Source organism: Ornithinibacillus massiliensis, from assembly GCF_018310345.1.
Classification (GTDB): domain Bacteria; phylum Bacillota; class Bacilli; order Bacillales; family Amphibacillaceae; genus Ornithinibacillus; species Ornithinibacillus massiliensis.
Window position 1 is genome coordinate 57,672 of sequence record NZ_JAGXBY010000001.1, and the last position, 115,343, is coordinate 173,014.

At 36.5% G+C, this 115,343-nt stretch carries 108 protein-coding genes, 2 tRNA genes and 1 other annotated feature (2 of these 111 cut by a window edge); of the genes, 70 read left to right on the plus strand and 40 right to left on the minus strand.

What is annotated here, in order from left to right; all coding sequences use genetic code 11:
- Positions 1-28, minus strand: partial view of a tRNA adenosine(34) deaminase TadA gene (tadA, locus tag KGF86_RS00325; RefSeq protein WP_186871082.1) — the beginning only. Its footprint begins 434 nt before the window's first position; only the first 28 of its 462 coding nucleotides appear in the window; its start codon is at positions 26-28; the stop codon falls past the left edge of the window.
- A 90-nt stretch (positions 29-118) separates the two neighbouring features.
- Between tadA and KGF86_RS00330 the strand changes: the two genes are divergently transcribed.
- A complete protein-coding gene (locus KGF86_RS00330) occupies positions 119-652 on the plus strand; it encodes a cysteine hydrolase family protein (protein WP_186871081.1) in 534 nt (177 codons plus the stop codon).
- Between the two features lie 80 nt (positions 653-732).
- Entirely contained in the window at positions 733-2,028 is a 1,296-nt protein-coding gene (locus KGF86_RS00335; protein WP_211740788.1) for a glycoside hydrolase family 18 protein, read from the plus strand.
- Between the two features lie 162 nt (positions 2,029-2,190).
- On the opposite strand, the gene acsA is transcribed toward KGF86_RS00335, so the two are convergent.
- Positions 2,191-3,906: an acetate--CoA ligase gene (gene acsA / locus KGF86_RS00340; RefSeq protein WP_186871079.1), complete on the minus strand. Its 1,716-nt coding sequence runs from the start codon at positions 3,904-3,906 to the stop codon at positions 2,191-2,193.
- A gap of 493 nt (positions 3,907-4,399) precedes the next feature.
- Here acsA and KGF86_RS00345 point away from each other — a divergent pair, with 493 nt between their 5' ends.
- Entirely contained in the window at positions 4,400-4,954 is a 555-nt protein-coding gene (locus KGF86_RS00345; RefSeq protein WP_211740789.1) for a hypothetical protein, read from the plus strand.
- 201 nt (positions 4,955-5,155) lie between these two features.
- Here KGF86_RS00345 and KGF86_RS00350 read toward each other — a convergent pair.
- Positions 5,156-5,228: transfer RNA gene (locus tag KGF86_RS00350), tRNA-Arg, on the minus strand.
- Positions 5,229-5,405: 177 nt separating this feature from the next.
- On the opposite strand from KGF86_RS00350, the gene KGF86_RS00355 reads away from it, so the two are divergent.
- From KGF86_RS00355 to KGF86_RS00365, 3 genes are all read left to right on the plus strand, one after another.
- On the plus strand, positions 5,406-6,050 hold the full coding sequence (locus KGF86_RS00355) for a deoxynucleoside kinase (protein WP_186871077.1): 645 nt from the start codon (positions 5,406-5,408) through the stop codon (positions 6,048-6,050).
- A gap of 33 nt (positions 6,051-6,083) precedes the next feature.
- Positions 6,084-6,767 carry a deoxynucleoside kinase gene (locus KGF86_RS00360; RefSeq protein ID WP_211740790.1) on the plus strand — a complete coding sequence of 228 codons (684 nt, stop codon included), beginning with the start codon at positions 6,084-6,086 and terminating at the stop codon, positions 6,765-6,767.
- A 191-nt stretch (positions 6,768-6,958) separates the two neighbouring features.
- Positions 6,959-7,636 (plus strand): GTP pyrophosphokinase, encoded by a 678-nt coding sequence (locus tag KGF86_RS00365; RefSeq protein WP_211741188.1) that lies wholly within the window; start codon positions 6,959-6,961, stop codon positions 7,634-7,636.
- Between the two features lie 72 nt (positions 7,637-7,708).
- On the opposite strand, the gene KGF86_RS00370 is transcribed toward KGF86_RS00365, so the two are convergent.
- The 4 genes from KGF86_RS00370 to guaB all read right to left on the minus strand — a co-directional run bounded on the left by KGF86_RS00370 (position 7,709) and on the right by guaB (position 12,901).
- Positions 7,709-7,801 (minus strand) — tRNA-Ser (locus KGF86_RS00370).
- A 258-nt stretch (positions 7,802-8,059) separates the two neighbouring features.
- Positions 8,060-9,334 (minus strand): serine--tRNA ligase, encoded by a 1,275-nt coding sequence (serS, locus tag KGF86_RS00375; RefSeq protein WP_211740791.1) that lies wholly within the window; start codon positions 9,332-9,334, stop codon positions 8,060-8,062.
- A 45-nt stretch (positions 9,335-9,379) separates the two neighbouring features.
- Positions 9,380-9,596 (minus strand) — a binding site (T-box leader).
- Between the two features lie 153 nt (positions 9,597-9,749).
- Positions 9,750-11,084 (minus strand): D-alanyl-D-alanine carboxypeptidase family protein, encoded by a 1,335-nt coding sequence (locus KGF86_RS00380; RefSeq protein WP_211740792.1) that lies wholly within the window; start codon positions 11,082-11,084, stop codon positions 9,750-9,752.
- Between the two features lie 341 nt (positions 11,085-11,425).
- Positions 11,426-12,901, minus strand: coding sequence for an IMP dehydrogenase (gene guaB / locus KGF86_RS00385; RefSeq protein WP_186871072.1), 1,476 nt, complete (start codon positions 12,899-12,901; stop codon positions 11,426-11,428).
- Positions 12,902-13,090: 189 nt separating this feature from the next.
- Here guaB and KGF86_RS00390 point away from each other — a divergent pair, with 189 nt between their 5' ends.
- Positions 13,091-14,047 carry a YaaC family protein gene (locus tag KGF86_RS00390; RefSeq protein ID WP_211740793.1) on the plus strand — a complete coding sequence of 319 codons (957 nt, stop codon included), beginning with the start codon at positions 13,091-13,093 and terminating at the stop codon, positions 14,045-14,047.
- A gap of 10 nt (positions 14,048-14,057) precedes the next feature.
- On the opposite strand, the gene KGF86_RS00395 is transcribed toward KGF86_RS00390, so the two are convergent.
- From KGF86_RS00395 to dnaA, 8 genes are all read right to left on the minus strand, one after another.
- Positions 14,058-15,146 carry an HD-GYP domain-containing protein gene (locus KGF86_RS00395; RefSeq protein ID WP_186871070.1) on the minus strand — a complete coding sequence of 363 codons (1,089 nt, stop codon included), beginning with the start codon at positions 15,144-15,146 and terminating at the stop codon, positions 14,058-14,060.
- A 70-nt stretch (positions 15,147-15,216) separates the two neighbouring features.
- Entirely contained in the window at positions 15,217-17,718 is a 2,502-nt protein-coding gene (gene gyrA / locus KGF86_RS00400) for a DNA gyrase subunit A (RefSeq protein ID WP_186871069.1), read from the minus strand.
- Positions 17,719-17,824: 106 nt separating this feature from the next.
- On the minus strand, positions 17,825-19,744 hold the full coding sequence (gene gyrB / locus KGF86_RS00405; protein ID WP_211740794.1) for a DNA topoisomerase (ATP-hydrolyzing) subunit B: 1,920 nt from the start codon (positions 19,742-19,744) through the stop codon (positions 17,825-17,827).
- A gap of 23 nt (positions 19,745-19,767) precedes the next feature.
- Positions 19,768-20,046 carry an extracellular matrix regulator RemB gene (gene remB, locus KGF86_RS00410; RefSeq protein ID WP_186871067.1) on the minus strand — a complete coding sequence of 93 codons (279 nt, stop codon included), beginning with the start codon at positions 20,044-20,046 and terminating at the stop codon, positions 19,768-19,770.
- A gap of 33 nt (positions 20,047-20,079) precedes the next feature.
- Entirely contained in the window at positions 20,080-21,192 is a 1,113-nt protein-coding gene (recF, locus tag KGF86_RS00415; protein ID WP_211740795.1) for a DNA replication/repair protein RecF, read from the minus strand.
- A 20-nt stretch (positions 21,193-21,212) separates the two neighbouring features.
- Complete coding sequence (gene yaaA / locus KGF86_RS00420; protein WP_186871065.1) at positions 21,213-21,434, minus strand: S4 domain-containing protein YaaA; 222 nt, start codon at positions 21,432-21,434, stop codon at positions 21,213-21,215.
- A gap of 479 nt (positions 21,435-21,913) precedes the next feature.
- A complete protein-coding gene (gene dnaN, locus KGF86_RS00425; protein ID WP_186871064.1) occupies positions 21,914-23,050 on the minus strand; it encodes a DNA polymerase III subunit beta in 1,137 nt (378 codons plus the stop codon).
- A 189-nt stretch (positions 23,051-23,239) separates the two neighbouring features.
- Positions 23,240-24,580, minus strand: coding sequence for a chromosomal replication initiator protein DnaA (gene dnaA / locus KGF86_RS00430; protein ID WP_186871063.1), 1,341 nt, complete (start codon positions 24,578-24,580; stop codon positions 23,240-23,242).
- Between the two features lie 787 nt (positions 24,581-25,367).
- Here dnaA and rpmH point away from each other — a divergent pair.
- From rpmH to KGF86_RS00460, 6 genes are all read left to right on the plus strand, one after another.
- Entirely contained in the window at positions 25,368-25,502 is a 135-nt protein-coding gene (rpmH, locus tag KGF86_RS00435) for a 50S ribosomal protein L34 (RefSeq protein ID WP_010094630.1), read from the plus strand.
- A gap of 177 nt (positions 25,503-25,679) precedes the next feature.
- Complete coding sequence (gene rnpA / locus KGF86_RS00440; protein WP_186871062.1) at positions 25,680-26,024, plus strand: ribonuclease P protein component; 345 nt, start codon at positions 25,680-25,682, stop codon at positions 26,022-26,024.
- Positions 26,025-26,135: 111 nt separating this feature from the next.
- Complete coding sequence (spoIIIJ, locus tag KGF86_RS00445; protein ID WP_211740796.1) at positions 26,136-26,900, plus strand: YidC family membrane integrase SpoIIIJ; 765 nt, start codon at positions 26,136-26,138, stop codon at positions 26,898-26,900.
- A complete protein-coding gene (jag, locus tag KGF86_RS00450; RefSeq protein WP_186871060.1) occupies positions 26,897-27,511 on the plus strand; it encodes an RNA-binding cell elongation regulator Jag/EloR in 615 nt (204 codons plus the stop codon). The genes spoIIIJ and jag overlap by 4 nt, the downstream gene beginning before the upstream one ends.
- Positions 27,512-28,210: 699 nt before the next feature.
- Positions 28,211-28,462 (plus strand): hypothetical protein, encoded by a 252-nt coding sequence (locus KGF86_RS00455; protein WP_211740797.1) that lies wholly within the window; start codon positions 28,211-28,213, stop codon positions 28,460-28,462.
- An 18-nt stretch (positions 28,463-28,480) separates the two neighbouring features.
- The gene (locus KGF86_RS00460; protein ID WP_186871057.1) at positions 28,481-28,711 is read left to right on the plus strand and encodes a YozQ family protein; all 231 of its coding nucleotides are present in this window, start codon (positions 28,481-28,483) and stop codon (positions 28,709-28,711) included.
- 52 nt (positions 28,712-28,763) lie between these two features.
- Here KGF86_RS00460 and KGF86_RS00465 read toward each other — a convergent pair whose 3' ends face one another.
- A complete protein-coding gene (locus tag KGF86_RS00465) occupies positions 28,764-29,063 on the minus strand; it encodes a YfzA family protein (RefSeq protein ID WP_186871056.1) in 300 nt (99 codons plus the stop codon).
- Positions 29,064-29,706: 643 nt separating this feature from the next.
- Here KGF86_RS00465 and mnmE point away from each other — a divergent pair.
- From mnmE to KGF86_RS00500, 7 genes are all read left to right on the plus strand, one after another.
- Positions 29,707-31,086, plus strand: a complete 1,380-nt coding sequence (gene mnmE, locus KGF86_RS00470; RefSeq protein WP_281413734.1) for a tRNA uridine-5-carboxymethylaminomethyl(34) synthesis GTPase MnmE — start codon at positions 29,707-29,709, stop codon at positions 31,084-31,086.
- A gap of 67 nt (positions 31,087-31,153) precedes the next feature.
- Positions 31,154-33,040, plus strand: coding sequence for a tRNA uridine-5-carboxymethylaminomethyl(34) synthesis enzyme MnmG (mnmG, locus tag KGF86_RS00475; protein WP_211740798.1), 1,887 nt, complete (start codon positions 31,154-31,156; stop codon positions 33,038-33,040).
- A 137-nt stretch (positions 33,041-33,177) separates the two neighbouring features.
- A complete protein-coding gene (gene rsmG / locus KGF86_RS00480; RefSeq protein ID WP_211740799.1) occupies positions 33,178-33,894 on the plus strand; it encodes a 16S rRNA (guanine(527)-N(7))-methyltransferase RsmG in 717 nt (238 codons plus the stop codon).
- 266 nt (positions 33,895-34,160) lie between these two features.
- Positions 34,161-35,018: a nucleoid occlusion protein gene (gene noc / locus KGF86_RS00485; RefSeq protein ID WP_211741189.1), complete on the plus strand. Its 858-nt coding sequence runs from the start codon at positions 34,161-34,163 to the stop codon at positions 35,016-35,018.
- Between the two features lie 228 nt (positions 35,019-35,246).
- On the plus strand, positions 35,247-36,020 hold the full coding sequence (locus KGF86_RS00490; protein ID WP_186871220.1) for a ParA family protein: 774 nt from the start codon (positions 35,247-35,249) through the stop codon (positions 36,018-36,020).
- The gene (locus KGF86_RS00495) at positions 36,001-36,837 is read left to right on the plus strand and encodes a ParB/RepB/Spo0J family partition protein (RefSeq protein WP_211740800.1); all 837 of its coding nucleotides are present in this window, start codon (positions 36,001-36,003) and stop codon (positions 36,835-36,837) included. Before KGF86_RS00490 ends, KGF86_RS00495 begins: the two co-directional genes overlap by 20 nt.
- 169 nt (positions 36,838-37,006) lie before the next feature.
- Entirely contained in the window at positions 37,007-37,711 is a 705-nt protein-coding gene (locus KGF86_RS00500) for a DUF554 domain-containing protein (protein ID WP_211740801.1), read from the plus strand.
- Between the two features lie 92 nt (positions 37,712-37,803).
- On the opposite strand, the gene yyaC is transcribed toward KGF86_RS00500, so the two are convergent.
- Positions 37,804-38,421: a spore protease YyaC gene (gene yyaC, locus KGF86_RS00505; protein ID WP_211740802.1), complete on the minus strand. Its 618-nt coding sequence runs from the start codon at positions 38,419-38,421 to the stop codon at positions 37,804-37,806.
- 149 nt (positions 38,422-38,570) lie between these two features.
- Between yyaC and KGF86_RS00510 the strand changes: the two genes are divergently transcribed.
- The 12 genes from KGF86_RS00510 to KGF86_RS00565 all read left to right on the plus strand — a co-directional run bounded on the left by KGF86_RS00510 (position 38,571) and on the right by KGF86_RS00565 (position 50,041).
- A complete protein-coding gene (locus tag KGF86_RS00510; RefSeq protein WP_211740803.1) occupies positions 38,571-39,587 on the plus strand; it encodes a YkvI family membrane protein in 1,017 nt (338 codons plus the stop codon).
- A 40-nt stretch (positions 39,588-39,627) separates the two neighbouring features.
- On the plus strand, positions 39,628-39,825 hold the full coding sequence (locus KGF86_RS00515) for a DUF951 domain-containing protein (RefSeq protein ID WP_211740804.1): 198 nt from the start codon (positions 39,628-39,630) through the stop codon (positions 39,823-39,825).
- A 211-nt stretch (positions 39,826-40,036) separates the two neighbouring features.
- The gene (gene ychF / locus KGF86_RS00520) at positions 40,037-41,137 is read left to right on the plus strand and encodes a redox-regulated ATPase YchF (RefSeq protein WP_186871214.1); all 1,101 of its coding nucleotides are present in this window, start codon (positions 40,037-40,039) and stop codon (positions 41,135-41,137) included.
- A gap of 195 nt (positions 41,138-41,332) precedes the next feature.
- The gene (gene rpsF, locus KGF86_RS00525) at positions 41,333-41,620 is read left to right on the plus strand and encodes a 30S ribosomal protein S6 (protein WP_211740805.1); all 288 of its coding nucleotides are present in this window, start codon (positions 41,333-41,335) and stop codon (positions 41,618-41,620) included.
- A gap of 18 nt (positions 41,621-41,638) precedes the next feature.
- Positions 41,639-42,127, plus strand: coding sequence for a single-stranded DNA-binding protein (gene ssb, locus KGF86_RS00530; protein ID WP_186871212.1), 489 nt, complete (start codon positions 41,639-41,641; stop codon positions 42,125-42,127).
- Positions 42,128-42,405: 278 nt separating this feature from the next.
- Complete coding sequence (locus KGF86_RS00535) at positions 42,406-43,449, plus strand: tyrosine-type recombinase/integrase (protein ID WP_211740806.1); 1,044 nt, start codon at positions 42,406-42,408, stop codon at positions 43,447-43,449.
- A 146-nt stretch (positions 43,450-43,595) separates the two neighbouring features.
- A complete protein-coding gene (locus tag KGF86_RS00540; protein WP_211740807.1) occupies positions 43,596-44,267 on the plus strand; it encodes an ABC transporter ATP-binding protein in 672 nt (223 codons plus the stop codon).
- The gene (locus tag KGF86_RS00545) at positions 44,260-46,710 is read left to right on the plus strand and encodes an FtsX-like permease family protein (protein ID WP_211740808.1); all 2,451 of its coding nucleotides are present in this window, start codon (positions 44,260-44,262) and stop codon (positions 46,708-46,710) included. The genes KGF86_RS00540 and KGF86_RS00545 overlap by 8 nt, the downstream gene beginning before the upstream one ends.
- A gap of 81 nt (positions 46,711-46,791) precedes the next feature.
- The gene (locus KGF86_RS00550) at positions 46,792-47,256 is read left to right on the plus strand and encodes a VanZ family protein (RefSeq protein ID WP_211740809.1); all 465 of its coding nucleotides are present in this window, start codon (positions 46,792-46,794) and stop codon (positions 47,254-47,256) included.
- Between the two features lie 519 nt (positions 47,257-47,775).
- Positions 47,776-48,009 (plus strand): 30S ribosomal protein S18, encoded by a 234-nt coding sequence (rpsR, locus tag KGF86_RS00555; protein WP_047980138.1) that lies wholly within the window; start codon positions 47,776-47,778, stop codon positions 48,007-48,009.
- Between the two features lie 1,178 nt (positions 48,010-49,187).
- A complete protein-coding gene (locus KGF86_RS19620) occupies positions 49,188-49,478 on the plus strand; it encodes a hypothetical protein (protein ID WP_425516463.1) in 291 nt (96 codons plus the stop codon).
- A 146-nt stretch (positions 49,479-49,624) separates the two neighbouring features.
- On the plus strand, positions 49,625-50,041 hold the full coding sequence (locus KGF86_RS00565) for a hypothetical protein (RefSeq protein ID WP_343221416.1): 417 nt from the start codon (positions 49,625-49,627) through the stop codon (positions 50,039-50,041).
- A 378-nt stretch (positions 50,042-50,419) separates the two neighbouring features.
- On the opposite strand, the gene KGF86_RS00570 is transcribed toward KGF86_RS00565, so the two are convergent.
- Both KGF86_RS00570 and KGF86_RS00575 read right to left on the minus strand, forming a co-directional pair.
- On the minus strand, positions 50,420-50,872 hold the full coding sequence (locus tag KGF86_RS00570; protein WP_211740811.1) for a GNAT family N-acetyltransferase: 453 nt from the start codon (positions 50,870-50,872) through the stop codon (positions 50,420-50,422).
- 102 nt (positions 50,873-50,974) lie between these two features.
- A complete protein-coding gene (locus tag KGF86_RS00575; RefSeq protein ID WP_246521243.1) occupies positions 50,975-51,586 on the minus strand; it encodes a DUF1189 domain-containing protein in 612 nt (203 codons plus the stop codon).
- A gap of 86 nt (positions 51,587-51,672) precedes the next feature.
- Between KGF86_RS00575 and KGF86_RS00580 the strand changes: the two genes are divergently transcribed.
- The 11 genes from KGF86_RS00580 to KGF86_RS00630 all read left to right on the plus strand — a co-directional run bounded on the left by KGF86_RS00580 (position 51,673) and on the right by KGF86_RS00630 (position 65,680).
- The gene (locus tag KGF86_RS00580; protein WP_211740812.1) at positions 51,673-52,605 is read left to right on the plus strand and encodes a YybS family protein; all 933 of its coding nucleotides are present in this window, start codon (positions 51,673-51,675) and stop codon (positions 52,603-52,605) included.
- Between the two features lie 46 nt (positions 52,606-52,651).
- Positions 52,652-54,625 carry a DHH family phosphoesterase gene (locus tag KGF86_RS00585; RefSeq protein WP_211740813.1) on the plus strand — a complete coding sequence of 658 codons (1,974 nt, stop codon included), beginning with the start codon at positions 52,652-52,654 and terminating at the stop codon, positions 54,623-54,625.
- Positions 54,622-55,068: a 50S ribosomal protein L9 gene (rplI, locus tag KGF86_RS00590; protein ID WP_186871202.1), complete on the plus strand. Its 447-nt coding sequence runs from the start codon at positions 54,622-54,624 to the stop codon at positions 55,066-55,068. The genes KGF86_RS00585 and rplI overlap by 4 nt, the downstream gene beginning before the upstream one ends.
- 35 nt (positions 55,069-55,103) lie before the next feature.
- Complete coding sequence (gene dnaB / locus KGF86_RS00595) at positions 55,104-56,474, plus strand: replicative DNA helicase (RefSeq protein WP_211740814.1); 1,371 nt, start codon at positions 55,104-55,106, stop codon at positions 56,472-56,474.
- Between the two features lie 305 nt (positions 56,475-56,779).
- On the plus strand, positions 56,780-58,069 hold the full coding sequence (locus KGF86_RS00600; protein ID WP_186871200.1) for an adenylosuccinate synthase: 1,290 nt from the start codon (positions 56,780-56,782) through the stop codon (positions 58,067-58,069).
- A 348-nt stretch (positions 58,070-58,417) separates the two neighbouring features.
- Complete coding sequence (locus tag KGF86_RS00605; protein WP_211740815.1) at positions 58,418-59,869, plus strand: peptidoglycan DD-metalloendopeptidase family protein; 1,452 nt, start codon at positions 58,418-58,420, stop codon at positions 59,867-59,869.
- A 250-nt stretch (positions 59,870-60,119) separates the two neighbouring features.
- Entirely contained in the window at positions 60,120-60,824 is a 705-nt protein-coding gene (yycF, locus tag KGF86_RS00610; RefSeq protein WP_186871198.1) for a response regulator YycF, read from the plus strand.
- 5 nt (positions 60,825-60,829) lie between these two features.
- Entirely contained in the window at positions 60,830-62,659 is a 1,830-nt protein-coding gene (gene walK / locus KGF86_RS00615; protein ID WP_211740816.1) for a cell wall metabolism sensor histidine kinase WalK, read from the plus strand.
- Positions 62,656-63,975, plus strand: coding sequence for a YycH family regulatory protein (locus KGF86_RS00620; RefSeq protein WP_211740817.1), 1,320 nt, complete (start codon positions 62,656-62,658; stop codon positions 63,973-63,975). Before walK ends, KGF86_RS00620 begins: the two co-directional genes overlap by 4 nt.
- Before the next feature lie 7 nt (positions 63,976-63,982).
- Positions 63,983-64,888, plus strand: a complete 906-nt coding sequence (locus KGF86_RS00625; protein WP_211740818.1) for a two-component system regulatory protein YycI — start codon at positions 63,983-63,985, stop codon at positions 64,886-64,888.
- A 6-nt stretch (positions 64,889-64,894) separates the two neighbouring features.
- The gene (locus tag KGF86_RS00630) at positions 64,895-65,680 is read left to right on the plus strand and encodes an MBL fold metallo-hydrolase (protein WP_211740819.1); all 786 of its coding nucleotides are present in this window, start codon (positions 64,895-64,897) and stop codon (positions 65,678-65,680) included.
- A gap of 722 nt (positions 65,681-66,402) precedes the next feature.
- Here the strand turns inward: KGF86_RS00630 and KGF86_RS00635 are convergent.
- On the minus strand, positions 66,403-67,302 hold the full coding sequence (locus tag KGF86_RS00635; protein WP_211740820.1) for a nuclease-related domain-containing protein: 900 nt from the start codon (positions 67,300-67,302) through the stop codon (positions 66,403-66,405).
- A 118-nt stretch (positions 67,303-67,420) separates the two neighbouring features.
- Here KGF86_RS00635 and KGF86_RS00640 point away from each other — a divergent pair, with 118 nt between their 5' ends.
- The gene (locus KGF86_RS00640; protein ID WP_211740821.1) at positions 67,421-68,602 is read left to right on the plus strand and encodes a S1C family serine protease; all 1,182 of its coding nucleotides are present in this window, start codon (positions 67,421-67,423) and stop codon (positions 68,600-68,602) included.
- 240 nt (positions 68,603-68,842) lie between these two features.
- Here the strand turns inward: KGF86_RS00640 and KGF86_RS00645 are convergent, their stop codons facing one another.
- A complete protein-coding gene (locus KGF86_RS00645) occupies positions 68,843-69,235 on the minus strand; it encodes a DoxX family protein (RefSeq protein ID WP_211740822.1) in 393 nt (130 codons plus the stop codon).
- Between the two features lie 312 nt (positions 69,236-69,547).
- Between KGF86_RS00645 and KGF86_RS00650 the strand changes: the two genes are divergently transcribed.
- Both KGF86_RS00650 and KGF86_RS00655 read left to right on the plus strand, forming a co-directional pair.
- Complete coding sequence (locus KGF86_RS00650) at positions 69,548-71,263, plus strand: ABC transporter ATP-binding protein (protein WP_211740823.1); 1,716 nt, start codon at positions 69,548-69,550, stop codon at positions 71,261-71,263.
- 330 nt (positions 71,264-71,593) lie between these two features.
- Positions 71,594-71,809 (plus strand): hypothetical protein, encoded by a 216-nt coding sequence (locus KGF86_RS00655; RefSeq protein WP_211740824.1) that lies wholly within the window; start codon positions 71,594-71,596, stop codon positions 71,807-71,809.
- 139 nt (positions 71,810-71,948) lie between these two features.
- Here KGF86_RS00655 and KGF86_RS00660 read toward each other — a convergent pair whose 3' ends face one another.
- The 8 genes from KGF86_RS00660 to KGF86_RS00695 form a co-directional block, all read right to left on the minus strand.
- On the minus strand, positions 71,949-72,797 hold the full coding sequence (locus tag KGF86_RS00660; RefSeq protein WP_246521244.1) for an alpha/beta fold hydrolase: 849 nt from the start codon (positions 72,795-72,797) through the stop codon (positions 71,949-71,951).
- A gap of 14 nt (positions 72,798-72,811) precedes the next feature.
- Entirely contained in the window at positions 72,812-73,270 is a 459-nt protein-coding gene (locus KGF86_RS00665; protein ID WP_186871187.1) for a DinB family protein, read from the minus strand.
- 65 nt (positions 73,271-73,335) lie between these two features.
- The gene (locus tag KGF86_RS00670; protein ID WP_211740825.1) at positions 73,336-74,325 is read right to left on the minus strand and encodes a phosphotransferase; all 990 of its coding nucleotides are present in this window, start codon (positions 74,323-74,325) and stop codon (positions 73,336-73,338) included.
- A 117-nt stretch (positions 74,326-74,442) separates the two neighbouring features.
- On the minus strand, positions 74,443-74,931 hold the full coding sequence (locus KGF86_RS00675; RefSeq protein ID WP_211740826.1) for a GNAT family N-acetyltransferase: 489 nt from the start codon (positions 74,929-74,931) through the stop codon (positions 74,443-74,445).
- 18 nt (positions 74,932-74,949) lie between these two features.
- Positions 74,950-75,354, minus strand: a complete 405-nt coding sequence (locus KGF86_RS00680; protein WP_211740827.1) for a GNAT family N-acetyltransferase — start codon at positions 75,352-75,354, stop codon at positions 74,950-74,952.
- 18 nt (positions 75,355-75,372) lie between these two features.
- Positions 75,373-75,957 (minus strand): histidine phosphatase family protein, encoded by a 585-nt coding sequence (locus KGF86_RS00685; protein ID WP_211740828.1) that lies wholly within the window; start codon positions 75,955-75,957, stop codon positions 75,373-75,375.
- A gap of 20 nt (positions 75,958-75,977) precedes the next feature.
- The gene (locus KGF86_RS00690) at positions 75,978-76,361 is read right to left on the minus strand and encodes a nucleoside 2-deoxyribosyltransferase (RefSeq protein ID WP_211740829.1); all 384 of its coding nucleotides are present in this window, start codon (positions 76,359-76,361) and stop codon (positions 75,978-75,980) included.
- Between the two features lie 12 nt (positions 76,362-76,373).
- Positions 76,374-76,916 (minus strand): GNAT family N-acetyltransferase, encoded by a 543-nt coding sequence (locus KGF86_RS00695; RefSeq protein WP_186871181.1) that lies wholly within the window; start codon positions 76,914-76,916, stop codon positions 76,374-76,376.
- 254 nt (positions 76,917-77,170) lie between these two features.
- On the opposite strand from KGF86_RS00695, the gene KGF86_RS19540 reads away from it, so the two are divergent.
- The 5 genes from KGF86_RS19540 to KGF86_RS00725 all read left to right on the plus strand — a co-directional run bounded on the left by KGF86_RS19540 (position 77,171) and on the right by KGF86_RS00725 (position 81,378).
- Positions 77,171-78,208, plus strand: a complete 1,038-nt coding sequence (locus tag KGF86_RS19540; RefSeq protein WP_485020536.1) for a GNAT family N-acetyltransferase — start codon at positions 77,171-77,173, stop codon at positions 78,206-78,208.
- A gap of 321 nt (positions 78,209-78,529) precedes the next feature.
- Entirely contained in the window at positions 78,530-79,768 is a 1,239-nt protein-coding gene (locus KGF86_RS00710) for an MFS transporter (RefSeq protein WP_211740830.1), read from the plus strand.
- 128 nt (positions 79,769-79,896) lie between these two features.
- Positions 79,897-80,244: a hypothetical protein gene (locus tag KGF86_RS00715; RefSeq protein WP_211740831.1), complete on the plus strand. Its 348-nt coding sequence runs from the start codon at positions 79,897-79,899 to the stop codon at positions 80,242-80,244.
- 79 nt (positions 80,245-80,323) lie between these two features.
- Positions 80,324-80,641 carry a hypothetical protein gene (locus KGF86_RS00720; protein WP_211740832.1) on the plus strand — a complete coding sequence of 106 codons (318 nt, stop codon included), beginning with the start codon at positions 80,324-80,326 and terminating at the stop codon, positions 80,639-80,641.
- Between the two features lie 281 nt (positions 80,642-80,922).
- A complete protein-coding gene (locus tag KGF86_RS00725) occupies positions 80,923-81,378 on the plus strand; it encodes an SRPBCC family protein (protein ID WP_211740833.1) in 456 nt (151 codons plus the stop codon).
- Between the two features lie 247 nt (positions 81,379-81,625).
- On the opposite strand, the gene KGF86_RS00730 is transcribed toward KGF86_RS00725, so the two are convergent.
- From KGF86_RS00730 to KGF86_RS19545, 4 genes are read right to left on the minus strand one after another with little or no spacing between them, the layout of a single operon-like run.
- Complete coding sequence (locus KGF86_RS00730; protein WP_211740834.1) at positions 81,626-82,555, minus strand: alpha/beta hydrolase; 930 nt, start codon at positions 82,553-82,555, stop codon at positions 81,626-81,628.
- 15 nt (positions 82,556-82,570) lie between these two features.
- On the minus strand, positions 82,571-82,972 hold the full coding sequence (locus tag KGF86_RS00735; protein ID WP_246521245.1) for a bactofilin family protein: 402 nt from the start codon (positions 82,970-82,972) through the stop codon (positions 82,571-82,573).
- A gap of 18 nt (positions 82,973-82,990) precedes the next feature.
- Positions 82,991-83,902 (minus strand): M23 family metallopeptidase, encoded by a 912-nt coding sequence (locus KGF86_RS00740; RefSeq protein ID WP_211740835.1) that lies wholly within the window; start codon positions 83,900-83,902, stop codon positions 82,991-82,993.
- 33 nt (positions 83,903-83,935) lie between these two features.
- Positions 83,936-85,120, minus strand: coding sequence for a polysaccharide deacetylase family protein (locus KGF86_RS19545; RefSeq protein ID WP_211740836.1), 1,185 nt, complete (start codon positions 85,118-85,120; stop codon positions 83,936-83,938).
- Positions 85,121-85,620: 500 nt separating this feature from the next.
- On the opposite strand from KGF86_RS19545, the gene KGF86_RS00750 reads away from it, so the two are divergent.
- The 4 genes from KGF86_RS00750 (at position 85,621) to KGF86_RS00765 (ending at position 89,083) form a co-directional block, all read left to right on the plus strand.
- On the plus strand, positions 85,621-85,941 hold the full coding sequence (locus tag KGF86_RS00750; RefSeq protein ID WP_186871171.1) for a PadR family transcriptional regulator: 321 nt from the start codon (positions 85,621-85,623) through the stop codon (positions 85,939-85,941).
- Positions 85,934-86,533: a DUF1700 domain-containing protein gene (locus KGF86_RS00755; protein ID WP_211740837.1), complete on the plus strand. Its 600-nt coding sequence runs from the start codon at positions 85,934-85,936 to the stop codon at positions 86,531-86,533. The genes KGF86_RS00750 and KGF86_RS00755 overlap by 8 nt, the downstream gene beginning before the upstream one ends.
- Positions 86,534-87,499: a DUF4097 family beta strand repeat-containing protein gene (locus tag KGF86_RS00760; protein ID WP_211740838.1), complete on the plus strand. Its 966-nt coding sequence runs from the start codon at positions 86,534-86,536 to the stop codon at positions 87,497-87,499.
- Positions 87,500-87,685: 186 nt separating this feature from the next.
- On the plus strand, positions 87,686-89,083 hold the full coding sequence (locus KGF86_RS00765) for a DUF1565 domain-containing protein (protein ID WP_211740839.1): 1,398 nt from the start codon (positions 87,686-87,688) through the stop codon (positions 89,081-89,083).
- 198 nt (positions 89,084-89,281) lie between these two features.
- On the opposite strand, the gene KGF86_RS00770 is transcribed toward KGF86_RS00765, so the two are convergent.
- Positions 89,282-90,070: a DUF2935 domain-containing protein gene (locus KGF86_RS00770; RefSeq protein ID WP_211740840.1), complete on the minus strand. Its 789-nt coding sequence runs from the start codon at positions 90,068-90,070 to the stop codon at positions 89,282-89,284.
- A gap of 208 nt (positions 90,071-90,278) precedes the next feature.
- On the opposite strand from KGF86_RS00770, the gene rlmH reads away from it, so the two are divergent.
- Together rlmH and KGF86_RS00780 are read left to right on the plus strand one after the other, a co-directional pair.
- Entirely contained in the window at positions 90,279-90,758 is a 480-nt protein-coding gene (gene rlmH / locus KGF86_RS00775) for a 23S rRNA (pseudouridine(1915)-N(3))-methyltransferase RlmH (protein ID WP_211741194.1), read from the plus strand.
- A 62-nt stretch (positions 90,759-90,820) separates the two neighbouring features.
- Positions 90,821-92,566, plus strand: a complete 1,746-nt coding sequence (locus tag KGF86_RS00780) for a hypothetical protein (protein WP_211740841.1) — start codon at positions 90,821-90,823, stop codon at positions 92,564-92,566.
- Positions 92,567-92,622: 56 nt separating this feature from the next.
- On the opposite strand, the gene KGF86_RS00785 is transcribed toward KGF86_RS00780, so the two are convergent.
- Both KGF86_RS00785 and KGF86_RS00790 read right to left on the minus strand, forming a co-directional pair.
- Positions 92,623-92,967, minus strand: coding sequence for a hypothetical protein (locus KGF86_RS00785; protein ID WP_211740842.1), 345 nt, complete (start codon positions 92,965-92,967; stop codon positions 92,623-92,625).
- A complete protein-coding gene (locus KGF86_RS00790; RefSeq protein ID WP_211740843.1) occupies positions 92,946-93,206 on the minus strand; it encodes a hypothetical protein in 261 nt (86 codons plus the stop codon). Before KGF86_RS00790 ends, KGF86_RS00785 begins: the two co-directional genes overlap by 22 nt.
- 322 nt (positions 93,207-93,528) lie before the next feature.
- Between KGF86_RS00790 and KGF86_RS00795 the strand changes: the two genes are divergently transcribed.
- The 10 genes from KGF86_RS00795 (at position 93,529) to KGF86_RS00840 (ending at position 106,701) form a co-directional block, all read left to right on the plus strand.
- Entirely contained in the window at positions 93,529-93,765 is a 237-nt protein-coding gene (locus KGF86_RS00795; protein WP_190279525.1) for a TIGR04540 family protein, read from the plus strand.
- 44 nt (positions 93,766-93,809) lie between these two features.
- The gene (locus KGF86_RS00800) at positions 93,810-94,091 is read left to right on the plus strand and encodes a hypothetical protein (RefSeq protein ID WP_211740845.1); all 282 of its coding nucleotides are present in this window, start codon (positions 93,810-93,812) and stop codon (positions 94,089-94,091) included.
- Between the two features lie 16 nt (positions 94,092-94,107).
- Complete coding sequence (locus tag KGF86_RS00805) at positions 94,108-96,870, plus strand: class I SAM-dependent DNA methyltransferase (RefSeq protein WP_211740846.1); 2,763 nt, start codon at positions 94,108-94,110, stop codon at positions 96,868-96,870.
- Entirely contained in the window at positions 96,867-98,792 is a 1,926-nt protein-coding gene (locus KGF86_RS00810) for a DEAD/DEAH box helicase (RefSeq protein ID WP_211740847.1), read from the plus strand. Before KGF86_RS00805 ends, KGF86_RS00810 begins: the two co-directional genes overlap by 4 nt.
- Positions 98,785-99,939: a GIY-YIG nuclease family protein gene (locus KGF86_RS00815; RefSeq protein WP_211740848.1), complete on the plus strand. Its 1,155-nt coding sequence runs from the start codon at positions 98,785-98,787 to the stop codon at positions 99,937-99,939. Before KGF86_RS00810 ends, KGF86_RS00815 begins: the two co-directional genes overlap by 8 nt.
- A gap of 297 nt (positions 99,940-100,236) precedes the next feature.
- Positions 100,237-101,925, plus strand: a complete 1,689-nt coding sequence (locus tag KGF86_RS00820) for a DUF262 domain-containing protein (RefSeq protein ID WP_211740849.1) — start codon at positions 100,237-100,239, stop codon at positions 101,923-101,925.
- Positions 101,915-103,390: a protein kinase gene (locus tag KGF86_RS00825; protein WP_211740850.1), complete on the plus strand. Its 1,476-nt coding sequence runs from the start codon at positions 101,915-101,917 to the stop codon at positions 103,388-103,390. Before KGF86_RS00820 ends, KGF86_RS00825 begins: the two co-directional genes overlap by 11 nt.
- An 80-nt stretch (positions 103,391-103,470) precedes the next feature.
- A complete protein-coding gene (locus KGF86_RS00830) occupies positions 103,471-104,295 on the plus strand; it encodes a hypothetical protein (RefSeq protein WP_211740851.1) in 825 nt (274 codons plus the stop codon).
- 12 nt (positions 104,296-104,307) lie between these two features.
- On the plus strand, positions 104,308-105,852 hold the full coding sequence (locus KGF86_RS00835) for a caspase family protein (RefSeq protein ID WP_211740852.1): 1,545 nt from the start codon (positions 104,308-104,310) through the stop codon (positions 105,850-105,852).
- 294 nt (positions 105,853-106,146) lie between these two features.
- Complete coding sequence (locus tag KGF86_RS00840; RefSeq protein WP_211740853.1) at positions 106,147-106,701, plus strand: DnaD domain-containing protein; 555 nt, start codon at positions 106,147-106,149, stop codon at positions 106,699-106,701.
- 361 nt (positions 106,702-107,062) lie between these two features.
- On the opposite strand, the gene KGF86_RS19625 is transcribed toward KGF86_RS00840, so the two are convergent.
- Entirely contained in the window at positions 107,063-107,146 is an 84-nt protein-coding gene (locus KGF86_RS19625) for a multicopper oxidase domain-containing protein (RefSeq protein WP_425516468.1), read from the minus strand.
- Positions 107,147-108,024: 878 nt separating this feature from the next.
- Between KGF86_RS19625 and KGF86_RS00850 the strand changes: the two genes are divergently transcribed.
- Entirely contained in the window at positions 108,025-108,954 is a 930-nt protein-coding gene (locus KGF86_RS00850; protein WP_211740855.1) for an ABC transporter ATP-binding protein, read from the plus strand.
- A complete protein-coding gene (locus KGF86_RS00855) occupies positions 108,941-110,530 on the plus strand; it encodes an ABC transporter permease (protein ID WP_211740856.1) in 1,590 nt (529 codons plus the stop codon). Before KGF86_RS00850 ends, KGF86_RS00855 begins: the two co-directional genes overlap by 14 nt.
- Positions 110,531-110,605: 75 nt before the next feature.
- On the opposite strand, the gene yfmH is transcribed toward KGF86_RS00855, so the two are convergent.
- The 3 genes from yfmH to KGF86_RS00870 all read right to left on the minus strand — a co-directional run bounded on the left by yfmH (position 110,606) and on the right by KGF86_RS00870 (position 114,523).
- Entirely contained in the window at positions 110,606-111,898 is a 1,293-nt protein-coding gene (gene yfmH, locus KGF86_RS00860) for an EF-P 5-aminopentanol modification-associated protein YfmH (protein WP_211740857.1), read from the minus strand.
- Positions 111,870-113,168 (minus strand): EF-P 5-aminopentanol modification-associated protein YfmF, encoded by a 1,299-nt coding sequence (gene yfmF / locus KGF86_RS00865; RefSeq protein ID WP_211740858.1) that lies wholly within the window; start codon positions 113,166-113,168, stop codon positions 111,870-111,872. Before yfmF ends, yfmH begins: the two co-directional genes overlap by 29 nt.
- Before the next feature lie 1,157 nt (positions 113,169-114,325).
- Positions 114,326-114,523, minus strand: a complete 198-nt coding sequence (locus tag KGF86_RS00870; RefSeq protein WP_211740859.1) for a hypothetical protein — start codon at positions 114,521-114,523, stop codon at positions 114,326-114,328.
- A 562-nt stretch (positions 114,524-115,085) separates the two neighbouring features.
- Here KGF86_RS00870 and KGF86_RS00875 point away from each other — a divergent pair.
- On the plus strand, positions 115,086-115,343 hold the 5' portion of the coding sequence (locus KGF86_RS00875; protein ID WP_211740860.1) for an ABC transporter ATP-binding protein. The gene runs 615 nt beyond the window's last position; the window shows 258 of its 873 coding nt (coding positions 1-258); the start codon lies at positions 115,086-115,088; its stop codon lies off the right edge, out of view.

Here is a 115,343-nt window from a genome sequence, read left to right on the forward strand (position 1 = left end):
CCAGTTGCATATAATACGCATCATTCATGCTTATCACCGCTCTCTATCGACATCTGTATAATCTAGCCTTATTTTTACCATAATAACAACTCAAGACTATTAGGAGGTGTTCTATTGTTTGAATAACCAACTAGCGAATACTGCTGTACTTTTTATAGATTTAATCAATGATTTTAACTTTCATGGTGGTGAAAAACTTCGTGCCAACATGGAAGAAATTGTACCTAATCTATTGAAACTCAGACAATTTGCAGAAGAACATAACCTTCCTATTATTTATGTAAATGATCATTATCGGTTATGGCAATCCAATCCAGATATCATTATTCAGCATTGTACCAATGATGCCAATCAACATATTATCTTAAAGGTAAAACCAAAACCGAGTGATTACTTTCTCATTAAACCACAGCATTCTGCCTTTTTTCAAACGCCATTATTGTCTCTCCTCCGTGAGTTAGGTAAGACACATATCATCATGGCTGGTATTGCTGGAGATATATGTGTACTATTTTCAGCTAAGGATGCTTATATGTATCAATTTTCCATGCATATTCCGAAAAATTGTATGGCTTCGGAAGAGAAAGAAGGCAATGAATATGCATTGTATTTAATGAATACGGTCATGAAGGCTAATATCGACCCTATCTAAAAGCATAACGTACATGCTCCCTTCATAAAGTTGAATATAGATCATATTCAACTTTTTGAATGACTTTAAGGAGGGAGATTATGCAAATCCATGTTGTCTCACAAGGAGATTCCTTATATACCATTGCCAGTACATACGGCACAACAATCGATGCGCTCGTTAACGCAAATGAATTAGATACTCCAAATCAGTTAGTTGTTGGGCAAGCTTTAGTCATTCCAATTGCCGGACAGTTCTATTTCGTGCAACCTGGAGATAGCCTCTATACCATCGCACAGCGGTTTGGGATGAGCTATCAGGAACTTGCTCGTGTCAATAATATTTCCGTTAATGGGATTTTACCTGTAGGATTACGATTATATATTCCCCAAGGACCGAGACCTGAAATCATTTCCAATGCTTATATTGAGCCACTAGGTGGAACTGTATCAGAAGCATTAGAAAACGCCGCAAGAAAAAACGCCCCATATTTATCCTACTTGGCACCATTTAGCTATCAAGTCAATCGAGATGGCAGTTTAAATGCCCCACCACTAAATGATTTCAAACAAATTGCCGATGCCAATAACGCTAGTTTAATGATGGTGGTTACCAATCTAGAAGAAGGAGCTTTTAGTGCGGAACTAGGGCATATTATTGTCACCGTTCAAGCCGTACAAAATACGTTGTTAGACAATATTGTCAATACAGCCCGTCAAGTTGGATTTTCAGATGTGCATTTTGATTTTGAGTTTTTACCACCGGAAGATCGTGACGCCTATAATACTTTCTTAGCAACCGCAAAGGAACGTCTTTCCCAGGAGGGGCTACTCATGTCCACTGCCCTTGCTCCAAAAACTAGCGCTACACAAGAAGGGGCGTGGTATGAGGCGCATGATTATGCAGCCCACGGGGCAGTTGCAGACTTTGTGGTGCTCATGACCTATGAATGGGGATATAGTGGTGGACCTCCCATGGCAGTATCTCCGCTAGATCAAGTGCGTAGAGTAGTGGAATATGCGTTAACGGAAATGCCATCGAATAAAATATTACTAGGTCAAAACTTATATGGGTACGATTGGACATTACCATACGAACCAGGAGGAGAATATGCTCGTGCGGTAAGTCCACAACAAGCGATTGCCTTAGCTCGGCAGTATAATGCCTCCATTGAGTATGACACTACGGCGCAAGCACCACATTTCAACTATTGGGATGAGGAAGGTAATGAACATGAGGTATGGTTTGAGGATGCACGGTCCATCCAAGCAAAATTTGATTTGATTAAGGAGCTTAATTTACGAGGGATTAGCTATTGGAAGTTAGGTCTTGCATTCCCACAGAACTGGCTGTTGCTACAGGATAATTTTACGATTGCGAAGGATGATGAAGCGTAGTTGTTGTTCATGGTTAGCATCTAATAGAGTCTTGGTATCGAAGATTGTTTTCTACCTATAGTGGTTCCATCCGCACCCGTCTCCGGGGAAAATAAACGGGCTAATGGTACACCGTAGCAAATAAAATACCCTCCAGCTCACCATTAGCTGGAGGGTTATTCGTTAAGATTCTAATGTAGATGTGTCACCAGTAGGTAGCCCTAGTTCCCAAGATTTAAGCAGACGACGCATGATTTTACCGCTTCGTGTCTTTGGAATCGAATCACGTACTTCAATCTCACGAGGTGCAGCATGTGCACTTAATCCCGTTTTCACAAATTGGCGAATATCCTCTAATAACTCATCCGATTCCTGATATCCAGGATTTAATGTGATGAATGCTTTAATAATTTCCCCACGCTGTGGATCTGGTTTACCGATAACACCAGCTTCGGCTACTGCAGGGTGTTCAATTAGCTTACTTTCTACTTCAAACGGACCTACACGCTCACCAGATGTATTAATGACATCATCTAAACGACCTTGGAACCAGAAGTAGCCATCTTCATCACGGTAAGCACTATCTCCTGATACATACCAGCCATTGATAAAGTAGCTATCATATTTACTAGGATTATTCCAAATCGCACGCATCATGGAAGGCCATCCTGCTTTAATCGCTAAATTACCCATTTGATTTGGAGGGATTTCATTCCCCTCATTATCGACAATCGATGCTTCAATACCTGGAATTGGTTTCCCCATCGAACCTGGGCGAATCTCCTCAGAAGGTAGATTCACAATTAATTGTGCACCCGTTTCGGTCATCCACCATGTATCATGAATACGTAAATCAAATGCTTTCAGTCCCCATGTCACCACTTCTGGGTTCAATGGTTCACCGACACTCAAGACATGGCGCAGTGAAGAGAAATCATATTTTTTTACTAGGCCTTCACCAGCACTTACGAGCATACGTAATGCAGTAGGTGCCGTATACCAAACGGTTACGTTGTGTTTATCTAATGTTGAATACCAATCCTCTGGTGTAAAGCGGCCTCCACGAATAACATTGGTAACCCCATTTAGCCATGGTGCAAACACGCCATAACTGGTGCCTGTCACCCAACCAGGATCAGCTGTACACCAATATACATCGTCATCCTTTAAATCAAGTACCCATTGGCCAGTTACATAGTGCTGAATCATCGCATTATGCACATGGTATACCCCTTTTGGCTTACCAGTAGATCCAGAGGTATAGTGAATTAACATTCCATCCTCTAAATCTACCCATTCGATATCAAAGCTTTCACTTGCTACTTCCATTTCCTCATAAAAATCGATATATTTATCGGATGGCTCACTACGATTACCAACTAAGATGATTTTCTCTAAGTCTGGTAAATCCTCTTGTGGTACACGTTCTAATAAATCAGGTGTCGTAATCAGCACTCTTGCCTCACTATCTTGAAGACGATCGCGAACCGCCTGTTCCATAAAGGCTTCAAATAATGGACCCGCAATTGCACCTGTCTTTAAAATTCCGAAAAAGCTTACATAGAACTCCGGGCTTCTTGGCATGAACAAAAATACCCGATCCCCTTTTTGAACATCGTATTTCTTAAGTACATTAGCAAATTGATTACTTTTTTTACTAATATCGGAAAAGGTTAAGGATTCCTCTCTCCCAGGCGCTGAGTATAAAAGTGCAACTTTATCTTTTTTCTCTGGGTTTTCCGCATGGCGATCAATTGCTTCATATGCAATATTCACTTTTCCTGTTTCATTCCACGAAAAGTGCTTATGCACATCTTCCCATTTGAAGGTAGATCGTAATTCATCATAGTTCTTTAGATTATAATTTCCTTCTCTTGCCGGTACACGTTGCATATCCATCCTTTATCACCTCATCTACAAAATTTGCAACCGATTACATTTCTTAAATTATGAAATATTTAAAATGTTTATTAGTATTTTAGAACATTTTGTGAATTTTTTAAAGTGTTTAGCACTAATTTGATAGAATTTTATATCAATTAGTGAAAAGAAGGGGCTATCCCCATAAAAAATCAGCGGCTTTCCGTAAATGTTCACTTATTTCGTATATAGTTCTAATTTACCATTATATTTTGTAAATAATGGTATTAATGGTATACTATATGTAGTTATTTGTTGTAAGCAGAATTGTGTTATTTTTTAGAAGTATATAAAATAACAATCCAATACTGATCTAATGTTTATGAACAAACTGACATAACTAATGAACATCTAATAGAATTATATGAATCTATTTAATTTAAGAGAAGTCAAAAAGGATCATATAATTATATGGTTGTTATCAACTATGTATTACATAGATGATATAAAAAAATAAAAAGGGGAAAAAAATATGAAAAAATTCTTGTTACTATTTGTAGCAATCCTACTAACTGTCACTTTAGTTGCTTGTACTGAGGATGAATCATCTTCAAGCGATAAGGGCAACCAAGATTCTGACACAAACGCCAGCGAAACTGAGAATAATTCTAGTGAACCGGAAGATGAGGAAGATTCTGATGAGCAAGAGTCTAGCGAATCACAAACCCTCTCTATTGGAGATACTGCCGAAGTTGATGGAATCAAATATACATTGAAAAGCGTATCACTTACAGAAGAACGCAATGAGTTCGCAGATACTGAACCAGCTATGGTTGTAAAAGTGGAATATGAAGTAGAAAATGGAAAAGAAGATGAGATTCCTGTTGGTGCAGATTTAGAAGTATATGATGGAACTGGCAACAAAATGGATTCTTACCCATTAGATAACTCAATGGGTAGTTTACAACCAGGAAAGAAAATGCAGGCTACTCAACACTTTGGAATTGAAGAAGGTCCTATCGAAATCTATTTTAAACCTTTGATCTCTTTTGAAGATCCAGCTATTTTCAGTGCTGATGTTGAATAATTAATATGGTGTGCTATTGGGCACACCATATTTTTTTATATAAAACGAACTTACATTCTAATACGCATTTAAAAGCTTTATAAGATGGAATTACTTAATTGACTTATAGCATCTATTCCTTGGCCACTTCTGATTTACTTCATAAAAAAATAGCAAGAGGTGAAATGGATTAACCTCTTGCTATTAATACGTTTTTACGAGTGCCCACGGCAGGATTCGAACCTGCGACACACGGTTTAGGAAACCGATGCTCTATCCCCTGAGCTACGAAGGCATATGGTTAGGAACATTCCTTATTATACAAAAATCCGTAATAAATTCAAAGTCCAAAATCTTAACCCCTATACCAAATTTTACTTTCTAATCCTTTAAATCGAGTATAGATAGCGCTTTTGTAGTATGATAAAATTAAAAGATATCTGTCTGATTTCATTTGATTGGGGGAACTAGAATGACAGAGGTCCCATTTATTGCAATAGAAGGACCAATTGGTATTGGTAAAACATCGTTAGCAAAACGACTATCAGATCATTTTAACTTCTATTTATTAAAAGAGATTGTAGAAGAAAATCCATTTCTAGGGAAATTTTACGACGACATCGATGAGTGGAGCTTTCAAACAGAAATGTTCTTTCTTTGCAATCGATTTAAACAACTAGAAGATATTGAAACAAAGTATTTGTCACAACGAAAACCTGTTGTTGCAGATTACCATATATCGAAAAATATGATTTTTGCCAAACGTACCTTACAAGCGGATAAATTTGAGAAGTACGAAAAAATATATCATATCCTCACCGCAGACATGCCTGTTCCAAATATGATGATTTATTTACATGCAAGCTTGGATACCATCTTAAATAGGATCCAAATGCGCGGTAGAGAAATTGAGCAAAATATTAAGGCATCCTATTTAGCTCAGCTTGCAGAGGATTATGAAGCCTATATGAATGAATTTGAAGTGATGCACCCTGATATTCCAGTCATCCGTATCAATGGTGATGAAATGGATTTTGTTCAATACGAGGATGATTTAACGAAGATTATCGAGCAAGTACAAAAGCAATTGAAGTCTTTTGAAATAGTATCTAAATAATAACTTTTAACCTTTAATAAGAGGAGATTAACGATGAACTTACGCGAAAAATATCATATCCCAAATGATAGTATCATTACAATCGCTGGTACGGTTGGAGTAGGGAAGTCTACGATGACAAAAGCATTAGCCAATGCATTAAACTTTAAAACATCCTTTGAAAAAGTGGATACCAATCCATACTTGGAAAAGTTCTATGCAGACTTCGAACGATGGAGCTTCCATCTACAAATTTATTTCTTAGCAGAACGTTTCAAGGAACAGAAGAAGATTTTTGAATATGGTGGAGGTTTCGTCCAAGACCGTTCGATCTACGAAGATACTGGAATCTTCGCCAAAATGCATTATGAAAATGGAACGATGTCAAAAACAGACTATGAAACATACACTAGCCTATTTGAATCCATGGTGATGACACCATACTTCCCACACCCAGATTTACTCATTTATTTAGAAGGTTCTTTTGAAGAGGTTCTGAAACGAATTCAAGAGCGTGGGCGTGAAATGGAAAAGAGTACACCGATTTCTTACTGGGAAGAAATGTACAATCGCTATGAAAACTGGATCAATAACTTCAATGCTTGTCCTATCCTAAGAATTAACATATCGGACTATGATTTAATGGAAGATGATACTTCAATCGAACCAATTTTAGAGAAGATTGGCCATTTCATTCAGCAGTCAAGACGTTGGGAAACAAGAGAACTTATTAAATAAGCAAGACAAATGGTACATCCTAAGCGATGTATCATTTTTTTTTGGAAAAATTTTTATCTACTTTAAAACGGTATTAACCCATGCTTTGCAGTATAATAAAACTATCATGTGGGAAAGGAAGAAATACCTTGCATACAGGAGAAAGTAATATTCAGAGCCTAAAAGAAATCCGTAAAGAATTAACTCGTTTTATGATGTCTTATAAATTTGGTCTCGATGAAATGGATACAAAAATACAAATTTTAAAAGAGGAATTTCAACATATACATGACTATAATCCAATTGAACATACGAAAACAAGATTAAAATCTCCAGAAAGTATTTTTAAGAAAATTACGAGAAAAAATATTGATTTTAATCTCGAATCTATTGAGCATGCTATACGGGATATTGCGGGAATTCGGATTGTTTGTTCCTTTATTTCCGATATATATATAATTAGTGATTTATTGCAGAATCAAAAGGACGTTACAGTTGTAGAATGTAAGGATTATATCAAAAATCCAAAGCCTAATGGGTATCAAAGTCTTCATTTAATAGTTAAGATACCGGTTTACCTATCTGATCAAATGAAAGAGGTTTATGTTGAAATACAAATTAGAACGGTTGCGATGGATTTTTGGGCTAGTTTAGAACATAAGATTTTTTATAAATATAGTAAGAATGTTCCAGAAGATTTAACGAAGGAGTTAAAGTTTACCGCAACTGTAGCCTCTGAATTAGATTATCGGATGGAGAAGCTTCATAAAGAAATCAATAAGCTGAAGGAAAGCGAAGCGAATGAGTTTGATTTACTACATTCGGAGCTTAATAACGAGAAATATTATATCCCAATCGCCTTATTAGAATCATTTCTGGGGAAAGAATAGTGCAAAAATGAAAAAAACCGCTACAATATAGCGGTTTTTAATATCTCCAATATTTATGCGCTTTGTTTAAAATGGAGGAGGTAGAGGGATTCGAACCCCCGCGCGGTTTGACCCGCCTGTCGGTTTTCAAGACCGATCCCTTCAGCCAGACTTGGGTATACCTCCGTTAACGACAAATATTAATATACAGGATTTGATTTTTAATGTCAACATGATTATAACGTTTTTTTAACGAAACAAAAATAAAAGACTTTTCCAATTTGAGCAACAATTACTAAACGCCTTGTAAAGGAGTTATGAAGCTGTTTAGGCAGTTTACTCTAGACATTTCCTCTCTAAAAGAGGAAGGATACCTACTAACCAGTAGGTATCGGAATCATCCTCCATTGCTAGATTTTCCTAACCTAGACAGCTCCAATCCATTTATTTAATAAACTCTACTCCACCCATATAAGGAACCAGCACTTCTGGCACTTTGACAGAACCGTCTTCTTGTTGGTAATTTTCTAAGATTGCTGCTATCGTACGGCCGATTGCAAGACCTGAACCATTTAAAGTATGAACGAATTCTGGCTTACCATTTGCTTCTCTTCTGAAACGAATGCCAGCGCGTCTTGCTTGGAAATCTTCAAAATTAGAGCAAGAAGAAATTTCACGGTAGGTATCTTGGCTAGGAATCCAAACCTCAAGATCATATTTCTTCGCAGCGGTAAAGCCTAAGTCACCAGTACACATGCTCATGACGCGATATGGTAATTGCAGTAGCTTGAGTACTTTTTCCGCATGTCCGGTTAGTTCCTCTAATGCTTCATAAGAGTCCTCTGGTTTAACAAATTGAACCAACTCTACTTTATTAAATTGGTGCTGACGGATTAAACCACGTGTATCACGACCAGCAGAACCCGCTTCAGAACGGAAGCTTCCACTAAACGCAACATACTTAGTCGGTAGGTCTTCTACACGAAGGATTTCTTCGCGATGATAGTTTGTCACCGGTACTTCAGCAGTTGGTACCATGAAATAATCCCAGCCTTCTAATTTAAACGCATCCTCTTCAAATTTAGGCAGCTGACCAGTTCCTGTCATGCTTGCACGATTGACGATGGTTGGAGGGAGCATTTCTACATAACCATGCTCATCGGCATGTAAATCCATCATAAAGCTCCATAATGCACGCTCTAGTCTAGCTCCAAGACCTTTATAGAATACAAAGCGGCTTCCAGTTACTTTTCCAGCTCGTTCAAAATCAAGAATATCTAAATTAGTTGCAATATCCCAGTGTGGTTGTGCTTCAAATTTAAATGCTGGTACTTCTCCCCATTTACGAGCTTCTATATTGTCATCTTCACTTTCACCGACTGGCACACTTTCATGTGGAATATTGGGAATAGATAGCATGATTGTTTGTAATGTTTCTTCAATCTCTCTTAATTCATCATCGTATTCTTTTATTTGGTCACCAACTTGACGCATTTCTTTAATCGCTTCATCAGCATCCTTTTTTTCCTTTTTCAGCTGTGAGATTTGCTTGGTTACTTCATTTCGTTTTGCCTTAAGTGCCTCCGTCTTGGTAATTAATTCACGACGACGTTCATCTAGTTCACCAAAGCGATCTAGCTCAGATAGGTCTTCACCGCGATGCTGCAGCTTTCCTTTTACTTCTTCAAAATTATTGCGTAAATACTTCATGTCTAACATTTACATTTCCTCCTTTTATAAATACAAAAAAACCCTCATCCCAAAAATAGGGACGAGAGTTTATATTCCCGCGTTGCCACCCTTGTTGAAGAGTAATCTCTTCCGGCTCTAATCGTGTTAACGGTACGTAACCGGGTTTACTTACTATTATTTCGGTAAACCAGTTCAAGGATGGATTCACAGCAGATTTTCATCGATTCGCACCAACCATCGACTCTCTTTGGAAAATAATACTGTTACTATTTCCTATCATAACTTTTCTAAGTTCATTTTTTAGTTAATCATTATATTAGCTAATTTTTGTAAAAAGTGCAAGTTTTATTCTTAGATTGTTTTAGTTAACCATCATTCATTAAAAAAAATCACTCGCCATAATTGATTATGACGAGTGAACATAATTACACATTATTATTTTTCAAGAAAACCAACCTTTAACCATATCGACAACAGAGGAGAAGATTCCGCTAAAGAAGTCACCAACTGCACCTAGTGCTAGCATGAACCAATTGGATTTTTCAACTGCCTCGTCCGCGATTAAATCTACTGATAGATTAGTAGTATTCGTGATATATCCATAATCATTATCACCAGTAAATACTAGTTGTGCTGTACCGATTTTATCGCCTTTTTTAACTGGTGCTACTAATTCGCCATCTTCATTTAGCTTATCTTCATCGATGTTGTATTCTAATTTATACAGCTCTTCGTCTCCCTTTTTAATTGGAAGGGAGATTTCTTCACCGATGGAGACTGCTACTTGATCTTCTTTCCCTTTTGCTACAGGAATTGTTTCTTTATCCTTCAGCTGATAGCCAGCAGCAAATAGTTCTTTATTTTCAAATTGACTGAAACCGTAATCCATTAATCTAGCAGTCTGCTCAAATCGAGCTTCCTTACTATCTGTACGCATGACAACAGTAATCAATCTTCTTCCGTCACGTTCTGCTGTACCAGTAAACGTATAACCTGCTAGACCAGTGTAACCTGTCTTCAATCCATCGATTCCTTCATAGTAGAACTGCTTGAGATATGTTGCTTCATGTGGCAGCATCCAGTTCAAGTTCTCTACTTTATATCCTTCGAATTCAGTCTCGATTTGACTAGAAATATCCAGTGCGTGTGGATAATCATTAATTAAGTTATAAGCTAACAGTGCTAGAGAGCGAGCTGAAAGCATGTCTGTTCCGTTTGGATCCGTACCTTCTGGATAGTTATCTCCAAGCGAGCTATTATCTAATCCAGTGGAGTTAACAAATTGGAAATCAGGAAGGCCCATTTCTTCTGCCTTTTGATTCATTCGTTTTACAAATTCACCTTCAGAACCAGATACTAGTTCAGCAAGGGCAATGGTTGTCCCATTATCAGAGAAGATGGCCATTGCTTCATATAATTCCTTTACAGTATACGGTTTATCTTGTGTTAGACCAATACCGGAAAACTCAGGGTTAGCTGAGATGCTATATGCGTAATCACTAATTTGTGTTGTTGTTTCCCATGTGATTTCCCCATTTTCAATCGCTTCCAAAACAAGATATTCTGTCATAATCTTTGTCATACTTGCTGGTGGAAGGGCAATATCAGGGTCTTTGGCATAAAGAACTTTCCCTGTATCCGCATCAACTAAAATAGCTGATTCAGCATCTAATTCTAATTCTTGAGCTTGTATATTCGTAGGTTGTGCTATAAATGATGTCATGGCTACTAGAATTGCTAGAGACACCATTAATAATTTTGAATAGATCTGTTTCAATGTTGTGACCTCCACCCTATATTTCAATGCTTTTATTTTTATAGAACACCTTTCCTATTTTATCATAAATTTAGCTATTATATAAACCCTCATCTCGCTTATTCTGTCGTAAATAGGTAGTTTTACTTATGCGTAATTTTTACCAATTACTAGAGTTACTAGCTTATGCTTTTAGTAACATAATGAGAAATGCGCAGGGTACCCAAAGAGACCGCTATGATTACATACTTTCCTATCCCCAAAAGAAAAAACCGAACTTAATTGAATTCTAAGAAAGAATTACAATATCAGTTTGGTTTTTTCATAGGTACGATTATTTTTCAGCCTATTCCCTTCAAAAATTACCCTTTCAAGGAATAATTCGGTGCTTCTTTTGTAATTTGAACATCATGTGGGTGACTCTCTGTTAGGCCAGCATTCGTAATGCGAATGAATTGTCCTTCATTGCGTAGTTGGTCTATTGTCGGTGTTCCACAATAACCCATACCAGAACGTAATCCGCCTAGTAATTGATGAATGGTATCTGCAAGTGGTCCTTTATAGGCCACTCTTCCTTCAATGCCCTCTGGTACTAGTTTTTTCGCATCGGCAGATTCTTGGAAGTAACGATCCTTCGAGCCTGCTTTCATCGCGCCTACAGATCCCATACCACGGTATACTTTATATCTTCTACCTTGATAGATTTCCGTTTCACCAGGGCTTTCAGATACCCCTGCAAACATACTTCCAAGCATTACCGCATGTGCTCCTGCTGCAATAGCCTTTGTAATATCACCAGAATATTTAATTCCACCATCTGCAATGACTGGAACACCATATTCTGCCGCTGCTTCTGCACAATCATAAACTGCTGTAATCTGAGGAACGCCAACACCGGCAACAACTCTTGTCGTACAAATCGATCCAGGACCAATTCCAACTTTTACAATGGTTGCACCTGCTTCAATTAATGCTTTCGTTCCTTCTGCTGTTGCAACATTCCCCGCAATAATATCCAGTTCTGGATAAGCATTTCGGATTTTTCTCAATTGATCTAATACACCTTGAGAATGACCATGTGCTGTATCGATAACTACGACATCCACACCAGCCTGAACTAGTGCTTCGATTCGTTTCACGGAATCTCCTGTAACCCCTACAGCTGCACCTACTAATAAACGACCTTGTGCATCCTTAGCAGCGTTTGGAAACTCAATTACTTTTTCAATATCTTTAATGGTAATTAATCCTTTTAAAATACCATGTTCATCTACTAAGGGTAATTTTTCAATTTTATATTGCTGAAGGATTTTTCCAGCTTCATCTAATGTCGTTCCAACTGAAGCAGTTACGAGGTTTTCACTAGTCATGACCTCAGAAATTTTAATAGAGTAGTCTTGGATAAAACGTAAATCACGGTTCGTAATGATACCAACAAGCTTCTGCTCTGTTTCATTATTGACTACCGGTACACCGGAAATGCGATATTTCCCCATTAAATGTTCTGCGTCAAATACTTGATGATCTGGTGTTAGGAAGAATGGATTGGTTATAACACCACTTTCAGAGCGTTTTACACGATCAACTTGTTCTGCTTGCTCTTCAATCGACATGTTCTTATGAATGATTCCTAAGCCACCCTGTCTAGCCATTGCAATCGCCATTGTTGCTTCGGTCACGGTATCCATTCCAGCACTAATTAAAGGCGCATTTAGCTTGATATTCTTACTTAAAACCGTACTGACATCTACCTCACGTGGTAGAACCTCTGACTTAGCAGGAATTAATAGAACATCATCAAACGTTAATCCTTCTTTCTGAAACTTATCCTTTCTCATATAAAATCCTCCTTCAATTTAGTAGTGAAAACAAAGGTAAAAGAATATTATATCTATCTCTGGGAAAGCTAATACGTATATCTATTGTTATATACAATACGCCAACCGAATCATAATTTCAATAAGAGATTGCTGGTAATTTAATGTTCATATTTTCAAATTTTTCTATCAAAAAAGAGGAAGTATTTTATGCGTTTTTCGGAAGATATTCAGTCGTTTTACACCTATTTACAATCACAGCAAACCGCCCAGAAATATTTATATCACTGCTACCTGCAATTAGAAGATGTCGATGCCGAGCGGAAAAGCTACGAAAATTGTAATGTCTTTATGTATTGCTTAAACCATGGAAAAGAATATTATCGTGCAGGTGAACAACTTGATTTAGTTTTAAAACCTGTCATGTTTTTTTATGGGATGGCCCATCTATTAAAAGCATGCTTACTAACGAAAAGACCGGATTATCCTGAATCTACCTCTGTGCTAGCACACGGTGTATCAGCAAGAAAGCGGAAAAAGAAGGACTATAGCTTTTTAGAAGATGAGGTTAAGCTACAGCATAAAGGATTATTTCCATACTTTTCACAGCATCTCTTCGGCATCAAACAGCTGCCGTTTGAAAAAATTACGATGAGAAGTTTATTTAGCCTTATTCCAGAGCTAATCACTTACTTTGCGTTAGAACAGGATCAAAGCTTGATCCCAATTGGGAAAAGGGGGGATAGATTAATCCGTATCCCAAAAGAAGTTTGCGATCATTATCATATGACAGAAAATGCGTTAATCAAACGGATGAAAGATTATCTGTCTTTCCAGGAAAGCCAGATAGATTCCGAATCGATTACGATCCACTTAACAGATACCCTTATCCAAACCGTAAGCCCTTTTCAAATGGACCTGGATGGCATGATCTATCTCCCTACTGATCGACAACTCTTTTTTCCACTATCGGAAATAATGGTACACTATTTGCTTTTATACAATCTTAGTATGCTATCCCGTTATGAAGCAGAATGGTGGGGAGAATTATTAGCAACGAAGCCGGATGCGGATTATCCATTCATCTCAAGCTTTTTAACGATTACCCAAAAGAAGATTCCACTCTTAATTGGAGAATTTCTTCATAAGAAAATAGAGGGGCAGTAAGCTGCTCCCTCTATACTATTTCCTTAATATGCAAATTATGATGATTGCTTAACGTAATGATTTCTCCATTGTCTAATCGAATAATCGGTCTAGTAGGTTGTTTCTGATCAATAAAGACAATCTCTCCAACCTGCTCATTCGATAACACAATTCTCGTTCCAATAGAAAAATTAGCAATAGCATCGACGAAGACTTGAACAACGCGATGATCTAGCTTGCTAAATTGATCCTGTTGTAATGCTTCAATCACTTTAAATGGTGATTGCTTCTTTCGATATATCCGCTCACTTGTCATCGCATGGTAAATATCACATACGGCAATAATTCTAGCAAATCCGTGAATTTTGTCTTGTGATAAGCCTAAAGGGTATCCACTTCCATCTATTCGCTCATGGTGCTGAAGAACTGCTAATTTAACGGTATAAGGGAATGTTGAAATCTGTTCCAACATACGATAGGAGTAGGTTGGATGTTTTCGCATTTCTTTGATTTCCTCTTTCGTCAATTCGCCTTCTTTATGGATGGAATAGGTATCTAATTTTGCCATACCAGCATCGCATAATAACCCAGCCATCCCGATTTGATACCATTCCCCTTTTTGATATCCCATCTTCTTGCCTAAATAAGCACTAAGAATGGACACAGAGACACTGTGGTGGAAAAAATAATCCTTTTTATTCGCATACTGATGGAGGGTGTATATTTCGGAACCAATATCGTCCATTCGGTCAATTAACGGTAAAATTAGATTACGAACTGCCAAGCTATCAATAGGGATACTGTTACACCAAGAATGATACAGCTTTTTGTATTCCGCTACGACATGCAGATAATGTTCTTTAAATGATAACTGTGGTGCGAGGTGGTTTGATGTTGGGCTAGGTGATTCCACTTTTTCATCTGTGGTCTTGGGCTTAAATGGTGTACCATCCTTTAGCCGTTCCGAAACATCAACCTGTTTAATTAAAAATTTATGTAATATCTTAATATGCTTTTCATCTAATACGGTATTTTGGGGGATAATTGGACGGTTTGTTTTCCCTCTAACTTCACGTAAGAGAACACAACCAGGAACTATTTGAGTTGGTGTAACACGCATGTTATTCCCTCCCTTTGATGAATATTGGTGACGAAGAAAATTAATTTCTTCGTCACCTCATTTTTATCTATTATTCATCCTCTGAACTAGTTTCTCCTGAAACATTTGATTCTTCTTCATTAGGAGCCTCTAAATCTTCTTCATCCTTATCAATCTTCGCTACCGTCGCTACTTCTTCGCCTTCTTGTAAACGGATTAGACGAACACCGCGTGTGTTTCTTCCTGTTTGTGATATTCCTTCTACTGGAATACGGATTAACACACCAGCTGCTGTAATTAACATAATATCTTCATCACCTGTAACCGCTTGTACAGAGACAATATGACCAGTTTCTTCTGATATTTTCGCTGTGAAGATCCCTTTACCACCACGATTGGTGATACGGTATTGGTCTTCTGGTGTACGTTTTCCGATACCCTTATTCGTAACATGCAGAATTTGTAAGCCTTCTTCTAGTATTTCCATCGACACTACTTCATCATCGTCACGTAAGGAGATACCACGAACACCTGTAGCAGTTCTACCCATTAGTCTTACCTGATCTTCAGGGAAGCGAATTAAATAGCCTTCCTTCGTAGCAATCATAATATCCTTTGTTCCATCTGTTAAACGGACGGAGATTAGCTCGTCATCATCACGTAAACCAAGTGCGATTAGACCGCCTTTACGAATATTAGCAAATTGCGATAGGCTAGTCCGTTTTGAAATCCCTTGCTTCGTCGTGAAGAAGAAGTTTAGGTCCTCACTAAATTCACTAACAGAGATGACCGCATTAATCCATTCTTCTTTTTCAATTTGAAGGAGGTTAATAATTGGTAATCCTTTTGCAGTTCGGCTATATTCCGGAATTTCGTATCCTTTTACCTTGTATACCTTCCCTTTATTCGTAAAGAATAAAATCGTATCGTGGGTGGATGTTGATACAAGATGCTCCACAAAGTCATCCTCATTTGTACCCATTCCCTGAATTCCACGGCCACCACGCTTTTGAACACGGTAGGTGGAAGAAGGTAGACGTTTAATATAGCCTTTATGGGTTAGGGTAATCACGATATTTTCTTCAGGAATTAAATCTTCATCCTCAAAGAAATCAGAGCCACCAACGGTAATTTCGGTTCGGCGATCATCACCGTATTTCTCTTTGATTTCGGTTAGTTCTTCACGGATGATTTCTAATACTTTTTCTTCATCCGCTAGAACAGCCCTTAATTCTTGAATAAGCTTTTGTAACTCATTGTATTCATTTTCTATCTTTTCACGCTCTAAACCAGTTAAGCGTTGTAATCGCATGTCTAGGATTGCTTGTGCTTGTTTTTCAGTTAAGCTAAAGCGTGTCATTAAGCCTTCACGAGCTACATCTGCCGTTTTGGAATTACGGATTAAAGCAATCACTTCATCCAAATGATCTAAGGCAATACGTAGACCTTCTAAAATATGAGCTCTTGCTTCTGCTTTTCGTAATTCAAATTCCGTACGACGTCGAATGATTACTTTTTGATGGTCTAAATAATGAATGAGGCATTCTTTAATATTTAGTACCTTTGGAATACCGTTTACAAGTGCTAATGTATTGACCCCAAATGTAGTTTGTAATGACGTATATTTGTAAAGGTTGTTTAGTAATACATTCGCATTGACATCACGACGTAACTCCATCACAATACGCATACCATTACGATCGGATTCATCACGTAGGTCGGTAATTCCTTCAATTCGCTTATCACGAACTAACTCAGCAATTTTTTCAATTAGCTTCGCTTTATTTACTTGGTATGGTAGCTCTGTTACGAGAATAGTCGATTTACCATTTGCTTGTTCTTCTATTTCCACTTTAGCGCGAACAGTAACCGAGCCTTTACCAGTTTCATAGGCTCTACGAATACCACTTCTGCCTAAAATAATCCCTGCAGTAGGGAAGTCCGGTCCTGGTAAGTAATTTTCCATAATGTCATCAATGGTGATTTCTGGATCCTTACTCACGGCTAAAACGGCATCAATCGTTTCGCCTAGATTATGTGGCGGAATATTAGTAGCCATCCCAACGGCAATCCCTGATGCTCCATTAACTAATAGGTTTGGAAAACGGGAAGGGAAGACTGCTGGCTCTCGTTCGGAACCATCATAGTTATCTTGATAATCAATGGTGTCTTTATTAATATCACGCAGTAGCTCCATCGATATCTTTGACATTCTCGCCTCTGTATAACGCATTGCAGCAGCTGAGTCGCCATCGACAGAACCGAAGTTACCATGTCCATCCACTAATGGGTAACGATAACTAAATGGCTGTGCCATACGTACCATCGCTTCGTAAACAGCAGAGTCACCATGCGGGTGATACTTACCGATTACTTCCCCAACAATACGTGCAGATTTTTTATATGCTTTATCGGAATGCATTCCTAGATCATTCATCGCATATAATATTCTTCGGTGTACAGGCTTCATTCCATCACGTACATCAGGCAATGCACGTGCAACAATTACACTCATCGCATAATCTAAAAAGGATGTCCGCACTTCTTGGCTTATATTTATTTCTTTTACGCTTTGACGTTCCTGATCCGCCATCGATTAAAAACCTCCTGATAATGTCTAGACCATCTATATCGTTTTAGACATTTATGGAAACCGAATAAATCGGTTTCCGAATTCTATTACATTTTATTTAGCTAGCTTAAATATCCAAGTTTTTCACGTATTGAGCATTCTCTTCAATGAATTGACGTCTAGGTTCTACTTTATCACCCATCAACATATCAAATACCTGATCCGCTTCAATCGCGTCTTTTAACTCCACCTGTAGCAAGGTACGGTTGTTTGGATCCATCGTTGTTTCCCAAAGTTGTTCGGCATTCATCTCACCAAGACCTTTGTAACGTTGGATACCAGGTTTTGGCACCTCTGGTAATTCTCTTAAAATCCTATCCATCTCAGCATCATTATACGCATAATGTACAGCCTTACCTTGTTGGACCTTATAAAGAGGTGGTTGGGCGATATAAATATAGCCATGTTCAATTAATGGACGCATAAAACGGTAGAAAAATGTTAATAGTAATGTTCGTATATGTGCACCATCAACATCGGCATCGGTCATAATGACGATTTTTTGATATCTTGCTTTTGTTATATCAAAGTCATCGCCAATACCGGTTCCCATCGCTGTAATCATAGAACGTACTTCCAGATTAGATAAAATACGGTCTAAACGCGCTTTTTCCACGTTTAAGATTTTACCTCGTAACGGTAAAATTGCTTGGAAATGTCTATCTCTACCTTGTTTTGCAGATCCACCCGCAGAGTCACCCTCTACGATATATAGTTCACTAATGGAAGCATCCTTCGATGAACAGTCAGCAAGCTTACCTGGTAAATTCGAAATTTCAAGGGCACTTTTTCTTCTCGTTAGATCACGTGCTTTTTTCGCAGCAGCACGTGCACGGGAAGCCATTAATCCTTTTTCTACAATGGTTTTACCAACGGAAGGATTTTCAAGTAAAAACGTAGAAAATAACTCACTAAAGATCGAGTCTGTAATCGCACGAACCTCGCTATTTCCTAGCTTCGTTTTCGTTTGCCCTTCAAACTGTGGATCTGGATGTTTAACTGAAACGATTGCTGTAATTCCTTCTCGTACATCATCCCCAGTTAAATTAGGCTCACTTTCCTTCATAAGACCATTTTTTCGAGCATAATCATTAATGACACGGGTTAAGCCTGTCTTAAATCCAGACTCATGTGTACCGCCTTCATACGTATGAATATTATTCGCAAAAGAGTAAATGCTGCTATTAAAGCCTTCGTTGTATTGAACCGATACTTCAACACTTATCCCTTGATCTTCACCTTCTGCATAGAAAGGCTCATGTAGTACCTCTTTATTACGGTTGATATATTCCACATACTCACTAATACCACCCTCATAATGGAAGGACTGTGGCTCTTCTCCCGTACGTTTGTCCTCAATGGTGATACGAATACCTTTATTCAAGAAAGCAAGCTCACGTACACGTTGTACGAGCGTATCTAAATCATACGTAGTCGTTTCTGTAAAGATTTCTGGGTCTGGTTTAAAGTGTGTGGTCGTACCAGTGTGATCGGTCTCCCCAACTATCTGAAGTTCATTTGTCGGTACACCACGTTCAAATCCGATATAGTGAATTTTCCCATCACGATGGACATATACTTCTAAATTAGTTGATAGTGCATTTACTACGGAAGCACCTACACCATGAAGTCCACCAGACACTTTATAGCCGCCACCGCCGAATTTACCACCGGCATGGAGGACAGTCATGATGACTTCAACTGCTGGTTTACCTGTCTTTTTTTGAATATCGACTGGAATTCCACGCCCATTATCTTTCACTGTAATACTGTTATCCTCTTCGATAATGACTTGGATATGATCACAATAGCCTGCTAATGCTTCATCAATACTGTTATCAACGATTTCCCAAACTAAGTGATGTAGTCCCTTTACACTTGTAGAACCAATATACATCCCTGGTCTTTTTCGTACTGCTTCTAAACCTTCTAATACTTGTATCTGGTCGGCATTATACGACTGATCTGCTTTTACGTTTTCTTCCATTGCTTTTTCCACCTACATTCTAATTATTCAAGCTCTAGATCCTCTGAATAATCATCGAGTTTACTGATAGTTGATTTAATACTTGCCCGCTTTTTTAATGTTGCAACAGACAATGTACTCAAATACAACTGATTATTCGTGATAACGACTGACTTTGCACCTTCCTTAGGTCCAATAATATGTTTTTGGTTAGCTGTTATCATCTCGTCCATGATTGTTGATGACGAAATAATATTATGGTCAACAATGGAAATAATATCGCTTGACCGGATAACATTGCCATTTCCAATATGAATAAACAATTTCTATTCCCCCAACAAGTCACCTATTGTCCTTTACCTAGTGACTGTTCCATTATGGATCCTGAAAATATCTGCTTTCTCCAAGGTTTCGTGATGAATTCCATCAACACTAGTTGTCGAAACAAAGGTTTGAACCTTACCTTGAATGGTATTTAGAAGATGCGATTGCCTAAAGTCATCTAATTCACTTAGGACATCGTCCAGTAGTAGGATTGGATATTCTCCTACTTCGCTATATATAAGATCGATTTCAGCAAGCTTTAAAGACAATGCGGTTGTCCGCTGCTGACCTTGTGACCCATAGGTTTGAACATTTTTTCCGTTCACATAAAAAAGGATGTCATCCCGATGTGGTCCTAAAAGCGTTGTTCCACGTTCAATCTCTTTTTCTATAATTTGATTAAATTTATCTTGATAACTACTTTCTATTTTCTCCTTAGATGCGCCTTCTAATACTTCAATTGATGGTGAATAAACAATCTCTAACTCTTCTAGTTCATGACTTATTCCATGATGAATTGGCTTTGCCCATTTTCTTAATAGCTCAATAAAGGCAAAGCGTCTTTCTAAAATCGTACTGGCATGCTCTATTAGTTGCTCGGTTAGAATACCAAGCATCACCCGATCCATACTTCGATCTCGCTGCATTTGCTTCAACAAATGATTCCGCTGCTTGAGTACTTTTTGAAATTGTCCAAGGTGATAGATATATCGTGGCTGGATTTGCCCCAGTTCCATATCGATAAATCTTCTACGAATTTGTGGAGGTCCTTTTACGAGTGTCAAGTCTTCAGGGGCGAACATGACGACGTTTAAGTTACCAATATAATCACTTAATCTTCTTTGCTCTAAGTGATTCAACTTAGCTTTTTTGCCTTTGGCAGAGATGACGATCTCGAGTGGAATCGACTGATTTCGTTTTTTTACTCTACCTTCTATTTTAGCATACTCTGTATCCCAACGGATTAATTCTTTTTCTTTTGGTGTTCGGTGGGATTTCGTAAAGGCGAGAAGGTAGATGGATTCCATCAGGTTGGTTTTCCCTTGCGCATTTTCACCTATGATGACATTTACTTTATTGGCAAAGCTAAGCTCTAATTTTTGGTAATTTCTATAATTGTTTAGTATTATTTCTTCAATATGCATGTAGATTCCTCATTTAGGAACTAATCTTTCTTAACCACAATAAAAGACCCAGCACCCTCAATTTCTACAACATCATTCGGGTAAAGCTTTCTTCCTCGACGTTGTTCTCTTTCCCCATTGACAATTGCACCTTGATCTTGTAAAAATGCTTTTACCATACCACCAGATTCTAATATGTTGGTCAGTTTTACAAATTGGCCAAGGGTGATATATTCCGTATTAATTTCAATTTCTGTATGCAAGTTGATCACCAGTTTCTCATTGTTTATTTGAAATCATCGCTTATTATCATTTTACTAAAGTTTTTGCTTTAAGGAAAGGTATGCCCCTTAAATTATAATTAAAACGGTTATATAGGCTTATAAATGCTTTTATGTGCATGAAAAAATGGCTTTTATCATTCATTTTGGTGATAAAAGCCATTTTTTATTCTAGCCAGAACCACAGCCGGCATACACAACTCTTTCTAACGGGTTGCCCATAAACCCTTTTTGCTACTTCTTAAGGGGTGTCATGGAGGTTCATTAATCCCGCGGAGCCTTCGTGTATGCCGACCGTTCCGTTTCATTATGATTATTTTCCAAAGAGTACTTTATATCCTTACAATGGAAATACTTTTCCTCTAAACCGTCCTTATACATTGGTAGAGTGTTTAGGATACTAATGCTTCAATAGGAAATTTACCAAAACTAAACTTTATGAAAAAATAATTATCCACATGTTAATAAGTTCGTACTGGCAAGATTAATTGGATCATGGCTGGATCGTTGATAGGGCGGATGATGAATGGTCTCATTGCCCCAGTGAAGTCTACCATCACTTCATCAACATCCATTACTTTTAGTGCATCTAGCATATATTTAGAGCTAAACGAAATCTTCAGTTCTTCTCCTTCGATGGATTGTACGGTCAGTTCTTCCGATACATGTCCAACTTCAGGGGAATTACTTGTGATTTCTACAATATTTTGATCTAAAGTAGATAATTTTACGACGTTATTCCGTTCCTCACGTGCTAGTAAAGAAGCACGATCAATACTAGAAATTAAGTCTTTTGTTTTAACTTGTAGAACGGTTTTACTTTGTTCAGGAATTAATCGAGATGTCTCTGGATAGTTACCGTCAAGGATTCTCGATAGGAAGTTTAAGTGTTTCGTTCTAAATAAGATTTGGTTATTTGTTACACTAATTTCTACCATTTCTTCCGAGTCATCTAGAATTTTATTTAATTCATTTAAACTTTTTCCTGGTACGACGATGCTTTCGAATTGAACCTTTGTTGAATTAACAGGAACTTCTCTAGATGCTAATCGGTGACTATCTGTTGCGGTAAAGGATAATTTATTATCGACAAGTGATAAATTGACACCAGTTAGAATTGGTCTAGTTTCCATGGATGAAACTGCAAATACAGTTTGTTTAATTAAGCTTTTTAATAAATCAGTAGGTAGTTCAAAGCTATCATCTGTTTGTAATTTTGGTAATTGAGGGTACTCTTCTGCATCTTGACCATTTAGATGGAATTCTGCTTTACCAGAACGAATTGTGACGCTAAGATTCTCATCCGCTTCAATTTCTACATGTTGTTCAGGTAATTTCCGTACAATATCAGGGAAGTATTTCGCATGTAATACAATACTTCCTTCTTCAATATTTTCTACATTAACCATTCCTTCTTCTTCAGCTGGAATATAAGATTCAATCGAAATATCGGAGTCACTACCAGTTAACGTAATACCATGAGATTTCGCCTCAATTTTCATTCCAGTTAAAATTGGAATCGCTGTTCTTGAAGATATGGCTTTCATTACATCTTGAACACTATCGATTAATTGATCACGTTGAATCGTAAATTTCATGAAAAAATCCTCCAATGGATGGTTCTATATATATTTATTTTTATTATAAAAAGATAGTAATAATAGTAATAAGGGCTGTGATTATGTGGATAACCCGTTTGAACCTAGATAGAATATAGTTATCCACATGTGAATAAACTGTTTGTAACTGTGTATGTGTTATCCACGCTATAAACAGGGGATAACATCTTAAAGAGCGTGTAATTGTTGTTTAATTTCTTCGATCTCTTTTGCAAAAAGAGAATCCTTATCTAACATGCCTGCTATTTTTTCATGGGCATGGATGACAGTTGTATGATCACGACCGCCAAATTCTTCCCCGATTTTAGGTAAGGAATAATCTGTTAGTTCTCTAGATAAATACATCGCAATTTGTCGTGGAAAGGCAATGGACTTTGTACGTTTCTTAGCCAAAAAGTCCTCTTTTTTGACATTATATTTCTCACCAACCACTTCCATAATCGTAGCAATTGTAATCACTCGTGGTTTATTGTTAGGAATTATATCTTTTAATGCATCTGCTGCTAATGCCGCATCAATATCTTGATTAACAAGTGATGAATATGCCACAACGCGAATTAATGCCCCTTCAAGCTCACGAATATTCGTATCAATTTGATTAGCAATATAGAGCATGACTTCATTTGGGATATCAAGACCTTCAGCCTTAGCCTTTTTCGTTAAAATGGCGATCCTGGTTTCCAAGTCAGGAGGGGTGATATCCGTTATAAGTCCCCATTCAAATCGAGAACGAAGGCGATCTTCCAGTGTTGGTATTTCCTTTGGTGGCCGGTCACTAGAAATAATAATTTGTTTATTTGCTTCATGAAGCGCATTAAAGGTATGGAAAAATTCTTCCTGGGTTGACTCTTTTCCAGCAATAAATTGGATGTCGTCGATTAGCAATACATCAACATTACGGTATTTATTACGGAAGTTAGTCGTTTTGTTTTCCATAATGGCGTCGATAAATTCATTCGTGAACTTTTCAGACGAAATATATACCACCTTGGCATCTTTATTATGTTCTAGTACATAGTGGCCAATCGCATGCATTAAGTGGGTTTTCCCCAAACCAACGCCACCATAAATAAATAATGGGTTGTAAGCTTTAGCAGGTGCTTCGGCAACAGCTAAGGATGCTGCATGCGCAAAACGGTTTCCCGATCCAATTACAAATGTATCAAATGTATATTTAGGATTTAACATCGTTTTTCCGTCATGGGTATCATGAACATTTGCTTTTGGCTTTGGTTTCTGCTTTATTTCTTCTTCTATGACAGTATCTAGAATAATAATTTTTATATTAAGCTTTGACCCTGTTACTTCTAGTAAAACCTTTTGAATTAGCTGGGAGTATTGTTCTTCTAACCAATCTCTAGCAAATTCGGTTGGAGCAGATATCGTTAGCGTATTTCCTTCTAAATTCTCTGCTTTCGTCTCCTTTAACCATGTATCAAAGCTAGGTTTACTGATTTTTTCCTCTATCTTTTCAAGAGTAGCATTCCATAAATCATGGATATTTTCCAATTCGTTCCCCCCTTTCAAATAACGATAATAGATTAGCCTAAATTAAGAATAAAAAACCTCTCTCAATCTTTTCCGCATATTTTAAAAAGATGCTTCATAAGATGGAAAGGTACATAATCTATTATTTTTTTCGCAGATAGAACAAGGTTAAACTATTTCCAGCTTGCAATAGAAAAACAATCCCATTTGCTATTAAAATGTGACGTTTTCTAACTATAACTACAAAAAATAGTTACATGTGGTTGTGGATAATTTACATTATACAGTACAAGTACGGAAAAGAGTTATTCGCAGATTATATAAATTTGTGGATAAGGTTAAAAACAGATTGTGAATAATTGTCCACAGGATATCCACAAATTGTGTATAAGTTTTACTAGAGAAATACTTATTAACATGTTAAAACACAACTATAATATCAAAAAAAAGCAAGCTCTGCAATGGTTTTTCGACACTTATCCACAATATCTAGTGGTTGTAGACATTTTTTATTCACACCACTATATTTTGTGATTATCTTGTCGACAAATGTTGTGGTTAGAAAATTGGGCGTAAAAATTCATGAACAAGGTGTGTGGATAAGTGTTTTTTTGTTGTAAAAGGGGGAATAAGTATCGTACTTGTTTGTGAAAGAAATGAAATCGGGATTGTTAAAAGAGGAATAAATGTAAGTTTTTCTGAAAATGCAAGTTGACGTTGGTGGATTTTTTCAGTATAATTGCATGGATGTCTATTGGATTAGATTTTGTTTTGGAGAAATAAGATCCCTCGGGGAGGTGCAACATAAATGAAAAGAACGTTTCAACCAAATAACCGTAAGCGTAAAAAGGTACATGGCTTTCGCGCACGTATGAGCACTAAAAACGGTCGTAAAGTTTTAGCTCGTCGTCGTCGTAAAGGAAGAAAAGTATTATCTGCATAGGCCACTGAAGCGTCAGTGGTCTTTTTTACGCTAGAGAGAGAATGAACGGTGTAAAACGGAATTCTAAATTGGATAGAATAAACTTTAAAGCAGTGGTTCACAATGGATATAGACCCACCTGCTTTTTTTACATAAAGAACAGGGGAACTTGGCTTTTTTAGTGTTAGGTGATGAGTGATGAAGAAAGAATATCGGGTGAAGGACAATAAAGATTTTCAAGCTATTTTTAAAAAGGGAAAATCTTTTGCGAATCGACAGTTGGTTATCTATTATATGAAGAAAAAGGATCAGGAACATTTTCGAATTGGCTTATCTGTAGGAAAAAAGATTGGGAATGCGGTAGTACGGAACCGGATTAAACGTTATTTACGTCAAGCATTTCATGAGCTAGAAAATGATATTGAAGCTTCCTATGATATGATTATCATTGCGAGGCAGCCAACTAAGGCGATGGATTTTTTTGAGATAAAGAAAAGCTTAACGCACTTATTGTCGAAAGAAAGACTATTAAAGCGTAGGTAATGTGTTAGATTAAGATAGAATCTAATGCTCGTTTATTGTAAAATATGTGTTATAAAAGTTTATGATAGATGTAAGCGATTTTTTTGTTGGACTAGTTAGGAGGAGCAGAAGTTGCGTAAGAAGATATTTTTTATAGCAATACTAATTGGATTGCTAGTAGTATTATCTGGTTGTACAGAAATAGATCAGCCAATTACAGAGGAAAGTGAAGGAATATGGAATAGTTATTTTGTTTATCCGTTATCATGGTTAATTATGTATTTTGCTGATTTATTTAACGAGAACTATGGATTAGGAATTATTTTAGTGACAGTAATTATTCGTACCTTATTACTTCCACTAAATATTAAGCAATTAAAAAGTTCTAAAGCAATGCAAGATATTCAACCGGCTTTAAAGGAATTACAAGCGAAATATAGCTCAAAAGATGCGAATACACAGCAGAAATTACAGCAGGAAACGATGGCACTATTTCAAAAGCATGGTGTTAACCCACTAGCAGGTTGTTTACCAATCTTTATTCAAATGCCAATCTTACTTGGTATTTATCATGCGATTATGCGTACTGAGGCAATTGGTGGGCATACATTCCTTTGGTTCCCATTGGATCAAGTGGATTATGTATTACCGATTATTGCTGGTTTAACAACATTCTTACAGCAAAAACTAATGATGGCAGGAAGCCCTGCAGCAGCAAACCCACAAATGACGGTTATGCTTTATATGATGCCGATCATGATTACGGTATTTGCATTCTTCTTCCCAGCTGCACTAGCACTTTACTGGGTAATCGGTAACTTATTCATGATTGCACAAACCATTTTCATTCGTAAGCCAATGATGAAGGATACGAATTCTGGGGGAGACAAAAAGTGAGAGAAGTAACTGCTACTGGACAAACAGTTGACGAAGCGGTCCAATCAGCATTAGAGCAGTTAAACACATCTAGGGACCAAGTAGAAGTGGATATTATTGATGAGGGGAAAAGAGGAATTCTAGGTGTATTCGGTGCTAAGCGTGCCATTGTAAAGGTGAGGCTTGCTAAGAATCCAATACAAGAAGCTGAAAAATTCATCCTTAATGTTGTGAAAAATATGAATGTAGAAGTGGATATTACCACTACTGTTGATGGGAACCATGTTAATTTTGATTTAAGTGGAGAGAAAATTGCTCTCTTAATCGGAAAACGTGGACAAACCTTGAATGCATTACAATATTTAACACATTTAGTCATCAATAAAGAAGGCAATCAGTACTATACGGTTACATTAGATGCGGAAGGCTACCGCGGGCGCCGTAAGGAAACTCTTGAAACTTTAGCGTTACGTATGGCAGACAAGGCAAAGCGCTTTAATAAAAAGGTTGCACTTGAACCAATGCCAGCCTATGAAAGAAAAATCATTCATAGTGTATTACAAAATAAACAAGATATATCGACATATTCCGATGGAGTAGAACCACATCGACATGTCGTTATTAAACCATAGTAAGTAAAAGACCTCTGGGGAACCAGGGGTTTTTTTTGAAAGATAAGAAAGTATAAAAATCTCCGCTCTACCACAGTGTTTCTAACTGTGGTATTTTTATGCGAATGGGATGGAGGTGGGCAGTTGGTGCCCTATTTCGGTTGGGTGAGAGTAGAGAGGGCGAACGGAGGATGTCTGTCGATACCCTTATTAGGTTGAGTGAGCTTCCAAAGGTAATAGAGAGAAGCTGTTAGTGCCTTTTTTCGGTTGAGCGAGGTGAGAAAGGTAACAGAGGAAGAGTGTCAGTGCCCATTTTTAGTTGGGCGAGGAGAAAAAGGTAACAGAGGAGGAGTATCAGAGCCCATTTTCAGTTGAGCAAGCCGAAAAAGGTAACAGAGAAAGAGCATCAGTGCCCATATCAGGTTGAGCCGAGAAGAAAAAGTAACAGAGGAAGTATATTAGTACCTTTTTCCGGGGAAAAGAGGTGGTGATTCTGCACCAATCGTAGATAAGGGGAATGAAGTGATCGATAGGGTATTTTAATTAAATGAAGCTGTAGTGAAGGAAGAAGTAAAACATTAGAGGATCCCAAGTAGTGAATAAAAGCAGAGGTTAAGATTAACGTTTGAGAGCAGTAAGTAAGCAAATATCCTCATGTATGTTTTAAGGAAAGTGTTCCATACTAATGAATAATGTCTGGATGTAAAAGGAGAAGGACAAGTGGAACAATTTAATGGAATCGTATTTCATGGAGAAATTGAACATAATAGCTTCTATTTAACCCAAGTCAAGAATATTTCCACTGCATCAACCTTGTCTTTGGAACAGTTAGTTAAAATGGTTTCTTATTTAGATAGACAGAACGATTCTTGTTATATTACCGTAAATGATCAAGTTCCCATTTTGTTAAATGATGATGATATGAAAAATCTGCAAAGGGATCTAGAAGTAATCGTGAAGCAAATACATTAACATAGGAAGGAAGATTTGATGGGTAAAGATAAGAAAGAGTTAAATAAATCTAATGATGTGGCAGAAAAGTATTTTGATGTATCGGGATATCAGAGTAATAATCAAGCGGAAAAGGGTATGGCTATTACACATGAGCAAGCAACCGATGCATATACAGAAGGTACCATTGATGGCAGCATTGATCAGCTAGATGAGCAAGGGGAGTTAAAGAGTTATCACGGGGAGGAACTAGACAAGGATAATTTCTAGTAGAGATAATGCATATTATATGAAAAAAGGCTAAGTACCCTAATATAGGAACTTAGTCTTTTTGCTTACGGATCACGTACCTTATAGCGCCTATTATTCCAGGTATGAGAAATGCGATACCGAAGAATAAGGTAAGTAAATTGAGATGTGGTGTTTCATAATAGGTGAACCATTCTTTGAAAAAAGCAGCTTCCATGATGTTTCCCAAAAGTTTCCCATCCATATCACGATAATTAGGCATCCATCCAGTTGCTTCCAACGTGATAAAAATTAGTTGGGATAAGATAAATACACCAATGGAGGACACCCAACTCTCCCTCCAAAACGGCCGAGAATTTTGCTTCGTAACCAATTGCGTTCTCCCCCTTTATTCTCATAGTAGCAATACGACAGAATAAGATAAAAAGTTTCAAAATTCGTCTCCTATTGGTTAGGAACGATTGAATGCTGCTGTATGTAGTAGCGTTAAAAGGATTATCAGAGGCTGGGACATAACTAAAACAAAGGTAATAAAATACGAACAATCACTACATTAGCCCCGGAAATATACGGAGACTCCTGTGGGAGGAAAGGCATCGGTGAGACCCGGGAAGAGCTTTAGCTCTGAGGAGGCTCACCAGCCGCCACGGAAAGCGTAGTATATTTCCGGGGCGGCTTTGATGCGCTAACTTTCATGTTCGGTTTATCCTATGTTAGAAATAGCTATGTCCCAGCCTCAGTAAATTCTCTCCAGCTTGTGCATAAATTTTATACACAAGCTATTTTTACTACAAAACAATGTTGTGTATAACTAATTTTTTTATCTCTACTCAAATTATCCACATGTTAGTAAGTGGTGAGAGGATAAAATGAAAAAATATTATTGTGGATAAGTTTATTTTTGTCTGAAGTTGTGTTATTCTATTAAGTTAGTGACGGTAAAAATCCGTTGCTATACAATTGTGGATAAAAAATAGCGTTTATATAGATAGAAAATGTTAGTGGAGGTGAAAAGAATGTTGGAGACAGATACGATTACGGCGATTTCAACCCCGATAGGTGAGGGAGCAATTTCGATTGTTCGTTTAAGTGGACCAGATGCATTAGAAATAACGGATAAGATTTATCAAGGGAAAGATATTACGAAGGTAGATTCGCATACGATTCATTATGGTAAAATAATCGATCCAGAAACGAATGAAGTTGCGGAAGAGGTAATGGTAACCGTAATGCGTGGACCAAAAACCTTTACCCGTGAAGATGTAGTAGAAATTAATTGTCATGGTGGATTAGTTTCCGTTAATCGTGTGCTTGAAATTGTATTATCGCAGGGTGCGCGTTTAGCAGATCCTGGTGAGTTTACAAAACGTGCCTTTTTGAATGGACGTATTGATTTATCACAGGCTGAAGCGGTAATGGACTTGATTCGTGCCAAGACAGATAAAGCAATGAATGTAGCATTAAAGCAAATGGATGGCCGTTTATCTGCTTTAATTAAGAAATACCGCCAATCTTTATTGGAAACCGTCGCACATGTAGAGGTTAATATCGATTATCCAGAATATGATGATGTAGAAGAAATGTCTCATGAGATGATGCGACAAAAAACGAAAGAAGTGCATGGAGAGATAGAAGAGCTATTAAGTGTAGCTAAACAAGGAAAAATCCTTCGGGAAGGAATTGCTACTGCGATTATTGGTCGTCCAAACGTAGGTAAATCCTCCTTACTCAATGCATTAGTACAAGAAAACAAAGCGATTGTTACCGATATTCCAGGTACGACACGAGATATTATCGAGGAATATGTAAATGTACGAGGTATTCCTTTGCGCTTAGTCGATACCGCTGGAATTCGGGAGACAGAAGATATTGTAGAGCGAATTGGTGTGGAGCGTTCTCGCCAGGCCTTAAAAGAAGCGGATTTAATTCTATTTGTTTTAAATAATAATGAAGAATTGACCGAGGAAGATTTACGATTATTTGAGGCGGTTAAAGGGCTCGAATATATTGTGATTGTGAATAAAACAGACTTAGAGCAAAAGCTAAATATGGATGAAGTGCATGCATTAGTTGGTGATAAGAAAATTGTTACGACTTCCTTATTGAAGGAAGAGGGAATTGAGCAATTAGAATCAGCTATTGCAACGTCTTTCTTTGCGGGAGATATTGATTCAGGCGACTTAACCTATGTCTCTAATGCAAGACATATTCAGCTATTAAGACAGGCGAAACAAGCGTTAGAGGATGCGATGAATTCTCTGGAAATGGGAATGCCACTTGATATTGTTCAAATTGATGTGACAAGAACATGGGAGTTTTTAGGTGAAATTATTGGAGATACAGCAAGTGATAGTCTTATCGATCAACTCTTCTCGCAGTTTTGTTTAGGAAAATAGAGCTTGGAAGAAGCACTAATCTTACTGAATGATTATGAATGCTAAAATAACGAAAGGATGAACAGTTATGGTATATGATGCAGGGCGATATGATACGATTGTTGTCGGTGCAGGTCATGCAGGTGTTGAAGCTGGTCTTGCTGCTGCGAGAATGGGTGTAAAAACACTAATGCTGACGTTAAACCTTGATATGATTGCTTTTATGCCATGTAATCCATCAGTCGGTGGTCCAGCGAAAGGTATCGTGGTACGTGAAATCGATGCCTTAGGTGGGGAAATGGCTAAAACAATTGATAAAAGCTATATTCAAATGCGTATGCTAAACACAGGTAAAGGCCCTGCAGTTCAAGCATTACGCGCACAAGCAGATAAACCTATTTATATTAAAGAAATGAAGCAAACCCTTGAAAATCAAGAGAATCTTACCGTTCGTCAAGGAATGGTTGACTCTCTCATTATCGAGGACGGCATATGTAAAGGGGTTCTGACCGAAACCGGTGCTGCTTACCGTGCTGAAACAGTCATTATTACAACTGGTACATTTATGCGTGGAAAAGTATTAATGGGAGATTTAGAGTATGAAAGTGGACCAAATAACCAACGTCCATCTATTAAGCTTTCAGAGAATCTTGAAAAACTAGGAATCGAATTAACTCGATTCAAAACAGGTACACCACCACGAGTAAATAGCCATACGATTGATTATTCTAAGACAGAAATTCAACCAGGGGATGAGAAGCCTCAAGGTTTCTCTTATGAAACGACGAAGTTTATTACGGATCAAATTCCTTGCTGGTTAACGTATACGAATGAATTTACCCATAAAATTATTAATGAAAATCTAGGACTTTCTGCTATGTACTCCGGTGCTAAGCGTGGTACTGGACCTCGTTATTGTCCATCCATTGAGGACAAAATCGTGCGTTTCAATGATAAACCACGTCACCAAATTTTCCTTGAGCCAGAGGGTAGAGATACAGAAGAGGTATATGTGCAAGGACTATCTACGTCGTTACCTGAATCCGTACAGCATGATATTCTTCGTTCTATTCCAGGTTTAGAAAAAGCAGAAATGATGCGTCCTGGTTATGCGATTGAGTATGATGCTGTTGTACCAACTCAGCTATGGCCGACATTAGAGCTTAAGAAAATTCCTGGTCTTTATACAGCTGGGCAAATTAACGGTACTTCTGGTTATGAAGAAGCTGCTGCACAAGGTATTATGGCTGGTATTAATGCTGCAGCCAAAGTTCTAGGCAAAGACCCTGTTATATTAGATCGCTCCCAAGCGTATATCGGTGTGTTAATTGATGATTTAGTGACAAAAGGTACGAGAGAGCCTTACCGTCTATTAACATCTCGTGCAGAATATCGTCTATTATTACGTCATGATAATGCGGACTTACGTTTAACCGATATTGGCTATGAATTAGGCTTAATTTCGGAAGAGCGCTATAAGCAATTCGAATTGAAGAAACAACAAGTAGAAGCAGAAAAGAAACGTTTAAGCAAAATTACCATTAAACCAACTCCTGAAGTGCAAGCAATGCTAGAAGGAGCAAATGCTACACCATTAAAAGAGCCAATGAAGGCATATGATTTAATGAAGCGACCAGAGTTAAACTACGATTTAATCGATTCTGTGATAGAATCCGATGACTCACTTCCTGCTGATGTAAAAGAGCAAGTAGAAATACAAATTAAGTATGAAGGGTATATTAAGAAGGCGAATGAACAAGTGGAACGTATGAAGAAAATGGAAGATAAGAAAATTCCAGATGATCTTGATTACGATGCAATTAGTGGTCTTGCAACAGAAGCAAGACAAAAACTGAAAATGGTTCGTCCACTATCCGTTGGCCAAGCATCTCGCATTTCTGGTGTAAACCCTGCAGATATTTCTATTTTACTGGTTTACATTGAGCAAGGGAAAATAGCTAAAGTAGCCAATTAAATTTATTTCAAGGGTCAGACCTTTTGCGAGAGAAGGATACCTTCCTTGCTGTATTTAGATAAACTCGCATAAGAGTGCGTTTATCTAAAGGGTCTGACCTTATGTATACATAATGATGAATAAAGGAGTTAGTAAAAATGAATCCAACGCAATTCGCAGCTGAACTGGAGAAGCAGGGGATTGTTTTAACCGATCGGCAGTTAGAGCAGTTTCGAATTTATTTTGAAACGTTAGTAGAGTGGAATGAAAAAATTAATTTAACCGCATTGACGGCAGAAGAAGATGTCTATTTGAAGCATTTTTATGATTCCATATCAGCTGCCTTTTATCATGACTTCACTACAGCGCAACAGATTTGTGATGTCGGTGCAGGTGCTGGATTTCCAAGTATTCCATTGAAAATTTGTTTCCCACATTTGAAGGTAACGATTGTAGACTCCTTACAAAAGAGGATCGGCTTCCTTAATCATCTAGCTGCTCAATTGGAGTTAACCGATGTAGCATTCTACCATGATCGTGCAGAAACCTTTGGCAAGAATAGCAAGTTCCGGGAGTCATTTGATACGGTAATGGCAAGGGCGGTTGCGAGAATGTCCGTTTTAAGTGAATTATGTATTCCATTAGCGAAGAAAGATGGCGTGTTAATCGCGATGAAAGGTGCACAAGCTAATGAGGAGCTTCAAAGTGGAAAAACTGCCATCGAGGTTTTAGGGGGAGAGATAGAATCAACCCACACCTTTACATTACCAGAAGAGAATAGTGAGCGATCCATTGTGATTATTTCAAAGAAAAGACAAACACCAAAGAAATATCCACGTAAACCGGGGACACCTAATAAAGAACCAATCGAATAGGTTATAAAACAGGAAAATATCACTTTTCCTGTTTTTTTGTCGAAGGAGTATATCATTCATGTCCAAGCTTAATAGATTGTGATAAAATAGGCTTAGCGTTAATTCTATGGTAAACTAGAATAGATTTCGTGTAGGACATAGGCGAGAATATACATAGTTTCAGGCTACAATGTTTCACGTGAAACATTTCATATAGAGGAGAGATTTATAGATTATAGGTACAGAACTATTAATCTATCTTATAAAGATAAAGGTGGTGTCTGATGATGGTAAGTCCATTTAACCGCATATTTGGTATTGGTGAAAAGGAAAATGAAGTAGTTGAGGAAGAGAACTATCATCCAGATGAAGTCATACAGCTTCCAGTTAAACAGATTCAACCAAATAGGTATCAACCAAGATCCGTATTCAATGAAGAGAAGATAGAAGAACTAGCAAAGACAATTAATACGCACGGAATCATCCAACCTATTGTTGTTCGAAAAATAGATACGGATAGCTATGAGATTATTGCCGGAGAACGTCGTTGGAGAGCCGTTCAATTACTAGGCTGGGACAGTGTGTCTGCTATTATTCGCGATATGAATGATACGCAAACTGCGTCGGTAGCACTGATTGAAAACTTACAACGTGAGGAACTAACTGTAATTGAGGAAGCAATGGCCTATGCGAAGCTATTAGAGCTTCAAGAGCTGACACAAGAGGCATTAGCACAGCGACTAGGGAAAAACCAATCAACCATTGCGAACAAGCTTCGCCTGCTTAAGCTACCAGAGCCAATACAAGAAGCGTTATTACAAAAACTTATTACAGAGCGACACGCAAGAGCACTGATAAAATTAAAAGACGAAACACTTCAGTTGAAATTATTACAAGATATTATCGAACATGACTTAAATGTAAAGCAAACAGAAGAACGAATTGATACGATTAATAACGCAAAAGAAAAACCAAAGAAAAGAAAACCAAAATTAAAGGGTGTCAACAAAGATATCCGAATCGCCATGAACACGATTAGACAATCATTAAATATGGTGTCTGATACCGGAATCGACATAGAATCTGACGAGCAAGACTTAGATGATTATTATCAAATTACAATTAAAATACCAAAAAAGAAATAATCCCTTCCCCCATCTACTAAGATGGGGATTTTTATGGTTTGCTGGGAGGATTAGGAGGAAATGAGCAGATGTCATTCCTTTTACTGGAAGAAACTAGTCTATTCATCTAGTAAAACACTAGTATAATAGGCTTAATTCACTCATTTCCACAAAAAAAATAAAATTAATAGTTTTTAACTCCAAAAAAGTGATAAAATAAAAAGTATATTGTTTTAGGTAGGTGGAAAAATGGGGAAGATTATGTCTGTCGCTAACCAAAAGGGTGGCGTTGGAAAAACAACTTCATCAGTTAATCTAAGTGCCTGCTTAGCTCACTTAGGAAACAAAGTGTTGTTAGTAGACATAGATCCACAAGGTAATGCAACCAGTGGGGTTGGAGTTAATAAAGCCGATATGGATAAATGTGTATATAACGTGCTAGTAGAAGACCTACCAGCCCGTGAAGTTTGTGTACCAACTAATGTTGAAAATCTCGATATAATTCCTGCGACAATTCAGCTTGCAGGAGCAGAAATAGAATTAGTACCAACGATTTCGCGTGAAATAAGATTAAAAAAAGCGTTAGAAGAGGTAAAGGATGAATACGATTATATTATTATCGATTGTCCTCCATCACTTGGGCTATTAACATTGAACGCGTTAACGTCATCGGATTCCGTACTAATTCCAGTTCAATGCGAATATTACGCATTAGAAGGATTAAGCCAATTGTTAAATACAATTCGTTTAGTGCAAAAGCATTTAAATAAAGAGCTAATGATAGAAGGAGTACTTCTTACTATGCTTGATGCGAGAACTAATTTAGGTATTCAAGTAATTGAAGAAGTGAAAAAATACTTCCAAGACAAAGTCTATAATTCTATCATTCCAAGAAATGTACGGTTAGGCGAGGCACCAAGTCATGGCCAACCGATTATTACGTACGATCCAAAATCGAAAGGTGCAGAAGTTTATCTTGAATTAGCGAAGGAAGTGGTGGCTAATGGCACGAGGGTTGGGTAAAGGATTAGATGCATTTTTCCCAGAAATAGAGGAAAAATCGGATGATGTTGTTCAGCAATTGCCGATAAAGGACTGTAGACCAAATCCTTATCAGCCAAGAAAGACTTTTCATTCGGATTCTATTGAAGAATTAAAGGAATCAATCTTAGAATATGGCATTATTCAACCTTTAATTGTTCGAAAAAGCATTAAAGGCTACGAAATCGTTGTAGGGGAGAGACGTTTCCGAGCTGCTAAAGAAGCTGGATTAACCGAAATCCCTGCAGTTGTTAAAGAATTAACCGATGAAAAGATGATGGAATTAGCATTACTCGAAAACCTTCAGCGTGAAGATTTATCGCCAATCGAGGAAGGACAAGCGTATGCTAATTTAATGAAAGAGTTAAACATTACACAAGAAGAGCTAGCAAAACGACTCGGTAAAAGTCGCTCCCATATTGCGAATATGGTAAGACTACTAGGGTTGCCTGATCAAGTAATTGCATATATAAATAATGGTGAATTATCAATGGGCCATGGGCGTGCATTACTTGGGTTAAAGGATAAAGAAAGGCTAATCCCAATCGTTAATAAAATCCGTAGTGAAAAACTAAACGTTAGACAAGTTGAAAAACTGATCATTGCTTTAAATGAAAAGCCAGTTAAGAAAAAAGTAAAACCGAAAAAAGATATCTTTATTCAAGAAAGAGAATCTGTCCTTCGTGATAGGCTTGGAACGGCAGTGAGTATCCAACGTGGAAAACGTAAAGGAAAGATTGAAATTGAATTTTATACGGATGATGATCTAGATAGAATCATCGAAGTGTTAGAAGGGTAGGATATACCTTTCAAAGGACTAGGAGGTCATGCATCTCCAGTCCTTTTTCTATATTAGACAAACGAATAAATGACATAGTATGATAAAGGTCACATAAAATTGTTTCACGTGAAACAATTTTAGAAAGGATTAGTTTAGAAGAGTTCTAGCAGGAGAGAGGGTACATAGAATGGCGTTATTTGGTACATTAGTAAATGGAGCATTAATTGTTGTTGGTAGTTTATTAGGGTTAGTATTTACCAAAATTCCAGAGCGCTTTAAGGAAACCGTGATGCATGGGATTGGCTTAGCGGTCATATTAATTGGAATGCAAATGGCATTTTCAACTGAGGTTATTATTGTCGTGCTATTGAGCTTGCTGTCTGGTGCTATTATTGGTGAGCTTCTAAGGGTAGAGGATAAACTGAATCAGTTTGGAAATTGGATAGGAAGTAAATTTAGAACCAAGTCAGATAAGACTTCTGTGTCTCAAGGATTTGTGACGGCTTCCTTAATCTTTATAGTTGGTGCGATGGCGATTATAGGTGCCTTGGATAGTGGGATTCGAGGCGATCATGAAGTGTTAATAACCAAAGGCATCCTCGATGGCTTTGTAGCCCTTGTATTAACGAGTACACTCGGTATAGGTGTTGTACTATCCGTCGTTCCAGTCGTGGTATATCAGGGGGCTATTGCATTATTGGCTACCCAGATTGAACGATGGGTTCCAGACTACTTTTTAAACGGACTAATTGTGGAGTTAACAGCAGTTGGTGGTTTGCTAATTGTCGCAATAGGATTAAATATGTTAAAGGTTGTTCAAATTAGAGTAGGGAATCTATTACCTTCTATTATAACAGTAGGGGTAATCTATTATATCTATCAATTGTTTTAATATGTTCTAGATTACGTGTAAGTAGAAAATATATGGTCAAGGATAAAAAATCCTATCACAAGTGGCGTGGTAGGATTTTTTTTATCGAATAATTAAATTGGTTTCTTTTTTTGTTGTTGCATTAATACTGCTGGTGTAACATAGCTGGAGGTTAGTTGTTGATCTATGGTATCTATGACGTTTGCGATTTTTTTAGCCATCTCGACGACAATGGATAGTCTTGTGTTCTGTAACACAGAGTATTCCATAAAACCACTAATATTAACTACTCCAGTAATATGCACATCACCAATCGGCGGAAGAGGTTTGTTTAATGCTGCTCCTGGCTTTAATGCGCCTTCACAGGCAATGATTTGTCCGACAGAACTTGTCTTTCCTAAACAAGCATCCACAGCAATAATAAATGGGTGCTTATGCTGATTATGAATTAAGGTTATATAATCCTCTAAATTTGTCGCGTGGACTGGGTCATGCAATGTTCCATATACAGTCATATGCTTCAGCTTTTTATCCATCAAATAGGTACCGGTTAAAGGGCCTAGCGCATCACCTGTAGAACGATCGGTACCGACACAAACAACAATATATTCCTTTGGTATTTTAGGAAACCAGGATACGATTCGCTCAGGTATGGCGTCCATTAGGGTTGGGTCAGTATGTAACATCCTTATTGCTTCGTTTTTTTGTGATAAACGACTCTTTAGATTCATAGGTTCTCCTCCGCATACATATTGTTATTAGTATACGGATTAGATTTTTATTTTATACATGTGTAATCGTATAAAATTCTGTGTGTTACGGGACGGTTATATGTTAGAACATGTAGTTAATTCATAGGAATGTAATTGGGGGAGAAGCAATGTGGAAATCAGGATTTAAATGGATGTTTCTTATTATAGGGACAACCATTGGAGCAGGGTATGCATCAGGAAGGGAGCTATGGGAGTTTTTTGGCCATGGAAGTGGACTAGCTATTATGTTGTTTGTTATCTTTTTCTCCGTTTCGTGTTATGTTATCATGTCGATTAGCTATCATAAGCAGTCTACAGAGTATCGACCGGTATTACAAGTGATAGTGGGGGATAAGATATCACCTATTTATGACGTGATGATATTTCTGTATCTCTATACAACAACGGTTGTGATGATGTCTGGAAGTGGTGCAGCTGGACAGGCATTTAATCTTCCTTATTGGGTTGGGATCGTATTTATTGTGGTCATGCTTGTTTTACTTTTCTTTAGGGATATAAGTGGATTGCTATCTTTTAATCAAGTCATATTACCAATATTAATTATTGGACTACTATATGTACTATTTACATTCACCTTTGATCAGAGATTACATTTGTTCTCTCATTGGCATGAGCAATTTAACTGGACAGCAGCATTTCCGTTTACGGCTTTAAATGTCTTACCATTGATTGCGGTGCTTGGGGCGGTAGGGAATAAGATGACCTCCAAGAAGGAGATATGGATAGCAAGCCTTGGAAGTGGCGTAATTCTTGGGGTCGTTACTTATGTCTATAACAATAGTCTCATTCAAATCTCCGAACAAATTCTGTTATATGAAATTCCACTTTTTGCGATATTAAGTAATTATCCATTTTATATGGTAATATTTATGACTATCCTATTATGGTTTGCCATATTTACGACAGCAGCATCGGGTGTGTTAGGGTTAACGACTAGGCTCACAGGCTATTTTAAATTGCCATTTTGGTTGCTTGTTTTAGTAATATTAGCTACAATGATACCATTAACAACACTAGGATTTTCTACGTTAATCAGCATTTTATACCCACTGTACGGATTGCTTAACTTATATGTCTTAACTAGGTTATTGCTGTATCCGTTATGGGTAAAAAGAGACAAATAATCGATATTTCAAATAATATTTAATATAAGGGGCAGTACAAATGGTGGATAAGGATTTTCAATTACATGATGTTGTACAAATGAAAAAACCCCACCCATGCGGGGAGAATCGTTGGAAAATAATTCGAATGGGTATGGATATTCGAATTAAGTGTATGGGTTGTGAACATAGTGTTATGATTCCACGAAAAGAGTTTGCCAAGAAGCTAAAAAAAGTATTGGAAAGGGCTGCAAATTAAAGCTTTTTTATAGACGAAATTCCAAGAAAATGGTAAATTATTTCATAGATAGATAGAGAAAAGCATTAATAATAGGGTAAAAACGCAAAAATAGGCTTCAGCACGAAGCCTATTTTTGCGTTTTACTGGCTTGTCTTTTTTCATACGTAAATCTATAATTGAACTATTGAACGCGTTCTATATGAATGGAATCCTTAAGGAGTGGAATGAAATGGCTTTAACAGCAGGAATCGTCGGACTTCCAAACGTAGGAAAGTCTACATTATTTAATGCAATTACCCAAGCAGGAGCAGAAGCTGCAAACTATCCGTTTGCGACCATCGATCCTAATGTAGGCATGGTGGAAGTACCTGATGAGCGCTTAAATAAATTAACGGAATTAGTAAATCCGAAGAAAACTGTCCCAACAACATTTGAATTTACCGATATTGCCGGAATCGTTAAAGGTGCAAGTAAGGGGGAGGGACTAGGAAACCAATTCCTTTCACACATCCGCCAAGTAGATGCAATATGCCAGGTTGTTCGTTGCTTCGTGGACGAGAATATTACCCATGTATCGGGGAAAGTGGATCCGATTGATGATATCGAAATCATTAATTTGGAGCTTATTCTAGCAGACTTAGAGACAGTGAATAAACGGTATCAACGTGTCGAAAAGCTAGCAAAACAAAAGGATAAGGATGCACTAGTAGAATTTGAAGTGCTATCTAAGTTAAAAACAGGTCTGGAAGAAGAAAAGCCAGCTCGCGCAATTGAGTTTACAGAAGAGCAGCTAAAAATCGTAAAAGGGCTTCATTTACTAACTAGTAAGCCAATGCTCTATGTAGCCAATGTTGGGGAAGATGAAGTGGCAGATCCAGAATCGAATCCTAACGTACAAAAAGTGAAGGAATATGCTAGCAATGAAGGGGCAGAAGTAATTGTTATTTGTGCTCGAATTGAAGAGGAAATTTCGGAACTAGATCAAGAAGAGAAAGAAATGTTCCTAGATGAATTAGGTATTACAGAATCAGGGCTAGATAAGCTAATTAAAGCCTCTTACAGCTTATTAGGACTTGCGACATACTTTACAGCTGGAGAGCAAGAAGTGCGTGCTTGGACGTTCCGTAAAGGAATGAAAGCACCACAAGCTGCAGGGATTATTCATTCGGACTTTGAGCGTGGATTTATCCGAGCAGAAACGGTATCCTACGATGATTTAGTTGAAGCAGGATCTATGACTGTTGCACGTGAAAAAGGAAAAGTACGCCTAGAAGGAAAAGAATACATCGTAAAGGATGGCGATGTTATCCACTTCCGATTTAATGTGTAAAAAGTTTTTTAACATGGACTAGGTCAGATAGGAAATATAACGTAAAAAGGATTCTATCGAAGACTTGTTATTTCATATGAGGTTTGGTATAATACACTATTGTGAGTAATGAATTTTAAGATTACTCCTTGCTCTTATTGCGAAAGTTTACTTTCAAGAAATAAGGGCCGCTAAGACCAAAAGGAGGTGTAACGGATGAGAAAATATGAAATCATGTACATCATCCGCCCAGACATGGAAGAGGAAGCGCAAAAAGCTTTAATTGAGCGTTTCAATGGTATCTTAACTGATAATGGCGCGGAGATTGAAAAAGTTGAAGAAAAAGGCAAAAAACGCCTTGCATATGAAATCAACGATTACCGTGATGGATACTATGTTTTAATTAACTTCTCTGGCGATGAAAAATCAGTTAATGAATTTGATCGTTTAGCTAAGTTTTCTGAAGACATTATTCGTCACATTGCAGTTCGTATAGATGAATAATAATAAGGAGTGGTTCTGATGTTAAATCGTGTCGTACTTGTCGGCAGGTTAACGAAGGATCCTGATTTACGTTATACACCAAATGGAGTTGCGGTTGCCAATTTTACAGTAGCTGTAAATCGTCCTTTTTCTAACCAACAAGGAAATAGAGAAGCCGATTTCATTAACTGTGTTATTTGGAGAAGACCTGCAGAAACATTAGCTAACTATATGAAAAAGGGTAGCTTAATTGGTGTGGATGGAAGAATCCAAACGCGTTCTTTTGAAGGTCAGGATGGAAAAATGGTATATATCACAGAGGTTGTGGCTGATAGTGTACAGTTCTTAGAATCCAAAGGTTCTTCCCAAGGGCAAGGACGTGGAGGACAAGACTCTTATTCACCAGGATTCCAACAAAATCAGAACCAAAATAGAAACCAAAATCAGAATCAAAATCAATTTGAGGATGATCCATTTAAAGATAATGGAGAGCCAATTGATATTTCTGATGATGATTTACCATTCTGACCCCTGTTCACATGTGTAAGTAGCAAATTATGGTTACTTCCATCTGTATCAAGGGTTTTAGTGAAAACAAACTGTGTAAATATTATGTGTGTATAAGCGTATGACAATTAGATTATACGTAGTGTGTAAATTGTGTAAAAAAGTGTGTATATAAGAAGGATTTTTGTCAAACACCATCGAATCTTAATGTATAAGTGAAATGTCCGAAATAGTGTGTGGAGGACCTGTATAGATTATCTATGCATTCACTTAGTATTATGATAGGTGGTGTTTTTTTTATGCGCTCATATACAATAGGGAGAACAATGAAGGATAATGGACAACAATCGGTTGTTTTAGTGGATGAAGAGTTAAACATAGTAGAGGAGGTTGCTCTATTCTTGCAGTACCTTGAAGGTAAGGGGCTGGCATTTAATACCATAGAAAGTTATTGTAGAAGCTTAAAGGAATACTTTAAGTGGCTTTCCAAAAAAGATTTGAAGTTTTATGAAGTGAATAAGCGAAGTATTATCTCGTTTATTGAATTCATTAAATCAGAAGAAGTCGGAAAGAAAGAAGAAAAGTCAGCAAAGACAATAAATAAATACCTTGCAGCAGTTGCATCATTTTATAAATATTATGAAGCTGTTGGGGGATTTATAGATGATAACCCTATAACAGTGAAAAATAAGCTACAAAAGAATAAATATTATGTGCATACAGTAAAAAAAGATAATTTGAATATGAATCTGTTTAGGCAAAAAGAAGAGAAATCAAAGAATACCAAGAGATTATTTCTAAATCAAATTGAAATACTTTATGAAGGTATTGATGGTTTATCTAAAGATAATGAAATAGTTGCTAGAAACAAGCTTTTATTTAAATTTCTTTATGAAACTGGTTGTCGAATAGGAGAAGCTTTAGGATTACGTCTTATGGATTATAGTGAACTAAATCCAACAGAGCAGATAGGAACAATATATGTTAGAAGGCATCTGCCATCCTATCATAAGGATCACACTATTAAAACAAATGAAAGGGATATCCCTGTTTCGATGGATTTAATTTATTCGATTGATGATTATGTTTGTTCACACAGACCACAAAAGGATGAAATAGATACCATCTTTGTAAATCATGGTTTAACGAATGCTGGAATGTATATGACAAGAAATACAGCTGAAAAGGCTTTTAAAGCTTTATCAGATAATGTAGGAATAAAATGTACACCGCATATGTTAAGGCATACGCACGGTACTGAACTAAAAGAATGCGGTTACAGTGAAGTTTATATTATGGATTACATCTCTATATTAACAAATACAGGTTACTATTTCAAATAAATACACTTTTCAGAAAACAATATAAAAATACCTATTATAGTAAAGTTAAGAGCGTTATATAGAATTTTATTTATATTTAACATTTCAATTTATTAGCAAATTAAGTTATTATATTAAAGAGACAATTTACTAAGGGGGTTTTTTTTTTGTCTATTGTTTTAAGTGCAAGTAGAATAAGCAAAACATTTTCAAATGAACTGGAAGTTATAAAGCCAACTTCTTTCGAAATAGAAAAAGGAAAAATATATGTAATAGAAGGAAAGAGCGGTTCAGGTAAATCTACATTCTTAAGTATGTTAGCAGGTATTGAAGAGCCTACTTTAGGAAAGGTTTTTTATCGAGATCGCTCTTTGTATGACTTAAATGATAATGAACAGGCCAGGATACGGGGAGAATCGTTTGGATTTGTTTTTCAATCATTTCACTTAATCCCAGAATTATCAGTTAAAGAAAATATTGAATTACCCTTAATGTTTAATCAAAAAGATAATATATTTAAAACTCAATATCTCGCAGAGAGATTAGAGATTGAATATTTACTAGAAAAGAAGCCGCACCAACTATCTGGTGGGGAACAGCAACGAGTTGCAATAGCAAGAGCACTTATTACTTTACCTGAAATTATTTTTGCTGATGAACCGACAGGAAATCTTGATTATGCAACAACAAGAAAAGTTGTAGATTTACTTTGTCAATTATGTAGCGATTATAGATTAAGCTTAGTTATAGTCACACATGAAAAGAATTTAATTGAAAATCCTCATCATTTATATACAATGCAGAATGGAGAGTTAAAGGTGGAACGCACTAATGTTTAAATTAGGGTACAGACTTTTAATTTCACGAAAAAGTTGGTTCATTTTATTGGTAACAACCATAGCTATTGTGCTGGCCAGTATAATAGCTGTTTCTACAGCATCCGAGTCCATTAAAATCGGATTGAAAGAACAGGCCTATTCCGATTATGGGGAGCATACACTTGTCTTATTAGATTCTATTGAATCAAAAGAAACTCTTAACGCAAATGGAGATATAAAGAAAATTGGCGGAATAGGGATTATGGGTAATATCGAGCTAAGGGATGAGTTTATCGCAACAGTTGGAACCTTGGATAAGCAGGCTTTGGAGATGGGAAGAATTGAACTATTAAATGGCTCATTTCCTAATAGGGAAAATGAAGTCGCAATTGAATCTTCTTACTTATCATTAGTTGACAAAAACTGGAAGATAGGAGAAAAGAAGATATTAAAGATAAATAATAAGGAGTTAGAGTTGATATTATCGGGGATTGTTAAGGATTATTCAGCGAAGTGGACTGTTTCCAATAATGTTCAAAAAGGAGTTAATGATTTTCCAAATATTATTCTTTCAAATAAAAACAAATTAGAGATTGAATCTCAGAATTTCTTAGTTCGATTAAATGGGAATAATGGAAATATTGATTCTATGCAAGAAAAGTCTTCTGATTTTTTAGTAGATCATACTGGTTTTATTAATGAACGTCTATTTTATAACGGATTAACAAACTATCAGGAAATCGCAATAATATCGTTTGTTTTTCAAATAATAATTCTTTTAGGCTCTTTTGTTAGTATGTATTGTTTATTTTATTTTTTTAATATTAATCAGCAAAGAAAATTAGCTGTATTAAAAACTGTGGGATCGACCAATCTAAACTTGCTTAAATTGAACTTATATCAAATTTTTATTTTATTATTAATCGGTCTTTTTTTATCTTTACCATTGCTTTATTTCTTATATGTATGGATTATTAATAACACTTTCAATATTAGTAATCTAAATCTATCAAACATTTTATATATCATAGTGATAGTAGTTATTTGTATTGTTGGAGTATTTTACATTACTTTACATAGCTCTTATTTATCGATTAATTTTATTAAAGATAGCTCAATTAATACATTACTAAAAGAGCCTCATTCTAACAACATAAAAACTAATAAAATACCAATTAAAGTTAATGATTTCACCATGAGAAAAGTTCTGAATCAGCTGCAGACTAAGCCTAAGCATTCTCTATTAGTGATACTCACTCTAACTTTATCAATTTTAATCATTAACTTCTCTTTTTTTGTCGAAAAAGAGTCAGCTGGTATCTGGAATACGAAAATTGATTATTATTTAAATTCACAAGAGATTTATAGTTATGATGTAGTTAACAACCTAACTGTCTTACATCAAGAGGGATTAACTTTTTCTCCGGAAGTAGTCTATCAACTTGAAGAAGATCCGAGTATAAAGTATTTAGAAAAAACGCCCTTTATGGTAGATGTACATCCTTTATTAAAAAAGGATTTATTAAACAATGCCATTAAAAATTGGTTAATCGAAAATAATTTTAGCGATGTAACTTATTATGATGACTATATTATTCCTAACGTTAGATATGTTTTAGTTGATGAATCTGAGTTTTCAAAGTTATATCCAAATCTAGTATACGAAGACTTACTTGGAAAAGTTATTTTATATAACCCAGCTTATACACAAGAATTAGACTTAAATGAACTCAATGGAGAAGAATTAACCTTTATACAAAAAAAGAAAGAGGATTCAAGTTATAAGACGAAGAACTGGGACTTTGAAATATTAAATATGTATAATGGACCGTTTACCTTGGAAATCAGCGAATCAATTGATATACAGTATACGGATTTCGTTGTTGTTATGGCAGAAGAAACCGCTATTGATGAGGGGTTGTTTTCGGGATATAATGAAATATCCATTTATCTAGAAGACCAAATAGGTAGAAAAGATATTGAACAGCTCGAATCTGAATTGTCCGAAATTATCGCTCTTACACCAGGGAGCTTATACCAAAAGATTTCAACTCTTATAGAGGATGACAAACGTATATCGCTATTCGTTGGATATTTGGGAAAACTAGCTTATCTCATTTCAGTCATCTTATCGATTGTAAGTACAACTGTTATTATCTTTAGTAAGTATAGAATGACAAAAAAAGAATGGGGAATTTATCTAACACTAGGGATGAAGAAAAAGGAAATATATTATCTATTATTATTGGAAATGCTCTTTTATATAATTATAGCAACTATTTTATCTTTAATAGTATTTTCACTGACTCAACTTTTGGATAATTTATACCCTTATTTCTTCTACCTTCAATATTTTTGCTTGTCAGTCCTATTTATTTTATTTTTAATTATGATTGGATGGTATGTAATTGTAATAATAATCAAACATCAATCTATTTATTCTTTAATTCGGGAAGAAGAGTAAAACTAGGGTTTAAACAATTTTACATGTCTCATGTTAGAATGCCAATCATATTTTAAACTCAGAATGGGAGTGGGAGATTAGATGAAAAAAATATTCAGAATTGCTTTTAGTATAAGTTTCTTGTTTTATATAATTGCTTTGGTGTTTTTATTATTCTTAGATTCAAGAATTTATATTCGGCAAGACATATCGTTATTAAATTATATAAGGGAATCATCAAATTTAGTTCCATTTAAAACGATAACAACATATATTAAAGCTTTATTTGACCAAAGTATGAATATAGATATACCGATTAAAAATCTTGGGGGAAATTTAGTAATGTTTCTTCCACTGGGTATTTATCTTCCGCAATTCATAAATAAGTTAAGAGGAATAGGCCTGTTTTCAATTTTAATGGTAATGTTGTTCTTTATTATTGAAGTATTACAACTAATAACAAGAACAGGAAGTTTTGATATTGATGATTTCTTATTAAATATGTTTGGAGCTTTAATAGGATTTGGAATATGGAAATCAAAAGTTGTTCAGAGAATATTGAAATAGTGTTTATATAAACATTTCCCGAGATACCTAGATTATAATAACAAGGTGATGTGATTTATCATTGCCTTGTTATTTAAATAGTAAGATATAAAACAGGGTTATTGTTATCTGATGATTCTTAGCATACTAAAACTCATCGGGTCTTTCTAAGCCAAAGGATCAACTCTTCTGTATTAAGTTGAACCATTTGAATAGATAAAAGAAACTCCTTTTGTCTCGTTAATAATTGCATAGATAATTTTTAAAAGTTTTGACTCAAAAGGATTAAGTTAAAATAAAAAGCAATCAAATAATCTATTTATTAGGAATGAAGAAAGATTTCTTTTTTCCGAGTTCAAATAATATTTGACTTTACTCCTCTTTTTATATATCATAAATATTGCACATTACACACAAACACACAAAAGATATACACATAAATAAATAATCTTAATGAAGTGTCTCCACACAAGGCAAATCATTAACTTATGTCAATTCAAAGGTATTATAAATAAATTTAAGAACGAAGGAGGTATTTAGATGGCAGCTCGTCGTGGACGCGGTGGTAAGCGCCGTAAAGTGTGTTTCTTTACAGCGAACGGTATTACACACATCGATTACAAAGACGTTGATCTTCTAAAACGTTTCATTTCTGAACGTGGAAAAATTCTTCCTCGTCGTGTAACTGGAACTTCTGCAAAATATCAACGTAAACTTACAATTGCAATTAAACGCGCTCGTCAAATGGCTTTATTACCATATGTGGCAGAGTAACTTTTGGATTTTTGATTAAGAAGACATCCCAAAATGGGTGTCTTCTTTTTTTAGTGTGCCAGGCATGCACACATTCTCTAGGGTTGAAGTCCCGAATCACGAAGGCAGTAGTAGTGATTAGCTTAAGACAAGGGTGTCTAGGGTGACCTAGAATATGAATAAGGAATTTGAGAAAAGTATAGATGACCTGCGTGGAAAGGTTATAAACAAATTAAAATTAAACGAAACTATGGACAATATTATAATTTCAATCTATTTATATGAAACAGACTTAGATAAATTTGCTGATGTCTACAATTCGTTTTTAAGTGTTTATTGCGGATGAATTGAGCCGCTTATGCGTAGTTTTGAGCCACCGAATGCGGAACATTGAGCCACCATTTGCGGTGCGAGAGCCACTAATAGTACAACTAATCTTAAATTATAGAGTCAGAGCCATAGCGGAGCTACTTGCCATTGACTGTAACGCCCGTTTCTTTGCTTTTGCTGGAAGGGGGCGGGGCCCCCACCAGCGAATGCTTAGAATCGGCTTGTCCGTGTTATCATACTTTAGCAGGTGTGCCTCTTTGGCATTATTTGTGACAAACCTGCAATTGTTCCTCAAAACGGACAAAAGTTAAGTCAATGGTGGCGGACTACAGTACCTATGCTAATTATGGCAAAGCGTTGGCGATGGTTCTCCCTTCCGCAATTACTGGCTCAAACGTCCGCATACAGTGGCTCAAAACTTCGCACTTCTGGCTCAATCTGTCCGCAATACTCATTAAGAAACATATTATCTTTAATTAACTATCTATATACTGAAAAGCATTATAACAAAGCAAGAAATATGGTATCACTTTATTTTTCACTTTATATTGATGGAGAACCTAACCTAAGGAATAATTTTATGAAGAGCTTAAATGAATTCTTGGCATCACTAGACACCAATCTATATCTTCTTCTAAAATACTTTTAAAATCATAAACTACATTGAAGAACTAGAAAACGCTTTTGTTTTAGACCAAGATAATCATGCTGAATTTATTAATACCTATTACCAAAAGTTACAACCGAAAACTGGACCTAATACTCTTAAACATGCTATTTCCAAGTTAATTGCTGATTATGCAATAGAAAACACGGATCTTCATATTATTGCCAGTAGTGCAAATCGTACTAGAAAAGGTAGAAAGTATTTGCTTGAAGAAGTTTATGATAAAGATAAATTTATCCGTATATTGGTTCATTTCGATATTGCCGATGAAATTCTAAAAGAACGGGTAATTAATAGTAAACGTAATACCAATATATTTAGAAGTGCCTATTCAAATTTTGAGCAGGTGCTTATTCGGCAACAAGCTGAATCTTTACATGAAGATGTAGTTGACCCAGAAAAAGGGGAAGGAGACTATTTATTTGTAATTAAAGATGACAAAGAAGTTAATTCCGTTATTAAAGAAATTATTAACATTTCTAAAAGTAAATGATGACCTTTTGTATTTATAATAAAGTACTTATTGCGGGTGCTTTTTTAGATGAAGAGCATGGGGTTATAACAAGCAGATCTGGATAAAACAAACGAAGATGTCACATTCTAGTTATAAACTATATTGGAGTGAGCATCTTGAAAAAAGTGATTGTCTTCCTTACGTTCCTAATGATAATTGCTACTAATTACTACTTAGTTAATGCTAAATCTCAAGAGCAAAAGGAAATTAAACCTTATGCTGAAGACTGGTATGTTACACCAGAAGATATTATTTGGGATATTATTTTTCCAGTTATTGATAAAAGGGTAATAAAAGAGTATGGAGGGAAAGATAATTCCGGTTTTGGGTGGGGGAAACAAAGGATTGTCGATATCGTTTATAACAACAACCATTCTTATGATATTTCTATAAGGATTCAAGTACCTGACAATAACCCTCTTAAATATATAGAAGACTTGGTTAAAGTAAGGGTATCTCCACCTTGTGATAGCCCAAAGATTAATTGTAAACATAGTTTTAGTGTAGAAGTGCTAGAGTACAAACATTTAACACAAGAATAAATAGAAAAGGTGTTGCCATAATTGGTAGCACCTTATTATATAAATAGCTATTCAACAGTCTGATTTTAGAATATATTTTCGGAATATTATGCTATTATTTGTTTATAGTAATTTTACACCAATGATTCGGTTAGTTGAAGAAGAGTATAATGTATGGAAATTTATTATTTGGAAGGTGAAAATAATACGCAAAAGGAATGATTAAAAGTGAAAATTTCAAGAAATCCAGATACAATACATCAACCAGTGGCTTCTTACTAGTACACTACTTTAACAGTGGGCAATGATATTTTTTATCAGAGCAAGTTACTTTAAACTTTTGCAACTTAAAAGACGTGCTGTTTTTTGCACGCCTTTCTGTAACCGCACTAATGAAAATTACTTTTCCAATTGCCATTTTAACATATTATTTTCTGAGCCAATTCGCTTCATCTGTAACTTTTCTAGCACTCTTATTGAAGGGGCGTTATCAACAAGACATTCAGCAACTATCTTCGTTACGTTTTTATTTGAAAAAGCCCACTCTACAAGTTTTTGAACAGCTTCCGTTGCATAGCCTTTCCCTTGTGCGGAAGGTACAATTCCATATCCAATTTCAACGGTGTTTGCTGAGTTAGGTTTTCCCTTAAAACCAATATCACCAATAATGTTGTTATTTTCTTGATCTATCACAAACCATACACCCCAACCCAATAGAGTAGGATCTTCTCTTAGTTCTCCTAAGTACATATTTATATGTTGACCCATTTCATATTCTTTTGACGTGCTTAACATGGATATTGACACTTTGGTACAAGGAATTAATTTTAGTCTTTCTGTTAGTAATTCCATCATTTATCCCCTTTTGAGTTTTCCAAAGTGGTAATGGACAACCAATATGTATTACTCATTTGTATAGTATGACAAGTAGGAATCATTTATTTGAGCATTTATTTAAGACATCATTCTCTTCGGATAAACCTTAATAATGGTAAACAACAGCACGAGAGTCCAAACTAAAGATAACAATAAATACGTATCTTCAATTGGGTAAATTAGGGCCACTACCGTATAAAGTATAAACGGGATTGTTGTCGTATACGCAATCATCTTCCATAAAATTTGTAGCTTTAGCTTACGGTGCATAAGCCTCGCAACCCATGTAAAGAGATAGCCAAGGAAGGTAATAAATAGAAATACCATAATCGTTAACGGCAAATAGTAAAAAATAAAGAAGTAAATGAGTTTAAAAATGACATTCATATCAGAGCCTATCCCGGTAGATCTAGTTAGCTGATCAATTAAAGAAGGAATAGAAACAATGAACAGCAAAATAAACATATAAAAAACCGTTATATCCATCGGAATTCGGTTTAATTGAAAGACAACCTGTTTTGCTGGGAGCTTGATACTTAATAGAAATGTTTTCCATAAAAGCATTATTTTCAATCCTTTAAATATGGTTTCCTTTATATTATAATGGAAGTTGTCATATAAAGCTTGAACAATTACCGAATTTTCTTCTTCTACTTCACCAATGCCCTCATTATAGAAGCAATCGCTCAAAGATACTCAGTTCTATTACCAGTTACACAATTAAACATGTTATCATATTATAATAAACTTTTTTTAAAGCATGAGGTGCATATTGGATGAATAAATCAAGACAATTAAGAGATGGAGCACTACTCACAGCGATATATATCGTATTATTATTAGTATCTATTTTTATTCCGGTATTATCAGTAATTACGATGCTATTACTAGCTGTTCCATTTATTATTTTTGCCGCTAAATATGATTGGAAGCCTTCCTTGATTATGCTAGGGGTTGCGACCATATTATCGATACTGTTTGCTTCTATTATGGTGTTACCTATACCAATCGTTGTGGGAATAGGTGGTGTCATGATAGGAACCGCGATTCATCGTGAATTAACCCCATATGAAACATGGGCAAGGGGAACGATTGGATTTGCTGTAGGTCTGCTCTTGACCTTTGTGTTTTTGCTTTCCGTACTAAATATAAATGTAATAGAGGAATTTTCTCAACAAGCAGATGAGGTATTAGAATTAAGTAAAGATATGGCTAATCAGCTTGGAATGGAAGCAGACGCAGAGTTTACTGTCATGGAGCAGCAGTTGAATTTGTATAAACAACTTGTACCTGTATTTGTTGTGCTTGCTTCTCTTTTACTGGCACTATTAAATCAGTGGGTTAGCTATAAAATCCTAAATCGATTGGAAAAACAGCGACTACGCTTTCCAAAGTTCAGAAATCTGCGCTTTCCAACAGCAATACTTTGGATTTACTTGTTAGCAATGATTTTGATATTATTCCAAGGTGAGCAAGATGGAACATTGGTTGTTGCCTTACAAAATGTCATGATGCTTACTGGATTGTTCATGGCGATACAAGGATTTTCCTTTATTTTCTTTATTTCCCATCATAAAAACATATCGATTGCCATCCCAATTGTGCTGGTGGTTGTAACGTTGATATTTGCACCATTACTTTTTCCGTTGGTACGAATCTTGGGTATAATTGATTTAGGGTTTGGACTAAGAGACCGTATGGTAAAATAGAAGTGAATTATTATACTAGCGCTCATTAATAGGAGCTGAATGTTCAATGTCAGATAAGTTGAAACGACCAACGTTAAGCAAGCATTTATGGCTGATATATGCTGTATCTGTCATCTTACTTGGAGTCATATGGTATTATGAATGGATACTCGGGATTATCATGACCGTGCTTTTAATGGTGTCGTTTTATTATACGATTCAACGAGAGAGAAAACTGTCCGATGAAGCGGAGCAATATATCGCGACGTTATCCTATCGTGTTAAAAAGGTAGGAGAAGAAGCGCTATTAGAGATGCCGATTGGGATTATCTTATTTAGTGAAGATTATACCGTGGAATGGACGAACCAATATATGAATCAGTTTACCGAAGAGGATACGATTGTTGGTCAGTCTTTAAATGTTATTTCAGAGGAACTTATTCCGATGATAAAAGAGAATAATGATGAAGTTCGTATTCGCTTAGAGGATTTTGAGTTTCAAGGGATAATCCGTAGGGAAGAGCGATTAATTTATTTATTTGATCGTACGGAACAAGCAGAACTGGAAACCTTATACCAAAATGAACAAACGGTATTATTTATTATTTTTCTTGATAACTATGACGAAATTACCCAGAACATGGATGATACGATAAAGAGCCAACTAAACTCGGAAGTAACAGCCTTTTTAAATCAATGGTCACAGGATAATGGCTTATATTTAAAGAGAACGTCACAAGACCGTTTCTTAGCTGTTGGAACGAAGGAAATATTACAAGAGCTAGAGAAAACGAAATTCGATATATTAGATGAAATGCATGAATTTAACAATGAATTAGATATTCCGATCACCCTAAGTATTGGTGTTGGTGTAGGAAATGCACCATTACCGGAGCTAGGGAAGCTTGCCCAGTCTAGCTTGGATCTTGCGCTAGGACGTGGGGGAGATCAGGTGGCCATAAAGGACGATTCTGGAAAAGTTCGCTTCTATGGTGGGAAAACCAATCCAATGGAAAAACGAACGCGTGTAAGGGCAAGGGTAATTTCCCATGCACTACGAGATCTCGTCAAAGCAAGTGACCGTGTCATAATTATGGGGCATCAAGCTCCTGATATGGATTCGATTGGTTCTGCGATAGGAATATTGAATATTGCCCAAACCAATCAAGTAGATGGGTATATTGTATTTGATCCGGATGATGTAACGACAGGGGTCAATCGTTTAGTCGAGGCAATTAAATCAGAGCCGAATTTATGGCAGCATTTTGTGAGCCCAGAAACGGCAGAGGACCTTATTACGAGTAGGAGCTTAATTGTTGTAGTCGACACCCATAAGCCTTCTATGGTAGTAAGTAAGCGACTATTAGGTAAGTCAGAATACAAAGTAGTCATTGATCATCACCGTCGTGCAGAGGAATTTATAGATAATCCTACATTGGTATATATGGAGCCATATGCTTCATCAACTGCTGAATTAGTGACGGAATTACTGGAGTATCAGCCAAAGGGCGAGAAGCTTAAGATGCTGGAGGCAACGGCATTACTGGCTGGTATCATTGTAGATACGAAAAGCTTTACATTACGAACTGGCTCTAGAACATTTGATGCAGCCTCTTATTTACGAGCGAAAGGGGCAGACACCGTTCTGGTGCAACAGTTCTTAAAGGAAGACTTGGATTTATATGTGAAACGGAGTAAACTAATTGAACGAACGGAGATTTATCGTAACACTATTGCGATTACAAAAGGAGCACCCGGTGAAATCTACGGGGCGGTACTAATTGCACAGACAGCAGATACATTGCTGACTATGACAGGCATTTCTGCTTCATTTGTTATTGCAGAGCGTAGTGATGGTAGGGTTGGAATCAGTGCCCGGTCATTAGGGGAAATCAATGTTCAAATCATTATGGAGCAAATGAATGGTGGAGGTCACTTAACAAATGCGGCCACCCAATTAGAGGATATGACAATTGAAGCTGCAGAAGCACTTTTAAAAGCTATATTAGATGAGTATTACGAGGGGAGAGAAATAGAATGAGAGTAATATTTTTACAAGATGTGAAAGGTAAAGGTAAAAAAGGCGAAATTAAAAATGTTTCAGATGGCTATGCTAGAAACTTTTTATTAAAAAATAAATTAGCAGAAGAAGCTACTCCTGGGAATTTAAAGGCTTTGGAAGCTCAAAAGCGAAAATCTAAGCAGTTAGAACAAGAAGAGAAGAATGAAGCGGAGAAATTAAAAACGAAGCTTGAAAGTCTAGAAGTTAAATTGAACGCTAAATCTGGTGATGGTGGAAGATTATTTGGTTCCATTACAAGTAAACAAATTGCCGATAGTTTAAATAAAGACCATGGGATTAAAATTGATAAACGGAAGATCGAGCTGGATCAACCAATTCGTGCTTTAGGATATACCAATGTCCCGGTTAAACTTCATCCGGAAGTTATGGGGACGGTTAAAGTACATGTTGTGGAACAGTAAGTTGCCGATGCTTACGGTTAAAGGAGGAATAAATCATGAGTGAGTGGAACGATCGAACTCCGCCACATAATATAGAGGCGGAACAAGCTGTCCTTGGAGCCATCTTTCTTGAACCAGAGGCATTTTCAACAGCGTCTGAGCTACTTTTGCCAGGCGATTTCTACCGAGCAAGTCACCAGCGCATATTTGAAACGATGCTTAAGCTATCGGATAGAGGAGAACCAATTGACTTAGTAACGGTTACGACGTCATTAGCAGATAGTAAGCAAATCGAAGAAGCTGGTGGTGTTTCCTATTTAACGCAGTTAGCAGAAAGTGTACCGACTGCAGCAAACATTGAATACTATGCTAAAATCGTGGAAGAAAAAGCAGTTCTTCGTCGTCTCATTCGAACGGCAACGGATATTGTCACTACAACATTCGCCCGGGAAGACGAGGTAGAGGATGTTTTAAACGAAGCGGAAAAAAGTATTCTCGAGGTTTCTGGTCGTAAGAATACGGGTAGCTTCAAGGAAATCAAGGATGTATTAATTGAAGTATACGATAAGATTGAAATGCTTCATCGTAATAAAGCAGACGTCACTGGTATCCCAACAGGCTACCGTGACTTAGATAAAATGACATCTGGATTCCAGCGCAATGACTTAATTATTGTGGCAGCCCGACCATCTGTAGGTAAAACGGCATTCGCCTTAAATATTGCGCAAAATGTTGCCGTAAATACGGATGAAAATGTTGCGATATTTAGTTTGGAGATGGGTGCCGACCAGCTTGTACAACGTATTCTCTGTGCAGAAGGAAATATCGATGCCCAGCGTCTACGTAATGGTACACTCGAGCCAGATGATTGGACCAAGCTTACGATGGCAATGGGAAGCTTATCGAATGCGGGAATCTTCATTGACGATACACCAGGTATCCGTGTAAGTGAAATTCGTTCGAAATGCCGTCGCTTAAAGCAAGAGCATGGCTTAGGAATGATTTTAATCGATTACCTTCAGTTAATCCAAGGTAGTGGTAAGCCTGGGGAAAACCGTCAACAAGAGGTATCGGAAATCTCTCGTTCCTTAAAAGGATTAGCTCGTGAATTAAATGTTCCATTAATCGCACTATCACAGCTATCTCGTGGTGTAGAACAACGTCAGGACAAGCGCCCGATGATGTCTGACCTCAGGGAATCTGGAAGTATTGAGCAGGATGCGGATATCGTAGGCTTCCTATACCGTGATGATTATTATGATAAAGAATCGGAGAAACAGAACATTATAGAAATTATTCTGGCTAAACAACGTAACGGTCCAGTTGGAACAGTAGAATTAGCCTTTGTAAAAGAATACAATAAGTTCGTGGATTTGGATCATCGCTATCAAGCTAGTGATATCCCACCAGAACCTATTCATGCTTAACAGCCTTGAGAGAGGCTGTTTTTTCGTGGCTATAAAAATAACGTTCGTGTTCTGTTTTCCCCATCCCCCCTTGCTTATTTTTACTAGTACGATAAATAAAGCGGATATTCCACCACGATAGAGTTAAACTAACCATAATAACTCGTATCTCACCAACATGATAATAATATTACAAATTGCCGAACGATATATGGATAAATCAAATTATTATTCGTGTTTACATTGACTATTAGCTGAAACATTGGTACACTTACCAATGGAATTAAACCAAATACATATAATGTATAAAATGATGGAGGTGCGCTATGTCCTCAGTAGTAGTAGTTGGAACCCAATGGGGTGACGAAGGTAAAGGAAAAATTACAGACTATTTATCACAAAACGCAGAAGTGGTTGCTCGTTATCAAGGTGGTAATAATGCTGGTCATACGATTAAGTTTGATGGAGTTACGTATAAGCTTCACTTAATACCATCTGGAATTTTCTTTAAAGAAAAGATTTGTGTATTAGGTAACGGTATGGTCATCGATCCAAAAGCGTTTGTTGAAGAAATTGCTTATTTACATGAGAGAAATGTTTCAACCGATAATTTACGAATTTCAAATCGTGCCCATGTTATTTTACCGTATCATTTGAAATTAGATATATTGCAAGAAGAAGAAAAAGGTATCCATAAAATTGGTACAACGAAAAAAGGAATTGGACCAGCTTATATGGATAAAGCAGCAAGATCAGGAATTCGTATTGCGGATTTACTTGATAAAGAGGTGTTCCGTGAGAAGCTGGAGCAGAACTTAAAAGAAAAGAATCGTTTATTTGAAAAGGTATATGAAGTAGAGCCATTAAATGTGGAAGATATAGTAGAAGAGTATTATGAATATGGACAACAAATGGCGAAGTATGTTTGTGATACTTCCGTTGTGTTAAATGATGCGCTTGATGAAGGCCGTCGCGTTCTATTCGAAGGTGCACAAGGGGTTATGCTGGATATTGACCAAGGGACTTATCCATTTGTAACATCCTCTAACCCAATTGCTGGTGGGGTAACGATTGGTTCTGGCGTTGGCCCGACGAAGATTAAGCATGTCGTTGGTGTCTCTAAAGCCTATACAACGCGTGTAGGAGATGGACCATTCCCGACGGAACTACATGATGAAATTGGTAATCAAATTCGCGAGGTTGGTCGCGAATATGGTACGACAACAGGAAGACCACGCCGTGTTGGCTGGTTTGATAGTGTCGTCGTTCGCCATGCAAGAAGAGTAAGCGGAATTACCGATTTATCATTAAACTCCATCGATGTATTAACTGGAATTGAAACATTGAAGATTTGCGTCGCGTATAAATATAAAGGGGAGATCATGGAAGAATTCCCTGCAAGCCTTAAGGTACTAGCAGAATGTGAACCAGTTTATGAGGAAATGCCTGGTTGGACAGAGGATATTACGAATGTGAAGAGCCTGCATGAACTACCAGCGAATGCACGTCACTATTTAGAAAGAATATCACAATTAACACAAATCCCATTATCCATCTTTTCAGTAGGACCGGACAGAACACAGACAAATCTGGTTCGCAGTGTATATGGAAACTAAGCAGAAGGAGAGCAGAGATGCTCTTTTTTTGTTGGCGTAAATGGTCGATTTTCTATAATAGACGAACCGCAGACGATCGTATTGTTCCCTCAAAAGTCGTGTTACACGAATGTAAACAAAATGTATAAAAATGGAAGAAATACCCCATTTTTCAACAAAAATCGGATAAAAATACAGTGATTTTAGAAAATTTTGTTGCTTATTATACAATTAGTTTACAAAAAGGCGGATGATGTTCCTTACCCTATAGGATTATGGTAGATTAGTAGAGGGTAGACATAGGTCTTTTAATCTATAAAAAAATAACCATTTATATATATATTACATATAGTAATAGGGGGAAAGCATGTGTTCTCGAGAAAAAGAAAGCAAGCTAAGCAGAAAAATAGTCTGCTTAAGAAAGCCATCATTAGTACGGGGCTGGTAACAGTCTTAGCGACAGGAGTCGTCTTTGCGGAGGAGACAGATACGGTAGACAAGGTGCATCACGTTTATATTAATGGCGAATATATCGGCCAGGTAAGCGATGAACAAATTGTTAAACAAGTCATCGATGCCAAGCTTCAAGTAGAGGAAGGAAAATATCAGGATATTGATCTAAGCATAGGAGAAGACGTTAAATTAGTCTCCGAATTAGTGTTTAATCCAACCTATAACAACGACTCAATAAAGGAATATCTAGAAAATCATCTTTCTGTTCAAGCTCAAGCGGTTGAGCTAACCATTGGTGATAAAGTAGTAGGATATTTTGAAAATGAGCAAGACGCCCAAAAGGTAATAGAAGATTATAAACTAAAGTATACGGATAAAGATACATTAGATTTACTAGAAGCTGCTAAATCAGCGTCGAGTGATACACCAAAAGAACTAGTAGACCTAGAGGTTGGTGAATCTACTATTGTAGACGTTACATTATCGGAAGATGTTTCATATTCTACTAAAAAAGTGAATCCAAAAGAGGTTTTAACAGTAGCAGACGGTCTGGCTTTACTGGAAAAAGGCACCCTTAAAGAAGAGACACATGCAGTTCAAGAAGGAGAAGTGCTAGGGGAAATTGCCTCTCAATACGATTTAACGATAGAAACTTTGTTAAAGTTAAACCCATCACTTAAAGAAGATTCGCTTCTTCAAATCGGGCAAGAACTTCATGTAACAGAGTTAAAGCCTTTTGTTGATGTAATCGTGACAAAGGAAGAGAAGAAAAAGGAAGATGTTTCGTTTGAAACCGAAGTCGTTGAATCGGACGAGTTGTATAAAGGCGAAGAAGAAGTACAGCAAGAAGGCTCTGATGGTGAGAAAGTCGTTCATTATGCGATCGAAATTCGTAATGGCAAAGTAACATCTACTGATGTAGTAGATGAAGAAATGGTGAAAGAGCCGGTTAATAAAGTCATTGTCAAAGGAACTAAAGTAATCCCATCCAGAGGGACCGGCGACCTATCCTGGCCAACGGTTGGCGGATACATTTCCAGCCATATGGGAAATCGTTGGGGATCTTACCATAAGGGAATTGACATTGCACGGCCATCGAATCGTTCTATATTAGCTGCTGACAATGGAACAATTGTATCTGCCGGCTATCAAGGTGGATTTGGTAATAAGATTGAAATTAACCATAATAATGGTATGAAAACAATTTATGCACATCTTTCATCTATTGATGTAGAGGTCGGACAAACCGTTGAAAAAGGCCAACAAATCGGTGTCATGGGATCAACAGGAAATTCAACCGGTGTTCACTTACACTTTGAAGTGTATAAAGATGGCAAATTAGAAAACCCTGTAGACTATTTGAAATAGCATTAGAAAACGCTGACTCATCATGATGTAATGAGTCAGCGTTTTTAGTGATAGCTTTTTCTTCATATATTTGTTGCATGAGGGAAAGCTTAGACCAAGTTACCGTCTTTCATAAAGCTGTTACAACCTACATCGGTCTTTAGAAACAAGACATTTAACTTAAAGTACGTTAAAATAAAGGAATACCAACCTAATAAACAACTAACTTTGAATATATATTAATGAATAAAGAAGAAAAGGATGTGTTAATATGGCACAGAAAATTTTAGTAGTAGATGATGAACAACCAATTGCAGATATATTGAAATTCAATTTAGAAAAAGAAGGCTATGAAGTAGTCGTGGCAAATGATGGTGACGAAGCAATTAAATTGGCTGAAGCAGAAAATCCAGATTTAATCTTATTAGATATTATGCTACCGAATAAAGATGGTAATGAGGTATGCCGTGAAATCCGTAAAACGAAAACGACACCTATTATTATGCTAACAGCTAAGGATTCTGAAATTGATAAGGTATTGGGTCTGGAGTTAGGTGCAGATGACTATGTTACCAAGCCATTCAGTAATCGAGAATTAATTGCCCGGGTAAAAGCCAATCTTCGCAGACAACAGCAAGTACCTGAAGATGATACAAGAGAAAATAAAGACATTACAATTGGATCCCTTACGATTCGCCCGGATGCCTATACGGTGTCACGTGATGGAAAAGAAATCGAACTAACCCACCGCGAATTTGAACTATTACATTATTTAGCTCGCCATATCGGGCAAGTTATGACCCGAGAACATTTACTTGAAACGGTATGGGGCTATGACTACTTTGGTGATGTTCGTACGGTCGACGTAACCGTAAGAAGACTAAGAGAAAAAATTGAGGAGAATCCAAGTAACCCAGCGTGGATTGTGACACGACGTGGTGTTGGATATTATTTACGTAATCCTGATCAGGAGTAGGTTTTATGCATAAAGTCGGCTTTTTCCGTTCGATACAGTTAAAATTAATCCTTATTTATATCTTGCTAATCTTATTAGCCATCCAGATTATCGGTTCTTATTTTACTACTTCCTTGGAAAGAGAGCTAACGTCTAACTTTAAGAGCTCCATCGATGGCAGAATCGAAGTGTTAAGCCATTATTTACAAGAAGCTTTTAACAAGGAGCGCACCGATGAAGAAGAGCCAACTATCCAAGAGGATGTCCAGGGGATTATTGGAGATATCGAAACCGATAGCTCGTGGAAAAATCTAATCGTTGTCAATAATCAAAGTAAAGTGTTGGCTACAAACAATTATAGTCAGCAGGATAAGATTGGCAAAAAAGATACGCGAGACATCATTCAAAAAGTATTACTTTTCTCCGATGAACAGGTTCAGGATAGAAAAGATTCAGATGGGAATCGTATACACGTTCAGGCAACCCCTTTATTTGATAACGAAGAAAAAATGGTCGGTGTCATTTATTTAGAAGCATCGTTACAAGACATTTATGATCAGTTATCGGAAATCAACCAAATTTTTTACCAGGGGACAATATGGGCGATATTAGTATCTGCCATACTTGGGATATTAGTGGCTAGAGCCATCACAAAGCCAGTTATGGAAATGCGTAGGCAGGCCCAAATTATGGGGAAAGGTGATTTTACGCAAAAGGTTAATGTTTATGGTACCGATGAAATCGGGCAGTTAGCCATCGCGTTTAATGATTTAAATGATCAGCTGAAACACTCCTATGCCAAGACAGAAGAAGAAACGAGGAAATTAAACTCTGTTATTGAAAATATGTCTGACGGGGTAATTGCAACTGATGAGACGGGTGCTGTAACCTTAATGAACGAGCCAGCAGGTATCCTTCTAGGGGTGAATCCAGAAGAGATATATGGCCAACGAATTATGGATGTATTAAAACTAGATGAAAAAGTAGTAGATCCATCCGAATTACCGGAAAATGGCTCCATGATCATTGACTTTAGTGAAGACGATGATATATTCCTCATTCGGGCGAACTTCTCTACGGTGACCGATGAGGATGATGACGTTACGGGCTTTATTACTGTTATTAGTGATGTTACCGAACAGGAAAAGATTGAACAAGAGCGTAGAGAGTTTGTATCGAATGTATCCCATGAGCTAAGAACACCATTAACAACGATGAAAAGCTATATGGAAGCATTAATAGATGGCGAGTGGAAAAATGAAGACATCGCGCCTAGATTCTTGGAAGTGACACAAAACGAAACAGAACGCATGATTCGAATGGTCAATGATTTATTACATCTTTCTAAGATGGATAATAAAGAGCATCAGCTGCAAAAAGAACGAACCGAGTTTATCCAGCTATTCCATCATGTTATTGATCGATTTGAAATGAATTCGCCTGAACATATTGAGATTGTTCGGGAATTACCAAATGAAAAGCTCTTTGTCTGGATCGATCAGGATAAGTTAATCCAGGTTATTGATAATATCATTTCAAATGCTATTAAGTATTCCCCTGAGGGTGGCAAAGTTACTTGCCGCGTAATTAAACAAAGACATCAAATCCTAGTGTCTATTACGGATGAAGGTATGGGAATTGCTTATGATAAGCTGGAGAAAATCTTTGAACGATTCTACCGAGTGGATAAAGCGCGTACGAGAAAGCTTGGCGGTACCGGATTAGGTCTTGCTATCTCGAAGGAATTAGTAGAAGCACACCATGGCAGAATTTGGGCGAAAAGTAAAGAAGGCAAAGGAACGACGATATTATTTACGCTCCCGCTAATGGGTAAGAAGCGGAGGAATAATTCATGAAGCTAGAAGTGATCAAAACTTATATTTTAGCTATACTAGTCGGAATTAGTCTTATTCTGTCCTATAGCCTTTGGAATTATAATCCGGATAAAGAAACGTTAGAGGAAGAACAGTTATTAGATCCTAATGAATTAGACTTAGGTGGTACGACGGAATTAAGGAACTCACTCGTGGTGCCCAGTCAAATGATTTTTAGTAAATATGAAAATAATTACTTTAGTTTTTCCAATCCAGAAGAGCGTACGAAATTATTTCAGGACATGACCTCGTGGGTTCTGTATAATTTCCGAATTAGTGAGGCAAATGGAAGGCCGAATGTAACACAGGGATATCTAGTAGAATTAATTTTCCCAGAAGCGTTACCGATGGATGTCATTCCGAACTTTTTTACCGTAAATAATCAGGATGAATTTCAGGTTCCAGACAATGAGAGTTTTGAACGGGTTTATGTCACGTTTAATGAAAGCGAGCAATCAATGACATTTAGCTTTCTTTCTGTAGATGGAAAAACACAACTACGAGCAGATGTAAATAATGCACAAAAATACGATCTATTATATAGTACCATTTCGAACTTAACCGATTTAGAAGAATATACGATGCTAGAGTCTTCGGACTACCCGATCTTTGTTCCGATAGAACCTAGTAATTTAATGAAATATGATTTAAGGATCAAAAAATTGCCTTATTCTGTATTAAAGAATGCTCTATTCTTAGATCCTTCAGCGGTAATAGAGAATATTACAGCAGATCAGACACTTTGGTATCAGGATGGTCCTAGATCGATGCAAGTATTTGATGCAGATAGTAGTATTCGTAGTATGGAGTTCATTTATGCCCAAGCAACTAGAAGTCCGATGACCGTTCTTGAAATATTAGATAAAAGTATTTCCGAAATTAACGGATTTAATGGTTGGCCAAATCATTATCAATTAGAGAATATTGACACGCTATACAATGATATTCAGTATCTGATGTACTATAAGGGATATCCAGTTTTTCACCCAGATAACGTTACGATGATTGAACAACGGTTAACGAGTACGGAGATAATAGAGCACAGGCAACCATTATTTTCGATTTCATATGTAGTAGAGGGAGAGGAATATAGAATCCCTTCTGGTAAAAAGCTAATTAATTGGTTGAAGGGTGAGGATTCCCTTTATTCATTGGGGGATATCCAAGATATTAAAATTGGGTATCGACTAAACCCTCTTTCTGATATAGCCATTAGTTTAACACCTGCTTGGTACATTAAAGTTCATGATAGGTGGCTGCAAGTAAATCTAGACGATAACCTACCTAGAAAGGAGTGAGTTAAGGATGCAATGGGGTCAAATAAAATCATTATTTATCCTTTCCTTCTTACTTCTTGATATATATTTGATCGTTTTAGTCGTGCAAAAGCAGGATGATGTAAGCTTATTGGAATCAACGTCAACAGAGGAACAAGCATTTCTGGAAATAGAAAACATAACCATTCCAGAAAATTTACCTGAATCGGTACCGAATGAGTCCTTAATGGCTACAGAGCCAAAACAATTTACCGAGGATGAAATAGCAGAAATCACCGCTAGAGAAGATCAGGATGTGGCAGTTGTCAATGATAGATTTATTATTGCCCAAATGAAAACACCTTTTGCTGTTCCAGAAAATGCTAAAGGAGAAGAAATAGAACAATTGCTTGCTAGTACGGTATACTTAGGGGATGAGTATACGTTTGATTCTTGGGATAGTGATCGGAATGTGCTGATATTCTTTCAGAAAAAGGATACTCGCACCATATACTATAATCAAAATGGCATGATCCTCGCCTTCTTAAATGATAACGATGAAATAGTTGGCTATATGCAAACCTATTTGGGAGAACTGGAAGTAATCAATGCGGAAGAGTCGGTAGTAAAACCTCTATCTGCGATTCGAGAGCTATATAATAAAAACGCATTATTTTCCAATGAAGAAGTGACAGGTTTTGAACTTGGTTACCATACATTCTTCCCTTCTGATAGTGGACGTCAAGTACTAGTTCCAACATGGAAATTTACGATCAATGAATCTCGAAGTCGTTTAGTGGACGCATTTGAGAGAAAAGTTATTCCAGTTAACCATGAATTTGTCGAAAATGTAATAAACTTAAGTATCGAGAATACTATAGCAATTGCTGGAAATGAAGATTTTAAACAGGAAATGCTAGACCTATTGTCTAGCAAATTAGAGCAATCGGAGTGAATCAACATGGCATTACGTTTTAGTGTCCTAGCATCCGGGAGTACGGGAAATGCTTTTTATATCGAATCAGATAAAGAGAAGCTGTTAGTGGATGCGGGCCTGAGCGGAAAACAAATGGACAAGCTCTTTAGCGATGTTCACGTTTCACCGTCAGACTTATCCGGGATCCTCGTCACACATGAACACAGTGATCATATTAAGGGATTAGGGATCCTAGCGAGAAAGTATAATCTACCAATCTATGCAAATGAAAAAACCTGGAAAGCGATGGAAGGCTCCATCGGTAAGCTATCGCTCGACCAGAAATTTATATTTAATAGAGAAGAAGTAAAAACATTCGGTGACATCGATGTGGAATCATTTGGCGTTTCTCATGATGCAGCAGAGCCGATGTTTTATGTCTTCCGCAATAACGGGAAAAAGGTAGCACTGGTTACCGATTTAGGATACGTATCCGAGCGAATTAAGAAAACCGTAGAAGGTGCCGACGCCTACATCTTTGAAGCAAATCACGATGTCGGCATGCTCCGCATGGGCCGTTACCCATGGAGCGTCAAACGCCGTATCCTAGGCGACTCCGGCCACGTATCGAACGAAGACTGTGGACTAGCTTTAACAGATATTATTGATAACAATACAAAGCGAATTTACCTCGCACACTTAAGTAAAGACAACAACATGAAAGACCTCGCCCGCATGTCAGTAGGAAACATCTTAGAGGAACGAGGCATAAAGATAGATTTACACGATACCGACCCAGCCGTACCAACAGCAATGTTTGAAGTTGGGTAGGATTGGGATTTGGGTTTGAGTTTGGTTTGGGAGAGCGACCGGGGGCGGGCGCTCTTTTTTTGTGTGGATGGGATGGAGGGGAGCAGTTGGTGCCCTTATTAGGTTGAGTGAGCGTTAAAAGGTAATAGAGAGAAGCTGTCAGTGCCCTTTTGTGGATGGGAGCGGGGATAAAGGTAACAGAGGAAGAGTGTCAGTGCCCTTTTTCAGTTGGGCGAGCGTCAAAAGGTAACAGAGGAGTAGTATCAGTGCCCTTTTTCGTTTGAGCGAGTCGAAAAAGGTAACAGAGGAGTGGTATCAGTGCCCTTTTTCAGTTGGTCGAGTCGAAAAAGGTAACAGAGGAAGAGTGTCAGTGCCCATTTTCGGTTGAGCGAGTTAAAAAAGGTAACAGAGAGATGGTATCAGTGACCTTATCTAGTTGAGCGAGTCGAAAAAGGTAACAGAGGAGTAGTATCAGTGCCCTTATTCGGTTGGGCGAGGATAAAAAGGTAACAGAGGGATAGTATCAGTGCCCTTATCTGGTTGGGCGAGGATAAAAAGGTAACAGAGGAAGTGTATTCCGCGTAAATATCTTCAAAATAAGCGTTATCCATACCTTCTTTCAAGCTAACGAACACAAGTAGGTAATAGATACGGGCGGTCTGAGTTCGTTCTCCTTATCTGGTGAGTTAATCTCCCTAAAGAAAAAAGTTCAAAAGGGAGTAGTGGATCCCTTTTGAACCAAGTTACTGATAGTAAGACCATCGGTTGACGTGTATTAAAGTATATTCTTTTGTTAATATTCTTCTGAGTTTTTTCTTAGAGGTGGTGATTCTGCACCAATCGTAGATAAGGGGAATGGTGATTTTTTTATTTGGGAATAGCAATCTTAACTCCTCTACACTTCGTAAAACGGCATCGTCAATGAACTCCTTGTGATTACAATTGGAACAAATACAATGTTTACCTTCAACTACCAGTTTGATCCTCCCACAGACTTTACAGCTAGCACCCTTTCTCAGCTCCTCATATTTATACTTAGGCAATTTGGAATATGGAGATTCCTTCAAATGAAGGGAAGCTAACTTTTTGGCCAGTGCAAGATGCTTCTTGGTTAGCCGGGATGAGATGGTATTAAGTTGTTTTACATGACGCTTTAGTTGTGTAGGAAAAATGATAGGTTTATCAGATGGTGCGTGATACATGGTGAACTCGGGGTTTATAAAAACAACGGAAGCATGGAGAGTGAAGTTCATTCCGAGGGTCTGGAGTAATTGTCTAAGGAGGGTTTCGGTTCTGTTGAGTTGGGTAAGTGGATTTGCGATTTCGAGTTTATTTCGGTAAATGCGGTCTGTATCGTAGTAAAAATCCCCATCGTAATTTTTGACTTCATACAAGTAAATTCTGTCGGCAATAATCAGGGTATCAATTTGAAATGTTGTATGGTTGACCTGGAGTAGTAAATCATTCAATACATAACAATCTAGATTCAGCTCTCGCGTTATGGTATCAAACATTACCTCTCCTTCATAGCCTTTTTGCAAATGGAGTAAATACTGTTTGTCCTTCTCTGATAACTCCATTCTGTTCTGCAAGATTTCCTGGACTGCTAGTTCCACTGGTTTTGTTCGTTTTTTATATTCCATATGCCACATCCTTTCTACTAAAAATCTATTATATTTCCTTGCTAAATGCAACCTCATGTTTATTCCAATCAAAACAGAACATAATAAAAACTGGAATTCGATATAAAGGAGCTATTATATGGGTTACTACGATCAACATTATCCACCGAATCCCCATCGAAGGAGAAGAAATAATTGGCTTCCTATTTTGCTCGGTGTCGCTATTGGGGTGCTAGTGATGGCGATAGCTGTTCCGAGAATCCAAGAGATGGGTCAAGAGGATAATGATCATACGAATATGGTAAACAACACGGAGGAACAGCTCGTTTCCTTAGATATTTCCACGCGCATCACGGAGGTGGTGGAGGTTGTGTCGCCTACTGTGGTTGGGATTACGAATCTACAGCATAAGGCCGACTTCTGGGAGCAACAGCAGGAGAGTGAAGCGGGAACGGGATCTGGAGTTATTTATAAAAAAGATTCCCGGTATGCGTATGTCGTAACCAACCATCATGTCATTGAGGGAGCGGATGACATTGAGGTGATGCTCAATGATGACACGGTATTACAGGCGGAGCTTTTGGGAGCGGATTTGTTCTCTGATTTAGCGGTATTACGGATAGACGGGACCAATGTAGACCGTACGATTGAACTTGGATCGACTGAGAGTCTAAAAGTTGGAGAGCCTGTCATCGCGATTGGCAATCCGTTAGGGCATATGTTTTCTGGGTCTGTGACGCAAGGGATTGTGAGCGGGACACAGCGGACGATACCACAGGATTTTAATTTAGATGGTCGGGCAGACTGGCAAGCCGAGGTTATTCAGACGGATGCAGCGATTAATCCTGGGAATAGTGGTGGTGCCTTAATTAATATGGATGCCAAGCTCATTGGAATTAACTCGATGAAAATTAACCAGGAAGCGGTTGAAGGAATAGGCTTTTCCATCCCAATTGATACGGCAAGGCCCATTATGGATGAGTTAGAAAAAACCGGACAAGTAAAGCGACCATACTTAGGAGTTGAAATTTATTCGCTTGATGAGATCCCGAGAATGGAATGGTCTGAGACGCTAAATCTTCCAAGTAAAGTGGAAGGTGGCGTGTATGTGTGGAGTGTGGAGCCGCGCTCACCTGCAGATCAAGCAGGGTTAGACCGACTGGATGTTATCACCCATCTAGATGGAAGACAAATCATGAATATGATTGATTTACGAAAAATTCTGTACCAGGAAAAAGAAGTCGGGGATGAAATTCAGGTGACGTATTACCGAGAAGGTAAGAAAATCGAAACAACGTTAACATTAGATGTACAGCGATAAGGACAGGAAAAGGGCATCTTGATTCCGAGTGAAGGAGTCAGGATGCTGTTTTATTCACAGCTAAGTATTGTGTTTCATGTGTAAAGACCCACAACTTATCCCCATTTTCAAAAAGTTATTCACAAATTATGTGTATAAATCAGGATACAATCTATATTTTGTGTCAAATGAAATCGAAAACACAAAATATCTGCGAACATTTGTGCATATGTGGATAAAAATGTGTATAACTTAGCAAAACTAAGTTGATAATCTGTTAATATCCAAATTTCCTCTAAAACTTTTTCCAGGGACATGCTTGATTAATAATAGAAGCAAAATAAGAAGTACAATATCTAGCCGAGCTTGAAAGGCAAAAGAAAGAAAACCGTCCTCCGCTATCAAGGCTAGTTTTGAGTAATAAATCGCCGCCACCATAATCACGAGCAATGGAATGCTTGCTTTTCGAACATACATCCCACCCGCTATTAATGCCCCGCAGCCTAATTCGATAATTGCTACTAAAAATAAGGTCGTTTCAGGAAATGGGACACCTAGAGAATGAAAGGTGGCTCGAAAATCAGTATTGATTAATTTCATTACCCCAGAAGTAATAAATACATAACCAACCGCATAACAAAGCCAAGTTGCCATATTTAAGTGAATTTTTATCGGAATCTCCCCCTTTACGAAATGTTACTCCCTACAATGTATGCGAAAAAGTGGACAATATTGACAAGCAATCAAATATTTCACTTCTTGAAAAATTCTAATCATAACATTTTCCTTCTTGTGAACAAAAATGTATAGTATAAAAAGAGACTGAATTGAGAAACGCTGATTCTATAGTGTTTTGTTTATGGTAGATAGGAAAGAAAAGGAATCCTTTCCGACTGCTAAGAAAAACGGACTTCTATCCCCCAGAGTGAATGGGCGTTTATCTAATAACAGAAGGAAGTGCAACAGATGTTAAGACGTTTTTTCTCTTACTATAAGCCTCATAAAAGGCTTTTTATTATTGATTTTACTTGTGCGGTATTTGTAGCTATTTTGGAATTAGCTTTTCCAATTGCCGTACAGCAGTTTATCGACAAATTACTCCCTACTGAAAATTGGGATATAATCGTGCTTGTTAGTGTATCGCTATTAGCGGTCTATTTATTAAGTACGTTTATGCAATATGTCGTGACATATTGGGGTCATAAGCTTGGTGTCAATATTGAAACCGACATGCGCCAGGATTTATTCCAGCATGTACAAAGACAATCGTTCCGTTTTTTTGATAATACGAAAACAGGACATGTCATGAGTAGAATCACTAATGACCTTTTTGATATTGGGGAATTTGCTCACCATGGACCAGAGGATTTATTTATCGCATTTATGACCTTTATTGGTGCATTTACCTTAATGTTCAATATTAATTTCCATTTATCGGTTATCATCTTGATTATCGTTCCGATTCTCATTTGGTTAATTACATATAGTAATATCAAAATGAATCAGGCTTGGAAATCCATGTATGAAGAGATTGCAGAGGTAAACGGCCGCGTGGAAGACTCTGTTTCCGGTGTACGTGTTGTCCAATCATTTACAAATGAAGATTACGAAATGAGCCGTTTCACAAAAGATAATTACAACTTTAGAAAAGCAAAGGTTGGCGCTTATAAAATCATGGCATTTGTTCATTCCAACATTTACATGATGATGCGGTTAATTGTCTTAGTTGTTTTAGTTTACGGTGCATGGCTAACCTTTAACAACTATATGTCGTATGGGGAATTAGTAAGTTTTATTTTATTTACGAATGTATTGTTTAACCCAATCAACAAAATTAGTGCCTTACTTGAAATGTATCCAAAAGGAATGGCAGGATTCAAACGATTTATTGATATTCTTGATACAGAGCCGGATGTGCAGGACAGACCAAATGCTAAGCCAGTGAAAAACTTAAAAGGCTATATCTCTTTCCATAAGGTCACCTTTGGCTATGAGAAAACCCAAGGCCCGGTAATAAAAGCAATGAATTTTCATATTAATGCAGGAGAGACGGTAGCTTTTGTTGGTCCATCTGGCGCAGGAAAAACAACGATTTCTTCCTTAATTCCACGTTTTTATGATGTGGATAGTGGGCAAATTACGATTGATGGCATAGATATTCGCGACATGACAAAGCGCTCTTTACGTGAGCATATTGGGATTGTGCAGCAGGATGTATTCCTCTTTACTGGTACACTGCGTGAGAATATCGCCTATGGTAAGTTAGACGCAACAGAAGAGGAAATTCGTGAAGCAGCGAGACGAGCACACTTAGAAGAATTCATAAATGAACTACCAGATGGGTATGATACTCAAGTTGGAGAGCGTGGACTGAAGTTATCTGGTGGTCAGAAGCAGCGGATTGCAATTGCTCGGATGTTCTTAAAGAATCCACCAATTCTAATTCTGGATGAAGCAACGTCCGCATTAGATACGGAAACAGAAATGATTATTCAACAAGCATTAAATGATTTAGCCAAAGATAGAACGACACTAGTTATTGCCCATCGACTTGCGACCATTCGCAATGCAGATCGCATTATGGTCGTGACGAAAAAAGGAATCGAAGAAGAAGGAACACATGATGAATTAGTGAAACGAAATGGTGTCTTTGCTAATTTGCATAAAGTACAAATGCATTAAAGGGATGAGAAGATTTGCTACGGAAAACGGGCAAATCTTCTTTTTTTACAAGATAAGAAAGTAGAAAATCAAAGCGGTCTAGCTCCGGGCACTTGCGACTAGCGAGACTTTCCCCACCTCTGCACAATAAGTCAACATCAGTTTCTCCAGTCGCCTCGTATCCTTTATCGCTACAGCTAAGTCTAGTTCGTGCGTCGCAAAATAGTCGCGCTAAGCTTTTTCCATGCCCCGAGGGAATCAGAGAAATACTATCAAATTAGTACCAAACCATTCTCTAATCGTTTAGACTAGTAGTAGATGGAATTTCTTTACGGAATAGGAGGTTGTCATATGGTAGTTGAAAATAACAGATCGACTAAGTTTACGGTGTTAGCCACGTTCTTTAATTGTTTACTTTTTATTGTATCAGTAGTAGGTATCATCTATGTGGCCTTTCTAGAAAATCAGGATGTTAATAAATCACTCTTTTACATTACTTTCGGATTGTTGACGTTGAGCTTTGGAGGCCGATTCATTTTAAACATCTTATCACTAAGAAAAGGATAACGTGTAGAAATCCCAGGGGATCATATTAGCTTCTAGGTACTAGTAAAGTATGTCCTGTCTACTGCACTAGTACCTTAGGTTACAGGTGTTCCATTGCGATAAACCTCTAAAGGAGATGCTCGACACTTAGTCATAATCCCTATTTTGAAGCCGTAACAAATCCTAAAACAGCCTTCTTAAATTCTTCTGGACAATCAAGATATGGATGATGCCCACTATCTAATGGTTGATAAGTCGCATCTTTAAAATCAAACCCCTCTTGATGGACCGGTCCAATCGCATGATCATATTTCCCCGATAATACTAGTACAGGTTTAGTTATTAGTGGGGTAAGCTTTTTAAAGTCTTGAAAATACTCCTCAGAAGAAAAGATATGCTGCTGAAAATCTGGTTGGGTGTCTAATTGAGCATCTATTTCATCCAATTTTTCCTTATCCGCGATAGACCTATATTGGAGTTTATAAAATAGATTCTTCTCCATTAATTGCATGACGGTGGAAAAGAACGTATCTACTAAATCGTGGATACGATATTCCTCGATATCAATGCTGTCATGCTCTAGTCCAAGTAGCTCCCGTCCTTTCTGAATCTGATGTGCAAAGGATTCCTTCATATGTAATGTCCCATTGGAAAGGATGATTCCTTTCACAGCATTAGGGTATTTCAGCGCATAGTTCATGGCGAGCAATGCTCCAAAGGAATGCCCCATCACATACCATTCTTTTATTTGTAGCTTCAATCGGACCTCTTCCAAATCCAGGAGTAGCCGGTCTAATGTGTAATCCCCATTCTCTGCTAAATCAGACCGTCCGCACCCTCGTTGATCTAAATAGACTAGATTTAGATCCTTATGTAGTAAATCCCCTGCAAGATGCTGAAAGGATTTACTCCAATATCCAGGCCCGCCATGAAGATATAGACATGGTATCCCAGTTCCTTCTAGTTCAACATGTAAATTTACGCCATCACTCATTTTTATCATCATCATGTTGCTCTTTCCTCCTAAAATAATCCTCGAAAAATCACATTGGCCGATACTGGCTTCAGATTTAGCTCTCTAGCCCAGATCGATAGTTGGCCGATATGATGAATTTCATGTGCAATAATATGATGGAGAATTTCATGACGCGTAAAACTACCTTCCATCCAAGGCGCTGTAACACGTTCATTAGAGATTGCCTCATTGGATTGTAAAAAGCCCTTTATTTCATCACGACATTGGTGAGATAACTCTCTAACCTGATGGACTTCCCCGTAGCTGCTGAAATCCAACGGGATATCCTCCTTTTGTTGCATCGCACGGACCCAGCTATATTCCACATCGATAATATGTAATAACGTATGGAGGATATTGTGATGTCCCCCAATTCGTTCTTTTAAAAGTTCTTCTTTAGCGAGTTGTTCACACCAGGTAAACCACTCATCCCGAACCTGCCAATTATATTGAAAAAATGTATACATTAGCTTAACTTCCTTTCCATTCTGATTCGACAACGTATGTCGATATTTCCCGGGAAATGGGAATGCTATATTCCTTCTAACATCTCATCTAACTCCAGAAGATGCTCGGAAAGCCAGATCATTTCCTGTGTAAATCGTTTTGGTGGACCTTGACGAACATCCATATTTGCATCCAACCACCATTCACTCTCTAAGTACCAGACTAATATTAAGGCATCCGTAATAAATCGAACTCCAGTTGGATAGAAGTGGCCATACCCTTGGACAAAGGCTTTAACGCCATCGATACGAAGCGAATCGTCATCCAATGCCCCAGAGAGAACAGCCCGTCCGACATCCAATAGAAGATGGTCAACGTCCATTCGGTCAAAATCAAGTATTGCTGACAGATGACTATCTTGGAACAACAGATTATCCACCCATAAATCGCGGTGACACCAGCCTATATAATCAAGCTGAAGCTGATCCAATGGAAAAGCTTCCGTCAACTTCAATTGTTTCTCTATGATCGGTAACAGCGCTAGTTTCTTTGCTTGATCAATTTCTTCATATACCTTATTCCAATAGGTAATCCGTTCTTCTTTAGTAGGGGGGAGGAAAACGGGTTTTGCTTTAGTAGGTAAACTCCCATCATTTAATAAGGAATGCATTTTACCTGTGTAAAAGCCTAAATAGTACATTTGCTCATCGGTTAACTTGCCAGGTGAAGCTAACTGACCAGCACAGAATTTCATCATGATAAATTGTTCGCCACTTGATGATTGGAAGAAGACCTCATCCTGATTCGAAACTATTTCAGGGCAGGGAAAGCCAAGGTGATGGAGACGGTTTTGCTGGGTGAAAATTTGTTTGAGCTGCGGGATCGAATACTTTTTCAATCGGTCTTTGTTATACTGCTTGAGTAGAAACTCCCCTTGATCCGTGTAGACTTTCCATTTTAAATTTAACCAACCTCGTTTAATCGGTTCAGCCTGGAAGAAGTCCATATGAAACCGGGAGCGGACGGTATCCAGTATTTCTTCTAGTAACGCATCTTCGGATAGGATATTTTTCATGGGAAACACCACTTTTCAGAAATTTTCTATTATTAATTATAAACTAGTCCTGAAACAAAAACAAGAACATATATTCGTAAAACCGAAAAAGCCAGTGACCCATATCAGGTCCTGGCTCTACTTTAATTGATATTGAATTAGTTGGGTTTCCGCACCTAAATAGCTATCCGTACCAATTCTACTAATTTCTTTAAACCCTAGTCGCTCCAGCATTTTGCGAGAACGGGTATTGGATTCGTGGGATTCTGCATAAAACGTCGTAATCCCGAAGTTCTCAGAACCATAATCGATCATCTTCCTACAGGCATGATACCCGAGTCCCTTTCCCCATAAACGACGCTCTCCGATAGCAATTCCTAATTCCGCCGCATTGTCCGCTATTTCTGCCAAATCTGCGTAACCAATGAGCTGGTCCTGCCACGTCACCCCTAGGCGAACAAATTTATTCGTATTCCCGTCCACACATTGCCTCCACCACTGATATAATTCCTCTGGATCCCGGTGAAGCGCCCATCCATTATAAGAGCAAAATATATCATCCCTACTCCAGCGAAGGACCGCGTCGTAATCAGCTAAAGCGAGTGGGCGTAATTTTAATTCCGTCATAGAAAAGCCCCCATATCGTTAATTACCAGACTGACGGTCATAGTTTCGTAGCATCATAGCGGTAGACTTTTGCATCCCAAATCGCTCATAATAAGGGACTAGGTCATCGTCACATGCCAAATCAATCATATAAAGATGGTTTAAATCTCTTAGCATGTGCTCCACCAATTTGGTGCCAATCCCCTTCGCCTTGTATGCAGGTAGAACTTCAAGAAGCGGAATATAAGCGGAAAGAACGCCATCACTAATGGCGGTAATAAAACCAACCACCTGATTTTGCTCCTCATCAATTGCCATCACGACATGACTACTTTTTTCTAACAAGCTTAAATGGGTCTTCGGATTAGGCGGTTTGGGCCAGTCTACAAAGAACCCCTGCAACATTTCTTCTGTTATTCCTTCTAGGGAATTAGTATATTTCATAGGATTCACTCCAATATGTTAAGCCTTCGTTATTTGTTTTAAATGATCGATTTGATTATAATCCTGGATTACCCAGTTATTATCCTGCCAATAAATCGTGGAGATGCTCGTATTCTCAATTTTTCTTCCGGAAAGATTGATTTCCGTCTCGGAAAGATTGGATAGAATACGATAAATAACAGCACCATGGGCAACTAACAATACCCGTTTATTCGGATGCTTTTGGCGAACCTTTTCCAAGCCATTCATTACTCTCGTGGAGAAAGCTTCTAATTCCTCTTGATTCGGATACTCATGATCAGGATAAAGCTCATTACGCTCGTCAAATGTTAGTCCCTCAGCATCACCGAAATGACGTTCCGCAAAATCTTCCATCACTTCAAAAGGAAGTTCTAAGTACTGATTGATGATCTCTGCCGTTCGCTTTGCTCGTTGTAATTGACTAGAAATCACTACATCATAATCTTCCGGCTTCAGTGCAGCACCACAAAGTGTTGCCTGCTGTTCACCTTTATCATTTAGCGGTATGTCTGTTTGACCTTGCATTCTTTTTTCCGCATTCCAATTCGTTTCCCCATGTCGTACTAGATATATAGTTGTCACCCTATTTCCTCCGTCTCTATTTATTTCTCGATTGATACGATAGCATCGATAAAGGAATCAATACTCCCATTATGATGCTGAATACCCTCTACATAGTAGAAGGTCGTAGCTGTAGCCGGGTCTATTTTTTTCCTGGAATACAGATGAATCTGCTTCTGCATGCCAAGTGCTATCCCAAGCTCCGTGTGTGTACCCTTTCCTCCTGGAAGAAGCACCAACACAACATCACTTTCCATAACTGCTTTCCATTCAGCAGTACCAATATCGCGCAACTTAGTTTCAGTTGTTGCCCGTTCATTTTTCGTCCAGTCATATGTCTGATGATGCCCCGCCTGTAAGAGACGATCGCGAACATATTGAACTAGCTTTCTATTTTCCAATCCAGATGCAAGGTAAAACTTCATACTAATTTCTCCTTAATAGTCCCATTCCGATGCAAGCATCCCGTATAGGACGAGGTCTACATAATGGTCATATAACCATTCCCCTTGGCGAATCCTTCCTTCAATTTGGAAGCCTAATCGCTCGGGTATTGCCCGGCTTTTGACATTTTCAAAGCCTGCTCGTATTTCAATTCGATTTAAGTTTAGCTGGTTAAAGCCATAATCGATCATAGCCGTCACCGATCTCGTCATAATCCCGTATCCTTGGAAAGGACTCCCTAGCCAGTAGCCAATAATGCCAATACGGTTCACCCAGTCAATGGTATTAAAGCCAACCATCCCAGCAAGTCGCCCACGGTAAAATATCCCTACTATTAATCCACTTCGTTCCTCAAATATAGCCCAATTCGCTTCGATAAATTGTATCGAATGATGAATCGTAGTCGTGCTATCGATCCACCCTAGCCATTCTCGTAATTCATCACGAGAATAATTAATTAAATGCAACAGTTCTTCGGCATTACGCTTATCTAATAACCCTAAGGTAATTTCACCATCCACATCAAATGAAAACAAGCTATCCTCTCCCGTGCATTTATAGTTAATCTTATCATATGTATAGATAACTAACATTAGAAAAATTCTGTATAGACAAACAAAAGTGGTGAGAAATTGTTATAATAGTAGTATGTATTTTCAGATAAAGGGAAGTAAATGTATGAGTCCTATTGAGTAGACTACCTTGGGCGAATGAAAAAATAAATAGAAGAGTAGGTGATGTTTTGAAAAAAGTTACATTAGTTCCCCATAACGTAAAGTTCGCAAGCGCTATGTCCACTTTGTCTTCCTCTCCCCATGTAAGAGACGCATTGGGGCTAAGTATGGAACAAACATCACTAGAAGGTACTAAGGCTTTTATCGAATTCGTCATAGACCAAGAAAAATTAGGAAAGCAGTATTCTCGATGTATGGTGAATGAAGACAATGAACTTATTGGGGTCATTACGTTAAAGGACATCGATATCGCCAATAAAACGTGCCATATCGGTACATGGATTGGATATCCATTTTGGGGAAAGGGATACAACGAACTAGCAAAAGCTGCCATATTACAGGATGCATTTACTAAATTAGGACTAGATTATGTATTTGCTGGTGCAAAGGTATCAAATATAAGATCCCAGAAGGCTCAAGAAAAACTACCCTATCTAACCTTACATGTAGAAGACGAGTTTCCAATAGAACATAAAGCGTTAGAATCCGCAGTAAATGCTCCATGTGTTTTACATGTGATAAAGAAAAATGATTTTTTAAACTGGTATAAGAACAGCAAAATAGAAAGAGGGGTTCCCGTGAAAATTAGAAAAGCAGTAATTTCAGATGCAGCAGGTATTGCCAAAGTCCATGTTGATAGTTGGAGAACAACCTATCGAAAAATTCTCCCGGAGTCATTCTTGAATAATTTATCCTATGAAAAGCGCACAGAACTATGGAAGAATAATATTGCTCGAGAAGATAATTATGTATTGGTAGCGGAAACGGATAAAGGAGAAATTGTTGGATTTGCAGATTGTGGGAAGAGAGAGGACAATCAAGTACCGAATTCTGGAGACATTACTTCGATTTACTTGCTAGAAGAATACCAAGGAAAAGGAATTGGAATCAAACTACTTACCCAGCTTTTCCAGCATTTACAGCAACTAGGCTATAAGAAAGTGTTTGTGGAAGTGTTAGAGGCAAACAGCAGCCGTTATTTTTATGAACGCTACGGCGCAACGCTAGCGAAAACGGAGAAAATTAAAATGGCAGGAGTAGAATTGAATCTATTAACCTATGAATGGAATGATCTAGGGAAGGTTCTTGCGTAGAGGGATAGCATTATGTACTTATATGAGGAGTTTTTGAGGGTTACAAAGGTGTTAATTAGGAAGGGTCCAGGGTTGCCGTGAAAGGTAGTATCTGGGGATGCCTACTCACGGGTCCTTCCGCAAATTTACGTTGAACCTTGTAGTGTGTGTGGCGAGGAAAAGGAACTACGAATGTATGGCGATGATGATTCGACAAGCGTTGCTATGGGTGTGGGAAGGAATAGGCTGGAGTTATAGATGAAAGAGGAGAGAAATCCAATGTAAACAAAATCCCTTACGTACAGCATTAATTGAATAAACAAGATAAGGGATGGTTTGAGCATGCGTTTAATTAGAAATAGAAACTTTTTGATTATGTGGATCGGTCAGCTTGCCACAATCTTTGGCAATCGCTTTAGCGAAATTGCAATTCCTTTAATTGTCCTGCAATTTACAGGTTCCCCTTGGCAAGCAGCTTTGGTAGTTGTTTGCTCACAAATTATTCCACTCATTCTAGCACTTCCGGTAGGTTCTTGGGTGGAGACGAGATCGAAAAAGAACATTGCGATGATGGCAGAAATCGTTAGCTTTTTAACGATGAGCTTATTAGTCGTGTTCGTCTGGTTAGAGCTATTAAATATGTGGGTACTAGCAGCGGGCTTACTAATAATGGGAGCGACAGGGCTATTTTACCGAGTGTCCTTTGGGGCAATGGTTCCGATGGTGGTTGGAAGGAAGAACCTAGTTAGTGCACATAGTTATTTTGAGGGGGCAGATGCGATTAGTACATTCCTTGGACCGGTAATGGCTGGTGTCGTTCTCTCCACCCTTGGCGTTGCCGCGGTATTAAGCGTAGATGCGATGACCTATTTTATTTCATTTTTAGGAATCGCCTTCCTATCTGTGAAAGAAAGTAGAAAAAGAGAAGAAACGAAAACAAAAACAACCTATCTATCCTCCTTCCAGGATATAAGTTATTTATTTGCAAATGGCTATCAAAGGTTTGTTTCGTTTAATCAGTGTATCCTCAGCTTTTGCACAACGGCTGTCACCTTAACTGTAATTGTGTATACGAGCCAGACATTGAGCTTAAGTGAATGGCAGACAGGATTAGTATTATCCTCCGCGGGTGCAGGTAATATGATCGGGGTGTTCCTATTACATCGGGTAAAAGATTTTTCTTGGAATAACTTATATGCTGTACTAATGCTTGTATCAGGGGTGGGATTATTTTTAATCCTGCTTACCGGATATTTACCACTTATTATGCTAGGTATGTTTATCTTTGATGGCGCCCTTTCCATGGCATTTGTCGTCAATGGTTCAGCAAGACAATCGATAACACCAGATCACTTCTTGGCACGAATTGGTGGCGGTGCTATTTTGATTTCAGGAATAGTGGCGATAAGTGGAAATTTATTTTCGGGTGGGGTTTCCGAGTTGCTAATGCCACAAGCGATTATAGCGTTTTGTGGGTTCCTGCTTTTAGTAGCATCGCTCGTCTCTTTGTTATTTAAGCAAGGGAATAAGCGTATACAGGAACTAGTACCAATAGAGTTGGAAGAGAGCTTAACGAAATAATATTACTCAAGTCACACTCCATATAGCCATATCATGACCACCGATAGTAGTCTCACCTACTACACTACGGTATCTTGATAATATACAGTAACGAGATCCATCTGATTCGAAAAAATGGAGTGTGTAAAATGAGCTATTTTATAAGTTATGTATTATCTGTTACCCTAACCTCCTTGTCTTACTACGTGGGGAGTCATGTAGTGAAAAATGGTATAGCACTCTGGAAGGCGTTTGTTATCGGTACCGCTGTTGTAACCCTTGGTGCCCTTACCGAGGCATTTGGTGCGCCTATCTGGCTCATCGTGTTAACCCCATTTCCAGTAGGAATGCTGCTATTATATGTATTCCTGAAGAAGCCATTTCTAAAGTGGCTTCTAACTTATAGCACAATCTTGCTTATTTATACGATTGTTCATATCATCATGAGTTATTTTTTTGATTTCCATTCGTTAATTCCGGCTTGGAAATTATCGTAAAGCAGTTCATATTTCTAGGTTGACATGGAGTTCACTCCATCTTTTATGATAAATGAAATAAAAGAGAGGAGTGAACAGCTTGGTAATCATTACATATAGTTTAGCGGGGCTGTATGCCGTATTAACAGGAATAGCGGCAATTGCACAATGGAAGGAAAAGGGATTTCAAATCCAGCGATGCTTATTCTTATTGGTATCCATTAGTATGCTTTTCATCATGTGGATACCCAATAAAACAAACGTCGTCATCTCCTTTGTTCTAGCGTTTGTTTTCCTGCATGTATTAGCAATTATAGAGGGAATGAAAACGCAGGGGAGAATTAATTGGAGGCATCATATGACACGCTTTGCCTTCCACACTTTATTAACCTTTTTACTTATCCGCAATTTACTTTAGTAGGTGAAATGATAGAGAGGGTATTGAGTAAAAATTCAACCGTTTCCATAAAGTTAATAGTAATATCAATCACACTTGACCATTCTTAAACTATCGCTCATAGTGATACTTTGGGATTATATAAGGTTGTTAAAGATTTTCATTGGGTATCTAGAATATGTAACTGTTAATCTGCCTTAGCAAGAGTTACATTTATTATAAGATTTCGGTATTCTTATCCAATTAAGTGAAAGAGGATATGAATATAGGTAATAATAATATTCTTATAAAGGAGCTAGCTAATGCCTATTATTAAGCATGAGCAATTTATTCAAGCATCGCTGGATGTATGCTTTGACCTTGCTAGAAACGTAGAAATACATACTCTAACTACTTCTAAAACAAAGGAAAAAGCTGTTGGTGGGGTTACACAAGGTTTATTAAAAAAGGGAGATACTGTTACTTGGGAAGCTACTCACTTTGGTATTAGACAAAAATTAACAGTAAAAGTAACTCATATGGAAAAGCCCACCATGTTTGTTGATGTTATGGTAAAAGGCGCGTTTAATTCTTTTACACATACCCATCGGTTCGTAGAAGAGAATGGCGGGACTATAATGATAGATATCTTTAAGTATAAGTCACCTCTTGGTATAGTTGGTATTATTGCAGACAAATTATTTTTAGAAAAGTATATGACAAATTTTATTATCTCTCGTGCGAAAGAACTAAAAAGGATTGCAGAAAATCTTGAATAATATGAACTGTGAGTCAGATTTATTATCACAGCTTTTCTATTAGGCTTATATAAAGTCGTGTTCTGTAATATTTCTGTTATAGTAAGTGGCATGAAACATATACTATGTTAATATGTAGGAACGGAAACAGGGAATATTGAATTAGAAAGACTTATGGAAAGGCAAATCACGATTAGTTGGAGAATAATTTTAGTAAAGACCTGAAAGGAAGGAATCCCTAATAATAGAAATTCCCCCTTCCCACTGCCTATCTATCCAGCACATAATCCACTGCCTCGGACAGCAATCCCGTAAAATCACTTGGGAAAAAGTGCCCGAGCCCCTTAATTGTAATCAATTTACACGGTATACCATGCTGCTTAAACAGCTCCGCTAATTGAACCGTCTTCTCATAGAATGGATCCTGGTCACCGGTAATGATTACACCACGCACGGTGTCACGCGAATTTTCCGCAATTATCCTCTCGAACCCGGAGAGGTCTTGTATTGCTGGGATAACGGCAATAAATCCCTTCGTCTGAAATGTTTGCTTTAGCGATAATTCAATCGCTAGCTTGCCACCTTGTGAACCGCCTGCTAGTATATCTTCCGTTGTATTCCCTTTTGCCTTGTATTCTGCATAGGTCCTTGTTAGGTCTTCTAGCATGAGCTCTTGATCGTCCCAACAAAATGCATTATAGCCAAAGACTTGTGAGGATTGTGGAAAGCCGAAAAAGTAGTCCTGTGACGTCTGTTCATCTAGCCAATACGGTGCAAAATCAGTGGCATTCGTCCCCCTCATATGTAATGAAAATAAGCCAATTTCTGCCCGTACATTCCCATAGGTGAAAAGTGGAGAAGTAGCTTCTTGCTTCGTACTTTCCACGATCGCTTTACATCTGCTAACAATGGTTTGAAATTCATCTAATGCTTGCAGTTCTTTCAAATCTGGGTCGTGCGTAAGGAGGATGGGATTCCACCAAATCCCCTTCGCTAACCCTTCTTGAAGCACGGTTAGGGCATCGGTAAGCTTATGTTCCGTCGCATAGGCACATGCTTTCCAAAAGATAATTTTATCTAATCGATTGGGAAAGGTTTGCTCTGCCTTTTCAATCAGCGGATAAACGCGAGCGATATTCCCCTCCTGAAAAAGCTGAAAGAGTTCATTCTGCAATGCGATAAACTGAGCTTCTGACATCTACCAATCTCCCCTCTATGAATTAGCCACAATCTTTTCTGTTTTTTTCTTATTAGTTCCTTTTTCATCGCTATCGACGATGACACTGTTTCCATTAAATATCCCACCATCCTCAATGATGATTCCACGTGAGGTAGCAGTTCCGGTTAGTTTTCCTTTTGCCTCGATTTGAATCTTTTCCGATGTTTCGATATCGCCCTTTACTTCCCCGGCAATGACGATATTTTTTGCTTTAATGCTTGGCTCGACATAGGCGTTTTGCCCGATGTAGACATCGCCACTACACTCAATTTCACCAAGTATTTTACCGTCTACGCGTAGACTAGTTGGTAGGGTGATTTTTCCTTCAATGACAGTTTCTGAACCGATAATCGTCTCGATTACCTTTTCCATTTTCTTCTTATTCAATATTCTCATGACATCCTTTCTGAATGGCTATTCGATATCGAATTCGCCGTAAATATTAAAGTATGGCTTCGGATCAACGGGCTCGCCATTCTGTAGTACCTCGTAATGCAGATGTGGTCCAGTGCTGCGACCGGTACTACCAATCTCACCGATAATATCGCCCTTCTTCACCATATCGCCTTGCTCCACGTCCATGCTCATTAAGTGACCATATAAGGTTTTGTACGTGTCGGAATGCTTAATTTTGACCGTATTTCCATAGCTGCCATAATACTTCGCTAACGTAACCAATCCATCAGCCGTAGCGTAGACTGGTGTCCCATACTGACCACGAATATCGACACCACTATGGAAGGAAGAGGAACGATTTAGTGGGTCATTACGAATGCCGAAATCGGAGGTGATGGTATTCGGGTTCGTAGGCCAGGCGGTCGGTGTATACTGTAGCTCCTCACTAATCTCGTCTACCATGGCAAGGGTATGCTTATATCGTTCTAGTAGCTCAGAGGACGGAATTATAAGGCCATCTTCTGTTTCCACCAAATTCGTTTCATCCGCTAAAACCTGTAGACCACCGCTCGGCTCTACTATCGTGGGTAATTCATCGATGTATTGGCGCATTTGCTCCTCCAGCGCGGTTAGCTCCACGAGCCTTTCCTTTGTTTCCCCGGTTTCCTCCTCTAATATCGAAACCGTTCGTTCAAGCTTCTCACTTTTTGCAGTTTCTAGCTGTAAGTGAGCAGTTAGCTCTTCGATTTCAGCCTGACTATGTTGATTCATCGTCATGAAGTAAATGAGTGCGATAACCGGAATAATGGGAAGCACCATCAGGCTGTAAAAAAAAGCTTTGTTCATATGGAATCGTTTGACGACCTGATTCGCATCATTCGATAGAATTGTAAAGGTCAGCAAACGATTCTTGTTACGTTTCCTTTTCAAGCTTTTGTACTCCTTTCCCTTTTATTTCTGAATCTATTGTAATGAAACAAGCTGTAAGCCATGTTCTTGTAAATAGGAAATAATCTCCGGTAGTGCCTCTACGGTTGCTTCGGTCTCATGAAGGAGAATAATAGAGCCAGATACGTCTTGTGATTTCACCTGTTGGAGGATGTTGCTGGCATTACGTGATTCCCAATCCTTGGGGTCATTATTCCATAGGACGATCCGTTGTCCTAATTCACGCGAAAGCTGCTTTGTATCTTCATTCATTTGGCCATATGGCGGGCGGAATAAGGTTACCGCTTCCCCAGTGACAGCCTCTATCATTTCGATGGATTGCTGTAGTTCCCCTTTTTGCGTTGCTAAAGAGCTGTTGGCAAAATTAATATGATTCACCGAATGGGTGCCAATCGAGAAGTTATTGTCGTGGATATACTCCACACTATCCGGATGCTCGTCCATATTGGACCCAATCAAAAAGAACGTCCCACCAGCGCCGAATTCCATTAAGATATCGACAATCTGCTTCGAATAGTCGGAAGGCCCGTCATCGAACGTAAGGGCAACCATTCCCTCATCAAGCCCCGAGGAAATCTCCGCATTTAATGCGACTGCAGGAATCGCCCTTTCTCCCTCCGAGGTCATCGAATCCCCAGGTAGCATGGTCTCAGGCTTCGGCTCTTCTTGTATAGGCTGTTCTGGCGTTTCTTCCTGTTTTTCTGAGTCTGCATTCACATTGGTAAAAATCGCGTGGCAAGTAAAGGAAGACAAGATAGCAAGTAGTAAAATGAAAGTAGCAGTAAGTGGCCAAGGAAGTTTGCTTTGTTTTCGCTGCTTTCGGGAACCGGAGAAGCTAGTTTCCTGTTTAAATGCTAGATTACGAGATAAAAAGGCTAGCTCCTCCAATTGTTCGGTAGATTCCGCATGCTGAATCTGTGTAAGCTGTTCTGCATAACGCTTGGAACAAATAAAACCCAAATTCTTGCTTTCGTTACGATACGTCTGGGTGATGTGACTTTGACGATGGGTCGTTTCCCATGATAGCTGGTAGAAGTACCCTTTTGAAAAATCAGTAATGGCTTGCAGCCGAATTGCTGTCTCCCGGTCTACTTGCCAGTAATATGTAGTCTTCTCGTTGGCATGAAGCATGATATGTAAATAGTGTGTATCACCCTGCTTATGAATACGGATCAACTGGAGCAGCTTAACTTGATGCACGATCATCCCCCTTTCTAATCAAGTGTTAGTCCTAATCCAGTATGTAGCGCCTTCCTTTTCATAAATGCACTTCTATTGTATCGGCATAGGTTCTTTTAAAATGAAGTAAGACGTTATGTCACTGTAGGAAGGCCTAGTAAATGCCTAAGATACTAGGCATCCCAGTAGGGAAATATAGAATTCTCTAAGTTCATTGTAAATATATGTCGATGAATGTCAATGGATAACCGTGTGTTGGGGGTAAATACAAAAGCGGGGACAGTTATGATAGATACTTAAAATTAGTGAATAGCGATTCCTTATCAAACAATTCTAGAGCGATCGCAACTCTTCTACCTCATGTAACCATAGTATTTCAGCCATTATAATCTCCTAATTACCATATCATGAAATTTTTTCCATAAATATTATTGACACACTTATATTATACGTCATATAATATGTGCAGAAAGTATATTATATGACGTATAATATTATAAATTAAAAATGGAGGTGTTTCCATGTCATTCCAGCTGGGTTCCTCATTACTTGATGCATGTGTTCTTGCCGTATTGGCGAGAGAGGATGCATATGGTTATTCTCTTACTCAGCAGGTGCGTGAGATTATGGATATATCAGAATCGACACTTTACCCTGTACTGCGTAGATTGCAAAAGAAAGAATATTTAACAACCTATGACCAGCCATACCAAGGCAGAAACCGCAGATATTACCGAATCACAGAAAGCGGTATGGAAAAGCATAAAGAATTGACTCAAGAGTGGGTGGAATATAAACAAAAAATTGATTCTGTTTTATTAGGAGGTAAGAATGATGAGTAAAGACGAGTATCTAAAGAAACTACGGTTGAAAATCAAAAAGCTACCAAAACAAGAAATAGAAGAAGCCATCAATTATTATCAAGAATATTTTGAGGAAGCAGGAGAGGAAAATACAGCCTCTGTTATTGCCAGATTGGGCTCCCCGTCCACTGTTGCTTCACAGATTTTAGCTGATTATGCGGTGAAAGACTTAGGTACGGATCATGATTCAACGAAAAAAAGCTTTTCTGCAATTTGGTTCATTATACTGGCAATACTAGCTTCACCAATCGCATTGCCTTTGTTAGCTGTCGTCATTATCTTTGCACTTACCTTGATTTTAGTATGTGGGGTGACGGTTCTTACGTTATTTGTTTTTGTGATTGGGTTACCTATTTCGGGACTTGTCAGTACCATATCTGGGATTGCAGTATTCTTTCAGCATTGGCAAACATCGATATTCTTTATTGGCCTCGGTTTAATTGCATTTGGAATAGGAATGCTGTTATATTCCCCAATTGTATATTTCTCCAAAAAGGTTAGCTCTGGTTTAGTGAAATTACTAAAAGGGCTAGTGGACAAAATCACACACCGAAGCAAGGAGGCGAGATAAATGAAAAGATCAAAAAATCGCATCAAAATAATTGGGAGCGGATTTATTGTATTAGGCATCTTTCTTGCAGCTATAGGCCTTATTGCTGGGACGAAGTTTGCGATAATTCATACTAGTGATGGGTTTAAAGCAATAGGTGAAAGTGACCGGCTAAAGGAAGAATTCTCATTAAATGAATTTAAGCTTATCAACATCGATCTTACTGATGCGGATGTAGAGGTTATTCCTTCAACTGAATACAAATTAGAGATTGAAAGAATGGAGATTACGGAAATAGCTCACACCGTAGAAAATGATGTGCTTAGCATTAGCGATACTTCGAAATCTTGGTTTCGATTTAGTATGAATCTAGGTGTCTTTATCGATAAAACAACCGTTAAACTCTATATACCGGAGGATGCTGAATTAGTAGATGCCACGATATCTAGTGATTTTGGCAGTATACAAATAGAAGGAATAGCAGCAGAACATTGGAATGTTCAATCTACAGATGGCGATGTAGTGATAAGTGATATTCAATCGAATAGCTTAATAGTTGAAAATAAGTTCGGCGATTTAACAGCCTCTAATGTGAACACACAGGAATTAAAGGTTGAAATGAGTGATGGTACTGCAGATTTAGAGTCTATTGATGCCATGAATACGAGCGTGAACAATTTGTATGGTGACACTTACTACAAAAATTTTACAAGTCATGGGGCTAAATTAGAGAGCGTAGATGGGGATATAGGCATTCACGGAGTGCTTCTCGGCGAGACCATAATTGAAAGTAAATTTGGAAGTGTTAACTTACAATTGGAAAATAAAGAATCCGAGCTGAGTTATACCATTGAGTCTACATTTGGCGAGGTTTCAGTGAATGATAGCGAATTTAATTCAAAAGCATCCCAATCTGTTGAAACGGATAATAAATTGGAAGTTAGCTCAACAGATGGTGATATAGACGTTATATTTAAAGGAAACTAGATGCTAGAACTTTGACAACAGCCTATGGCTCAGACTTTTTCGTACATCGCAAAGTGAGTGCCTTAGGCTATTCTTATCCTTTAGGGGGAAAATCACGTTGAGTACACTTATAGAAAGAGTAAAAGGTAAATAGTATTAGGAAATTACAAGTATTATAGGATAATAAATAATAACCAGGAGCAAAAAGTGAATAAAATTACATTTTTCTTCCTTACTACTGCAGCTATCCTTGTTGTTCTAATAGTATGGCATCCTAACAAGGAACAGCAGCAGGATATTTATGTGGCACAAGATGGAAATGACGAGTATGATGGATCAAAATCAAAGCCTTTTCGTACACTGAAGAAGGCTGCATCCGTAGCGAAGGCGGGGACAACGGTCCATATACGTGAGGGAATCTATCGGGAGCAGCTCATTGTTCAGCATAGTGGTACGAAGTCAAAAGAGATTATCTTCCAACCTTATCAAAACGAAAAGGTAATTTTGAGTGGAGAAAATCTTACAAGTGAGGAAGGGGATACTTCCATCATTTCGATAGACAATAAACACTATGTGACGATTAGTGGCTTAGTCATCCAGGATTTAACGACTGATTTATCAGATGAGACCGTTATAGGGATATTTGTGATAGGCTCAAGCAGTCATATAACACTAGACCATAATCATGTAAGGCATATTGAAACCCATGCAGATGATGGGAATGGTCACGGTATTGCGGTATATGGAGAAGGCGCCATGAAAGATATCACGATTACAAACAATACGGTAGAGGACCTTATGCTTGGAGCAAGTGAGGCGCTCGTTATGAACGGAAATATTGATGGGTTTATAATCGACCATAACATAGTGCGAAGGAATAACAATATCGGGATTGATCTAATTGGCTATGAAGGTGTCTCCTCGGATAAAGAAGCGGACTATGTACGTAATGGAGTTGTCTCCCATAATACCGTATATGACATTTCCACCTATGGAAATCCAGCATATGGCAAAGAGTATAGTGCTGGCGGGATTTATGTTGATGGTGGAAAAGATATAACGATTAAGGAGAATACCATTTACCATAGTGACATCGGAATTGAAGCTACCTCCGAGCATAAAGGGAAATATGCGGAGAACATCGAGATACTAAACAATACCATCTATGAAAACCACTACACCGGTATATCAATAGGCGGGTATGATGAAGAACGCGGCGGGACGATCCATTCCCAAATATCAGGTAATATAATATATCGAAATGATACAAAAGGGCTTGACGGTGGACAGTTAATGATCCAGCATGATGTAAGAGACAATACGATTGAGAAAAATATACTAACAGCAGGCCCTAATCGTCAATTTATCGTAAATTATTTCACCACCAATGAAAAGAACGAGCTAAGCCATAATGTGTTTCATAAGGAGACAGGAGAAGATGGGATATGGATTTGGAAAGATGAAGAATACCATTCATTCGCGGCCTTCAAAGAAGCTTCTACTAGTGATAAGGAAACGAGTTACATCGATCCAGGCTATGTCGATTCAGATAGTTATGATTTCCGATTAAAGGAGGATTCCCCCGCTAGAGAAATTGTTGAGTAATGTCCTAGGTATGGTCATGACCTAATTTTTATAGATTTGTACGGCTATTAATCTAATTAATTTGTTATAAGCCCGGTGCTTTTATTGGAGCCTACCCGAGCATAGCAATTAGGGATTATATCCAAGGAGCACTATCATTACTATCGTGAAATGGAAAGGAGAATCTGGCCTACTGGAGATTCTCCTACTTTCATTTTGTTATTTAGTAGGATCACAATCGGGAGGGGGATTATTAGTAGATTCAGCTAGTTTATTCAAATAATAGCATTCTTCTCTATACATATGATCTGCCATCAGTGCAGAGAAGGTACTTAATACTGTATCAGATAATTCCATTTCCTCCACTTCATGAAGAAATGTGCGGAATAGGTTGATCTCCACCTCTACATCATTATTAAATCTTTTCAAGGCTGGAAAGGTTGTGATATTCGCCCGCAAATAACCAGTTAGTTCAACAGCTTTTAAATAGAATTGTTCAAAGTGCTTCGCAAACTCCTGACTCTTTTCCTTTAAGCGCTTCTCCACACCATCTAGCTCATCATTAATCGCACCAGCATGGCCCGAGGCATCGGCTAGCCAGATTAAGTGGTGGTGTAATTCATGAAAGATAGGAGCAGGTTTGCCCTCCTTTAAATAGCTTATTACTAAAACATATTCATCTAATTCATTCACCATATGGTTGATAAAGGTTGGTGACAGATGAATGCCAATGTCCCCAGTTAAATGCCTTTTGATGATGGAAAGCTTAAACTCCCTCATTTTCTTTGTAATCGTCTCTGCTTCCATTGTAAAGGCGATAACATTATGGTTGGATAGCTGTTCTGTCTGTTCCAATAAGGCTTCGTATGTATCCATAAACTCTTTTGCTTGCACAATGTCCTTCTCCTCTGAAGGATAGAGTGAATCATGTATAAACCGTGCATGATCATGTAGTACCCTCAGCCAAAATCGATGCTCGAATGAAGCACTCTCTAAATAATTCTTCAAATGACCTCACCCCCTTTTTCTTCATCCATTTCATTGTATTCGCTATGTGGGGGGATTATTAACTAAATATTAACGAAGCATTTACGAATCAATCCCATGTAGGGTATGGGAAATTAAATACACCATTTAGAAGACAGGTCGAGAAGTGTGAAAACAGGCTGGATTTGATACACTAATGAAGACAGCACGCGAAAAGGACGGGAAATTAATGAAAATAACAATTATATCGGTTGGAAAATTAAAAGAGAAGTATTTAAAGCAAGGTATCGCGGAGTATATGAAGCGATTGTCTGCCTATGCCAAGGTGGATATTGTGGAGGTAGCGGATGAGAAGGCGCCTGAGAATATGAGCGAAGCGGAAATGGAAGAAGTGAAGCGCAAGGAAGGCGAACGGATTCTTTCCCATGTGCAGCAGGATACGTATGTGATTACATTGGAGATTAATGGCAAGATGATCAGCTCGGAACAACTGGCGGATAAGATGGATCAGCTAGCTACTTATGGGAAGAGTAAGATTGCGTTTTTGATTGGTGGGTCACTTGGGATTAGTGAGGCGGTGCAGAAGCGGAGTGATTATGCGCTGTCCTTTTCGAAGATGACGTTTCCTCATCAGTTGATGCGGTTGGTTCTACTTGAACAGGTTTATCGGGGGTTTAGGATTATTAGGGGGGAGCCTTATCATAAGTGAATGGGGTTTTTTCTTAGATACAAAGATTGATTATGATTAAAGTATTAATTCTGGGAGTTTAAATGAATGGAGGTAAGATGATAAATATGCAATTTTCTATTTCACTGGAGAGGATTCAAACCGATGCTGTTAAATGGTCAATAGATAAAAAGGATTATAAGACTCATAATTCATTATTAGAATGCAGTGCACAAAAATATTTGGATTATCTATATTCAAATTCACTTTACCTTGCAACAGAGAACCCTTCCTTAATTAATTCAGTTTCATATATAGCACAAAAATACGTCAACTGTATAGTGAAAGTTGACGTATTAGATATACAAACTGAAATCAATTTAATAGAGTCTCAAATGATTGAGTCTTTATTTATTCCTAAAAATATAGATTGTGGTATTAAGGAAAATATATATGTTATTTTAAAGAGCCTTTGTAATAAATATAAAGTCGAGCTTAGAAACTTAATCTCAAAATATTCTAGAGAGCACTTATTGAAGGTTTTCTATACTAATGCTAGTGTTATTAGTTATATTTCGGCACAATCTCGTTATTGGAAGCCAACAGGTGAGATTGATAAAAATTATATTAACTTAATTTCTGAAACGTTTAATGCGATTTATAAGTTTAATAGTGTCTTAGTTAATAATTTCCTGGGAAGTGAGAAAAAATCTTATGAATATTTAATTCATTTTATCTTAAATAGCTCTGTAGAATTTCAAAATATCGATGACGAGATAGCTGATATTGAAGGGATTCTAAAAATCACTAGATTACTAATTTCTACAGAACAGTTATTAAGAAATATTTCCTTTATATATAAATCAAAAGGTACTATTAATATAGAAAACAATCAAATATATTTAAATGGCCCATTGAATGAAAAACTTAATAGTTACTTTAATTTAGATAATGAAAATATAATTAATCTCCAAAGCGAAAAAATTAATAATATATATAGAGAGTTTGAAAAGAAAAGGGGATATTCACCGTTTCTTTTGGAAGAATATTTGTTTAAGTTTGAAGAGAAATTTCTTGAAACAAGAACGTTCTCGACATTAATTGAAGATAAAGCATTAATTTTTGATATATTTTCAAAAACAAATCAACCAGAACAAGCCATAAAAAATATGTTAGAAGATTTGTCTTTAATTCCAATTAATGAAAAAGATATTTATACGCAAGCTTTTAGCAATGATAACAGACTGTTTAGAACACCATTAATAAAAATATCTAATTACTACCTAATTTCGTATTTTATTTTAAGTGAATCCTCCTCTTACTTTAGATATAGAATACTTAAAAATGAAATTCGAAATAAATTAGATAAGAAATTGGTTAATTTAGTTAAAGAGGATTTTAATGAATTGAATTTAATTGACTTGAAAAATAAATTAGAGAACTCAAATATTCCAGGAGATATTAACTTTGAATTTAATAAGAATTCGGAATGTAAGCACTTATTCGAGAATAAGAAAGGGTTACCTCAAGAAATAGATGGGTATTTCATAAAGAATAATAAATTGTATCTTATTGAATTGAAAAATAAGGATTTGCATAAAAGTTTGAACGATATAAGCAAAAGTGTAAAAAATACTCAATCTCACTTAAGGAGTCTAAATATGTTAAAGAAAGTTATTCAACAAAATAAATCTCTTATGCAAGATGTTTTAGGTGGTGAATTTTCAGAAGTTAAAATTTTTTTAACTCATAAATTCCCTCACTTTTTAGATGGTAGTTATGATGAGGAAAATGAAGTTACTATATGTTCTTTTAAAGACTTACTAAATTATTGCGATAAAATCTTATAAAATTACAATTTAGATACATTTAGACATGACACGAAGATACATTTTTACTATAAGCATTAAATTCGAGCCTTTAATCTGAGATAAAGTGTCTTCACAACCTTTATCTCCAGTGATTCAGCAGCATTTGTTAATGCATAAGAAACTCGCCCTTTAGTAGAAACATAGTTTTTCAAATTGTCTTCATGTAATGCCTCGACTTCCTTTAGCACTGTTTGGATCTTATTTCTACTATCTAGTAAATGAGATAGTCTGAAGTAGTCATTGCATTCAATGGAATCAACTATCTCATCAATAATTTTTTCATTTTCATTTAATAAAGATTGATAGATTGTTTTAATCTCTGGGATAGAAACTCCTTTCCCATTAATCAATTCATGATTCAGCCATAAGTTCTTCTGCATAATAAAATTCCTCCTAAATGATATTGGATAATCCTAATTAGCTGTTGAAGTGGTGATAACTTGAGTGTTAACTTCAATACCATTCCATCTGACTTACTTTTCATAGTCAGAATGAGTCCATCATCCTCGAGTTTTGATAGATTAACCTTTTGAATGTCATACTTCACTAAAAACTTTGCAGGGATCCATTTGTTTAGCTTCTTAGCTTCAATTAGAATCTTGACCAATGAGTTGTTCATCTTCATTCCTCCTTTCATAGTGGCTCCTCTCACCACGCATGTCGTCTCTGTAACGCAAAAAACCGTTATCTATCCAAATGGATAAACAACGGTTTATATAAAGGGGTGGGGCGTGAAACGGATGGTACCCCCTTTGTTTATTTAACTGTGGTGCTGAGGGAAAATATGTATGAAATTCCCTTCTTATATGTAACTTTTATTTATTAGGGAAGAAATCATAGGTAATTTTACATCTATTCTTTTATTTACAATTAATTAAGGATATAATTTAATAAGAATTTTACTAAAAAATAATAAGAAAAATACAAGACATGATTTGAAGGTGATCTATATTAATACATTTTGTAGAAATCAAAAGGAAGTTTCATCTGTAATCAATGCAGTTATTGATCAGTATTGGGAAAAGGTTATTAACGAACAGGAAATGATTAAAATGATTGAAACAATTGTTGCCAATAATGAATCGCTAGTTTTAAAGAAAAAGTCGTTTACTACGACAGTAAAGCAAGTATGTGGTAAGCGTCGTCTTGAAATTGTCGCTAGAATTATTGATTTATAGTCTAGATTTATAATTACATTATTTTTTGAATTCATGGAGGGAAAATGGAGAAAACTTTGTTGGAGTATTGTAAACCACGTGGAAGTGTGTTTGATGAAACAAAAAGAGACAATGTATTAGATTTGACTGATTTAATAGAAAACAACATAGATCCAAGAAGATTTTTTGATGAAAACTTCCCTACCCAAGGAATGAAGGCATTAATGGATACTGCCTTTAAACGTTTCCACAGAAAAGGATCGATGGTTGTTGTAAAGCTTTCTCAGTCAATGGGTGGCGGTAAAACACATAATATGATAGCACTTGGATCAATATTAACTAAATAAAAGGACTGAAATTCATATGTCAAAGAAATATTTATTACCTATCACAGAAATTGAAGATAGAGTTAAACAATTAGTTGAAAATTTAAATGAAGAGACATTTATTGAAGAGTTTTTAGGGCTTTTTGATATTCCTAAAACTAGTATTACACGTGCAAAATCGAGCGAAGGAGATTTTTTGATACGAAATAAAGTTCGTTATCGTAAAGTTGAAAATAATCCACTACAAGCTATTGATGAAATAGAGCAGGAAATTGTATCTCAAAATCAAAAGCCTCGCTATATTATCACAACTGATTTTGAAATGCTTTATGCAAAAGATACAAAAACAAACGATTCACTTGCCATTAACTTTGAAGATTTACCAACTAATGCAGAGTTTTTCCTTGCATGGAATGGGATTGAGAAAGTAGATTACCAAAAAGAAAACCCAGCAGATATTAAAGCTGCTGAGCGTTTCACAAAACTTTATGATGAATTGGTTAAAATCAATACAGAGCTTGCAAAAAAGGAAGCTGACGGCAAATCTTTTAACCTTTTTCTAATTCGTTCACTTTTCTTATACTTCTGTGAAGATACAGAAATTATAGCTAAGGGCTCTTTTACTAACGTCCTTAAAACAAGAACTAAGACCGATGGAAGCAATCTAAATTCAGTCATCAAAGAGTTATTTTTAATTTTAGATGTACCTGAAAGCCAAAGACAAGATGTCCCTGAATGGTTAAGAAAATTCCCATACGTTAATGGTAAACTATTCAAAGAACCGCATCATGACTTAAATTTCAGCACTTTAACCCGAAAACTACTTATCGAAGCAGGTGAATTGCTTAACTGGAATGAAATCAATCCGGATATTTTGGGGGCAATGATTCAAACTGTTGCAAACAAAGAAGAACGCCAAGTCTCAGGCATGCACTACACTAGCGTAACAAACATCATGAAAGTAATTAAACCCCTATTTTTGGACAATCTTCAAGCTGAGTACCAAAGACTTTCTGATCGTGCAGATGATTATTTAGAACGTGAAATCACTGAAAAACAAAGACGAGAACAACAAAGAAACATTATTAAAGCCTTGAATAGTTTGCTAGAGCGAATGAGTGAAATTAAATTCTTAGACCCCGCCTGTGGATCTGGTAACTTTTTGATTATTGCATACAAAGAACTACGAAGACTTGAAATTCAAATCCTTGTTAAAATCCGTGAAATCCAGGACGCTTTAAAGGAAAAGAATGTTTATCAAGGAGAATTTCTCAAGCAATCTAAGATTAAACTGAATCAATTTTCGGGCATTGAGGTCGATGATTTCGCACATGAGGTGGCTAAACTTTCTCTTTATATTGCTGAACATCAAATGAATGTTGAAATGATTGAATCATTAGCAGATTATCAACCACGAATTCTTCCACTCCAAGAATCGGGGAATATTGTTCACGGTAATGCTTTACGTTTAGATTGGCGTGAGATTGTCCCGCATGAAGTGAATGAAGAAGTTTATATTATGGGTAATCCACCGTATATAGGTTCAAGTCAACAAGATTCTAATCAAAAGAGTGATTTAGTAAGTATTTTTGGTGAAATTTCTAATAATTACAAGAGGTTAGACTATATTTCAGGTTGGTTTTTCAAAGGGGCTTCATTCATTAAAGATTCAAAGGCTAAGCTTGCTTTTGTAACCACAAATTCAATTAATCAGGGGAATCAAATAGAGATGCTTTGGCCGCTAATTTGGAAATTAAATGTAGAAATATATTTTGCACATCCGAGCTTTAAATGGTCTAATTCTGCTAAAAACAATGCTGGAGTTACCGTTGCTATTATTGGACTGAGGAATGTTTCACTAGAAGAAAAGTTTCTTTATTTTGATGACGGTACTATAAAAAAGGCCGTAAATATTAACCCATATTTAACTGAGGGAGAAAATATAATTATTAGTAGTAGTAACAAAAGTATATCAAATCTCCCAAAAATGAGAGACGGAAATAATGATAGAAGTTATGGAGGATTGCTCTTTGATAAAAATGAATATGAACAGGCATTAAATGAACATCCAGAGTTGAAAAATTATTTCGTTAAGTATATTGGCGGTAATGAATATATTAACGAAGAAATTAGATATGCTTTATTTTTAAGTAAAGAAGATTATGAGGTTATAAAAGATATTCCTTTGGTACAAAAGCGTTTGGAAATTGTACGAGAAAAAAGGCTCAAAGCTAAGGATAAGACTTTAAATAATCTTGCAAACAAGCCGTGGAAGTTTAGGGATACACACCCGACATCAGCACAGACTCTAATTGTACCTTATACCTCTTCAGAAAATAGAGATTATACCCCTATGGGGTTTGTTGGAAGGGAAACAATGCCATCTGCGGGTGCTAGAGCAATCTATGACGCTCCAATATGGCTTCTTGGAATCTTAGTGTCTCGCATGCATATGATTTGGCTTCGGGCAGTTGGTGGTAAATTGGAAACACGGTATCGTTACTCTGCAGGGATGGTTTACAATACTTTTCCAATTCCAAAGCTCTCAACAAATCGCAAAAATACCCTTGAAGAAGCCGTATTAGACATGCTGGATGTCCGTGAAGAAGAAGGAGGTACTCTTGCTGAACTTTATGGAGGGGCGAATAAACCAATGAACGCAAGATTACGAGAAGCACACGAAAAAATTGATGGAATCGTGGAGCGTGCTTATAAGCAAGAACCATTCAAATCTGATGAGGAACGTTTGAGTGTATTGTTAAAACTTTATCAAGAAATGGTAAGTGAGGATAAAAAATGACATCTAACATTTTTGAAATTAATTATAGTGGTACGGGAAAAAGCCAAAATATAAATGAATTAGGTATGCGCGAGATGCAGGCGCGTGTATATGAGAAACGTGCATCACAATATCTATTAGTTAAAGCTCCTCCTGCTTCAGGTAAGTCACGCGCATTAATGTTTGTAGCTTTGGATAAGCTTACAAATCAAGATATAAAAAAAGTAATTATAGCGGTTCCAGAACGTTCAATTGGAAAATCTTTTCAAACCACAGCGTTAGCAAAATTCGGCTTCTTTACGGATTGGGTTATTAATCCCAAAAATAATCTCACGGATCGTGGGTCGAGTAAAAGTAAAGTGTCACAGTTTGTTGATTTTATTCGTTCTACAGACTCAGAAGATAATATCATGGTGTGTACTCATGCAACATTACGTTTTGCTTTTGAAAATTTGAATGAATCGGACTTTAACAATGTTTTACTTGCCATTGATGAATTTCATCATGTATCACAAGATGATAATTCTGTCCTTGGTAATGCATTGCGTAATATTATGGGTAATTCTTCTGCCCATATCGTCGCTATGACTGGATCTTACTTTCGCGGTGATTCAATCCCGATTCTTGAACCAGCTGATGAGCAAAAGTTTGATAAGGTAACTTACACTTATTACGAACAACTTGAGGGTTACAAGTATTTAAAAAGTTTCGCAATGGGCTATAGCTTCTATAGAGGTCGTTATACAGATGCACTTTCAGAGGTTTTAGATACTTCAAAGAAAACAATTATTCATATTCCAAATGTTAATTCAGGTGAATCAACTAAAGATAAATACGATGAAGTTGATCGTATTTTAGAAGAATTAGGTGAAGCAAAATTTGATGAAAATACAGGACTTTGGCTAGTAACTGAAGAAACAGGACGAGTATTAAAAATTGCTGATTTAGTTAATGAGGATGGTCGTGAAAAGGTTCAAGAATATATCAGAAATATGTCTAAACTCGATGACTTAGATATTATTATTGCACTTGGTATGGCAAAAGAGGGATTTGACTGGCCTTTTGCAGAATATGCTTTAACAATCGGATATCGTAATTCGTTAACTGAAATTGTGCAAATTATTGGTCGCGTGACTCGTGATAGTTCAAATAAAACTCATGCACAATTTACCAATTTAATTGCTCAACCAGATGCTCAGGATGATGAGGTCATGTTTGCGGTTAATAATGTCATGAAGGCAATAACTGCGAGCCTTTTGATGGAATCTGTATTGGCTCCAAACTTTAAATTTAAGCGTAAGGATAATGATGATCAAAAATCAAACGGAACAGATATTTTTATCAAAGGGTTAAAAGAGCCAAGTACTAATCGTTCAAAAGATATTATTCAAAACGATTTGAATGATTTGAAAGCCACTGTCTTACAAGATAGTCAAATTCAGCAAGCTATTGCTGCTGGTGTGGAGGCGAAAGTAATTAATAAACAACTTATACCTCGTGTCATAATGAATACCTACCCTGATTTATCAAATGATGAGACTGAGGAGGTACGTCAGCACTTAGTTGCACAATCTGTTATTCAATCTGCTGAGCGTGAAGAAGGAACTGGCGGGAATCAATTCCTAAAAATGGCTAATAAATTTATCAATATTGATGATATTGCCATTGATTTAATTGATGAAGTGAATCCTTTCCAACGCGCTTATGAGGTTATTTCAAAAGAAATAGATGCACCAACATTACGATTTATTCAAGATTATATGGATGGTATAAAATTTACCTTTTCTGAAGATGAATTAATTATGTTGTATCCTCAAATTGTTCAATTTAAAAGTGAAAATGGAAGAATTCCAGATAAGTCTAGTTCAAACCAATACGAGCAAAGATTAGCGTATGCTTTATTACGTTTAGAACAATTAAGGAGAGAGAGACAGAATGGATAAGCGTACTCTTGATGATATTTTTTCGGATCCAATTTTTGATGAACTAATAGCTGAATCTCCTAAAAAGGAAGTGAAGCGAATTGACCCGGATTTTGAAAAGTTTCAAGAGATTATTGATTGGATAAAAAATAACGATGGAAAAGAACCCGAAAAGTCTCGTAATATGACTGAAAGAAAATTATATTCCAGACTAAAGGGCTATCGGGATAAGCCAGAAATGATAAAGAAGCTAGCTAAGATAGATGAACTAAACTTGTTTGATAGTAAAAATACAGTTTTAGAAAATTCGATAAAAAATCCTGAATCTCTTGATGATATTCTTAATGATGATACACTTTTTGAGAAAAAAGACAAAGTTGATTCACTACTTGATTTGTCGAGATATAAGAGAACAATTAATGTAGCTGACAAATACAGTGTTAGGAAACGAGCTAGCCATTTTGAACGATATGAACCTCTATTTAAACTTGTTCAAAAAGAAGTTGCAAATGGCACTCGTAAAATAATACCTGTTGACACTGAAAAAAACATTAAACCGGGGAAATTTTATATAGATAATGGGATTCTGTTATATGTTCTATCAATGGGTGACTATTATATAGATAAAAATGGTTATCGTAACGCAAAGCTACATCTTATTTATGAAAATGGAACTGAAAATAAAGGAATTTTACTGAGATCGTTTGCATCCAATCTCTTTGATAATACTCGACATGGTAGAATGGTAACCGAAGTAATGAGTGATGTTATGGGAGAAACTACTGTTGAAGAAAGAGCTGCTGAATATCTGACTACTGGCTATATTTATGTAGTAAAATCACTTAGCTCGAATCCTGAAATATCAAAGTATCAAAATCTTTATAAGATTGGTTTTGCTAGTGGGAGTGTAGAAGAACGTATTAGTAATGCTGAAAATGAAGCCACTTATCTTTATGCACCTGTGAAAATTGTTGCGACATGGGAAGTTCAAAACTTTAGTGGCCGAAAGTTGGAAACAGTAATACATCATAGATTTGCAGATAAGCAATTACAAATCTCTGTTCCAACAGCAAATGGTAAAATTGAAAATCCGCAAGAGTGGTATATAGTTTCTTTGGATGAAATTGAAGAAAATATAAATGATATTATTGTGAAATTGAATATTTAACTTTAAATTAGGATAGTTGTTAAAGAATTATTGTAATAAACACCAATGAATCGATTAGTTTTGACACTATACTGCAAGGCTTCGATATGCGAATGATTAGCTTGAAAAAATAATAAACTGAATCCTGCCTATTACTTATTTTAAGTAATAGGTCTTTTTTTTGTAAAATGGGAGAAGAAAATGGAAATTTTCTGTATAATCATAAAAGAGTAGGATGGACGGGGTTCAAACTGCATATTTCATAATGGAAGCACCCGAACCATTCCAGTACTTCTAAAATAAATGAGGTGAATAAAAATGACAACTAGTTTATTAGCTAAAGAGTATCCAATAGATAAGATCTTCAGTAACGATTATGCATTTTCAATACCTAATGTTCAAAGACCATATTCCTGGACAGAAGAAAATACAGAAGTTCTATTAGATGATTTACTAGAGTTCATTGACAATTCTTCAACAAATAACATTAATGAAATGAACCCGTACTTTTTAGGAAGTGTTGTTTTAATAAAGGAGGACGGGCCGGATTCACAAGTACTAGATGGACAACAACGATTAACTACTCTAACTATATTATTAGCTGTATTAAAGCATTTATTGCCAGAAAAGGCCAATGAGATTAAAGGATTCTTGTATGAGGAAGGAAATTCTTTAAGAGGCACTCCTGACCGTTTTCGATTGACATTAAGAGATCGGGATGCTGAATTTTTCAGGGAATATATACAAGCTGACGGCGGTATTGATAAATTATCATCTGAAGTGAAAGTTGAGAATGATAGTCAACAGCAAATAGTGAAAAATACACTTCTTTTAATTAAACGCCTTTCTAATATTTCACAAGAAGAACGGACTCAACTTGCTACCTTTATTATTATGAAGTGTTATTTAGTTGTCGTAAGCACGCCAGATTTTGATTCAGCGTATCGCATATTCTCTGTTTTAAATGACCGTGGGCTAGATTTATCACATTCAGATATTTTAAAAGCAGAAATTATTGGAAAGTTACCTAAAAAAGAGCAGGATAAATACAATGATATGTGGGAAAATGCAGAGGAATATTTAGGTAGAGAAACTTTTAATGAGTTATTCTCCCATATAAGAATGATTTATCGAAAGTACAAGTTGCGTTCAACAATTATCAAAGAATTCCGTGACTATGTTAAACCTTCTGAGAAACCAAAGGAGTTTATTGAAAGTAAGTTAGTTCCCTTTTCTAATGCACTTAAATATATATTAGAAATGAATTATAAAAGCGCTAATTTTGCAGAAGAGATAAATAACCAATTTTTTTGGTTATTAAAGGTTGATAATAGTGATTGGGTTCCTGCCGCAATACTATATCTATCTAGAAATGAAAATGAACCTAAAAAGCTATTAAATTTTTTCACCAACCTTGAACGATTGGCAATGGGAATGATGATTCTTCGATACAATATCAATCAACGTATTGAGCGATACCGAAATCTACTTATTGAAATTGAAGACGATAAAAATCTATTTATATATGAATCATCTCTTCAATTAACAATTGAAGAAAAAAGACTTATCGTCAAACAATTAGACGGTGATTTATACCAAATGAAGAAAGTCCGTGTACCAGTATTACTAAAATTGGATTCATTATTGTCCGACGGGCAAGCTTCCTATAATTACGAACGAATTACTGTAGAACATGTATTGTCACAAAATCCCCAAGAAAAAAGTCAATGGACTGTATGGTTTCCCAATCAGGAAACTAGAGATGACTATGTACATAAGATAGGTAATTTAGTGTTGCTATCAAGACAAAAAAATAGCCAAGCAAAAAATTATGAATTTGATAAGAAAAAAGAAAAATACTTTAGTTCTAAGAAAGGTGTAAGTTCTTTTGTACTCACTTCTCAAGTATTAAATGAGAAGGAATGGACTGAAGATACTTTAAAACAAAGACAGGATAAATTATTAAGTAAGTTGATAGAGCATTGGAGACTATCCCATGAATCATAGTGAATATGTAAAGCTATTAAATTTCTTTGATGGTAGATTGTGGGACAGGAAAGTTACCGAGACAAATTATAATTATAACGGATTAATTCTAGATTACTATTTTGAAATGTCCATTTTAAGTGTGGATTATTTAGATATCTATGACTATTTTAGTAGTGAAGGAGATTTTCAATTTAATGACACTGAATTGCTTACAGACCAGTTTGGAAATGTTAAAGAGGAAAAGAGAATAAAGCTAGTAGAAAAAATTATTAACATTTTAGAACTCTCAAGCTTTGACAAAAATACCTCTGGGAATATAGTTGATAAAGTAGTTAAGTTCCTTGAACGGAATGGAATAATGGTAGTTAATACGGAAAATACACCAATAGAACTTTCAAGTGATAACAAAATTGATGAAGGCTCTTATTGTAACATATTATTTGTGGAAAAGAACGTTTTGAGAAAGGAATTAAATAAATCTCATAAAGATGATACTAATCTACAAAAGAGAATGAAGTATGAATTTGAAAACATGCAAAAGCTTAAAGATTGCCCGCAAATTTTAAACGTTTATAGTTTTGATCCTACAACCCACTCGTATTTAATGGAAAGAGCTGATATCAATTTATATGAATATCTAAGAAAGGAAGTAGATATATCTTTCGAGCAGAGATTGAAAATTATTTTTGATGTATTAGAAGGTATGAAGTATGCTCACGATCATTCAATTATTCATAGAGATTTACACCTTGGGAATGTGTTGAAGATAGGGAATGATTTTGTTATTAGTGATTTTGGCCTTAGCAAAGATGAATCAATCGAAAGAAGTTTGAAATCATCTGCAACTGAAAAAAATAATCATATATTTATCGATCCTTTAGCCATAGGAGACTTTTCTAAACTTGATAAGAAGAGTGATATTTATTCACTCGGTAAGATGATTGATTATGTATTTACCTTGGGAGCAAATAATACAGAGCATTTACTAACTTTTATTGTTGAAAAGTGTACAAGTCGTAGTAAAGATAAAAGGTATGATACGGTAGATGAAATCATTAGAGATATTAAAGTTAAATTAAATCTGCGAGATAAAAGCATTGATAAGAAACAAGTGTTGGAAAATATAAAAAATAACATCTTTACTCTACAGGTAAATGAATTTATTAAAGAACTAGTAGAAACTGATATGATTTGTGATTATTTAGTAAAACATCGAATTTCATCTTTTGGTAATATAATTTTAAAAATGAATTCATTAGATCAAATCTCTACTTTAGAGGCAATTAATCAAGGTTATGTAGTTGCCACAGGTTACCGTCAGTTTCAAAATTACGATATATTTGCTAGTATCGCATATTCCGTTTGCGAAAATACAGATGAAAATAGCGTTTACGATATTTCCCGCGGGATATTAGAGGGATGTGCTCATTATAGATATGAAGCTTCTAATTTATTAGAAAAGATTGATAGACAAAGAATCTAGTATTTATCTTTTTGAACTATTTCTTTTCATTAAATGGCATTATATAAAATTTTGAATCTCCTTGAAGGGGGAAAAGAAGAATGGGTAAATTTAGAGATGGAGTCAAATCAATATCTGGGTTAGGAATAAATACATTTTTAGATGTTGCTTCTTCATATGCATCCAAAGAAGCTAAAGAACAGGTTGAACATTTTGCAGTTGAGATTGCAGCTGATGCAGGTGCCTCACTTATACCAGGTATTTCCGGTGCAGTATCATCATATAAGCGAATGCAATTCGAAAAAAATATTAATAGAATTATTGAAGAACTAAAGGCTTGTATTAATGATATTCAAAATAATTTCCAATCTAAGACAGATAAACAACAGGAACAAATAGACAAATTATTTGGATATGTATTTGAGTATGCTCTCAATGAACCTCAAGAAGATAAAATTGAATTTCTTATTAATGGTTTTGTCAAGATAGCGATGCACGATTATATCACTGAAGATTTTGTTTTAACTTATTACGATGTAATGGAGGAACTAAGATTAGTTGATATTTCTGTATTAAGAATTTACAGTCAAAATTTATACATAGGACAAGGTTCAGAGACGTTTCATGATGTAATGGAGCAGCATGGTTTGAGTTACGAACAATATGATTCGGTTAGAAATAATTTATTACGGCTTGGTTTGTTAACTACAAAAAAGGAAGTTCAAACATTAGGAGACTTAGAGACACTTTTTAAATCTATCAGTGAAATTCATAAATTTTTAAACATTGCCTTTGGTAAGACCAAGAAACGATTACCAAGTTTAAAAGAGCCTAAAATGAAAGCGAAAGATCAATTTCAAATTTTGAAATTTGGTAGAGATTTCGTAGGGTTTTTCTTAGAATCTTTACAAGAAACCGATAAATGAAGGTGGGATAATGTGTCTAATTTAAATGCTCTTGTAGTTGGGGTTAGTAATTATTATATTCCTGATGTTGTTGACCTACCTTTTTGTATGAATGACGTTACTTTAATGGAAGAAGCTTTAATAAAAGGATTGAAGGTACAAAAACAAAATATTACAACTTGTGGGAAGTATGGCGAAGCTAAAACAGAAGATTTTAAGCGTGCTTTATCTAAGGTAACAACAATTGATAAAAATGATACTCTAATTTTTTACTTTTCAGGTCATGGTGCTACTATAGATGGCCAACACTATCTAGTTTTTAGTGATGGAATCATAAGTACACAAGAAATTATAGAACACTTTAAGGAAATCCAGGCAAAGAGTAAGGTGATATTATTAGATTGTTGCTTTTCGGGTAACTTTTCAATTGATGAAACTTCTTCTTTTTACATCGAAAAGACAGTAGAGGAGTTTCAAGGTGAAGGGTATGCAGTGTTATCATCTAGCAATTCAGACCAAGTCTCTTATGGACATCCCGAAAAGCCTGTAAGTGTATTTACAAGTTTTCTCTGTGATGCATTTCAAGATAAGCACATAGTCAAACAAGGAAAAGTATCTTTATATGATATACAAAGACTTGTGTCCTTGTATTTAGAAGTGTGGAATAAAAGAAATCCTGATAAAAAGCAACATCCCATTTTCAAGGCAAATATGGGAGGAACAATATTCTTCGATGTAAAAGAATATCAGCCGTACTATTCAACCAATATATATGCCGAATATGACAATTATATAATTTACAAAGTTGAGCCCGTTCATACAGGCTTAGCCAAAAGATATTCATTTAAGGTGATTTTAAAGGAACCGCTGTCATTAGAGGAAATAGGGAAGATATCATTAAAGATCAAAGACCGGGCTAAAAATATTGAAGTCTATAATAATGAAATTGCCGAAAAAAGGTGGATTAATAAATTACCAAACATTATATGGGTTTACTTCGGTAGAGATGAAATTGATATAATAAAAAACAATTATATATGTCATACAACATGGGTAGATGAAAAGCAAGATAAAAAATGGTGGTATAAAGTCAATGGTAAAGAAACTTTTATCTTAAATGGAGTTCATTACAACATTCATCCTTACTATGAGCAATTAAGAAGCTTGAATATAGAAAACACAGCTAGCAAAGAACACTTGGTATTTAAAACAAAAGATATTCTATCACGAATGATAACCCTCGCGGAGAAAGTAATAAAGATATATAACGATTATAAAAATGGGGAAATAACTGAAGAGGAATTATTTGAGGAAATGGATGCGTATATACCTGAATTGGACAAGTGTTTTATTATGAGTACAGATTTAGATATAGCACCGATTGAATTGCATGATTGGGACTTGGCATGTTCAGGATTATTTGGAACAATCCACGATTTTACATTATTTTATAATAAAAAATATAAGTCACTAAGAACATCAGAAAACAGAAGGGCTTGTATGGAAATGACTATAAAACAGTATTATTCGGATTTAAATAAGATAAGTAAATTAGAAGACCAAATACTTAATGTATGAGAAAGTGGGATGAAGCATGAGGCCGGAACTCTTGTATCAATTTTCTCTACCGAAGCGGACGAACCGTCCCGACACATTTATTAATTGCTATTAGAAAACTGATATCTTAGCTGCCAGAGTAATATATACTGATAAATTCCTTTTAATTATAATTATTTTGAGATACATGTAAGTGATATTGTGTTGGGGGATGTTTTTAAAAGGGCAAGAAAGGAATTGGAAGAAAGAGGATTCATTGAATGGCGTTCGAGGGGGAGAAATCTTGCGCCTTTTTACAGGATGAAGAGTCTTTGTGTGGAGTTTAACAGTGCTGGAGGGTATGGGTCTAGTTTAGTTGAAACAGACGTGGACCAGCAGGTGAACCGTCAAACGGCCCCTTTAATTAAACAAAAGGAAACAAAACAAAAAGAAATGAAACAAAGTCGTCAAGAAGGGACAAGAACTGACGCGGTTGCTTTTTATCAAGATAACTTCGGTCTAGTCACTCCGTTTCTGACCGAGGAGCTCTTATCGTGGGTTAATGATTTTGGTGATGAATTTGTAATTGAAGCAATGAAACGGGCGCTTGTACGTGGGAAGTTGAACTTTAGTTATGTGAGGGGCATTATGAATTCTTGGTTGAATCAGGGGATTAGGACTGTGGAGGAGTTGAAGCTTAGTGAACTAGAGGGGAGGAATAGCAGGAATAGTGGTTCTGGCTGGAATCGTAGTAGATCTCGTAGTGATGAGGTTGTGCCGGAGTGGTTTTTGGAGAGGCAGCGGAAGCGGAAGGAAGATTATTTAGCTGACGAGGAAGAGGGGGATGCTGGGGAGATGTTGAAGGAGTACTTGGCGCAGAGGACCGTGTAATGAGGCGATAATTACGAACAAGGTAAATATTTGTAAGCTTAGAGGGTGCACATTCTTTGGAAGTTTATTATACTAATTGTGGAATATTGGAAAATTACTACCTTTTTGTTTCCGCTTAAACTCTTAAACCTTTCTTTAGCCTTTTCAAACCTTTTTATAATCTTTGACTCTATAGAAGGAGATTTTTTAGGAGAACGGTTAAGACTCTCAATCCACCTTCAGCAGCTAAATTGGAGTAGGCATCCTTACTATTTTTATATCTTCCTTTCTAAAGCAAGATATGTCTGTAAACTCAACTTCCCCATACTTATATTTAACGACATGACTATCCGGACCACCTATCTGTAGTCCCAACGGCACTTCAGGCTATTACTAGTTCTACAATTAAGAACTTACCCATCATTCCTTCATCTTCATGCTTTAAAATATGACAGTGATACGTCATGGATATTGGGCATCTATAAAGTCTCAAATTCTACGACTAATTTAACGCTTCTTAATTGGTTCATTATTCAAAGGAACGGCGTCATTTGCTACTAAATTAAAAGGCCGACAATCATATAGCTATTGGTCTATTTTACACATCTGATTTATTTCGGAAATTCGATAGTCGAAAGACAACTATTTCAGCAAATCAAAACCACATCTATTTATGATAAGGTTCCAGGTACTACAAAAATTAGAAGTATACTACCTCCGCATAAAACAAATTAATGATAACAATCAATTTTAAATTTTCTTTCTTGATTTTATTCTCATTTAATGAACCGCCCTGGCATGAATACGTACAATACCACAAGGCTTTTATCTAAAGTACGGTAAATGCTATACGTAAGTCTCCTCATAATTTATTTATTTTTCACTCGATATTATTCATTAGCCTAGACCAGTTTTAAAGACAACCTAATAATCCGTTATTGATTTTTAGTTTTATTTCAAAACCAGAAGATAAAAACCCGAAATAAAACAACTTAATAAATATACAGTTAGTATTGCGATTAGGAATCCAGGCGATTTATTAACAAGGACCATCAGAAAAACAAAGTATCGCAAAACTCGCTTTAATTGAACCACCTATACCTTGTAAAGGTTATTTCACTTTAGAAAAACCTCCTTTAAATAATTTATTTGAAACCGAACAGGTATAATTCTTGTTCGATTTTTTGTTAACTTTATTTGTAGCCGAATAAGTAAATATTATTCAAAAATTCTAGAAGACAAAGATGCAACCTTAAATTGACAAAGCGCAACCCCTGAATGATAGATAAAAAGTAAAGAATAATTAAAATAAATGATGACAATTAAAATTTAAGGAGGATAAAAATGGATGTAGTAGATGTTAGAGATTTAACAAAAAGTTTTGGAAGATTTACAGCTTTAGATGGTGTGAATTTTAGAGTTCGAAAAGGAGAAGTATTTGGATTTATTGGTCCAAACGGGGCTGGTAAATCAACTACAATCCGTGTAATGCTTGGAATTTTAAAAGCAACAAAAGGGGATGTTAAATTATTTGGTAAAGATGCATGGAAAGAAGCAGTTGAAATACACAAAAGGATAGCTTATGTACCAGGTGATGTAAATTTATGGCCAAATTTAACAGGAGGAGAAATTATTGATTTATTTATGAAATTACGGAGCACAAAAGACAGAAATAAAAGTAAAGATTTGATAAGAAAATTTGGTTTAGATCCTACAAAAAAATGTCGAACTTATTCAAAAGGAAACCGACAAAAGGTAGCTTTAATTGCAGCTTTTTCATCTGATGCTGAGTTATATATTCTAGATGAGCCAACATCGGGACTTGATCCTTTAGTAGAACAAGTATTTCAGGAGTGTATTATGGAGCTAAAAAATAATGAAAAAAGTATTCTTCTTTCCAGTCATTTTCTTTCTGAGGTAGAAAAATTATGTGATAAAGTAGGAATTATCAAACAGGGAAAGATTATAGAGTCCGGTTCGCTAGATGAACTGCGTCACTTAACTCGCACACATATACTTGTTAAGACTAAACAATCCATCTCATCTTTAAATGAATTACAGGGTATTTATAATATAGAGGAGACCAATCAGGAATTAAGGTTTCAAGTAGATACAGAGCAGCTCGATAACGTCATTTCTTATATTAGTCAGTTCGGTATCTTGAAATTAGAGAGTAATCCGCCAACCCTTGAAGATATATTTATGCGTCATTACGAAAATAAGATTGCGGAAGTAATGAAGGAATCAGGGGGTCTCTTAAATGCTACGGAGTAGATTTGCCAACACTGGTAAACTAGCGCAGTTTATTTTCCGTCTAAATAGGATAGGAATATTATTCTGGACAATTGGCTTAGTATTATTCACAATAATCATGGCAATTTCTTTCAATTATTTATATGAAACTCAGCAGGATAGAGATACAATTGGTAAGGCAATGGAAAATCCTGTAATGACAGCAATATTAGGGCCGGGCGAAATAAATAATTATACAACTGGTTCTATGACGGCCCATCAAATGTTATTAATCACTGCTATAATCGTCAGTATAATGGCAATTTTGCTTGTTACACGTAATACAAGAGCAGATGAAGAAAAAGGTCGTCTAGAGATAATTCGCTCTTTACCATCTGGCAGCCTATCCCAATTAAACGCCTCAATAATTGTAGCAAATGGAACATTTACTGTTCTAGCAATATGTATAGGGTTTGGATTAAATGTGCTTCATATCGAGAGTATGGATTTGGAAGGTTCAATGTTGTATGGTGCTGTTTTAGGTGGCACAGGTTTTATTTTCACTGGAATAACAGCTATCTTTGCTCAACTTTCCAAAAGCTCAAAAGGTACAATTGGACTTTCAATTTCAGTACTACTTCTAGCTTATCTTTTTCGAGCTGTAACAGATATTAGTAACGGAGTATTATCCTGGTTTTCTCCATTAGGGTGGGTATCGAAGGCTGAAGTGTATTCATCGAATAATTGGAATCCAATCATTTTAATGTTGGGTATATCTTTATTATTAAATATAGTTGCCAATTGTCTAAATAGCATACGTGATTTGGAGCAAGGATTCATAGCTTCCAGACCTGGAAGAAGATTTACTTCCCGGTTTGTACAAGGACCAGTTAGTCTCACTTTTCGATTACAGCGTACAGGATTTATTTCTTGGACAATCTGCCTATATATACTTGGTGCATCTTATGGATCGATTTTTGGCGATTTGGAGATATTTCTAGGAGAGAGTGAAATGTTTCAACATGTAGATGCTACTTTTATTACTGAACAATTTATTTCAACTTTAATGGTAATCTTTGCTCTTATAGCGACCATTCCACCAATTGTTTCTATGAATAAACTACGTGCACAAGAGAAAAGAGGGTATATAGAACATTTAATTGGTAATATTGGTTCAAGAGCAAGACTTATCGGATCATACTTAATTCTAGCAGCGGTTAATAGCTTTATAATGATATCTATTAGTGCGCTTGGGCTATGGTCAACTGCGACAGTTGTGATAGAAGATGGCCTTGAATTCGGGCTGGTATACTATGCAGCCATGGTATACTATCCGGCAACTCTTGTGATGATAGGAATCGCTGCTTTTTTAATTGGATTCTTTCCAAAGTTGACACCTTTGATTTGGTTATTTTTAGTTTATTCACTCTTTGTTAACTACTTTGGGAATATAATACAATTACCAGATTGGACAAGTCAACTTTCTCCTTATTATCATATTCCACAAGTACCTGTTGAGGACACAGCTTTTAAACCATTGTTCTTACTATGTGTTTTAGCGTTATTATTAATAATATTTAGCTTCTTTGGTTACCGAAAACGGGATTTGATTAATTAGTTCAAATAAAAGGGGGGATACTCCCCCCTAACTTCAAACACTACTGTGCATTAGACTAACATAATTGGACTTCTTTCATGGCTTATTTACAATAAGTGTTGTTTGTGATTCATGAGAAAAGTGTAAATGTAATACCTCTACGAGATCATTTTCAGATAAATTTTCAAGTGTAGGCAATACCCTAAATAAATTCATTTCATTAAAGTAATGACGTGTAAATTGGTTAGCAATAAATAGTGGTGAGTTTATCGACTTTAAGAAAAAACCAATCACTTTGTTAATTGCTCTTTGTGCATCTTCTTGTTTTATAGATTCCATTTTATAATTATCAATTGTTTCATTTACCATTTGAATGATAGCTTCAGGATCTTGACTGTCCCCACTTATTATTGAAAAACCAAACCCCTCTTCATTGGTACAGTCATAATTAAATGGCATATTTATATAACCATAATCATACAATTTTTCATATGTCATTGAGCTTTCACCAAACATTAGCTCAAATAAAACATATTGAGATAACTCGTATTTTAATAGGTCCTGACCTTGTCTTTTTGGGTTAGGCTCTTTATGACCAATAAAAAATTTAGGTATTGGAACTGAAAACTTCATTAAGTCTGATCTTTTATTCACAATTGCATCTTCATCAGTAGGTATACGATAAAACTCTCCAGTTCCTCGGAATATTTTATTCTCTTGATTATTTTTAATATGCTTTATTAATTCATCGGGAACTACTGGCCCTATAACAAAAAGTAACATGTTGTTAGGATGATAGAAAGTATCGTAACAAGCGTATAAATCCTCTTTTGTGATTTGATTGATGGAATCTATTGTTCCTGCTATGTCATTTTTCGCTGGATGATTATTATACATGTTCTCTAATATTTTAAATCGAGCACGCCAGTCCGGATTATTATCATACATTTTAATTTCCTGTTCGATAATTCTTTTTTCCTTTTTTATCATTAAATCTGTAAAGTATGCATCTTGCACAAAGTCTAGTAGAGTTGAAATATTTTTATATATGTTAGTAGTAGTTGATAATGTATATGAGGTGCGGGTAAAATTTGTAATTGCATTAATCGTTGCTCCTTCCTTCGCAAATGAATGAAGGACGTCACCTTGTTTACTTTCAAACATCTTATGTTCTAAAAAATGTGCTATCCCATCGGGAACTTGGATCGGAATTTTTTTTTCAAGAGGTGAAAAATAGGTATCTATGGAACCGAATTTTGCTGTCAATGTGGCAACTGATTTATAAAAGTCTTTCTTAGGAAGTATGAAAACTTCAAGGCCATTAGATAATTTTTCATAAAACAAGGTCTCTCCTAGTTTCTTAGAATGGATTAATTTCACTTTTATCATCCTCCTTTCCACTTAAAAAGTATATTGTATCAAGCTCCCACTTATTTACTGCACGAATAACATCATTCTTTGATATCTTGCTAATTCTTTTAATCTGATTATTTATATTAGATAATCCACTATCAATAGCTTGTACTGTCAAATCCATAATCCCTAATGGAGTATCATATGCTTCTAGGAATAGGTGAATCAGCATCGCTTTAGCCTGTTCAACTTCATCTTCTGTAAAGTCTCCTTTTTTCATTGCATACTCCTGTTCTCGTATTAAATTAACTGCGCGTTCATAGTTGCCAAAGTCAATTCCAGCCATCGCAATCATCAACCCTTTATTACTTTCTATTTGTGAAAAAGCAAAATAGGCAAGACTTTCCTTTTCACGTAATTGGGTAAATAGCTTAGAAAACGGAAATCTGCCAAAAATTGCGTTTGCTACCCTTGTAGATTCATAATCTTTATCTTGTATGGTGGCAAAGGTTCTATAGCCCAACAGGAGGTTTCCGTGCTTAACATCCATTTTATCTTGAATAACCTTTACTTTTTTTCTAACTTTACGATCTTCTGGAATTATTATGTTATAGTTTTTGTGAAATTGTTCGCAAAATATATCCTGTACTATGAATTTAACATTTTCTTCATTAAAGGAACCAATTATGAATAGACTAAAGACAGCGTTTTGAAGTAAATCTTCATACACTTGATAAATAGATATTGCATTAAGGTCGTCGATATCCTCTTTTCTCCCCGCTGCGGGAAGTTCGTATTGTTCCCCCTTAAACATTTCTTCTATTAAACGATTGTTAGAGTAATGCATTTTCTCATTATAATTGGAATTAATACGTTGTTCTAAGCTACGTTTTTCTTGTTCAACAATAGAAGATTGAAATACACCATTTTCAAGTGCTGGATTATAAACAATTTCGTGTAGTAAACTAAGGGATTTTTCTATTAATGAATAAGAGGTATTTATATATTGATCTGCTGGGATTTCTATATTAAGAGAGATAATATGACTATCTCCTTTTTTATAGACATCAGGGGTAAGTGTTGCTCCATACATTTCATCCAGTTTTTGTTTTATAAGCCTACGACTAGAGTAGTTTCTTGACCCACTAATCAAAATATAAGGAATTAGCGCTCTAGCCGTAGTAAGTTCCCTATGAAGAGGAATCTTCATTGTTAACGTAATACTAACTGTTTTAAATTTGAGAGTATTACATAGATGAAGTTGTAAACCATTGTGATTACTGGAATTTATACTTATGTTTTCCATTTAGTAACTTCCTTTCTATAACTTATAGGTAATCTTCAATCACCTTTTTTATGTGAGATATTTGTATTTGAAACGTTATAATGAGGGTACGATTTTATGTACTATCTCGATTATTTTTCTCCATTCAAATAATGAGTTTTTAGTGTAAAAGAAAGGGAAAATTTAGAAACCATTCCACAATTAGTTTGTTGAAATAATTCAAAAAGTTTTTTTTGCTGAGAGACAAAATTCCATCTTTTGTCTTAAATATCATAATAGTTTAAATATGCGGAAAATGTCAATGATTTTTGTGAATATTAAGTTGCCATGTGTTTAGTATTTTGACTCCAGGTTATTCTAAGAAGAATTGGATATCTTGTTGAATTAAATTAATGGGTAAGCCTGCGATACTGAACATATTTTATATATATTGAATGTAAGAGGTTTCCTTGTTCTGGATAAATTAGCAAATGTGTTCAAAATAATTTAAATAGTGAAATGCATATAAAAACTTTATAAATCCTTTCCTAAATCATAAATAGTAAATAAGGAATTTTTCCCTAAATCTTATGTAAAACATGTTCTACTACAAGGTTGCAACTGTAAGTTGACAAAGTGCAACCGCTACATGGTAGAAGTTGGAGTGATGTTTCTCTAAGATATAAGTAGTTATAAGGAAGGAGGATATATCTAACGAAAAATTAAGAAGGAAGTTTTAAAATAAAAAGTGAGGAAAAGAAGTCTGATATTTACGAGGTGCCAAGAGTAAAGCCGATACCAATTAAGCCATCATAGGCAAAACCTTTTAAAAATTATGTATAGTTCGCGATATGTTAAGTTACTTGTGGTACACAATTTTGAAGCCTAGATTTAGCTAGAAGTTACTTTTTCAATAGTAATTTCTCGATGAACTGAATAATAATTAAGAATTATATGGTACTTTTACATCAAAATGTGGTAAATTGCAGTTAACAGCATTCGGGATGTATCAAAAGGGGGATAATATTAACTTCAGTTCTTGAAATCCTTACTGACTTTTTTCTAGCCAGCACTCTACTTAACTTTGGTGTAAGGTCCGCCCCAGAATAAATGCTGTTCTGTCGGGAACAGTCCATATTGCCTGCTATTACTGAGATTATGGCTATCTCATTAAAGATGCTTTAAATAGATGAAACAGTTTAAAGCAAATTAATTTCTTCCGTGTAGAGTCTAGTAAGTGAGATTATCTCTTCCTTAAGGACAGATTTTCGTGCTTTAAGGTCTTCAAAGTACAACATAACAGAGAGTTTTCCAGCTAGTTCGGTAATATTAAATCCTTCAATGGTAGGTTTTAAATCTGGAATTCTTCCTTCATTAACAAAAAACAAATGGTTCAAAATCGAATACTGTTGGGTCCTCTAACAACAATTGTTAGAAAATAATCATAGATTCTTATCACAAATATAAAATTAGTTAATTTAAAACGTTGACGCATAAGGTAACGCAATTGTCGAATATCAAGATGAAGTTAAAAGGCTTCCGGGCACGAGAATATGTTAAATAAACCAGTAATCCATTTAACACCCTTCTTATTCGTCTTTTTACCACGGATAACCTTGATGTAAGTATTGACTGACTTATTAAATGTTTGGAATAGAAAGCAAAATAACCTTTATAGTTACGTGTATGAAAAATCCGCTCAGCACAACTATACTTTATAGCATTTTGTGCCTTAAACGAAAGGAATGATTTTAAAAATGAAACAAATATCTATTATTGGAGTTATTTTTACTGTAGGAGTATTAGTTCTTTTAAAAGTTTTTCAGGGAGATATTCCAAGAATTGATGAACCAATAACTAATACACTCGTCTTTTTGGGGTTCATTATTTTTTGTGTTCTATATGGGATATCGCAGATTAAAAAAAATAATAAAAAAAAATAAAGTAATGGAGATAAGTATGGAGAATATTTTAGAAGTTGAAAATTTAAATAAAACTTATGCAGAATCCAATTTTGAACTAAAAAATATCACGTTTTCCATACCATATGGTTCGATTGTGGGATTTATTGGTGAGAATGGTGCTGGGAAAACGTCAACAATGGGAGCAATATTGGGTACATTAAAAGTAGATAATGGCTCCATAAAAATTTTCAATCAAGAGATAGACTATTCAAATGAAAAGTGGAAAGAAGAGGTCGGTGTTGTTTTTGATCAC

Excerpts from the sequence above, each read along its gene's own strand:
- KGF86_RS00335 (WP_211740788.1), top strand. The coding sequence starts at position 733 with ATGCAAATCCATGTTGTCTCACAAGGAGATTCCTTATATACCATTGCC.
- acsA (WP_186871079.1), bottom strand. The coding sequence starts at position 3,906 with ATGGATATGCAACGTGTACCGGCAAGAGAAGGAAATTATAATCTAAAG.
- KGF86_RS00345 (WP_211740789.1), top strand. The coding sequence starts at position 4,400 with ATGAAAAAATTCTTGTTACTATTTGTAGCAATCCTACTAACTGTCACT.
- KGF86_RS00355 (WP_186871077.1), top strand. The coding sequence starts at position 5,406 with ATGACAGAGGTCCCATTTATTGCAATAGAAGGACCAATTGGTATTGGT.
- KGF86_RS00360 (WP_211740790.1), top strand. The coding sequence starts at position 6,084 with ATGAACTTACGCGAAAAATATCATATCCCAAATGATAGTATCATTACA.
- KGF86_RS00365 (WP_211741188.1), top strand. The coding sequence starts at position 6,959 with ATGATGTCTTATAAATTTGGTCTCGATGAAATGGATACAAAAATACAA.
- serS (WP_211740791.1), bottom strand. The coding sequence starts at position 9,334 with ATGTTAGACATGAAGTATTTACGCAATAATTTTGAAGAAGTAAAAGGA.
- guaB (WP_186871072.1), bottom strand. The coding sequence starts at position 12,901 with ATGAGAAAGGATAAGTTTCAGAAAGAAGGATTAACGTTTGATGATGTT.
- KGF86_RS00390 (WP_211740793.1), top strand. The coding sequence starts at position 13,091 with ATGCGTTTTTCGGAAGATATTCAGTCGTTTTACACCTATTTACAATCA.
- KGF86_RS00395 (WP_186871070.1), bottom strand. The coding sequence starts at position 15,146 with ATGCGTGTTACACCAACTCAAATAGTTCCTGGTTGTGTTCTCTTACGT.
- gyrA (WP_186871069.1), bottom strand. The coding sequence starts at position 17,718 with ATGGCGGATCAGGAACGTCAAAGCGTAAAAGAAATAAATATAAGCCAA.
- gyrB (WP_211740794.1), bottom strand. The coding sequence starts at position 19,744 with ATGGAAGAAAACGTAAAAGCAGATCAGTCGTATAATGCCGACCAGATA.
- recF (WP_211740795.1), bottom strand. The coding sequence starts at position 21,192 with ATGCATATTGAAGAAATAATACTAAACAATTATAGAAATTACCAAAAA.
- dnaN (WP_186871064.1), bottom strand. The coding sequence starts at position 23,050 with ATGAAATTTACGATTCAACGTGATCAATTAATCGATAGTGTTCAAGAT.
- rpmH (WP_010094630.1), top strand. The coding sequence starts at position 25,368 with ATGAAAAGAACGTTTCAACCAAATAACCGTAAGCGTAAAAAGGTACAT.
- rnpA (WP_186871062.1), top strand. The coding sequence starts at position 25,680 with ATGAAGAAAGAATATCGGGTGAAGGACAATAAAGATTTTCAAGCTATT.
- KGF86_RS00460 (WP_186871057.1), top strand. The coding sequence starts at position 28,481 with ATGGGTAAAGATAAGAAAGAGTTAAATAAATCTAATGATGTGGCAGAA.
- mnmE (WP_281413734.1), top strand. The coding sequence starts at position 29,707 with ATGTTGGAGACAGATACGATTACGGCGATTTCAACCCCGATAGGTGAG.
- mnmG (WP_211740798.1), top strand. The coding sequence starts at position 31,154 with ATGGTATATGATGCAGGGCGATATGATACGATTGTTGTCGGTGCAGGT.
- rsmG (WP_211740799.1), top strand. The coding sequence starts at position 33,178 with ATGAATCCAACGCAATTCGCAGCTGAACTGGAGAAGCAGGGGATTGTT.
- noc (WP_211741189.1), top strand. The coding sequence starts at position 34,161 with ATGGTAAGTCCATTTAACCGCATATTTGGTATTGGTGAAAAGGAAAAT.
- KGF86_RS00490 (WP_186871220.1), top strand. The coding sequence starts at position 35,247 with ATGGGGAAGATTATGTCTGTCGCTAACCAAAAGGGTGGCGTTGGAAAA.
- KGF86_RS00495 (WP_211740800.1), top strand. The coding sequence starts at position 36,001 with ATGGCACGAGGGTTGGGTAAAGGATTAGATGCATTTTTCCCAGAAATA.
- KGF86_RS00500 (WP_211740801.1), top strand. The coding sequence starts at position 37,007 with ATGGCGTTATTTGGTACATTAGTAAATGGAGCATTAATTGTTGTTGGT.
- yyaC (WP_211740802.1), bottom strand. The coding sequence starts at position 38,421 with ATGAATCTAAAGAGTCGTTTATCACAAAAAAACGAAGCAATAAGGATG.
- KGF86_RS00510 (WP_211740803.1), top strand. The coding sequence starts at position 38,571 with ATGTGGAAATCAGGATTTAAATGGATGTTTCTTATTATAGGGACAACC.
- KGF86_RS00515 (WP_211740804.1), top strand. The coding sequence starts at position 39,628 with ATGGTGGATAAGGATTTTCAATTACATGATGTTGTACAAATGAAAAAA.
- ychF (WP_186871214.1), top strand. The coding sequence starts at position 40,037 with ATGGCTTTAACAGCAGGAATCGTCGGACTTCCAAACGTAGGAAAGTCT.
- rpsF (WP_211740805.1), top strand. The coding sequence starts at position 41,333 with ATGAGAAAATATGAAATCATGTACATCATCCGCCCAGACATGGAAGAG.
- ssb (WP_186871212.1), top strand. The coding sequence starts at position 41,639 with ATGTTAAATCGTGTCGTACTTGTCGGCAGGTTAACGAAGGATCCTGAT.
- KGF86_RS00535 (WP_211740806.1), top strand. The coding sequence starts at position 42,406 with ATGCGCTCATATACAATAGGGAGAACAATGAAGGATAATGGACAACAA.
- KGF86_RS00545 (WP_211740808.1), top strand. The coding sequence starts at position 44,260 with ATGTTTAAATTAGGGTACAGACTTTTAATTTCACGAAAAAGTTGGTTC.
- KGF86_RS00550 (WP_211740809.1), top strand. The coding sequence starts at position 46,792 with ATGAAAAAAATATTCAGAATTGCTTTTAGTATAAGTTTCTTGTTTTAT.
- rpsR (WP_047980138.1), top strand. The coding sequence starts at position 47,776 with ATGGCAGCTCGTCGTGGACGCGGTGGTAAGCGCCGTAAAGTGTGTTTC.
- KGF86_RS00570 (WP_211740811.1), bottom strand. The coding sequence starts at position 50,872 with ATGGAATTACTAACAGAAAGACTAAAATTAATTCCTTGTACCAAAGTG.
- KGF86_RS00580 (WP_211740812.1), top strand. The coding sequence starts at position 51,673 with ATGAATAAATCAAGACAATTAAGAGATGGAGCACTACTCACAGCGATA.
- KGF86_RS00585 (WP_211740813.1), top strand. The coding sequence starts at position 52,652 with ATGTCAGATAAGTTGAAACGACCAACGTTAAGCAAGCATTTATGGCTG.
- rplI (WP_186871202.1), top strand. The coding sequence starts at position 54,622 with ATGAGAGTAATATTTTTACAAGATGTGAAAGGTAAAGGTAAAAAAGGC.
- dnaB (WP_211740814.1), top strand. The coding sequence starts at position 55,104 with ATGAGTGAGTGGAACGATCGAACTCCGCCACATAATATAGAGGCGGAA.
- KGF86_RS00600 (WP_186871200.1), top strand. The coding sequence starts at position 56,780 with ATGTCCTCAGTAGTAGTAGTTGGAACCCAATGGGGTGACGAAGGTAAA.
- yycF (WP_186871198.1), top strand. The coding sequence starts at position 60,120 with ATGGCACAGAAAATTTTAGTAGTAGATGATGAACAACCAATTGCAGAT.
- walK (WP_211740816.1), top strand. The coding sequence starts at position 60,830 with ATGCATAAAGTCGGCTTTTTCCGTTCGATACAGTTAAAATTAATCCTT.
- KGF86_RS00620 (WP_211740817.1), top strand. The coding sequence starts at position 62,656 with ATGAAGCTAGAAGTGATCAAAACTTATATTTTAGCTATACTAGTCGGA.
- KGF86_RS00625 (WP_211740818.1), top strand. The coding sequence starts at position 63,983 with ATGCAATGGGGTCAAATAAAATCATTATTTATCCTTTCCTTCTTACTT.
- KGF86_RS00630 (WP_211740819.1), top strand. The coding sequence starts at position 64,895 with ATGGCATTACGTTTTAGTGTCCTAGCATCCGGGAGTACGGGAAATGCT.
- KGF86_RS00635 (WP_211740820.1), bottom strand. The coding sequence starts at position 67,302 with ATGGAATATAAAAAACGAACAAAACCAGTGGAACTAGCAGTCCAGGAA.
- KGF86_RS00640 (WP_211740821.1), top strand. The coding sequence starts at position 67,421 with ATGGGTTACTACGATCAACATTATCCACCGAATCCCCATCGAAGGAGA.
- KGF86_RS00645 (WP_211740822.1), bottom strand. The coding sequence starts at position 69,235 with ATGGCAACTTGGCTTTGTTATGCGGTTGGTTATGTATTTATTACTTCT.
- KGF86_RS00650 (WP_211740823.1), top strand. The coding sequence starts at position 69,548 with ATGTTAAGACGTTTTTTCTCTTACTATAAGCCTCATAAAAGGCTTTTT.
- KGF86_RS00655 (WP_211740824.1), top strand. The coding sequence starts at position 71,594 with ATGGTAGTTGAAAATAACAGATCGACTAAGTTTACGGTGTTAGCCACG.
- KGF86_RS00660 (WP_246521244.1), bottom strand. The coding sequence starts at position 72,797 with ATGATGATGATAAAAATGAGTGATGGCGTAAATTTACATGTTGAACTA.
- KGF86_RS00665 (WP_186871187.1), bottom strand. The coding sequence starts at position 73,270 with ATGTATACATTTTTTCAATATAATTGGCAGGTTCGGGATGAGTGGTTT.
- KGF86_RS00670 (WP_211740825.1), bottom strand. The coding sequence starts at position 74,325 with ATGAAAAATATCCTATCCGAAGATGCGTTACTAGAAGAAATACTGGAT.
- KGF86_RS00675 (WP_211740826.1), bottom strand. The coding sequence starts at position 74,931 with ATGACGGAATTAAAATTACGCCCACTCGCTTTAGCTGATTACGACGCG.
- KGF86_RS00680 (WP_211740827.1), bottom strand. The coding sequence starts at position 75,354 with ATGAAATATACTAATTCCCTAGAAGGAATAACAGAAGAAATGTTGCAG.
- KGF86_RS00690 (WP_211740829.1), bottom strand. The coding sequence starts at position 76,361 with ATGAAGTTTTACCTTGCATCTGGATTGGAAAATAGAAAGCTAGTTCAA.
- KGF86_RS19540 (WP_485020536.1), top strand. The coding sequence starts at position 77,171 with ATGTCCACTTTGTCTTCCTCTCCCCATGTAAGAGACGCATTGGGGCTA.
- KGF86_RS00710 (WP_211740830.1), top strand. The coding sequence starts at position 78,530 with ATGCGTTTAATTAGAAATAGAAACTTTTTGATTATGTGGATCGGTCAG.
- KGF86_RS00715 (WP_211740831.1), top strand. The coding sequence starts at position 79,897 with ATGAGCTATTTTATAAGTTATGTATTATCTGTTACCCTAACCTCCTTG.
- KGF86_RS00725 (WP_211740833.1), top strand. The coding sequence starts at position 80,923 with ATGCCTATTATTAAGCATGAGCAATTTATTCAAGCATCGCTGGATGTA.
- KGF86_RS00730 (WP_211740834.1), bottom strand. The coding sequence starts at position 82,555 with ATGTCAGAAGCTCAGTTTATCGCATTGCAGAATGAACTCTTTCAGCTT.
- KGF86_RS00735 (WP_246521245.1), bottom strand. The coding sequence starts at position 82,972 with ATGAGAATATTGAATAAGAAGAAAATGGAAAAGGTAATCGAGACGATT.
- KGF86_RS00750 (WP_186871171.1), top strand. The coding sequence starts at position 85,621 with ATGTCATTCCAGCTGGGTTCCTCATTACTTGATGCATGTGTTCTTGCC.
- KGF86_RS00755 (WP_211740837.1), top strand. The coding sequence starts at position 85,934 with ATGAGTAAAGACGAGTATCTAAAGAAACTACGGTTGAAAATCAAAAAG.
- KGF86_RS00760 (WP_211740838.1), top strand. The coding sequence starts at position 86,534 with ATGAAAAGATCAAAAAATCGCATCAAAATAATTGGGAGCGGATTTATT.
- rlmH (WP_211741194.1), top strand. The coding sequence starts at position 90,279 with ATGAAAATAACAATTATATCGGTTGGAAAATTAAAAGAGAAGTATTTA.
- KGF86_RS00780 (WP_211740841.1), top strand. The coding sequence starts at position 90,821 with ATGAATGGAGGTAAGATGATAAATATGCAATTTTCTATTTCACTGGAG.
- KGF86_RS00785 (WP_211740842.1), bottom strand. The coding sequence starts at position 92,967 with ATGCAGAAGAACTTATGGCTGAATCATGAATTGATTAATGGGAAAGGA.
- KGF86_RS00790 (WP_211740843.1), bottom strand. The coding sequence starts at position 93,206 with ATGAACAACTCATTGGTCAAGATTCTAATTGAAGCTAAGAAGCTAAAC.
- KGF86_RS00800 (WP_211740845.1), top strand. The coding sequence starts at position 93,810 with ATGGAGAAAACTTTGTTGGAGTATTGTAAACCACGTGGAAGTGTGTTT.
- KGF86_RS00805 (WP_211740846.1), top strand. The coding sequence starts at position 94,108 with ATGTCAAAGAAATATTTATTACCTATCACAGAAATTGAAGATAGAGTT.
- KGF86_RS00810 (WP_211740847.1), top strand. The coding sequence starts at position 96,867 with ATGACATCTAACATTTTTGAAATTAATTATAGTGGTACGGGAAAAAGC.
- KGF86_RS00815 (WP_211740848.1), top strand. The coding sequence starts at position 98,785 with ATGGATAAGCGTACTCTTGATGATATTTTTTCGGATCCAATTTTTGAT.
- KGF86_RS00820 (WP_211740849.1), top strand. The coding sequence starts at position 100,237 with ATGACAACTAGTTTATTAGCTAAAGAGTATCCAATAGATAAGATCTTC.
- KGF86_RS00825 (WP_211740850.1), top strand. The coding sequence starts at position 101,915 with ATGAATCATAGTGAATATGTAAAGCTATTAAATTTCTTTGATGGTAGA.
- KGF86_RS00830 (WP_211740851.1), top strand. The coding sequence starts at position 103,471 with ATGGGTAAATTTAGAGATGGAGTCAAATCAATATCTGGGTTAGGAATA.
- KGF86_RS19625 (WP_425516468.1), bottom strand. The coding sequence starts at position 107,146 with ATGACGTATCACTGTCATATTTTAAAGCATGAAGATGAAGGAATGATG.
- KGF86_RS00850 (WP_211740855.1), top strand. The coding sequence starts at position 108,025 with ATGGATGTAGTAGATGTTAGAGATTTAACAAAAAGTTTTGGAAGATTT.
- KGF86_RS00855 (WP_211740856.1), top strand. The coding sequence starts at position 108,941 with ATGCTACGGAGTAGATTTGCCAACACTGGTAAACTAGCGCAGTTTATT.
- yfmH (WP_211740857.1), bottom strand. The coding sequence starts at position 111,898 with ATGATAAAAGTGAAATTAATCCATTCTAAGAAACTAGGAGAGACCTTG.
- yfmF (WP_211740858.1), bottom strand. The coding sequence starts at position 113,168 with ATGGAAAACATAAGTATAAATTCCAGTAATCACAATGGTTTACAACTT.